The sequence below is a fragment of the Neobacillus cucumis genome (assembly GCF_023715505.1).
Genome location: NZ_JAMBOH010000016.1, coordinates 1 through 115,343, shown reverse-complemented (window position 1 = coordinate 115,343; position 115,343 = coordinate 1). Strand labels below are relative to the sequence as shown.

Here is a 115,343-nt window from a genome sequence, read left to right as displayed (position 1 = left end):
TGCTCATAACGGCTCTTTGGTTAGTCATTCCGTTTTTGATGAAAAAACGGGGGAAGGAAATCGTTATCAATGTCGAAGGGTGAATTTTTCAAATAGTTTAAAAACTCCTTTTAATAAGGAGTTTTTTTAATATAATAGAAATAGAGGTGTTTGCATGCGTTTACATACGAAATTAATGCTTGGAATATCTATTTTAATTATTATTATGGGGGCAATCATTGAATTTACGTTTAAGCAAATTATGGAATCCAATCTTAAACATGAAATTGGTACGAAAGCCTTATCCGTCGCGCAAACCATCGCAAATATGCCAGATATCCAGGCTGCATTTACTTTAGACCATCCTTCCGCACACATTCAACCGATTGCCGAAAACATTAGAAAGCAGGTAGGTGCCGAATTTATTGTGGTTGGTAACCGGAACGAAGTTCGTTATTCCCACCCGAATCCAGATAGAATCGGTCAAAAAATGGTCGGCGGTGATAATGGGATGGTGTTTAAAGGAGAGTCAGTCATCACAGAGTCGACGGGCACACTTGGTCCTTCATTGAGAGGAAAGGCTCCTATTTTTAGTGGGGGGAAAGTAATCGGAGTGGTTTCCGTTGGTTATCTCCAAACAGACATTCAACGAGAGGTTTCGAAATTACAACAGAAAATTTTTGTGGCTACTCTAATCATTTTGGCGGGGAGTCTTTTTGCTGCGATACTAATCTCGCTCAATATCAAAAGGGCCATTTTTGGACTAGAACCGAAAGAGATTGCCTGGATGTACCAGGAAAAACATGCGATTCTTGAGTCTATTCATGAAGGAATCATAGCAATAGATACGGATAGTCGTATTACAGTCGTAAATGAAACGGCACATTCTATTTTAGGTGTCCCGAATGATGTTCTTTTACGAGGTAAAAGAATTGAAACAGTGCTTGAAAATACACAATTATATGAAGTGGTTAAATCAGGTAAGGCAGAGTATGATCAAGAAATTATCATTAACGGGGATATTTATTTGGCCAACCGGATTCCAATTTTTAATAAGAAAAGTGAAGTAATTGGGGCGGTCGCGAGCTTTCGGAATAAGTCAGAGCTTGCTAATTTACTCAAAGAATTATCACATATTAAAGCCTATGCGGAGGGGCTGCGGGCGCAAACACATGAATACTCGAACCGGCTTTATACGCTGCTTGGCCTCATTCAGCTTGGGTCCTATAAAGAAGCGATTGATTTTATTTCAAGGGAAGTGGATGTCGCGCAAGGTTTCATTCAATTTTTAATGAAAGAGATACCCGATCCGATTATTGCTGGTTTTATCTTAGGAAAGGTAAGCCTTGCAAGTGAACTGAAAATAGATCTTACCATTGATCGAGGCAGCAGTTTTAAAGATGTTCCGGCTGAGATTAATAGAGACATGTTAGTCACCATTATTGGTAATCTTGTTAACAATGCCTTTGAGGCAGTTAGAGAGTGTCAAAAGGATGAAAAAAGAGTCTCACTTTTTTTAACGGATCTTGGAAAAGAACTGATTATTGAAGTGGAAGATAATGGAGTTGGAATGGAGTCTCGGGTTCAGGACCATATATTTAAGCCTGGTTTTTCGACCAAAAAGACAAGCAGTAATTCCGGTATAGGGCTTAGCTTGGCACAAAAAGCAATCCACGACTTAGGCGGCTATCTAACCTTTTCTTCAACAATGGGGAAAGGAACGATTTTTACAGTGGCGATACCAAAAAGCAGGGGGTCGTTAAATGAAGGGGAACAGAGATATCGAAGTATTAATTGTTGAAGATGATTTAAGGATTGCAGAAATTCAGAAACGATTTCTAGACCTAATCGATGGCTTTCAAGCAGTTGGCATTGCAGCGAGCTATGTTGAGGCAAAAACGTTAATCGAAATATTACAGCCGGATTTAATTCTTCTTGATGTCTATTTTCCTGATATGAACGGGTTAGAGTTATTAAAAGAAACAAAGATTCTTACAAAACAAATAGATGTCATCATGATTACCGCTGCAAAGGAGATTGATAAAGTCCAAGCGGCGATTCGGTTAGGTGTATTTGATTACATTATAAAACCAGTCATTTTTGACCGGTTTAAACAATCCTTACAAAGATATAAGGAGTACCGTGAGAATCTATTAAAATTAAGCAAAGAAAATTCTCATGTTTCACAGCAGGAGGTTGACAAGCTCTTATGGAAAGAAAACGACAGCATTAATAATGAAAGGGCTTACCTTCCGAAGGGTATTGACCCTCTCACCCTTGAAAAAGTAATCGAAGTTCTAGGGAAAGTTAAAACTGGACTTACAGCAGAAACGGTTGCCAAAGAGGTAGGTGTTAGTCGTACAACCGCAAGAAGATATTTGGAACATCTAGTATCGATTGAAAAAATAGAAGCAGATTTGTCTTATGGCACAGTTGGGCGGCCGGAACGGGTTTATATTCTAGTAGATAATATGATTAATAAGCTAGCTGAGTAACTTATTATAGATTTATTGTTTTGATTAAATCCAGATTCAAGGAGTATTCCAAGAGTCTGGATTTTTGTTTTTAACGAGAGCTTATAAGCTAAGTGACCTATAGATACTTAAGTTATTCCACATTTTTAAGGAATTTCAAACAGCCTTTTAGTGTATTATGTAGGTATTTTTTCCATTTTCTATCAACTATAATGAAGGTACAAAATTCAGGACATTCTTAAAAGTTTTAATTGTGTTTTTTTACTAATGAAACTATTTGGCTAGGTGCCAAATGGAAGCGATTACAAATGGAGGTGAATAATTGAGAGATCAAATTGCTTGAAACCTTCAAGGATTATACATAAATAGTCCTGTATAAGAGATTCTCATTTCTATTAAAAGAAGGGGGCATTATTATGAATAAGTTTCTAAAGAAGTATAGTGCAATGGCCTTAATTGTAGTTCTATTATTTGTATTATCAGCCTGTAATGCAGAAAGTACAGGAGGAAACGGGGCAAGCAATGGGAATGTCATTAAAATAGGTGCTATTTTTGCTGAAACTGGCCCGGCATCCACTTTAGGAAAAACACAAGTAAATCTAGTAAAACTGCTTCAGAAACAATTAGATGATCAAGGCAAAATTAAAGGAAAGAAGATCGAAATTGTCATGCAAGATTATGAAACAGACGATACGAAAGCCGTGGTCGCAGCTGATAAGCTGATTTCAGACGGGGTTGTCGCTGTAGTGGGGGCAACTCAAGCTAGTACATCCATGGCGATCTTACCTAAGATTACGGCTGCAGGAATACCATTAATGACGGTGGCACCAGTAAAGCCTGATGCTAAGGGGATCTTCCAAATGGCTCCTAGCAACTTAACCAATGCGAATCTAATTTTAAAATTTTTAAAGAAACATAACATATCGAAAGTAGCATGGATTAATGCCCGCGATGGATTTGGTGTGGATGGCCTTCCGTCTTTCGAAAAGGTAGCAAAAGAAAACAACATTGACATCGTGGCACATGAAGAATTCGATGCTACTGCTACAGATATGACTGTTCAATTAACCAATATTCGGAAGAAAAATCCACAGGCAGTGATAGTTTGGTCAAGAACACCTGGTGCTGGAATTGTTGCCCGCAACTTTAAATCATTAGGTTTTGATATTCCAATGATTCAATCGTCTGCTTCTGCAAATCAAGGCTTCTTAAATCAAGTAAAAGATAACAATGAAAATCTTTATGTTATTGGAAGCAAATTAAGTGTTGTCGACCAATTAACAGCTGGAGAGCAGAAAGAGCGTTTAAAGAAATTCCGTGAAGACTATCGAGCTATGTTCATGAGTGACCCTGATAACTTTACTGCCCATGCTGCCGACGGATTCAATTTAATTTTTGAGGCAATTAAAGCCGGAAATATCACTTCTAAGGATATCCAAACTTACTTGAAAAAGAAAGCAGGAAAATATGAAGGTTTAACCGGTACATTTGAATTACAGTCTGATTATATAGGTCCGTATGAAGATGGTTTTGCAGTTCTCGGGATTGAGAACAATCAATGGAAGTTTGAAGAGTAAGGACATGATAAATTTACGACAAAAATGATTATCTTACGAATAGTAAAAAATCAATGGCAGAATCTTAGGTTTCTGCCATTGATATTATGGAAGGAGTTCGGCGATGGATTTACTCATGCAATATCTTGTAACGGGTTTAACCGTTGGAAGTATTTATGCACTGCTGGCAATTGGATTTGTGACTATCTATAACATTACTGGAATCTTAAATTTTGCTCAAGGTGAATTTGCCATGATCGGGGCGTTGACTTGTATTACGTTGGTTAATACAGGTTTACCTATGTTTGCTTCCATATTATTAGCCATTCTTATAACGGCTGTAATCGGGTTTATTGTCGAAAGAACGGCGATTCTTCATGCGCGAAATAAGTCCGTCATCATTTTAATTATTATTACGATTGGATTATCTACATTTTTAAAAGGATTGGGTCTAATCGTTTGGGGCTCTAATCCTAAACAGCTCGCTCCGATTATTCAGGCAAAGCCCATTCAATTTATGGGCGCTGTCATTAATCCTCAAAGTATTTTCATCTTTATTGTTTTGTTTATTCTATTAGCGGCTTTATATGTATTTTTTGAAAAGACTTATATCGGATCCGCCTTACGAGCGAGTGAAAAGAATCCTCGTGCTGCAAAACTCATGGGAATTAATACGAGTACGATGTCTGCCCTTGCCTTTACCTTGGCTGCAGCCTTAGGGGCGATTGCCGGGATTATGATTGCCCCTATTACCGATGCCACTTATGAAATGGGCTTTCTTATAGGAGTAAAAGGATTTGTCGGGATGGTAATCGGTGGAATGCATAGTATTCCAGGTGCTGTAGCGGGAGCATTAATCGTTGGATTATTAGAAACTTTTTCAGGTGCATTTGTATCCACCTTTTATAGCGATGCGATTACGTTTACCGTTTTAATCCTCGTTTTATTTTTAAAACCGAATGGGATTTTTGCTAGAGCTTCTGGTGAAAGAGTTTAGTAGGGAGGTATATAGATGTCGAAATTGGAAAACGTTTTGTATGGCAGTCGTTTGAAACCGTTGATTTTCATGATTACGCTAGTGTTGGTTTTGCCATTAATGGTGAACTCACCTTATATATTTACAATTTTAATATTAATAGGCATTTATTCGATCGTTTCTTTTGGCTTATGTCTATTGATTGGTTATGCAGGACAAATTTCCCTTGGCCATGCGGCCTTCTTCGGGATTGGCGCCTATACTTCAGGAGTGCTCACTACTCATTATCAAATTTCCCCTTGGCTTGCTATTGTCATTGGGATGGGGGCCACCTTTTTGATTGCTTACGTTATTGGCATTCCTATTTTAAAGCTGAAAGGACATTTTCTTGCCCTCGCCACTCTTGGCATTAATATTATATTCTATATTTTGATTTTGGGTCTGGATCACTGGACAGGTGGAGCAGCCGGTTTAGTTGGCATTCCAACTCTATCGGTATTTGGCATTCCTCTAATAGACAAAGTCTATTTCTACTACTTTGTTTGGGCAGCCGCCTTCGTCATTCTATTATTATCATTAAATATTGTTCGTTCGCATGTTGGCAGAGTTTTAAGGAGTATTCATGATAGTGAAATTGCAACTGAGACACTCGGAGTTCAAGTTTCTAAATACAAAGTAGCTATTTTTGCGTTAAGTGCAGCCTTCGCTTCACTGGCCGGTAGTATTTATGCCCATTATATTACCTTTGTTGCTCCGCCTACATTTTATATCACCAAATCTATTTTGTTTTTAATCATGGTAATGGTTGGAGGAGCGAGCTCTATTTGGGGAGCTATCTTGGGGACTACGATTATTATGTTCTTAAATGAAATGATCCGCTTTGTTGGTCATACTTATTTTGGGATTAGCGGTGAAGTAGAGATTGTTGTTTACGGTTTAATTATTATCTTAATTATGATGTATGTACCAAAAGGACTAATGCCAGTTTTCTCGCAGTTCTTTAAAAGATTTGAAAGTAAAAAGCATTTAGCTGCAAAGGATCACAAAGAGATGATTACTGAAAAAGGAGTATGAAATGGAAAATTTATTAGTGGTACAGGGTTTAACCAAACAATTTGGTGGTGTTACAGCCGTTTCAGATGTCAGTTTTGAGGTTGGAGAAGGAGAAATTGTAGCGGTAATCGGACCAAACGGAGCGGGTAAAACAACACTATTTAATATGATTTCCTGTTTTCTACCACCGACTACTGGAGAGGTATTTTTTAAAGGTAACAAGTTAACAGGTAAGAAGATTCCGCAGTTAGCCCAATTAGGTATGTCACGAACATTCCAGAATCTGCAGATATTTGATAATATGACAGTTCTCGAAAACGTCATGATGGGGGCGCACGTTAAATTAAAGACCAATGTTCTAAATGCAGCTTTCCGTATGCCTCGTATTATAAAAGATGAAAAAATTGCATACGAATTAGCCTTAGAGGTAATTAAATTAGTAGAGTTAGAAGATTTAATGTATGAAAAGGCCGGGCAATTATCTTATGGACTGCAAAAACAGTTGGAATTTGCCAGAGCGATTGTCTATGATCCTAATTTAATTATGTTAGACGAACCGATGGCTGGCTTAAATGATTCCGAAACCAATCGTATGGCAGGATATATCCAAGACTTAAAAATGAAGGGGCACTCCTTCTTGTTTGTTGAACATAAAATGGCTACCGTAATGGAGTTGGCGGACCGGATTGTTGTTCTGGACTTTGGGAAAAAAATTGCGGAAGGAACGCCGGAAGAAATTCAGCAAAATGAGAAAGTAATTGCTGCTTATTTAGGTGAGGAGGTTGTTTAATGCTAAAGGTCAAAGGGCTTTGCACCCATATTGGTAGAATCCAAATTCTTGATGATATCGATATTAAGGTTAACAAGGGAGAGATTGTTTCGATTATTGGTGCCAATGGAGCTGGGAAAAGTACGCTCTTAAATACGTTGGCCGGTCTTTATCGTCCTACCGCTGGTACGGTGACACTCGAAAATGAAGTGATTAGCGGTTTACCTGCCTTTAAAGTGGTAGCAAAAGGTCTAAGTCTTGTTCCTGAGGGGAGGCAAATTTTTTCTAGTCTTTCCGTTAAAGAAAATTTAATGCTAGGTATGTTCTCTAAATATTATAAAGAGAAAAAACATGCGAATGAGAATATAACCAAAATTCTCGATATGTTTCCGGGCCTAAAAAAGCATATGCATAATCTTGGCGGTAATTTAAGTGGCGGCGAGCAGCAAATGCTGGCCATTGGAAGAGGATTGATGTCTAACCCAAAAATTATTTTACTAGATGAACCATCTATGGGTCTTGCACCCAAAATAGTAAATGAAATTCTAGAGACTTTAATGATCATTAAAAACGAGCTAGGAACAATGGTTATTTTAGTAGAACAAAATGTAAAAGCAGCATTACAAGTGACTGACAGAGCCTATGTGTTAGACCAAGGGAGAATCATTCTTTCTGGTTCACGAGAGGAAATTAGTTCTAATCCCCAGGTGATGTCTGCATATCTTGGGATCAAAACGAATAGTGCCTGAAATTCAAATCCCGAGGAGTAATCTCTTTGGGATTTAATTTTTTATTAATTGTTATGAAAATTAATATTTTTCAAAATTTAATGATTATATTAAGATAGAAGTAAGAAGAAATTGGGATGAGGGGATAGGATTATGCCTTACATGAACAAAGATCGATTAATGAAAAAATTGGAGAATCATTTACGTTCAACAGCTAGACAACTTATTAAGTTTGATACCGAAGAAGAGGTTCTTCAATATTTAACAGCTGCATTCCGTTCTGAATTATATTGTGATTTTGTAGGTGTCATTCAAAATGAGGGAAGCCACTATGTCATAAAAGCTTGGAGTGGCAATCAATCTGCAGTGACTGAAGCTTTCCCAATAGAAATACATACTTGTTCCCCAAAACTTCTCCAACAGAGTTTAACCTACGAAAGAGCTGATTCTCCTGAAGCATGTCAAATGTCAAATATACTTAAAGAGGCTAAGGTTAAAACTTGGTTCACCGTTCCATTAAATGATAACGATTTCAATTTGGGTTTCTGTATTGTTGGTTTTTTAAACTATGTACCACTTCTTGATATGGAGACCCACTTTGAGGAATTCGGTAAAGATATTGCTGTTGCAATGGCGATGGCCCGTGAGAAAAAATCACAATTGAACAAAATGGAGGGTATCGAATGGCTCAGCAAGAATTTATCCCTCAATGCACCAATCGAGCAGCAAATTGCTGAGTTGACCTTAAGGGCAGGTAAAGGAACCAATGCCGATTTTGCTTGCATTTATTTATTTGATGAAAAGAAAAACTGTTTTGTTTACCAGCCGCCTTCCTACGGTGAGTTTATCGGTCCTAATAAAATTATGATTGAAGAGAATTATTTGTTAAATAAATATTTTCCGTTTTTAGAGAAGCCAGGAGGTTCGCAATTGACGGTCCCATTGACCATTGACTTAAAGACAATTGGTGTCCTGCACATTGAAAACCAAAAGGAGGTCGTTTTTACAGAAAATGATCAACGGATGCTTGAGTTATTATCCAACCACGTTGCTGCTATTATCGAGAATGCTCGTTTATTTAACAATGAGAAAGAGCAGAAAAACCGCCTTCAGTACCTATTAGATTATCAACAAGCCCTAGTAAAAGAAACAGTCGATGTAGAGAATTTTGATGGTATAACCTATAAACTTTCAAGCCTTTTTCAAAGCCCAGTCATTTTATTTGATCGTTTTATGCAGCCGATATCAGTTGATATGTATGATTCTGAAGATAGGACACAGTTGCCTGAGGCGTTTCTTGAAATTGCTATTAGAGAAAAGAGTTATTCAAAAGGGGACGATTATTTTTCGATACTAGTTCCTAACGAAACGTCCGATTTATACTCCTTTTGGATGATCAATGGAGGTGGAAGTCTGCTCGGGTTTTTAGCTTTACGAAGACCAAGTGGATATATCGATGAAATCGACCACCTAACCATTGAACTTGCTAGAAATATTTGTTCAATCCAATTTATTAAACAAAAGCTGGTTCTAGATGCAAAAGAACAAGCGAAGGATAGCTTTATCGCTAAATTGTTGGTAGAGAGAATTGATGATAAAGAGGCTATTCTCCAGTATGCCAATCTTTTTCAGTGGGACCCTTTTCAAAGTCATCAGATTGCTGTGATGTCAATTTCATTAGAAGATAGAGAACTGAAGGGGAGCAATCTTTTGGAGCAAAATGCAAAAAAGAATCTTATCTGGGATAATATTAAATCAAATCTTTTAAAGAAAGACCCAAAGAGTTTATGTGCCTACCATGATGAGAAAAATATTTTAATCGTTCCCATTAAAGATGAAACTACTATCTCGAAAAAGTTTTGGTTTGACCTTTACGATCAATTGAAAAAATGGGCCAACGAAACATCTATTAGCTGTAAAATTGGGATGGGGATTGGGGGAAAAACTTCAAACCTTTCTGATTATTATTTGAGTTATCAGCAAGGTATACAGGCATTAAATATAGTCAACAGCCGTTTACAGCATTTAGGATTTTCACTGTTTGACGAGCTCGGATCATATGCCATTCTACACCATTTAAATTATTCAAAGGCAGTAGACCTATTTGTAATGAAACAGTTGGGGCCGTTACTTTCTTATTCAGAAGGGAAGAATACTGATTTATGCAACACGCTTCATACATTTCTGCAAAATAACGGAAATGTAAAGAATACAGCAGAGGACCTTTTTATCCACCGTAGTTCGTTACTCTATCGTCTTGAAAGAATTGAATCCCTTTTAGATGTTCAATTAAGTGATGCAGAAGTGAGATTCAATTTAATGATGGCTCTAAAACTATATGATATGTACGGGGGGAAAATAGAAAAGGCTGCACTATTAATGTAAAATATGCTGCTTGGTCAATAGTGTGTTAGTGGAACAACTTAACAGGCTATTGACCTTTTTTATTATTCGGGTTAAGTCACTGGAAATTCAAATTATTTATTTACCTGTTTCTATTAAATGTAATTCAAGAAATCAATAATAGTTGAGCCGATCTTTCGTTGAGCACACTGTTCTTTATCTTATGAGATTGACTAACCGTAATTTTGATTAAAAAGATAAAGGTTTTTCCTACATGGTGTAGGTACAATTGCTAGACAATAATTAGCTATAATTAATTTACAGAAAATGATTAAGATAAAAGGAGATGGAAATATGGCCATTCAAACAATTGGAGTGGTAGGAGCAGGATCAATGGGAACTGGCATCGCTAACCTTGCTGCTATAAATGGATTTAATGTTATTTTACGTGATGTTGAAGAGCGTTTCTTAGTAGGCTCCTTACAGCGCATGAGTAAATTTATGGATAAAAGTGTAGCCAGAGGAAAAATGACAGAAGAGCAAAAACAAGAGGCACTTGGCCGTATTCAAACAACTACTAGATTAGAAGATTTAAAAGATGCTGATGTTGTTATTGAAGCAGTCCTAGAAGACCTTAATTTAAAAAAGGAAGTATTTTCTGCACTTGATCAAATTGTCCGTGAAGGAGTTATCTTGGCTACCAATACATCTTCAATGTCGATTACAGAAATTGCTGCGGCCACAAACCGACCAGAGCTTGTAGCGGGCATGCATTTCTTTAATCCAGCTCAGTTAATGAAGCTAGTAGAAGTAGTTCGTGGTTATAAAACGAGTGACGAAACCGTTCAAGAATTGAAAGCGTTGTCTAAGAGGTTGACTAAAGAACCAGTAGAAGTGAAAAAGGATTCACCAGGTTTTATTGTCAATCGGATCATGCTGCCACAGTTTATCGAAGCTATTAAACTAGTAGAAGAAGGCGTTGCATCGTATGAAGATATTGATAAGGCAGTTAAACTAGGCTTGAATTATCCGATGGGACCGTTTGAATTGCAGGACTTTGCCGGTGTTGAAATTGGCTACCATGTAATGGAGTACTTTAAAGAAGAATTTAATAACAACCAGTTTGCACCACCTCTTCTACTAAAACAACTTGTTAGAGCAGGGAGATTAGGAAAGAAAACAGGTGCAGGATTTTACGATTACGAATAATGAATGGAGGGAATACTAATGAGTTTGGAATTTTTATTGTGTGAAATTGAAAATAAGGTAGCGGTTGTAACAATTAACCGACCGCCAGTAAACCCATTGAGCACTAAGGTTTTTAAAGAATTAGCTTATTTGTTTGATGAACTCGAAGCCAATGATGAAGTACGGGCCATCGTGCTAACGGGAAGCGGTGAAAAGGCATTCGTTGCTGGTGCAGACATTAATGAAATGGCTAACCTTGATCTTGTTGGAATCAATAAAATGAACAAGGCATCTAGGGAAGTTTTCTCCAAAACTGAAAATCTAACAAAGCCTGTCATTGCCGCAATAAACGGGCTGGCACTTGGCGGAGGACTTGAATTGGCGCTTGCGTGTGATTTACGTATTAGTTCTACAAAGGCAAAGTTTGCATTCCCAGAAGTTGGACTTGGGATTATCCCTGGAGGAGGCGGCACGCAGCGTCTACAAAAAATTGTTGGCCAAGGTGTTGCCAAAGAACTTCTATATTTCGGTGAAATGTTTGATGCCTACCGTGCATTAGAATTGAACATCGTAAACAAATTAACTCCTGTGGAAGAGTTACAAGATGCAGCGAAGGAATGGGCAGAGAAACTGGCTCAAAAACCGCCAGTTGCGCTTCAAATGGTAAAACTAGCAGTTAATACTGGAGGAAACACGGATATTGATTCAGGTTTAATTATTGAAAGTACTTGTTTTGCTAATGCATTTTCAACTGAAGACAGAAAAGAAGGGCTCAAGGCATTTGTAGAAAAAAGAAAACCGGTTTTTGCAGGGAAATAAAGGTTCGTGAATCAAGATGAAGTATCAAGTTTTAAATCGATACTTCATCTTTCAGTGGTGGTAAAAGTGTTCGTTAATGGAGTGATGTATTGGATGGCAAAAGATCGTAATTATTATACGGTTTATGGGGTTATCGAGTATGCTGCTAAAGTATATGGAGAGAAAGAGGCATTATTCGATTTAAAAACGAGATTTACATTTTCGCAGATTAAAAGTGATGCGGATCGGTTTGCGGCTGCTCTTACAAGAAGAGGTTTTAAGAGAGGGGACAGAATTGCAGTTTCCTTACCCAATTGGTATGAAACAGTCGTTATTTTTTTTGCTGCTGCTAAAATTGATGCAACTCTTGTACCATTTAACCCTAAATATAAATCCCATGAGGTTAACCACATCTTAAGAAACTCAGAACCGAGAGCAGCGATTGTTTCGGAAGAATTTGATCGAAATATCGGAATAAAGGAAGCCCTGTTTACGGTTCCGGAAATCATTACCGTTCGATTTAATTGGGGAGACCTTACGTCCTATCAGGATTTAATGAGGGAGGAGCCAACTGAATCGGTAGAGTCGGAGATTGATGTGAATAACGACCTATTTTGTATACTTTATACATCCGGAACTACTGGAGTACCCAAAGGGGTCATGATTCCCCACCGCAGTGTTGTCCAGTCAGCGAATGTGATGGGTAAAGAGCTATTCTGGTCAGAAAATGATGTATTAATCCTGCCTTCTCCACTATTCCACATTTTTGGCATGGCGGTTAACTTGTTTTGTGCTGTCTTTGCTGGAACGCGAATTGTTTTATTAGAAAAATTTACTCCTCAAGAAATACTCCATTTGATTGAACAAGAAAAAATAACCATTCTTAATGGTGTACCGACCATGTTTATTAAACTTCTAGAAGCTGATGATTTTGCTAGTTATGATTTATCTTCCCTACGAACAGGTGTGGTTGGTGCATCCCCGATTCCAGCATCAAAAGTGAAAGAAATACGAGATCGTTTAGGTATTAACCTTTGCCAATCGTTCGGTATTACGGAGACAGTTTCGGTAACACTTACCCCGTATAGCGATAATGAAAAAAATATAACAGAAACACTTGGAAAACCACTTCCTGGAGTAGAGTTAAGTATCGTTGATGATAATCGCCAAGCATTACCAGCTGGTGAAAAAGGGGAAATTGCAATTAAGAGCTTTGGTACGATGAAAGGCTATTATAAACTCCCAGAGCAAACAGCTGCAGTAATCGATCACGATGGTTGGTATTATACTGGCGATTTAGGCATACTTGATGACCAAGGTTATTTGAAATTTATAGGCAGAAAAAAAGAATTGATTATCCGAGGCGGTTTCAATATTTATCCTCAAGAAATTGAAGCTATCCTTGCCAAACATCCCAAAGTGGTTGATTCCGCAGTAATTGGCCTCCCGGATGAAACGTTAGGAGAAATTGTTTGTGCCGTTGTACAGCTGAAAAACGGGGAACTAAGCAGTGAAGAAGAGATTAAAGCCTATTTAAAGGAGCAGATCGCCATTTTCAAGGTCCCTGGTAAGGTTATTTTTACCGATAAATTCCCTGTTACAGCCAGTGGCAAGATTATGAAACTAAAACTTCGCGAGGAGATCGGTAATAAAGTCAGCAAATTCATTCAAAACTGAAAGGAGAAAAGAAAAATGAAAACAGAATATCCGTTCCAAGTACGCTGGGGAGATACGGACGCGGCCGGAATTGTATTTTATCCCAACTTCTATAAATGGATGGATGATGCAACACATGATTTTTTAGCCCAAATCGGCTATCCATCTTCTAAGCTCTTTGCGGAGCATCAGATCGGTGTACCATTATTGGAAGCAAACTGTGTTTTCAAGAGACCGCTCTTATTTGAAGACCAAGTTATCGTACAAAGCTTTGTTGAAGAACTTCGTAATAAAGTCTTTAAAATTAAGCATGTATTTATAAAAGAAGACCAAATCATGGCAGAAGGATATGAAGTGCGTGCTTGGACTTCTTTTGAAGGAAAACCTAAAGCTCATCCAATCCCGGATTTTATTCGTGAAAAGATGGTGTCCAAAGTCGGAACCGTAGAGGGGTAACCATGCTTATTGAAAAAAAGGCAAATCATCATTTCTTATATAGTGAAATCTCACAAGCTGACACCTTCACCCCTGAGGATTTTGAGGATGAGCATAAAATGATTGCAGAGATGACAAGTAAATTTGTAATGAATGAAGTCTATCCAAAACTAGAGAAGATTGAAAAACAAGAATTTGCCGAAACAATTACTCTTATTAGAGAAGCCGGTGAACTTGGTCTTATTGGAGCAGATATCTCAGTTGATGATGGCGGACTGGAGTTAGGAAAGGTAAGTGCTACTATTATTGCTGAAAATATGGCAGTTGGTCGTTCTTTTTCAATAACATTTGGCGGACAAACAGGTATTGGGGCATTACCAATTGCCTATTTTGGGAGTCCTAGTCAGAAAAATAAGTACCTGCCTGATATTATAAGCGGGGGAAAAATTGCTGCCTATGCCTTAACTGAGCCTTCTTCTGGAACTGATGCATTGAGTGCAAAAACGACTGCGGTGTTAACGGAGTGCGGTAAGTATTATCGAATAAATGGAGAAAAGCAGTGGATCACGAATTCAGCATTTGCGGATATATTTATCGTGTATGCGAAGGTAGATGGAACAAAGTTTACGGCTTTTATTGTGGAAAAAGGCTACCAAGGTGTTTCCACCAGTTCCGAAGAAAAAAAGATGGGGTTGAAAGGTTCGTCGACTCGTTCATTAATCCTGGAAAATGTTCTAGTTCCAGTTGAAAATGTAATCGGTGACGTGGGCCGGGGACATATTATTGCTTTTAACGTGTTAAACATTGGCCGCCACAAGATTTCAGCGACATCCCTCGGTACGGCTAAACGGGCGATTGAACTTGCGGTTAAGTATGCCAATGAACGAAAGCAATTTGGCCAGTCTCTTTCTAATTTTAATATAATTAAAAACAAAATTGCTGACATGGTCATTAAAACACATATTAATGAAAGCGCTGTCTACCGAACAGCAGGATTAATGCAGAAGGGTTTCGAGGAAATGAAGAAAAGCGGGAATGATTTTGGAGCAACCATTGCCCGTTATGCGGTCGAATGTTCCATTAACAAGGTGATGTCGACGGAATTCCTCGATCAAATTGTTGATGAAGCGGTCCAAATTCACGGTGGTTATGGATATATGGCTGAATATGAGATCGAAACACTTTATCGTGATTCTAGAATCAATCGGATCTTTGAGGGGACGAATGAAATTAATAGGATACTCATTGCCACTACCGTGTTGAAAAACGATGTCGAACCAAGTGAAGAGGAAGAATTGAAAATTGGTTTGCTTCAACGTGAAAAGCAGGTTCTTCAACTAATGAAAAAATTATTCCATGCAGCAATTGGATCAATTAAAAAGAATTCCCTTAGTGATTTTAATACAGAACAAGAAATTGCCGCTTTCATGGCCGATTTGGTTATCGGTATTTATGGAATTGAAAGTGCGGTTTTACGGACGGAAAAATCTATACTGAACACCGGTGAAGAACAAAATCGGCAGAAGCTTGATTGTACGAGGGTTTATACACATGAGGCATCCCAAAAACTCGCATTAACAGCATTAAATATGATCAATCATTTTGGTGATGCAGGTATTTTTTCACGTATTGCTAGTCTATTAATCATGAGCAGTTCAGAAAATATAATATTCGTCAAACGTAGAATTGCCGAATATGTGATCGAGAAGGAACGCTACCATTGTTAGATTCACTAATTCACTTGACGGCTGTATCAGAATGGAGAGGAATTTATGTCAAAAAATGAAGTCTCGATTAGAGATAGTTTACAACCTTACTATGATGGAATGAAGAAAAATCACTTAGGACCACTATGGTATGACCTTGGCCATATGGTAACCAAAGAACCGGTTCATGATGTAGAACCTTATTTGTGGAAGTGGAAAGTAATCCGTGAATATGTCTTAAAAGCTGGAGAGCTTTTAAAACCTGGAAAGGATGCGGAACGGAGAGTGGTGTATCTACAAAATCCCAGCCTTTTAAAGCATGGTCTTGTCGGATATGGGACTCACACCTTATATGCGGGTATTCAGTTATTGCTCCCAGGGGAAAGTGCACCATCACACCATCATTCCCAGTCTGCGATTCGTTTTATTATCGAAGGCAGCGGGGCTTATACAGCCGTAAATGGGGAAAAAACATATATGGAACGCGGGGATATGGTCTTGACCCCTGCGTGGACATGGCATGAGCACAAACATGAAGGAACGGAGCCGGTATTTTGGTTGGATGGATTAGATGTAGGTCTTGTAAAGACATTAGCTGCTTCCTTTTTTGAACCATATGAAGAGGAGTCCTATCCGATGGAAGTTCCTGAAAACTATTCTACTAAACAATTTTCCATGGGTGCTTTTAAAAAGCTAAACGAGACGAAATGTCCGGGATACCCATCTCCAATTTATGGATATAAGTTTGAAAGAGTGAAATTTTTGCTTGATAAGATGAAGGAAAACGATAGTGACCCGTTCGATGGATATGCCATTGAATACGTGAATCCACTAACGGGAGGATCAGCTGATTCTCGAATTGGTACAATGATGCAAAAGCTTATGCCTGGCATGCAAACTATGGCTCACCGTCATGTACATAGTGCGATCTATCATGTTCTTGAAGGGAACGGCTATACCATTATAGATGGTCAAAAGTTTGAATGGGAGAAAGGTGATTTCTTTATCCTTCCGCCATGGAGCTTTCATGAGCATGTGAATACGGGAGAAGAAGATGTCTATTTGTTTTCTTTTAATGACAAACCCGTGATGCAGAAATTGGAATTAGAGTACAGTGAGCCATTTAAGGAAAACGACGGACATCAAATCATTGAAAAAGTTTTCGTCCCAGACAATGAGCAGGGGGACTATAAATGAAAATCGCCATTTTTAACGAAGATACCCTAGGCATAGTAAAAGGGGATTCAGTCGTAGATGTTTCCAATTTAGCAGGCTGGAATTCTGAGAATCCACGTGAATCCTTTCTCCGGCTCATTGATAACTTTGATGAAATAAAAGTGAGGATAGAGAGGGAAATAGAAGCATGCCCTTCCTATCTTCTCTCAAACGTCACATTGAAATCACCAGTTCCCGGTACTGGAAAGATTTGGGCAGCACCCGTCAATTATCGAAACCATCAAAAAGAAATGAATGAGATGTTTAATAACGCCCCTCGAACAATAGAAGAACTTGGTTTGTTTTTAAAATCACCAGATTCCCTATCAGGTCCCAATGATCCTATCGTTTTACCTTTTAAGGATCGCAGAACGGACCATGAGGCAGAATTAGGTTATGTTATCGGGAAAAAAGCGAAAAATAGATCCTCATCTGAAGCGAAGGATTACATTTTCGGTTATTTTGCCTTACTTGATATCTCTATAAGAGGCAACGAGGAAAGAACGTGGCGTAAATCATTCGATACTTTTACACCGATTGGGCCATGGATTGTGACCTCCGATGAAATTGAAAATCCCAATGATTTAGACATGAAGCTCTGGATCAATGATGAACTGCGTCAGGACGGGAATACCAAGTATTTGATTTACGACTGCTTTAAGTGTTTTGAGATAGCCAATCAAGATATGACATTACAACCAGGGGACATTATCGCAACAGGAACCCCTGCAGGAGTAGGACCGATTGAATCGGGTGATACAGTACGGATTAAAATTGAAAGAATTGGCGAATTTAGCGTAGATGTTAGATATTCGGACAAATACTGAAAGAGTATGAGACTAGTAAATAATTTATGAATAAATCTATTTCAAAATAAAAGGGAGCGCCGAAAATGATGGAAAAGAGAAGGAAATATGACGTTATTGTTGTGGGTGCTGGGCCTGTTGGTCTTGTTGCAGGTCTTGCATTAAAACAAAAAGGGATTTCTTCCGTTGTGATCGAAGCCGATCCATTCGGACGGCCGCGTCCAGGAAGCAGAGCCATTTACTTACACAATGCCACCTTGAAGCATTTAGAGGAGACTTCAAAAGGTCTTGGCTTCATACTTGCCCGGAACGGAATTATCTGGCCAGTCGTTCGGACTTTATATAAAGGAAAAGAAGTATATGTACGTAATTATGGAATCACCAATAATAATGATTCGAGTGAATTGCCGCATTTCACGTCGCTTCATCAGGATGAAATTGAGAAACACATCTATAATGCCTGTATGGATGCTGGTGTAGAAATAATTTGGGATTCTCCGGTTAAAGAATTAGAAATCAACGATACCGGTACCATTTTGAAAATAGCCTCAGGTGAAACATTTGAGGCTCAATACATTATTGGATGTGATGGAGCCCGTTCAGTTGTAAGAGAACAGGCAGGTCTTGTATTTGAAGGACCACGTACGGAAGACACATTCCTTGTTTTGGACGTAAAAGAAGATGAGGTGAATCCACTGCCGCTTGAACGTACTTTTCATTATCAACATCCCGCAACCGGTGGAAGAAATGTAATGTTTGTTCCATTTAAGGGAGGATGGCGTGTTGACCTTCAGTTATTAGAGGGAGATAATCCAGACGATTTTACTAGCATGGAAGGTGTGAAACAATGGCTGCCAAAAGTGATGGATCCTAAATATGCAGAACGTGTTACCTGGGTCTCTACCTATCGTTTCCATCAGGTAGTGGCCAGTTCATTGACAGATCCTAAGCGGAGAGTACTTCTTGCTGGGGAAGCGGCTCATTTATTTGCTCCATTTGGTGCCCGCGGACTAAACTCCGGTGTTCCAGATGCGCTTAAGGCAGTTTCGGGAATTGAGAGGGCAATTCAAGCCAAAACAGAAGATGAACGAGGAGACGCCATTTATTTAGCGGCAAGAGAACGACGCATTGCTGCCAATTGGAATCGTGATTGTTCAACAACCGCATTACACCATCTTCAAGGAAATTCTTCGGAAATGAATCTTAAGCGGGAGCTTGCTGCTTCACTCGTATCAATTGTGCCGAGGCTGGGCCGTTGGTTAGAGGAAGGTCCGTATGGTCCAAAATTTGGTCCTCCGGAATTAACTACGAAATACTAAGCTCATATACTATGAAACCGCCTGAAAGGAGCAAGATAAAATGGCTTTGGCCCAATTATTCAATGAAGGAAAATATGGCCTTACAGTCCGTTCAGTCAATGAATTAATTGAAAAATTGACATCGATCAACTGGTATTCAAATGCTGGTAAATATTCCCCTAAAATCGAAGGAAAATTAGCACAGTTTATGAGTGCTTTTGGGGTTCATGATTATGAAATCAAATGGATTTGCATAGAGCAGGTACCTGAAACAATCAAAACGCTTTCATTTGAAGGCAGCGCTCTTTGGGAGGTACTGAAGGAATTACCGGAACAATGGAAAAAGAAAATTGACAGCCTTGAGAATGAAAGACTTCTAAATGAGGTTGTTGATAGAGTGCCTGAAGCAATTTTTCATAGTGCATACAAACAAGCTTTTATGACTTTTAAGGATGAGAATACGATTAAATTCCTAGTTGGTCATGCCATGTATGTAAGTATTTTAGCCTGTACTGCTGAATTAGCTGATGATCATGAAGCTCTATCAGTTCTAATAGAACTTTTAGAGGAAGGACATCTGCCTTTAGGTCCAAAAGGGAACACATTCTATCTATTGTAAAAATAGGAAGCTGCCGTCTATAAACTAGATTGACAGCTTTTATTTTTAGGCTGTGTTAAAGGCTATTGTTGATTTTTGGCATGTTGATTGGAGCGGAAGGCGCGTAGACTCCTGCGGGAGTACGGGGCTGGGGAGACCCCACAGGCGCATAGCGCCGAGGAGGCTCCCCGGACCGCCCGCGGAAAGCGAAGCGCCTGGAGCGGAAATCAACTCTCAAGTTTAACACAGCCATTTTTTTATAAGCAAAACCAGCAAAATGTAGGAAGAAAGATACCCTTTTTCGTTTGAACTGAGGATAACAATATGAAAGGTAAGTATTTACAATAAAGATAGAATCATTGATAAAAAGAATAGTACTTAATAAAATATGAAAGCGCTTTTGAGGAGGAGTTGGATTACATGAGTCATATTGTTATCGTTGAAGGGGCACGGACAGCCTTTACAGAAATTTCCGGAACGTTTAGAGGAATCTCGGCGACCGATTTAGGTGTAGAAGCAGCCCGTGGTGCAGTCCAGAAAGCAAAGATTAATCCGGAAGAGATCGATCAAGTTGTGTTTGCAAATGTTCAGCAATCAAGTAAGGATGCCCATCTTCTGGCTCGTCATGTTGGCTTAAAGGCGGGATTGCCTATTCACGTTCCAGCGTTAACGATTAATCGTTTGTGCGGCAGTGGAGTAGAAGCCATTTTAACTGCGGCTCGTTACATTCTAACAGGTGAAGCAAACGCTGTTCTGGCCGGAGGGACAGAAAGCATGAGTAACGTCCCCCATGTAATCCCAGGAATGAGATGGGGAAGCGGACTAGGCGGTCCTGTAATTGAAGACTGGGTCTGGGATGGTTTATACGATACGGTTGGTGACGTTACTATGTCTGACACGGCGGAAAATCTGGCCAAAAAATATAACATTTCTCGTGAAGAAGTTGATCGGCATGCTCTTTCAAGTCATGAACGGGCACTTGCAGCGATTGAAAAAGGGTATCTGAATGAAGAAATAGTTCCCGTTACCGTAAAGGAAAGAAAAGGGAGTAGAGTCGTTGACCAAGATGAACATGTGCGTAAAACAAGTATGGAGAAGCTGGCAAAACTAAAACCTCGTTTTATCGAGAATGGGGTTGTAACCCCTGGAAACGCAAGCGGGATGGTTGATGGAGCAGCAGCTGTTATTGTGACTTCCAGTGAATTTGCCGCTGAAAAAGGGTTGAAGCCTATCGCAAGACTCGTATCGTGGGGTGTAGTAGGGGTGGATCCAAAATATATGGGGATTGGACCGGTTCCCGCCATTCAAACGGCTCTCCAAAAAGCAGGTTTAAAACTGGAAGATTTGGATTTGATTGAAATTAATGAAGCCTTCTCCGCGCAGTATCTAGCCTGCCAAAAAGAGTTAGGTTTTGATCCGGAGATCGGAAATGTGAATGGCGGTGCCATTGCTCTTGGGCATCCACTTGCAGCGAGTGGTACAAGGATTACCCTTTCACTTGTCTATGAATTACAGAGACGCGGTGGAAAATACGGGGCATCTGCAGTTTGTATTGGTGGAGGACAAGGAATCGCTTCTATTTGGGAGAGATTATAAGAAGGTTACGACTTAAGTTCATTCCCCCAGCGGAATGGACTTTTAATTTTTAAAGAAAAGTTCCAATTTCCTATGTGCACAAGGGATATTTAAATGATAGTGAATATTGGATTTAAATAATGATTAACTATGTCTAATTATTTTGTTAATATATTATGAGATATAATGGACTATTTGTAACTAAAAGCAGCAAATTATGATTTAAGTACATATAGGTAGATGGAAAGAGGGCAAATGTAAATTGAGTAAAGATAAAATTTATATTATTCTATTATTTTTAGTATCACTGTTGGGTTCATTACTCCCAAAGAGTCACCCAATTGGAGAAACCTTCTTTTTCAAGGCCTTATTCATGTATTGGGTATTTACAATCCTTTCCTTCCATTTACGTACAATAAGTAAAAAAGGTAAAGATACTGTCGATTATGGGATCAATTATAGTTTATCCTTTATTTTAATTTTTGGCCCAGTGGGTTTATTAGTTTTTGAATCCCTATTTAGGATTACAGCGTATTTTTATAAAAAAATAACAAAAACAGATGATCCGGATGAGTTACTGCATATTTTTTATAACATCGGTTCGTTTGTCCTGCAAAATACTCTTACTTTCTTTGTTTACCAAATACTAAACAAACCCTTCTCCTACCTACCATTTGGATTTTGGATATTAATGTTTATCTTGGTTATTTTGAATGCTATTTTATCAGATACTTTCTTAATTATTTTTTTTTATCTGATGAAAGAAATTAGCACTAAGAAAGAACTGATTAGCTTTATTAAAAGTAGAAGTATCCTTAGGATTTCTTTTATCATTGGGATGTTATTTCTATTAATTAAAGAAGGGCTCTGGGAAATGGTACTCGGCCTTTTTATTATTAATTATTTAGTAGGTCATTCTTTTATTTCAAAGGCACAATTAATTCAGCATAAAGCTGAGCGTGATCAATTTGAACAAATGGCATATACTGACTTTTTAACTGGTATCCATAATAGGGCCTACATGGATAAGAAAATGAAAGAATTAAATAATAGCGGTGAATGGATTGGGATCGTTGTAGGGGATATCGATAATTTTAAAAAAATTAATGATAATTATAACCATGCTGTGGGAGATCAAGTAATTAAGCATTTCGCTGATACTCTAAAAAAGTATGTAGGAAAGGAAGATTACCTTTTTGTGAAGCGGCGGAGAAGAATTTACGATGTTTTTACGAAATAAATCTTTTGATGAAACAAAATTATTGTTAGGTAAAATCCTTTTGGACATTGAAAATAGTACACTTAATTTGGAATATAATGGTGATACTGCTAAGATTAAATATACTACTTCCTTGGGTCTCTATTTTTATAAGTCAAATGAGAATGTGTCAATGGAAAAGGATATATATATGCAGACCAATTGATGCTTCAATCTAAGACTAATGGCCGGAATCGATTAACCTCTCAAAAAAATAGCTGACTATCGTATAGAGGACTTACCTTCCATTGGTAAGTCCTTTTCCTTTTGATATAGAACAGCCCTAATATTTAAATAGGGGTATAATTTTAATAATTAAGGAGCTTGGATAGAGGGGATTCTTGCAGAGGATAATGTCATGTATAAGACAGACATTGGCCTCCGCTGTAAAACCAACCCGGATAATGGCGGTGGTGCAAGAAATATCATCTTTAGAGATAATGCCATGAAAGATATAAGCCTTTATTTTTACATCTGCCTACTCAGACGCTAATGCTGCAATTGAGGTTGAGCCAGCAGCCCAAAAAGCACAATTTAGAGACATTTACGTCAAACATCACCGTTAATGGAACTGGCAAGGAACCAATCGAAGTAGCAGGCGTTCCTGACCAATTCCATGAGGCTATCCACTTTGAAAATGTTTTATTTATGAAAGCGAAGCCAACCAAGATAGACTTTTTAAAAGACAGTTCTTTTAAAAATGTAAAATTCATTTCTACAGCAAATCCATGGGTCATTACGAACTCTACTGGATTAAAATTTGAAGGTGATACTACAGCCACATCTGTATCGACTAACGCTGCTGAAGGTCCGAAATGGACTGGAGACTCCAGTTTACAAGCAATAAATGTAAAGGATGTTTCTGCGACTCTCAGCTGGACAAGAGCAGCAGACAATACAGCAGTAGCTTCGTATCTTATTTATAATGGTGAAAATCCAATTGCTTCTGTTAAAGGGCAACAAACTTCTTACAATGTGGAAAGACTTTCACCTGCTTTAAACTATCAGTTTAAAGTGGAAGCAGTTGATGGAACAGGGAATCGGTCAGACAATGGACCTATAACTACGTTCACGACATCTGGAACAAAGGATATAGTCTCTCCTGATGTGCCAACCGGTGATGATTCGCTTACACTTAGCGATGTAACTGGAAGCCTTGGTGGCACCTGGGCGAAGCTTCAATGGAAAGGTGCAACTGACCTTTACGGGATTAAAAAGTATGAAATATTTGCAAATGGGGAAAAAGTCGGGGAAACAGCAGGAAATGAATTGTCGTTTACAGTGAAAAAATTAAATCCTGATACAGCTTATAACTTTAAAATAAAAGTATTAGATGAAACGGGAAATGAATCAAGTTATCCACAAGTATTATCAGTCAAAACGAATGAGGCATTTGACCATAGCGCTCCTAAGTGGCCGGAAGAAAGCATAATTACTGTCAAAGCAATTACCCAAACAAGTGTGAAATTAAGCTGGCCAAATGCTTATGATGATAAAAAGGTTATGGGTTATCGTATTTATCAAGATGGAAAGCCAGTAAATGAAAAGGTCACCTTTACTCCTATTAATACGGAGAGCACCGCATCTGGAACTGAGTATCGAATCCAAGGACTAGCTCCAAATACTACTTACGTATTCAAGATTGAAGCAGGCGATGCAGCAGGAAAATGGAGTGGGTTTGGGCCTAGTATTAAGGTTACGACGAAAGGGCCAAACAAAAACTAATCAAGATCGATTAAGGAGAACTTGCTGCCATTTGGGCAGGTTCTCACTTATTTTATTAATCTATTTAATTGTTCATGAAGGAGGAATATTATGCGGAATAATCTTAAACAAAAAATGCTGCTGGTAACCTTGTTTTTAGTAATCCCTGGCTTGATTTTTGGAAACAGCTTTGCTAAAGCAGCGAATTACGAAAACACCCACAAAAATAGTATTACTGTTTATCTGGCCGGAGATTCGACTGTATCTGACTATTCGAGCTCGCTAGCACCAAGGACAGGCTGGGGACAGGTTTTTGATCAGTTTTTTGATGATAAAATCATCGTAAAAAATGAAGCCTCCTCTGGCAGAAGCTCAAAAAGTTTTATAGATGAAGGGAGACTTGATTCCATATTAAGTCAGATAGAGAAAGGGGATTATCTTTTTATTCAATTTGGACATAATGACGAAAAAATTGACGATCCATCTCGTTATACAGAGCCATATTCAACTTATAAAAGCTATTTAAAACGGTATATTGACGGTGCACGCGAAAAACAGGCTATTCCGGTCCTTATAACTCCAGTTGAACGGCGACGTTTTACAGAGGAAGGAGTTGCGCGTGATTCGCATGGTGATTATCCGGCGGCCATGAAGGAGATTGGCTTGGAAGAAAATGTGCCGGTAATCGATCTTACAGCTAAAAGCAAGGCATTGTTCCAAGAACTTGGACCGGAAAGAACGAAGGATGTTTTCCTCTGGTTGGATGCTGGAGAGAGCGTGAACTATTCAAATGGTGTTCAGGATAACACACATTTTCAGGAGGCTGGGGCTGTGCAGATTGGCCGACTCGTCCTTGAGGGGATAGAGGAATTAAAGCTAGTACCCCTTCGTAACCACATTTTAAAATAAAAAGACCGCGGTTTTGAGGAGTTTAATGGTTTGATTGAAGGCAGTTGACAATAGCTGTCTTTTTCCGTGGGTTTCAGATAATAATTATCTTGCCCAATAAATACAAGTTTTTCCCGATAATCTGCTAAACGGATCGTTATAGTAAAAATTAATAAAATTTTTGAAACGTATAAAAATATCAAACATTTACCTAAAAATTTTGAATTCTTAATGAAAACGTTTTCGGTTAGAATAAAAAACAAGAAAGGAGGATCTATTCTATGAATCTTCGACAAGAGCTCGATGTGCAAATTGTTTCAACCCAAAATCAAAAACCTACCAAAAAAGTAAAAATTGAAAAATGGATTCCTTATTTTTTTATTCTACCGTCAACATTGATGATTGTAACCTTTTTATTCTATCCAATCGGGACGGTATTTTACTACAGCCTTCAGAATTACGATGTATCCGCTCCCTTTTATAATGGGTTTGCTGGGTTAGATAATTTCAAGAAAATCTTTACCGATGACAAATTATTTCTGCCAAGCTTGCTAAACACGCTTAAATGGGTAGTGTCACAAGTAGGCTTGCAGCTGGTATTTGGTTTAGCTGCAGCGCTTCTCCTTAATCAAAAGTTTAGATTTAGAGGAATTGTAAGAGCAGCAGCCTTTGTTCCCTGGGCTATATCGGGTGTTTTAGCCTCCGTCATGTGGTCGTTAATGTACAATGAACATATGGGTGTAATCAATGATTTACTAATGAAACTTGGGATTATTAGTGAGAATAAAGCATGGCTTGCTGACAGTGGGACAGCATTCATTGCGGTAATCATTGCTGAGCTTTGGAGGGGGATTCCATTCTTTGCCATCACCTTACTTGCATCTCTCCAAAGTATTCCGGAAGAACTCTATGAGGCGGCTAAGGTAGATGGTGCGGGACGGATAAAATCGTTCTGGCATGTGACACTTCCGCAGTTAAAAAATACAATTGTGTTGACAACCTTACTAAGGGTAATTTGGGAGTTTAACAACGTGGACCTCCTCTTCAACCTCACAGGCGGAGGCCCTGCACATAGCACGACGACATTAACCATGTATATTGCGGAACAAGCAGTCCACGGCTCTAATTTTGGATATGGATCCGCATTAACTGTTGTCGCATTTGGAATTTTGTTCATCTTTGCAGCCGTTTATTTACGCATTACACGATATGAAAGGGAGGGGAATTAACTTGAATAAAACACAGAAAAGGGTTGACCGGTTATTCACCTTCAAGCTTCCAGTCCTTATCATGCTTGCTTTTACTCTCTTTCCGCTCTATTGGACACTCAATACAGCCTTTAAACATGAGGGAGATATTGTTAAACGGCCAATTGGATATATCCCTGTGTCGCCAACAATTGAAAACTTCGTATCAGCTTGGACAAATGTAGGGTTTTCAACTTATTTTAAAAATAGTTTACTAGTTGGTGTATGTACAGTTGTAATTGTGTTAATCCTTTCTACTTTATCTGGATATGCATTAAGCAGATATAAGTTTAAGGGAAAGCGGGCTTTCCTGCTGATGCTGCTTTGTACTCAGTTTATACCTAGGTCTATGCTGATTATCCCGCTGTTTATTATTTTTAAGAATTTGGGATTAATCAGTAATCCGCTATCCTTAATCATTACCTACGCGGCTGTAGAGATTCCATTTACAACCGTTTTAATGAATGGCTTCATCTCGAATGTTCCCCGTGAACTTGAAGAAGCTGCAATGATTGATGGATGTAACAGATTGCAGGCAATCCGATTTGTCATTTTTCCGCTGTTGATTCCAGGAATTGTTGCAACCAGTGTATTTACCTTCATTTATACATGGAATGAATTCTTGATTGCTTTAATGCTTACGAACCAGCAGGGCAGATTCACGCTGCCAATTGGTTTAAGTTACATGATGGGCGAGTTCAATATCAACTACGGTGCTTTAGCAGCCGGCAGTGTAATCGCTTTAATTCCGGCAGTTATCCTTTTTGCCTATGCGCAAAAACATCTAGTAAATGGCATGGGTGGAGCTGTCAAAGGTTAGTTAGGGTGTAAAGAAAAAATAATATATAAACAAAGGGTAAGGGGGATTTCTAGTGTACAAGAAATTATTAAAAACCGTTGCGGCATCGTCAATGGCTGTTTCGTTATTGCTGGCCGGCTGCAGTTCCGGTTCTAGTGAAAAATCAAGTACAAATGCAAACGAAAAGAAGACAGACTCAAATGAAAAAGTAACTTTAACATTCTGGGATGAAAATGCTGGCCCACAGCGTACACCTATCTGGGAAGAATTGATTAAAAGATTCGAGGAAAAGAATCCAAATATTCACGTTGAATATGTTGGATTACCGAAGGACTCTGCAAAGACAAAGTACGATGCATCGATTGCAGCAGAAGATACGCCTGACATGGGAAGTGTTCAAACAAGCTGGCTTCCTGAATTTGCTCTGAGAGAAGCTTTACTCCCACTTGATTCTTATTTCGATAAGTGGAATCAGAAAGACAAGATAAATGAAGGAGCAGTCAAATTTAATAAGGATATCGTTGTTGATCATAAACTCTACGGCATTCCTTACACACAAAATCTTGATATTCTTTGGATACGCCCAGACTGGTTCAAAGAAAAGGGCATCAAAGTCCCAGAAACATGGGATGAGTTCTTTACTGCAGTTGAGCAGCAGACCGATAAAGCGAATAACCGTTATGGCTATACTATCCGCGGTGGAGCTGGCGGTTCCTTCCAGCTTCAGCGGTTAATGTATGCTTACTCAGGTGAGAAGGATTACATTAAAAATGGCAAAAGTACAATTAATAACAAAAAGCATGTTGAGTTCCTGAAAAAGTATTTTGCTTTGTATAAAAAGTATACTCCACAAAGTGATATCACTAACGGATATAAGGAAATGATCGCAGGATTCGATACAGGTGCAGTCGCAATGGTTCAACACAATATTGGTTCCTTTGGCGAACATAAAGAAGCATTAAAACCTGATCAGTTCCAGGCTATCCCACTTCCGAAGACAGATGACGGCAGATATGTGGCTGAAGGTGGAAATACAATTGGCATCAGTATCTTTAAAACGACTAAACATCCTGATGCAGCATGGAAATTTGCAGCATTCCTAAATTCAAAGGACAGCCAGTCTTATTGGAACCAGCAAGTTGGACAAATTCCAACTAACTCTGATGTGTTAAGTGAAGAATGGGTTAAAGAATCTCCACATATCCAAACAGCTTTCAAAGTTTACGATGACCCAAAAACCGTTCTTTATAAACCGCCATTCTATCTGCCTGAATACAGATCCATACTTGATACAGTTGTCGACCCTGGCACACAAGCTGTATTGAGTGGGAAGAAGACTGTAGAGGAATTCTTGGATGAATGGGCAAAAGCCATTGAAGATGCTCAAAAGAAATACGATGAACACTTCAAAAAATAAAAACTAATTAATAGAGCCGTCGAGAAATACTACTTTCGAGACGGCTTTTGATTGATGCATAAAACTGTGAAAAGGAGGCTGTGTCATGATTGTGAAAGTTAATTCAGTTGAGTCTGTTGCTGCGGGCGAAGGGGCAGGCCGTAAGCTTTTGGCTCGGGGCGGAGGTATGATGATGACAGAAGTCACATTTCAAAAGGATGCAATAGGTGAAGTCCATTCCCATATCCCCGAACAGATTAGCTATATTGTCCAAGGAAGATTTGAATTTACCCTTGATCGGAATGTTCAGAGAGTGGAAAAAGGGGATAGCATCAACATTCCTTCCAATACCTTGCATGGTGTGAAGGCTCTTGAAGATGATTCCATCATATTAGACAGATTTACTCCGCAATGAGAAGATTTTCTATAAAATACTAGTTTAATAGGAGGTACATGAATGAGTATTTCAGAATCGACGTCAACTCTGACTGCAAAAACTGCTTTAGAAATGGCCGAGAAGGCTTCGAAGACACTGATGAAAACCTTTACTCCAGCGGAACTCCCACCAGCAAATGTATGGCATTATCATCAGGGAGTTTATCTATACGGGATACAGCGTGTTTGGGAGAAGACCAACAATCAAGAATATTTTGAGTATCTAAAAAGCTATATTGATTTTCTCGTAGATGAAGAAGGTAATTTTCTTTTCGAGCGTGATCAGCTTGACTCCATTCAAGTAGGAATTTTATTATTTCCTCTACTGGAAGTCACGAAGGACGAACGTTATAAAAAAGCAGCCGATAAACTAATAAATTTATTCGGAACGTTGAACAAAACAAAAGAAGGCGGATTTTGGCATAAAGACAAATATCCTTATCAAATGTGGCTGGATGGACTGTTTATGGCAGGTCCTTTTGCGTTGATGTATCAGCGGGCCTTCAATGAGGAAGGTTTAGCTGAAATGGTTCTATATCAAGAAAAGCTGATGCGAAAAAATATGAAGGATGAGAAGACAGGCCTCCTATACCATGCCTACGATGAAAGCAGACAGATGCCTTGGGCGAATGCGAAAACAGGCTGTTCGCCGGAGTTCTGGGGACGCTCGGTTGGCTGGTATGGCACAGCGCTTATTGATATCCTTGAACTTCTGCCAAAAGAACACAGTGGGAGAGGAGAGTTAATCGAATCCCTTACTAGTCTAATTAAGGGCTATGTGAACTATCAGGATGAAAAAACCGGGTTATGGTATCAAATTGTTAATAAAGGTGATCAAGAGGATAACTGGCTTGAATCTTCCTGCTCCAGCCTATTCATCTATACCATTGCCAGGGCTGTTGAAGCCGGTTATATCGACCAAAAATATCTAGATGTTGCCTTAAATGGCTATCAGGGATTGTTAAATGAAATGATAGAAGTAACTGACGAGTCATTGATCATGAAAGGAATTTGTATCGGTACTTCTGCTGGTGTATATGATTACTATGTTGCCCGCCCTGTATCGGAAAATGATCTTCATGGTGTAGGAGCATTTATTTTAGCAAGTATGGCACTTGCCAATCTTATAGAATAATAATAGGAGTGTGAACAAGTGAAAAAGTCAGTTAGCAGTATTCTAGCAGCTTCATTGTTGGCAATAAGTATTTCCTCGGTTTCAGCGTCTTCACCTAATTTAGGCAGGGAGGTCCTTGAACCGAAGGATGGCTGGGCAGCCTATGGAGAGGGAACAACAGGAGGAGCTAAGGCCGATTCTAGTCATGCTTTTACCGTAAGCAATAAAAGTGAGCTTATTAACGCTCTTGGTGGCGGGGATAGCACGCCTAAAATTATTTATATTAAGGGAACGATCGACTTTAATGTAGATGAACATAACAACCCAATCGGGCCGGAATTTTACGCTGATCCGGCATATGATTTTAACTCCTACCTTAAAGCATTCAGCCCCGAGGTATGGGGCCATGAAAAAGAAGTTTCAGGTCCACTTGAGGATGCACGTGCTCGGTCACAGCAAAAACAAAAACAGCAGATTGTCGTTAATATTGGTTCGAATACCTCCATTATCGGTCTTGGTGCTGATGCAAAAATAATTGGCGGAAGCTTTATTATGAGCGGAGTTGAAAATATTATTATCCGCAATATCGAATTTGAAGCACCACGTGATTTCTTCCCGCAATGGGACCCGACGGACGGTGAATTTGGTGAGTGGAATTCAGAATACGATAATGTAACAGTTACTAATGGAACCAAGCATGTTTGGATTGACCATAATACATTTAGTGATGGGGAACACCACGATAAGGATTTCGGCAAATACTTTGGACGTACCTACCAGCAGCATGATGGCCTGCTTGATGTAACAAACGGTGCTGATTATGTAACCATTTCTTATAATGTCTTACAGGATCATGATAAAACCTCGCTGATTGGTTCCAGCGACAGTAAAACAAGCGATGAAGGACATTTAAAGGTCACTATTCATGATAACTATTACAAAAAACTGACACAACGTCTGCCAAGGGTTCGTTATGGTCAAGTCCATGTCTATAACAATTACTATGAGTTTAATAGTCATTCAGATTATGAGTTTGATTATGCACTTGGTGTAGGTGTAAGATCTAAAATTTACGCGGAAAACAACTATTTTAATTTCGACGAAGATATTGACCCTGGAAAGATCATAAAGGATTGGAAGGGAACGTCAATTTATGAAGACGGTTCCTTTGTAAACGGTAAAAGCTCTGGAAGCGAAGTGGATTTAGTAAAAGCCCATAACCATTCCAGTTCCGTCCAGCTGGATGAAAATGTTGGCTGGAAACCAACTTTATACACCAAAATTCAACCAACTCAAGCGGTACCCGCACTTGTAAAAGCAAAGGCAGGTACTGGCAAGATTGATTAGGATCTGGAACCAAACCCATAAATTTTTTTATGGGTTTGGTTAGTATTCCCTGCTCACACGAGTTAAGACCCATTTACCATTTTTAGAAAATAAGTTATCTTATATACTATGATGATAGTAGGAAAGGAATGGAGAGGGAGCAGTATCTTGCAAACGCCTCCCGTTGCGCCGATGAGAAAAAAACTTGTTACGTTTATCAAAAGGTATTTTCTTTTTTCACTCAGATCAACCATTATTTCATTGTTCCTTCCGGTCATAATTTTTTTTATAGCCTTTACCGGCTGGATTTCCTACCAGCTTGCCGTAACCCAGCTTGAGGAAAATGCCTATAAAAGTGTGGATGATACGGTTTTTCAGACAAAGGCATATTTGGAAAATAGACTCTATGATATCTTTGAACAGCTTGTTGCTTTTTCGAATAATCCGAAGACGTTAGATATTATTGATTCTGAATCTTCAGACATAAACGCCCAAGATTATATTGAAATGAACAATCTGTTAAGGTCGATTCATCTAAACTTTGACTCCATCATTGATTCCATTTTGGTGGACATGCATAATGGGGAATTTACCCTTTATCAAAGCGATTATCGAATGAGATTTAATCATTTTCCTTATAAAGAATATGCTGAAGTATACAAAGGCAATAAAGAGGGTTTTTATTGGCATAACGAACATCCTGATGATATTTTTGCCAGTAAAGCTGATGTTGTAAGCGTTTTTAAATTAATCGGTACGGATAGTTCAAAAGTAAATGGCGTCTTGCTTTTCAATTTACGGAGGGATTTCTTCGAAAATGTTTTTAATAAGTCATTAATCGGTGAACACGGCTTTCTTACCCTTGTCAGTCCTGAAGGAACCTTCAACTCAAAAGCTGTTGCTGAACAATATCGTTTGAGTTCAAAAGAAATAAAATATTTGCAGACACTGCAAGAAGAAAAGGGTAAATATGAATTTAAAAATGCCGATGGGAAAAATATGACCATAATCTTCGATACAATCGGTGTCAATAAATGGAAGGTTGCAGCAGTATTCCCTACAGATGAGATTCTCAAGAAAGCCAATTATATTAAATATGTAACCTTAATTGTCATTTTGGTGTTAACAGCTGTAGCAGTTCTAATTGCCAACTTTTTTTCTAAATACATAACAAATCCGGTCTCTGCCCTTGTTTCGCAAACGAAGCAGATTAATGAAGATAATTTGAATCTTAGTTTTAATCATAATGGTCCTAGGGAAATCGAAATCTTAAATACAGCATTAGAAGACTTAATGGTAAGAATTAACACGTTATTGGAACAAATTAGACTTGAACAGGATCAAAAAAGGCAGTTAGAGTTTTCAGTTTTACATGCCCAGATCAACCCTCACTTTTTATATAATACTCTATATTCTATTAAGGGCCTGGCCGATATGGGCATGAATAAGGAAGCAAGCAGTATGATTACCGCTTTATCAAACTTCTTTCGAATCAGCATCAGCAGGGGGAAGGAAATTATCAACTTAGAGGAAGAATTGGCCCATATCGAAAATTATCTTATTATTCAAGAAATGAGGTATGGGGATGATTTTTCCTACGTAATTAATATGGATTCCACTCTCCTAAACTACAAAATTGTTAAACTCACTCTTCAACCTCTAATTGAAAATGCCATTTATCATGGTGTTAAGCAAAAAAGAGGAAAAGGAGAGATTGTTGTTAATGGGTATGTAGAAAACGGGAATATTTGTATCGAAGTGATTGACAATGGTTCTGGAATGAATCGACACAATCTGAATGAGATAAGAGAGGAGTTAGCGAATAAAAGGAGTAATTCCTCCATAATAGGGATTGGACTTAGGAGTGTCCATGAAAGAATCAAAATGCATTTCGGTGATGAGTATGGTTTAACAATCGAAAGTGAGGAAGGGACTGGAACAAGATCGAAAGTGATGATTCCAATGACAAAAGGAGGAGTAAATGAAAGTGCATAAGGTTGTAATAGTGGATGATGACCGAATTATCCGTAAAGGATTATCAAGCTTAATTCCCTGGGAAGAACATGGATTTGAACTTGTTGGCTCAGCGGCGGATGGTGAAAAAGGATTTGAAATAGTTAAAGAGAAACTTCCCCAAATTGTAATTTCTGATATTCAAATGCCATTTATGGATGGTCTGGAAATGACAAGAGCTATCAAGGAATTTAATCCAAAAACAAAAATTATTTTATTGACCGGTTACGAGGATTTTAAGTATGCTCATGAGGCCATTAAATTAAGAGCATTTGACTATCTTTTGAAACCGGTTGAAACCAGCGAATTAATTGATAAGTTAAAGCAGGCATCGCTGGAATGGGATGTGGATCATCAGAAGGAAATGCAATTTACTGAGAGTAAGTCCTTTACTCAGCAGGAATTTCTAAAAAATCTGCGTCTAAATAAGAATGTAGAAGTGAATCGTTGGTTTGATAAGGATTTAGTCAAGTTTATTTCACTAGGTATACCAGAAAAAGTAATCGACCATTTAGAGGGGACAAGGCAACGTCTTGCAACTCACACGAGTGTTTCTGTTCCGGAGATTGCCTTGCTGGCTATTAAAGGAATTCATTTGATTTTCCATGAAGCTGCAACCTTTGCCGAAACCTGGGATTCAGCTAAATTTTACGATTCTGAGAACAGGATTATGAAGCTGCAGACCGTTGATGAGATTTTTACCGAGGTTCGAATGATTGCATTGGATTTAGCGGTCTTTGTGAGTAAACTAAACGAAAATCAAAAACACTCCCTAGTGGATAAAGCAATAAAGTTCATTCGTGATAATTACCATGATACAAGCCTAAATCTACAGCGTGTAGCGGAAGTAGTCCATGTGAGCTCTGCCTATTTGAGCAATCTTTTTAAAGTGGAAAAAGGGATTAACTTTGGTGACGTTCTTCTTGAAACCAGGATGGAAAAGGCAATGGAACTGTTCCGACAGACAGATCTAAAATCCTATGAGGTAGCTGAAAAAACAGGCTACTCTAATCCTCAATATTTCAGTAGTAGTTTTAAAAAATATACAGGTTACTCACCAGCAGAATTTAAGAAGTTAAAGTAGGCATATATTGGAGGGGTATTGGGTAAATATCTAGAAAAAAATAGTTATTTTTAATTTTGGAGGGGATGAAAACGGAAGATTCAGTAAGGGATTATGGATTTGCTAAAATTTTACTATTTTTTATTCCATTAGCTTTATCAGCTAGTTTAACATCAGTTTCCCATGTTATTATTAATGGTACATTAAGCAGAGCAGAACATGCGGAAATCATCATCGCCAATTATGCGATTGCGTTATCTCTTTTCAGTGTTCTGGAAAGACCGGCAATTGTTTTCAGACAAACTACTTCGGCCTTAGCAAAGGGGAATACAGCTTTTTTCAATATTGCTGCCTTCTTTGTGAAAATTTCTTTTTTTGTATCGGCATTATGTGCGTTAATTGGTTTTACTAGGATCGGGGATTGGGTGTTTATTTATGGGTTTAACGCGGATGCCGACTCACTTACTTCCTTGAAGGTGACCTTTCTTGTCCTAGCAGTGGTGATCCTTTTTTCTGGACTGCGTGGCCTTTACCAAGGAGTTATCATTAACCAATTGGAGACGAAATGGGTAACACTTGGTGTAATCATTAGACTTGTTGTCATGTTTGTTCTTGCCCTCTGCTTTAACCACTTGAGGATTGCCAATACAAGTGTCGCTGGAGCGGTGATCTTTTTGGCAGGAATGGCTATTGAATGTTTGGTCAGCGTCTGGCGTGGTCAGACAATTGTACGAGGAAACAGTAAGTCCGGTAAGCCCTTAAAACAAAAGGAAATAAGTGCTTTCTATTTTCCATTAGTTTTTTACATGTCGTTTCAGACCATCTTAATTCCAATCATCTATTCGTTTCTTGGCATGATTCAGGATGTGCACCTAGGAATTGCATCGTTTGCCTTGGCCTTTAGTATTACAAACCTTGTGCTGAGCTTTTTTATGTACACGCATCAAGTTGTCCTGCAGTTTTACAAACATAATAAACCGGCTGTAATCAAATGCGTGATTGTTTTTAGTATTGTCCCGTCCCTATTCCTTGGTGCCCTTTGTTTCACTCCGGCAGGGCCTTGGTTTATGAGAAACGTAATGGGGGCAGATGTGACACTGGCTGCTGAAAGCCTTGCAGTTTTAAAGTTTTTCTTAATCAAAACAGCTATCTTTCCATGGGTGGACTACTTCGGTGGTATTCTTATGCTCCAGAAGAGTACAAAATCTCTTTTAAAGCCACAAATTTGCAACATGGCAGCAGTCGTTCTGGTCATCATTCCATTGGTCTACTTGCATCCTGAATTAAATGGAAGAGCGGGAGCTATTGCAGCGTCATTCGGTGAAATAATCGGACTTATGGCTGTATTCCTGGTTGTTTCACAAAGACAGAAATATAAACTACAAGAACATAAGTCTGTTTAATTTCACTATAATGTTAACGTTAACAAAAAAGTATTTACTAGATTTATTTATTCTGATAAACTCAATTTATACAAAACTGTTCACGTTAACAAAAATTTTTCAAGGGATGTGTTGGTAATGGGAAAGTTTATGGGTTCTAATTTTTTATTAAAAAATGAAACCGCTGTCTCGTTGTATCATGATTTTGCAAAGGAAATGCCGATCATTGATTACCACTGTCATTTAAGCCCAAAGGAAATCTATGAAAATAAAAAATTTAAAAACATTACGGAGGCATGGCTTTACGGGGACCATTATAAGTGGAGAGTAATGCGGGCAAATGGGATCTCCGAGGATTACATAACCGGTAATGCAAGCGATTATGAGAAATTCCTTGCATGGTCAAGAACCATACCTATGACAATCGGGAACCCATTATATAATTGGTCGCATTTAGAATTACAAAGATTTTTCGGAATTTATGATGTTCTAAACGAGCAAAGTGCACCAGCAATTTGGGAGAAAGTTAATGCTTTACTGAATGGGGAAGGCTTTAGTGTACGTGATTTAATCGTAAAGTCCAATGTGAGGGTCATTTGTACAACAGATGATCCAGTAGATAGTTTGGAATACCACACTTTGTTAAAAGGAGAGAAGGATTTCCCGGTTAGTGTCGTTCCAGGCTTCAGACCCGATAAAGGACTTGAAATAAATCGCGATGGCTTTCTTGAATGGGTGGAAAAGCTAGAGCAGGCATCAGAAATCGAAATAAATCATTTTGAGGACTATCTGGCTGCACTTGAATCACGTGTCCAGTTCTTCCATGCTGCAGGGGGCACTGTTTCAGATCATGCACTAGATTCCGTCGTGTATGAAGAAGCATCGTTTGAAGAGGTTGCAGAGATTTTTTCAAATCGATTAAATGGAAACGCCGTTTCGGTAGCAGAAGAGAGAAAATTTAAGACTTACACACTAATATTTCTTGGAAAACTATACGCGGACCTTGACTGGGCGATGCAATTCCATATCAATGCTCACCGAAATAATAACACGAAAATGTTTAACGAGCTGGGACCGGATACAGGATACGACAGTATCAATGACGATCAGATTGCCAAACCATTGGTTAAAATTCTTGACTCATTGGAACAGGATAATAAACTGCCGAAGACCATTCTTTATTCGTTAAATCCAGGTGATAACTATGTAATTGCTAGTATAATTAACAGTTTCCAAGATGGGAAAACACCTGGGAAAATTCAGTTTGGAACTGCTTGGTGGTTCAATGATACAAAGGACGGTATGCTGGCGCAAATGAAAGCTTTGTCAAATGTGGGACTCTTTAGCAGATTCATCGGCATGCTCACAGATTCGAGGAGCTTTTTATCCTATACAAGACATGAATATTTCCGCAGGTTGGTTTGCAACTTGATTGGAGAATGGGTAGAGGATGGCGAAGTTCCCTATGATCTAGAATTGCTTGGTAAGATTGTTCAGGGAATCTCCTATTACAACGCCAAAGAATATTTTAATTTTACGGAAGTAGGAACCGCTGATTGTCTTCCTTTAAATTAATAATAGTTAACTAGATGGTTGGCGCTAATGTGGATAATAAACAGGGTGTCATCAACCATTGAGCAGTCAACAATGCCACTGCCAAGGTTAAGGCAGTGGTTGTATAGCATTGTTAACATGTGCATAAATACTTAAAGGGTTAACAGGGGTGGAGTATGCAAAAGTTAAATCGAACGAATTATAAGGAATACAAAACCTATCCAGAAAAAATTCTTCAATTCGGAGAAGGGAATTTTTTAAGAGGTTTTATTGACTGGCAGATCCAGGTTCTAAATGAGAAAACTGACTTTAACGGTAGTGTCGTTGTAGTACAGCCAAGAGGTTCTGATAAGATTGAGAGGTTAAACAGCCAAGATGGACTGTTCACCCTTTATTTACAGGGATTAAAAGGTGGAAAACCTGTCAATGAGCATATGATTATTGACTCGATTAACAGGGGAATTAACCTTTTTACGAATTATCAGGAATATTTAAAACTTGCTGCAAGTAATGATCTTCGTTTTATTATAAGTAACACCACAGAGGCTGGCATAGTTTTTAATCCTGGAGATAGCTTAGAGGACAGGCCTCAGAAGAGTTTTCCAGGAAAATTAACAGCCTTTTTATATCATCGTTTTCTTGCATTTGATGGAGATGTAAATCGTGGGTGTATCTTGATTCCCTGCGAATTGATTGAAAATAATGGCGGAAAGCTGAAGGAAGTTGTCCTAAAGTATGCGAGTCACTGGAATTTAGACAGTGAATTTACTGATTGGATCCATCAGGCAAATACCTTTTGTTCAAGCCTGGTTGACCGGATTGTCCCTGGTTACCCAACGGACTCAATCGAGGAAAAAACGGCCGAAATTGGCTACCATGATGAATTAATGGTAGTTGGAGAACAATATCATCTATGGGCGATTGAAGGTCCGGAATCTTTAAAACAGGAACTTCCTGTTGCAGGAACGGGGTTAAACACGTTAATCGTTGACGATTTAACTCCATTTCGCACTCGAAAAGTGAGAATTTTAAACGGTGCCCATACGTCGATGACCCCTGTGGCCTATTTATCTGGTTTAGATACGGTTGAAGAGGCAGTCAATGATCCTGAAATAGGATTATTTATTAGAGAACTGATTGAAGATGAAATTATACCAACGTTTGATGGGGATTTGGAGGAACTTACACTCTATGCAGATGACGTACTTAACCGCTTTGCTAATCCTTTTATTAAGCATTATTTAATGAGTATTTCTTTAAATTCGATTTCAAAATTTAAGACAAGAAATTTACCGGCTTTATTTGATCATGTGGCAAAAAATGAGTCAATGCCAAAACGGATGGTCTTCTCTTTAAGTAGTTTAATTTATTTTTATCGCGGCAAGCGGGGAGAGGTACCGATTCAATTGCAGGATCAACCTGAAACGCTGCAATTCTTCCAAACAATCTGGCAGCAATACGAGGATAGTCTAATAGAAGTAAAGGAATTAGCCAGAAAAGTCTTAAGTGACCAAACGCTATGGGAAATGGACCTGGCTTCTATTCCAGGCTTGGTGGATGCAGTGTCCGCTAACCTTCTTCAGATTGAACTAAAGGGTATTAGAAATGCGCTTAAAGAACTTTATGGGACATCGATTAGGTAAGGTGGGGTAAAGATTGAAAGATTTTCTGCAAATCCATGAGAAAGATAATATCATTCTTGCTTTGAAAGATTTAAAGAAGGATGAACAGCTAAATGTAAACGGGACCGTCGTTCAATTAAAGGAAGATGTATATCGGGGACATAAAGTCGCGATTCGTGATATCCAGCAAGACGAGAATATTGTCAAATACGGTTATCCAATCGGTCACGCCGTCACACGGATCCATGCTGGCGAGCTTGTCCATACCCATAACACGAAAACTAACCTGTCTGGTACAGAGGAATACGAATACAATCCAATTCAAACTGAAGTTTCTTATAAGCTTGAGGATCGGACCTTTAAGGGCTACCGTCGGGTAAGTGGAGCTGTCGGAATACGTAACGAGCTGTGGATTGCCCCCACAGTCGGCTGCGTCAACGGCATCGCTGAAAAAATTATCAAACGTTTTGAAAAGCATGTAGGTGATATCAGCCCATTCGATAACGTTCTTGTCCTGAAACATAGTTATGGCTGTTCTCAATTAGGTGATGACCATGAAAATACGAAACAGATTCTCTTAAATGCAGTGAATCATCCGAATGCAGGGGGTGTCCTGGTCCTAGGTTTAGGATGTGAAAACAATGAGTTGCCGGAATTTAAAAGGGCTCTTGGGGAAGTAAATGAGGACAGGATTAAATTTCTCGTCTCCCAGGCAGTTACCGATGAAATCGAAGAAGGCTTTAAGCTAGTGATGGAGATCTATGAAAATGCTAAAGAAGATAAAAGGGAGGATATTCCTTTATCTGAATTGAAAATTGGTTTAAAATGCGGTGGATCGGATGGATTTTCCGGTATTACGGCCAATCCTCTTTTGGGCAGGTTCTCAGATTATTTAATCGCCCAAGGGGGGACGACTGTCCTAACGGAAGTACCGGAAATGTTTGGGGCTGAAACCATTTTAATGGAACGTGCCGCAAATGAAGAGGTATTTCATAAAGTAGTCGATTTGATCAATGATTTTAAGGGGTATTTCCTGCAGCATGATCAGCCTGTCTATGAAAACCCATCACCAGGAAATAAGGCAGGAGGAATTACCACCCTTGAGGACAAATCGCTTGGCTGTACACAGAAGGCGGGGACTTCAACTGTGGTGGATGTCTTGAAATATGGTGGGGTTCTTAAGACAAAAGGATTAAATCTTCTTAGTGCACCGGGAAATGACTTGATCGCTTCGACTGCACTTGCTGCGGCGGGCTGTCATATGGTGTTGTTTACAACGGGGCGGGGGACACCGTTTGGAACCTTTGTACCAACAATGAAAATTTCTACTAATACCCAAATCTATGAAACAAAGCCTCATTGGATTGATTTTAATGCCGGAATCTTACTGGAAGATGAAGTTTCGTCGGAACAGGTGTTAAAGGATTTCGTTAATTATATAATCGAAGTGGCAAGTGGGGAGTTCGTCAATAATGAAAAGAACGACTTTAGAGAGATTTCTATTTTTAAAAGTGGCGTAACTTTATAGAAGATAACAAAGGACAGTAAAAAGAAACTGTCCTTTGTTGCACCATTTATCTTTTTTGTTAGAGTTGTACTTTTTTGATTGTTTTTAATCCAAACATGGCAAAAAAATGCTAAACGTTAAGAGCTGTATATTAAAAAAGTGTTATTGTTGTAAACCCTTTCTTTCTTTAAAGTTAAGAGATGATGTCAATTATGTTGGAAGTAAAAGGAGAGGGTTGTATTGTCATCCTATTTTCATAGGAACGAGAGCATCTATTCCAAGCTGAATAAACAAGTTGAGAATATTTTAGCAACCATTACAGACCGTTATATAGGAAGTAATCCGCCGCATCCCTTCACGTTCCGAGCCTTTTGCAGTAAAGGTTTTCTACGTGGTAAAGACTATCGCTATGTAATGGATTTAGAAGAACGCTTTCCGGAAGCGAATGATGGTCAATTGGTTTATGCTTGGGCCAAGTTATGGAGCGACGAGTCAAAAGAGGTTGTCTTAGCAATCAACTGTTTTGGTCCTGTTCGGGTATACCTTAATAGTGAATTAGTTTTTAAATCCAGAAACATAGAAGAAACGAATCCGAAACGAAGGGTGAATTTTCGTATACCGGTAAAAGAAGGATGGAATCATTTCGTCCTAGAGTTTATGAAAACTCCTTCAGGATTTGGCGGAGTATTTGGTACAGGATCATTTAAGCGGTTTCCTATGCATTTTATAACACCTTCTGTAGAAAGAAATGGTCAAGAAGGCTGGATTTATACCGGATTCCAGGATAAGGAATTAGAAATGTTGCCGATGGAAGGAACACATGAGGCAGAGGGGGATTTAGTGTGGCTCCCAAATGCGAAATGGGAAAAATCAGACTTACAGCTTACAAGAATATTCGGAAAGAAAAATAATCAATATACCATATCATGGACGAAGTTAATATGTAAAAAGCCGGGTATCCAGACCTATACATTGAACGGGAAAAACAAGGGTGGTATCGAGCTATTTGTCAATGGTGAGAGTGTGTATCAGTCGGATACTGAAAAAAATTTCCAAGTAGCTATAGAACTGCCATATGGTGAGCATAATGTAGTCGTTAAAAGTATTTGTCATGGAGAGAATTGGGGCTTTGAATTGAATGGCGGTAATTTTTCTCTTCCTGTGCCAGTAGAAGGTACAGATGATGTATGGCTCTATGCAGGGACTTTTTCATTGGAAACGCCACTGAGATTCGAAGAAATGTTAAGGTTTGATATTTTACTAGAGGGTAATCAAGGCCCGACTTATTGGCGTTTAGACATGCCAGACACATGGGTCCGTCCTTATTTAGAAAATCCTTTATTCGGGAAATGGGATTATCCTTTAGGTGTGACAATGTATGGTTTATTACAAACTGGAAAAGAGTTGAATCGTCAAGACATTGTGGACTATGTTTTAAAACATATTGAAACCTGTACCTCTTTTTTTCAATATTCCTTATGGGACCGAGAGCAATACGGGGCAGCAGGTATCAATACTCAATTGTCAGCGATCGATAGTTTAGATGATTGCGGTTCGTTTGGGGCGACCATGCTGACGGCAAGTAAGGATACAGATATTCGAGGAGCAAGGGATGTTGCCGATTCAATAGCCGATTATATAATCAATCAACAAGACCGGTTGGAAAACCAGGCATTGTACCGGAGATTTGGCAGTGTGGATTTTATGAAAGATACGATTTGGTGTGATGATCTTTATATGAGTACCCCATTTCTGTCCAGGTATTACGAATTGACAAATGATCCTGCTTACCTGGATGATGCTGTGAATCAGTTTTTATGTTACAAGGACTATTTATTTATTCCGGAACTGCAGATTATGTCGCATGTCTATGATTTTAAATTCAATACAGCAACTGGTGTTCCGTGGGGACGCGGTAACGGATGGGTGATTTTTTCACTTTCCGAATTACTAGCTGTATTGCCTAAGGATCATCCGCAGCGCGAAGAGTTGTTATCATTTTTTAGAGAGCTATCGAAAGGCTATTTGGCTTTGCAAGGGGAAAATGGCTTGTGGCACCAAGTGCTGACAGATCCGGTATCCTATGAAGAAACTTCGTGTACTTCCATGTTTATTTATGCTTTTGCTAGAGGGGTTCGATTTGGCTGGCTTGAAGAATCCAATGAGTATATCGAGGCTGTCTTACGCGGCTTTGAAGGTCTTTCAAAGGTGGGAATCGATAAAAAGGGAAATGTATATGGTGTATGTCAAGGATCTGGTTATGCGTTTACGAAGGATTATTATAAGCATGACCTAACATGGATTCTCAATGACACTCATGGTATTGGTATTGTTTTATTAGCAGGGATTGAGACATTAAGGCTGAAAAAATGGCTGGCTTCAGTCAATCAATATTCAAATCAAAGGGGGACGTTAGTATGAATAAGACTAAACATGTAAAGGATGTTCAAATCGCTTATATCGGTGGAGGCTCACGCGGCTGGGCATGGGGATTGATGAGTGACCTTGCTTTAGAGGAAAATGTATCTGGTACCGTCAAATTATATGATATCAACTTTGATGCGGCCCAGCAAAATGAGATTATCGGCAATCGTTTGCGCGGCCGTGATGATGTAATCGGTCAATGGGACTATGAGGCCGTAGGAACGTTAAAAGAAGCTTTAACAGGTGCTGATTTTGTCATTATCTCCATCCTGCCTGGTACATTTTTAGAAATGAAGTCAGATGTTCATACCCCTGAACAGTATGGTGTCTATCAATCTGTCGGAGATACAGTCGGACCTGGAGGATTGGTCAGGGCACTGCGGACGATTCCATTATTTGTGGAAATTGCCTCGCAAATTAAAGAGCATGCACCAAATGCTTGGGTGATTAATTATACGAATCCAATGAGTCTTTGTACAAGGACGCTATATGAAGTATTCTCTGAGATTAAAGCAATTGGCTGCTGTCATGAGGTTTTTGGCACGCAAAAGCTGCTGGCGATGATGTTAGAGGACATGGAAGGATTGGAAAATGTTCAACGTAGTGACATTAAGGTGAATGTCTTAGGTATCAATCACTTTACGTGGCTTGACCGTGCATCCTATCAAAATATTGATCTATTCCCACTCTACCAGAAATTTGTGGACAAATACTATTTATCTGGATTTGAAGGAAAACAAGCAGGAAATTGGATGAACGATCATTTCGCTTCAGCACAAAGAGTAAAATTTGATTTGTTTAAAAAGTTTGGCCTCATTGCTGCGGCAGGTGACCGTCATTTAGCGGAGTTTATGCCTAATACCTGGTATCTCCAAAGTCCTCAAAAGGTCAAGGAATGGAAATTTGGATTAACTCCGGTGGATTGGCGGATTGAAAGAGGGAAAGAACTTTATGAAAAAGGTCAGCGGCTGGCAAATGGAGCGGAAGACTTTGTCTTAAGACCTACTGGTGAAGAAGGGGTTCAAATGATCAAAGCACTTCTTGGTTTAGGTGATATTACTTCAAACGTGAATTTTCCAAATAGGGGACAAATGGGTGGAGTACCACAAAATGCAATTGTGGAAACGAATGCAGTATTTAGTTACAACAGCGTTCAACCTATTTTATCAGGAGAGCTGCCAACGTCCATCAATAATATGGTGAATCGTCATATCCATATTCAAGAAATGACCCTTCAGGCAGCTATTAACTGTGATAAGGAATTAGCACTTCTCGCATTTTTACAAGATCCACTACTAAGCTCACTCTCCCGTGAGGAAGTGGAAGAATTATTCGAAAAAATGTTGTTAAATACAAAAAATTATTTATCAGGCAGGGAGTTTGAAACCGTCAAAAATTAGTTTTAAGAGAAGAATCCAATGCATTTGAAAATCAGAAGGGATTCTTCTTGTGCTATTCTACTATTATATAGGGGTGACAAGGGATGCCGAAAGTAATCATGACCTTTCCTGAAGGGAAGCACAAAGTATTAACGATGAGCTATGACGATGGCAGATCAGCAGATAGAAAACTTGTCGAGATCTTTAATCGTTATGGAATTAAGGGAACCTTTCATTTGAATTCCGGCTTATTCGGAACCGGCGATCGCATTCCTAGAGAGGAAGTTTCACGGCTTTATCAAGGACATGAAGTATCCGCTCATACCGTAACCCATCCAACGATTGCTAGGTCGCCAAAAGAGCAGCTTATTGAAGAAGTAATGGAGGATCGAAAAAACTTAGAGGAAATCGTGGATTATACTGTGAGAGGGCTATCCTATCCAAATGGTTCTTATAATCAATTGATTAAAGAGATGCTGCCATACTTAGGGATTGAATACGCAAGAACAGTCCATAGTACAGGAAATTTTTCAATTCCTGATGATTTTATCGAATGGAATCCAACCTGCCACCATAACCGAAATTTATTAAAGCTTGCTGAGGAATTCGTCCAGCTCCATAAAAAACAATATTTGTATATGATGTATGTATGGGGCCACAGCTATGAATTTGAACAGGATCAAAACTGGGATTTAATTGGAAAATTTTGTGAATATATTGGTAATCGTAGTGACATCTGGTATGCATCCAATCTTGAGATTGTCGATTATATCAAGGCATTCCAAAATCTAAAATTCTCTGCCAATAGTTATTTTGTTTATAATCCCTCTGCTATCCCTATCTGGTTAAGTGTGGACGAACAAATTGTCGAGGCTAAAGCAGGGGAACAAATGAATCTAGTGAAAAACTAGTGAAATTGAAACCAGTCAAGCCATCGACTGGTTTCTTTTTTTAAACCACAAACAGCGGGATAAATAAAAACTACATATTGGTATTGTTAGCTTCATTTTTTAATTCTTCTATGGCAATTTGTTCCATACTGTTACCGCCGTAATCCGGAACATTACCTGCGTGTTCACGATGATATTCAGAACCAGATCCTTCTGGACTGTTGATTGAATTCTGATTCTTATTGTTTTGTTCAGCCACTTCATTCACCTCCAGAAGATCTTACAACATGGTAACTTTTTTAGCAGTCGTGATGTTTATTAAGATGAAGCGGTGGCGGGATCAGCCAGCCTTTTTCTTTATTTAGACGCAAAATCTTTGCACCAAGTGCAGCTTTTTGCATATGGAATTGACCATACATCATTGCAACATCTTCCCTGATAGACATTCCAATGACTTGACTGCAGGCAACCAACCCTGCAGCGGTATCAGCTGCAAGGGTAGCCGCAATCGCTGGATCCGGAATTCGGGCACCAATTGGAATGTCTTCTAAACAAGCTTCAGGCGGGTCAGGCATTACTGGAGGAAGGCCGACGCCGTTTTCCTTTAAGAGCTCCTCAATTTGCTTTTTTTGCTGTTCGCCTGTCTCAATCACTTCTACTAGTAATTTTTTTAAGTCCTCATCACCGGCATGATTTAACATGGTTTTATAACCGGAAATCATATTGTTGCCTGCTAATTGTGATGCCCAAATATCAAAAACTTCGCCATAATGCAATGGCTCTTCTTTTGGATTTCCACTTAAAATTCCCATTGTTACCCTCCTTAAGGTATTAGAAAAGTTGTTCAGGACTAGTGCCTCCTTCCTTGAAGTGCACAGAGATAGTTTTCCTATACTTAAAAGAATTAATCCTTTAATTATTATGGAATGAATTTGACAGGTACTTCCTACAAATATACATTTTCAAAGTTTGTTCATTAATTGTTCATATTTACCTGTTAAGATAGATGTTAGTGAATTTGGGTTGAATCTTCTATTTAAATGTCAAATTTTTTTTGTCATAATAATGCACTATGAGGTGATGAGAAACAATGAATAAACTATTAAACAAGGGTCAAAGTATTTATAATAAATATATTGGCTTTTTCTTTTTGTCTGTACTTCTACTCTGGTTAAAAACCTATTTTGTACAATTAACCCAGTTTCAATTAGGGATTGAAAATACATTACAGAAATTTCTTCTGTTTTTTAACCCATTAGGTTCTTCCTTAATTTTCTTAGGTATTTCAGCCTTTTTTAGAGGAAGAAAAAAATATACGGTGATGTTGATTATTTATTTTCTATTATCTTTTCTATTATATGCAAACGTCCTTTTTTACCGTTTTTTCAACGACTTCATTACTTTTCCTACCTTAACTCAGACACAAAATTTTGGTGACGTAAGTGGAAGTGTGTTCTCTTTATTAAGACCATACGACATTCTTTTCTTTGTTGATTTTATTGTGTTGGTGGCACTGCTTGCTTTTCGTTTTGTTAAAATTGAGGTTAAAGATATAAAACGCAGGAAAATCTCGGTATTATACTCTTTAGCGCTTGTTATCTCTTGTGTAAACTTGTCTCTGGCAGAATTAGACCGTCCTCAATTACTTACTAGAGGATTTGACCGAAATTATATTGTGAAATACCTTGGTATGTACAATTACACCATTTACGATGCTGTTAAAAGTACACATGCCTCGGCACAACGAGTAATGGCGAGCAGCGATGACATTACAGAAGTTATTAACTATACCAAATCTAATTATGCCGAACCCAATCCCGCTACCTTTGGTGCAGGGAAGGGTATGAATGTGATTTACTTACACCTTGAATCCATGCAAAACTTTTTGATCAATTATAAGTTAAATGGGGAAGAGGTTACACCGTTTTTAAACTCATTGATAAAAGACCAAAATACAATGTATTTTGATAACTTTTTTCATCAAACAGGACAGGGAAAAACATCTGATGCAGAATTCATGCTCGAGAATTCTTTGTTTGGCTTACCAGAGGGATCTGTTTTTACAACGAAAGGGTTAAACACATTCCAAGCAGCACCTGCCATTTTAGGGCAGAACGGGTATACTTCAGCTGTTTTCCATGGGAATTCGGGAAGTTTCTGGAATCGTAATGAAATTTACAAATCTCTTGGTTTTGACAAGTTCTTTGATGCCAACTATTATCAGATTAATTCTGCTGATGAGGCCGAATATGGTTTAATGGATAAACCATTCTATCAGCAATCTATCCCACTATTGGAATCATTGCCGCAGCCATTCTATACTAAATTTATTACGGTTGCTAACCACTATCCATATGCGATGAATCAAAAGGATGCAACCATTGCACCTGCTACAACAGGTGATAAGTCTGTGGATGGATATTTCCAAACAGCACGTTATGCGGACGAAGCGCTAAGACAATTTTTTGACTACCTTAAGAAGTCTGGTCTTTATAATAATTCCATTATTATTATGTATGGTGATCATTACGGTATCTCTGAAAATCATAATAAAGCAATGGCGCAAATACTTGGAAAAGAAATTACACCTGTTGATAATGCTGGATTACAACGTGTACCATTATTTATTCGTGTCCCAGGCATGCAGGGTGGGGTGAACCATGAGTATGGCGGTCAAGTTGACCTTCTTCCAACGCTTCTTCACCTGTTAGGAATTGATACAAAAGATTATGTTCAATTCGGTACGGATTTACTGTCTAAGCAACATGATAGTTTAGTGGCATTCCGAAACGGTGACTATGTGAGTCCGACGATTTACTCGGTTGATGGTAAATATTATGATTCAACTACAGGGTTAAAGCTAGAATCGGACAAGTTGCCTGAGGCCAAGAAATATAAACAATTGGTTCAGGAAAAACTCACATTCTCAGATAAGGTTGTGAATGGAGATTTATTACGTTTCTATACACCTAAAAACTTTACTCCGGTTGACCGAGCAAAATATGATTATAATCCTTCACATAAGGATGGTACCACTGAATAACAATAAAAGGCTGCCGATTTTGGCAGCCTTTTGTTTTATGAATAGTTTTTATTAATTATAGAATGTCTAATTTTGCAACGATGGCAACTAAAACTTGAAGTAATGCTTGGATGTTAACAGCTACTTGTGTATCAGTTGTTGTTACTTCAACACATTTGCTACCCTTAATAATGGTTTTCTGAGAGTTGCGCTGTTTTGTTTTGAATAATTGTTTTAAGTCCTGTACCACTGCTTTTGCTTTTTCAGTATCGCCAATTGTAATGCTAATCACAACAGCAATCGCAGCTTGGATAGCAGCTTGAAGTGACACAGCTATCTGAGTATCCGTTGTATGAACACAAACCTGTTCAGAATCCTTAACAACAATCCATTCAAAGGACTGCTGTTTACTTGATACCAGTTGATCAGCTTCCTGTGTTACAGCTTCATCCTTACCTTTATCGCAGCAATGGTCCAATGCTTTCCAATTTTCACTCATGTTTTTTCTCACCTCTTATTATTTTTTTATAAAATGTCTACTTTAGCCACTAAAGTGAGTAGAACCTGTAATAATGCTTGAATATTGACGGATAAGTCTGTGTCAGTAGTCTTAACAGTGACGTCTTTGGAGTTTTCGATGAAAATTTTCTGTTTATTTGTTTGCTCTGTCTCAAAATGCTGCAGAAGATCTTGTACTACACCGTCTTTGTCCGCACTGTCTAAAATGGTAATTCTAATCACTATTGCAATAGCAAGTTGTAGAGCAATTTGTAAGGAAACGGCTGCTTGAGTATTGGTTGAATGAACCTTAATATTACATGAATCTTTAATAAAGATTAGTTCATCCGATTCTTGGTCCATTAAATCGACTTGGTTTGCGTCCTGTACTACATCTGCATCATGATGCTTCTTATCATCATGTTTATCTTCGTGTGAAGAACTCCTCCTCCGCTCCTTTTTCTCGTGATCGCGGTGGCTGCTGCTACGGTTTTTCTCGCTGCTGCTATTGCGTTTATCCCTGCTGGATGATGACATTCCTAAACACTCCTTTTTGTTAGTTTCGATTTAATATATGAGGTTGTCTTACATTCTGATTGGACGAGTCCCTAATTTCTGCCCATTTAACAAAAGTAAAAAAACGCCTAAATGGCGTTTTCAGGTTAGTATCATTTGGGATCTATTTCTTGTTCTTTAGTTGGTTTTTTAACAAATGAATCCACTTGCAGGGATAGATCTTTGACTAAGTCTTTTAACATTTGTTTCTGCTCATCTGAAATTTTGCCCTTTGCTTTATCAATACTAATCCCGTTTTTTCTTAGTATATCGCTTACCAGTAAATCAATCACCGATTTTGGAATGATTGGATTGTCCGATGAATTACTCACAAATATGCCCCTTTCATGATGTTTTTTTTATCAGCATATGCAATCCCCATCTCGTTCACCTAAACGAAATGCCTAAATATAAATATAATCTTGAATCTAGTTTCCGGGTTAGTGACAAGCTAAGAGAGGATATTTTCACAAAGGTGGGGAAACATGGGAAGCATTTGGAGAATCTATATAACGGATTGGAGAAATATACGAAAAGTGCCCATCGTTATCTTGTTATTAGGAGCACTCACGCTCCTTCCATCCGCTTATGCTTGGATTAACATTAAAGCGATGTGGGACCCATACAGTAATACATCTGGAATTAAAGTGGCAGTGGCTAATGAAGATGAAGGGGCAGAAATTCGAGGGAAAAAGGTAAACATAGGAAATGAAATTGTACAAAATTTAAAAAATAACAAGAAACTCGGCTGGATATTTGTTAATCGCTCCACTGCGGAGGACGGCGTTGAAAAAGGTAATTATTATGCTTATCTAATCATCCCAAGAGACTTTTCAAAGAAACTAACCAGCATACTTGAAATCAATCCAACAAAGCCGCAAATTCTATTCGGTGTAAATGAAAAGATTAATGCCGTTGCCCCGAAAATTGCCAGCTCTGGAGCGTCGGCTGTAACAGCTCAAATCAGTCAGGCTTTTGTCAAAACTGTTGGAGATGCTATTTTTTCAGGTTTTTATAAAGCCGGAATTGAGTTAGAAAAAGCATTGCCATCCATACATAATATGGAGAACCAAATCTTTACATTAGAGAAGGCCTTGCCGCAGATTGAGGCTATGGGAAAGAAAGCAATCGAGCTCGAGGGAAAGCTGCCCGAAATTAGAGAAAAGGGACAGAAGATAATTGAATTGGAACAAAGGATTCCCGAGATTAACCAGGCCGGCAGCAGTATTTTAAAAGTAGAAGCTAATCTGCCACTCATCCATGAAGCCGGCAATAAGGTATTGGCACTGCAACAGAAAATGGCCGATATGAATCGCATAAATGAAATTGTAACCCAAATTGGAGAGCAATTATCTGAAATAGAGGCAAATATTAACCAAACAATCAATCGTTCTGGACAGGCCGCAGCTGAGGTTGACACTAGTGAAAATCAGGCACAGTTAACACAGCTTCATGAGGAACTTGTACGTATTCACAATTCCATTCAACAGGCACGGGGTGACCTCCAGCAAAAGGTATTAGAAGGAGAAGCGATTGTTAACTCCTCTGCTAATTTTATTAAAAATGATCTCCCAACAATTGAGGGGAAAATTCATAAAGCGGCAGATTTTGTTCGTAATGATCTGCCATCTCTGGAGGATGATATTCGAAAAGCCGCTGATCTTGTTCGAACAAAGCTTCCTGAATTAGAAACAGCTGTCCATAAAGCGGCTGATTTTGCAAGAAATGACTTACCAGGCTTTGAAGCACAGATCAGGAGTACAGCTGATAAACTGCGAAGATTAAAAGGCAGTGTGGATGTGAATGATTTAATTCAAATTTTAAAACATGACCCGCAAACAGAAAGTAACTTTTTATCCAATCCGGTTTTATTAAAAACAAAAAGGATATTCCCTATCCCTAATTACGGTTCAGCGATGACCCCATTTTATACAATGCTGGCACTTTGGGTAGGGGCAACATTCCTGATCGCCTCACTTCGAGTAGATGTGGAGGATAACAATCATCAGTTTAAGAGCTATCAGGTTTACTATGGAAGAATGCTTACCTTTATGACCATAGGGATCTTTCAAGCTGTAGTTGTTTCATTTGGTGATATATATATCATTCATACTTATGCCGTTGATAAACTATGGTTTTTTCTCTTTAGTATCTTTATTGGGCTGGTTTTTGTAATTATCACGTTTACTTTATGTTCTGTTTTCGGCACAATTGGAAAAGGGTTAGCAATTATTCTTTTGGTGCTGCAAATTTCCAGTTCCGGTGCCACCTTTCCTGTTAGTACCACTTCAGTCTTTTTTCAAAGAATATATCCTTTTATGCCGTTTACATATGCGGTTAGTTTGCTGCGCGAAACGGTAGGAGGAATGGTTGCAGAAGTGGTGGTAAGAGATGTGTTTTACTTGCTACTCTTTGTGGCTGCCAGCTTTATTTTAGCACTTTTCTTGAAAGAACCTCTGAGTAAACGAATCCAAAAGACTGCAGAGTTGGCAAGGTCTTCAAAAATGATTCAATAAGCACTTACTTTGTAAAAACCAGCATCTATTAGGGTGCTGGTTTTTCTTGACAAAAAATAAGTAAATATGTTATTAAAATAATTGTTAGCACTCTTCGGATAAGAGTGCTAAAATATAGGTATATTTTGCAAAAAGGAGAGGTCTTGATGGAAACAAAGCAATTTAAAGCAGAGTCAAAACGGTTACTAGATATGATGATTAACTCGATATATACACACCGAGAGATTTTCTTAAGAGAGTTATTGTCAAATGCAAGCGATGCGATCGATAAAATTTACTATAAAGCTTTAACAGATGATTCGTTAACCTTTGACCAAGATAGCTACTACATAAAAGTGACTGCTGATAAGGACAATAGATTATTGAAAATCACTGATACTGGCATAGGGATGACTAAAGAAGAACTTGAAAATAACCTTGGTACGATTGCAAAAAGCGGTTCGTTAGCTTTCAAAAAGGAAAATGAACTTAAAGACGGCTACGATATCATTGGACAATTCGGGGTTGGCTTTTATTCAGCATTCATGGTGGCAGATGAAGTATCAGTGATTAGTAAGGCTCTAGGTAGTGATGAAGCCTTCAAATGGGAATCTAAAGGAGCGGACGGCTATACCATCACTCCATGTGAAAAGGATTCAGTCGGTACGGAGATTACGTTGAAAATAAAAGAAAATACCGAAGATGAGAACTATGATGAGTATCTTGAAGAATATCGATTAAGGTCTATTATCAAAAAATATTCGGATTTTATTCGCTATCCTATTAAAATGGATGTTACAGAACGTAAGCTCAAAGAGGGCAGTGATAACGACTTTGAGGAAGTAGTTGAAGAACAAACCATTAATAGTATGGTTCCTATTTGGAGAAAGAATAAGAAGGATTTAACCACCGAAGACTATGAAAATTTTTACTCAGAAAAACGCTATGGTTTTGACAAACCGCTAAAACATATTCATATCAGCGTTGACGGTGCTATAAGATATAATGCCATTCTTTATATCCCTGAAAACATTCCGTTTGATTATTACACACAGGAATATGAGAAGGGATTAGAGCTATATTCAAATGGCGTGTTAATCATGAATAAATGCGCTGATTTGCTGCCTGACTATTTTAGTTTCGTTAAGGGAATGGTGGATTCTGAAGATCTTTCATTAAATATCTCAAGAGAGATGCTTCAGCATGATCGTCAATTAAAGCTTATCGCCAAAAATATTAATAAGAAAATCAAAAGTGAATTATTGTCGATCATAAAAAATGAACGAGAAAAGTACGAAGAGTTCTTCAAAGCATTTGGCAGACAACTAAAATATGGTGTTTACAGTGATTATGGAACCCATAAAGAAGAACTCCAGGATTTGTTAATGTTCTACTCATCTAAGGAGAAAAGGTTGGTCACTCTTGACGAGTATGTAGCAAGAATGCCGGAGGACCAAAAATATATTTACTATGCAACTGGTGAATCGAATGAACGAATTGATAAACTGCCGCAAACGGAATTAGTTGCGGATAAAGGGTATGAAATTCTATATTTTACCGATGAGATTGATGAGTTTGCAATAAGAATGCTAATGTCATATAAAGAAAAAGAGTTTAAATCTGTTTCCAGCGGTGATTTAGGATTTGAAGCGGATGAAAATCAAGATACGGCTGCAGAGGAACAAGACAATAAAGAACTATTTGATTTTATGAAAAGTGTTCTAAACAACAAGGTTAAAGATGTAAAAGTTTCGAAACGACTAAAAACTCATCCTGTATGTTTATCTACTGATGGGGCAGTATCGATCGAAATGGAAAAAATCCTTAACGCCATGCCAAACAGTCAAAATGTAAAAGCAGACAAGATCTTAGAAATTAATGTCCATCACGAGGTGTTTACAACATTAAAAGATGCGTTTGAAAAGGACAAAGACAAGTTAACCTTATATACAAACTTGTTATATAATCAAGCATTGTTGATTGAAGGTTTACCAATCGAAGACCCAGTCGAATTTACAAATCAACTATGCAAAGTAATGGTATAAAGATGGAGGGATTGCAGAAGGCTGCAATCCCTTTTTCATCAAAAAAATATGAACTCTAGTTCACTTTTTGCGAAAAATATGATATAATCATATAAAGAACATATTTATGGAAAATTCCTAATAGATTGGATGATTATATGGCAAAATAAAATAAATAAGGAGTGGTTGAATGACAGAATTAATGAAGGAAAATCTAAAGCATAAAAAACTTCCGCTAACAAGGGTAATTGTGAGAATCATTATGATTACCATCGGTGCCATCCTTATGGCGACAGGACTAGAAATATTTTTAGTTCCGAACCATGTTATTGATGGGGGAATCACCGGTATCTCCATCATGCTTGCACATATTACTGGATGGAAATTGGGGCTCTTTCTATTTGTATTGAATCTGCCTTTTGTGTATATGGGCTACAAACAAATGGGAAAAACCTTTGCTTTTTCAACCATTTATGGAATTATCGTTTTATCCATTTTTACTTCCTTTTTTCACCCTATTCCCCCTTTTACAGAAGATATCCTCCTGGCAACCCTATTTGGCGGAATGATTCTAGGCATTGGAGTGGGTCTGGTCATCCGTAATGGCGGGGCATTAGATGGCACAGAAATACTAGCTCTTGTCATTAATAAAAAGGTTCCCTTTTCGGTTGGACAAATTATTATGTTTATGAACATATTTATTTTAGGGGCAGCCGGATTTGTCTTTTCTTGGGACCGTGCCATGTATTCCCTTTTAGCATATGTAATTGCATCGAAAGCCATTGATACGGTTGTCCAAGGACTCGAAGAAACTAAATCTGTCTGGATTATTAGTGACAATGCCGAAGAGATTGGAGATGCTGTTAATGACCGTTTAGGACGGGGAGTCACCTATTTAAACGGTGAAGGCGCTTATACTGGCGATAATAAGAAAGTCATTTTTAGTATCATTTCCCGATTAGAAGAGTCCAAACTAACGACGATTGTCGAGGAAATAGATCCTACAGCGTTTTTAGCCATTGCTGACATAGCGGAAGTTAGAGGCGGCCGTTTTAAGAAGCGCGATATTCACTGACTTATTACGGAAGGGGTAAAGAAAAGGGATTTGTCACCAAGACAAACCCCACCTAGTACACTTAATGGCCTAATTCAACATCATCAACATGGTTAACATGCTTTTTATTTACTAAAATGAACAAAACAGAGAGAAGGACAAAAATACCGCCGACAATAAAAGGAACAGATGGGTTATAAATTTCTGAAAGTTTACCTGCCATATAGGGGGCAATCGCACCTCCGATAAAGCGAAGGAAGCTGTAAGCGGCGGACGCTGTTGAACGTTGTACGGGTGCTGCATTCATTACAGCGGTGGTGATTAGTGTATTATTATTTCCTAATAATGCACCGGCAGCAATAACACAAATGATGATGACCGATTGTGTTGAGGTCCATGTCCCCATGACAAAAAGAAGAATTCCGAACATAACTAACATCGCGCACATGGATTTTATCGTTCCAAACTTTTTCTGCAGTTTAGGAGCAATAAAGACAGAAGTAATCGCAAGTAAAATCCCCCAGCCTAGGAATACAAACCCAAGCCCATGTTCATCCAATCCCATGACAAATGGGGCATAGGCGAGAAGCGTAAAAAAGCCAAAATTATAAAGGGCCGCCGTGATCCCGAAAACCAATAACGAACGGTGTTTTAAGGCACGGAAAGGATCTGCAAGTGATGTTTTCGCTTGGTTCTTTTGATCCTGCTTAGCCTTGGGCATTAATAAAATTAAACCAATAAATGCTATAACCATCAGTGTAGCTACGCCAAGAAACGGTCCTCTCCAGGACATTGCCCCTAACCATCCCCCTAGAAGAGGGCCTACTGATATGCCAAGTCCGATCGCAGCTTCATAAAGAATGATGGCTTTGGCCGTTCCACTATTGGATAGTGAGACAATAGCTGCAAGGGCAGTTGCTACAAATAAAGCATTTCCTAAACCCCAGCCTCCTCGAAGACTGACAAGGGTCCAAATTCCATTTGAAAAGCCTCCAAGTGCAGAGAAGACCGCTATGATGACAATCCCTGAAAGAAGGGTCCACTTGATTCCCAGCCTAGAGGAAATCATTCCGGTAATAAGCATAGCCACTGCCATTACCGCATTATAGCTGGTGAACAATAAGGTAACTTGACTATGTGAGGCATGTAATTGATCTGCAATGGCAGGTAAAATGGGGTCAACAAGACCTAAACCCATGAAAGCAATGATGCTGGCAAAAAATACTGCCCACACTGCTTTTGGTTGTGTTAATAAAGATGCCTGTAACTCTGGATTTGAAGTGTTTTTACTTGAGGTTGACGCAATCGAATGCGGTGTTGATGCCATTTACATTACTCCTTTTCTGTTTATATTTGTTTCATCCACGGTTCGTCTGCTTGAGAAAATTCATCAATAAGGTGACGAAATATTTGGAAAACTTATTTCGGTGAAATATTTCGTACGAATACCCTCTTGAGACAAATAGTTGTATGATGAAACTATATGATTGTATTATACAACTATTTTTCACTACGTCAATGATGTTTTCACTTGGCACGACGAAAATAAAAGTTAGTTATCTTATGATATGATAATGTGTAGGAATATTGAATACTGTGAGGTTATAAAATGAATAAAAATGCCCTAGAAATGATTGAACTCGAATTAGCGATCCTGCTTCGCCGAACGACATCTGATAATAACCATAAAAAAGTTGGGAGTCTTGACCGATCTGCCTATCTGCTGCTTCGGCGCATTGCTATGAAAGGGGCAGTAGGCGTAAAGGTCTTAGCGGGTGAATTCCAATTAGATATATCAACAGTAAGCAGACAAGCAGCTGCTTTAGAGCAGAAGGGCTTCTTGTATAAGATACCTGATCCGTTAGATGGGAGGGCATACACCTTTGAAATTACCGAGTTAGGGAAAAAGGAATTAAATGAACATATGCAGGCTCGAATAGACAGAATAACAGAATTACTAAAAGATTGGCCTGAAGAGGAGTGCGAGGTTTTTGGTGAGTTGCTTAGAAAATTCAATTATTCGTTTTTAGAAGGATAAAACGATGGTGATAGGCTATTAAATATGGATAGAGGTAACTGGCAAGTTGTAAATAAAAACTTGCAGGTTACCTTTATTTTTTTATTTTTATGGCCCCTTTAATGGGGGTAACAGTTGGATAAAACGTTTAAAAGGAAGTTATTTAGTTAGACATAATGACAAAATTACTGTTTATTTAGCAAAAACAAATAAAAAAGATATATCGTGGTACGAAATATTATTATATCGACAGAATAATTAGGGGGTTGATGCAAGAATTATAGCAGAAATAGAGACATAGCTCTTTTTTACTGTTATTATTTTTTTGTATCGATAGTTGTTTATAAAAAGGAGACAGAAAGCTATGATTACAAACAGAACCGAACAAGATTTCTTAGGAAAAAAAGAAATCCCAAAGGACGCCTATTATGGTATCCAAACACTTAGGGCGGTTGAGAATTTCCCTATCACAGGGTACTCCATTCATGAAGAATTGATTAAAGCATTGGCAATGGTAAAAAAGGCGGCAGCAATAGCAAATATGAATACAAAGAGATTATATTCCGGGCTCGGTGATGTCATTTGTCAAGCTGCCGACGAAGTGATTGCAGGAAAGTGGAACGACCAATTTATAGTTGACCCAATTCAAGGCGGAGCCGGGACGTCCATGAACATGAATGCAAATGAAGTAATCGCCAATCGGGCGCTTGAATTGCTTGGTCATGAAAAAGGAGCTTATTTTCATTTAAGTCCGAATACGCATGTCAATATGTCGCAATCGACGAATGATGTTTTTCCGACAGCCATTCATATCGCTGCTCTAAAATTACTTGAAAAATTACTCGTGACCATGAATGATATGCTTGCCGTTTTTAAGGAGAAGGCAAAACAATTTGAAAACGTTATCAAAATGGGGCGGACCCATTTACAGGATGCAGTTCCAATCCGCCTTGGTCAAGAATTTGAAGCTTACTCTCGTGTTCTTGAACGTGATCTTAAGAGGATTTCAAACTCTAGAAATCATTTATATGAGGTGAATATGGGTGCCACAGCAGTTGGGACGGGCTTAAATGCGGACCCTCAATATATTATAGATGTGGTTAAACAGCTTACCGAAATTAGTGGACTGCCATTAGTTAACGCTGAGCATCTCGTGGATGCAACCCAAAATACAGATGCATATACTGAGGTTTCAGCTGCATTAAAAGTTTGTATGATGAATATGTCAAAAGTAGCCAACGATCTGCGCTTAATGGCATCTGGCCCGAGGGCCGGTCTAGCAGAAATAAGTTTGCCAGCCCGCCAGCCCGGGTCTTCGATCATGCCAGGAAAAGTAAACCCAGTCATGCCGGAGTTGATTAACCAAATTGCCTTTCAGGTAATCGGAAATGATCATACCATCTGTCTTGCTTCTGAAGCTGGTCAACTGGAACTGAATGTGATGGAGCCCGTATTAGTTTTTAACTTACTGCAATCAATCAGTATTATGAGCAATGGCTTCCGTTCCTTTACCGATTATTGCTTGAAGGGAATTGAAGCAAACGAGGCACGTTTAAAGGATTATGTTGAAAGAAGTGTCGGTATTATTACGGCAGTCAATCCGCATTTGGGATATGAAGTAGCTGCTAGGATTGCTAGAGAAGCCATCGTCAGTGGAAAATCGGTTCGTGAATTATGTTTGCAGCATGACGTGCTTACAGAAGAAGAATTAGATCTTATATTAAATATATTTGAAATGACCAAACCAGGAATTGCTGGGGCAGCACTTTTGGATAGAGATTAAAAATATAAGCCTTCATCCTAATGTTTTATTAAGGATGAGGGCTTTTCTGTTTTAAAGACTAAAGCAGGAAAATTCGAATGTAAATGTAACAAGTGTTAACAATAAGGGAGAAATATACAATTAAATTGTAAAGGATGGTGTTGGTTTATGGATACCTTTTTATTGCTGATGACACTCGTTTCGATTGTCATCGTTGTTCTAGGAGTATCATGGTTTAAGTGGCATGCGTTTATCAGCTTACTCGTGGCTAGTTTGTTTTTAGCGTTAGTATCAGGTCTATCTCTGGATAAAATTGTTGCAGCCTATGAAACGGGTGTAGGCGGGGTCCTTGGACATTTAATCGGGATTTTAGCTCTAGGAACCATTTTAGGTAAAATGATGGCAGACTCTGGAGCAGGCATGCAGATTGCTGAATATTTTATTCGCGTTTTTGGTGTTAATAAATTACCATGGGCCATGATGCTGTCAGGTTTTATTATTGGTATTCCTGTATTTTTTGAAGTGGGGATTTTAATTCTATTGCCTTTAGTTATTTCGATTCACAAATCATCTAAACAAAATATTTTATTAATTGCCTTGCCATGTATCGCAGGATTATCAATCGTTCATGGATTGGTTCCGCCCCATCCTGGGGCATTGGCAGCCATCAGTATCTACAAGGCAAATTTAGGGAGAGTCCTTTTATATTCGTTAATTATTGCAATTCCAGCCGTTATTATTGCTGGTCCCTTGTTTGCCATGTGGGTTAACAAAAGGGTTGTTCCGCAAGGAGAACCTGTGTTGATTCGAGTAGGTAAGGAAGCTAAATCATTACCAGCTACAGGTATTTCATTTTTCATTATTCTGCTGCCAGTGTTACTAATGATTCTATCAGCGGTTGCTCCTTATTTAAAATTAACTGCGGGGATAACGAAATTTCTCATTTTCATTGGAAGTCCAATTATTGCCCTCTTGATTTCTGTCTTTGTTGCTTATTATTTCCTTGGACTACGGCGAGGGATGGGGAAAGAAGTTATTAAAAAATTGACAGAAGAATGTTTATTGCCAGTCGGATCCATCGCTTTAATCATTGGGGCTGGTGGTGGGTTTAAACAAATACTTATCGAAAGTGGAGTAGGGGATACAATTGCTCGGATGGCAGAGAATTTATCGCTATCACCACTTGTATTGGCCTTTTTAATTGCTGGTTTAATTCGAATTGCTACAGGATCCGCCACAGTAGCCTTAACCACTGCGGCTGGAATTGTTTCGCCAGTGGTAGCCGGGATGACAGACGTGAATCTCGAATTGCTGGTTATTGCGACAGGCGCAGGATCGTTAATGTTTTCACACGTTAACGACGCTGGTTTCTGGATGGTTAAAGAATATTTAGGATTAAGTGTTCCGGAAACCTTTAAAACGTGGACAGTCTTAGAAACCATTCTTTCTTTCGTCGCCTTTGGGGGAGCGCTATTGTTGAATATGTTTTTTTAACAGAGTTTTTAAAAGGCGCCAGCCACTATTAAAGTGCTGGTGCCTTTTCGGTTTTGGAAATGCGAACGAGAATCCTCTTCATTTCAATGGAAGGATGGTAGTCCGCCCGCTTTTGAAGAGGATCTAGATGTAACAGATGTTATTGTTTTCTTTGGCAGGAACTCAAACGAAACCAATACTGTATTTTGGGAACGTGTTTTATAGGCGCGAAAAAGGAATGGAACAAGAATCATTGAGATTGACACTAGGAACCATATAAGTGATAAGATGGAATATTTGTGGTTACAGCCCAAAAGTGGCACAAATATAGCAGTCCTGAATGGCATTATCCATCTATTAATTAAAAATAATTGAATTAATACTAACTATATTAACAACATACAATTGGTTTCGAAGAACTGAAGTAAACAGTTTCCCGCTATGATCCCGCCTTTGTATAACAGATTACGACCAATCCTCAAGCAAAGTTGATTCAATGTACGGAATGGATTGGAACGTAGGAAAAACCTTATCCGTTGCTATTACAGGGAATTTATCAAAGTATGGACGCAACCGCAGCTGCTACTCTTGTAAACTCGATGCAATTAATTATGGGGAAGATAGGAAAACCAGGCTCAGGTCCATTCCAGCATGCGGGCCAGCCAAGCTCAATGTCTAATAGGGAAGTAGGCGGTGCAGGCTTCTATCCTGGATATCGGAATAATAGCAATCCCAAACATATTGCAGAGATGGCGAGACTATGGAATGTAGATAAAGAAATTATACCGGTAGGACCACAAACCTATATCACAGAAATCATGTAATTAGTGGAACAAGGAGAAATCGATTTGTTTTGGGTTATGATGTATACGAATCCGGCGGTTTCACTTCCGAATTGAAACAAAATGACCGAAATCATGAAGAAGCCGTTTCTGGTTGTTGAGGATCCTTTTTCAAGCGAAACAGCGTAATTCGCTGACCTTGTCCTGCCAAATGCTCTTTGGGGTGAAAAAGAAGGAACCATGACCAACCTTGAGCGCAGGGTGAATGTCCTAAGAAAAGCCGTTAACCCACCCAATCATCTTCCTTCTGACTTTGAAGTTTACTAGAACTTTCGAAAAAGATGGGATTTAAGGATCGGGATCGGCAGCCATTAATCACCTATAAGACCCCTGAGGAGGCCTTCAATGAATGGAAGATTGTATCTAAGGAAAGACCTTGTGTCAGGTATGTCTTATGAGAAAATGGAACAGCTTGGCGGATTCAATGGCCGTGCGATGAACAATACCCAAATGGGAACGCCCGTTTATATACGGATGGCAGATTTTATACGTTTACAGATGAAACGGAGTCTTATGGGAGGGATTTGTTAACTGGGAGAGCAAGAACAAAAGAAGAGTTTGAAGCGCTTAAGGCTAATGGCAGTACGGTTCTATACAGATTTGATTGGGCACCGCCGCCTGAACTGCCATCAGGTGAATTTCCCTTTGAATTAAATACTGGAAGACTGGATTATAAATGGCATACACGAACTAAAACCGGCAGAGCACCAATGCTTCATTTAGCTTCACCTGAAGCCTATATTGAAATTAATCCCAGCGAGGATAACAGATGCAGTACAGAAAGGGGCCATTCTTATCCCTCTTCATTATGGAACACTTACTGAAGATCAAGCCGCCAATGTCCTAACACTTGTAGCCTGGGGTTTGGTTTCTAAACAGCCGCATTTTAAAAATGGTGCATGTAGGATTTAAAAAATCATAATAAACCAGGGTGGTTGAATAGTCTTGATCGATAATGCAGAGGAAATTCTTAAGGCCTGCCAACAAATTTTGCATACTCTAATAAAAAATCAAAAGAAGTGGTCAACCCGTACTTTAATCGTATCAATATATTATCCATTATCCATGAACTGCAAAATCATTTCCAGGCCATTTAACTCCAGGAATTAACCGTGATAACCTTAAATATCATTGGGGGATTACCTATCGGGGTGGAGATATTTTTAAATGAAATGACCACCTTAATTCAACATACTGCCCCTGTGTTAATAAGATAGGTAGTTGATTATATAAAGCAGCGCCTTGTATTCTTCTCTAGTCTGGTAGTTGAATTATTTGGAAATAGAGATTGCCTTTATATTATTACTCCAAAGTTCCAAGATTTGGCGAAACTTTGGTAAAAAACACAAAAGGGGCACTAGCCCCTTTTTGTGCTTAGACATGAAATTAATCTTTCTCTTTTTCCTTCTTTTTATCAGGTTTCCGGTCACTTAAGGAACGATAAATTTGTGTATACATACTGCCTTGTTCAATATTCTCAAGGAAAAATGGACCAATCAACTCTATGTACTCTTCGTCTTCAAACATTTTTTTATTTTGTAATTCCATTTCTGCTAATCCCTCATAAATCGATAGGAGTGCATAGGTATGATCCTCACCGGATATTGGTGTGAGAATCTCGACTTTGTGATCATAATTTTCAGTTCTGAACTTTTTAATTTCCCTTAAATTTTCAATCCCTTCTTTAAACTTATCTTGTTTAATGACAAACGTCTGATGAACATAAACAGACATTTAAGCACCTCCAAAAAATGAACAAAATCTTGATATTACTATTTACCTATCGACTGTTTTTATTCAAGATTTTTAGTGCAAAATATTTATTTTTTAGTTATGCCATTAGAAAAGTACTACTATTACTAGGATAAAGTGATAAAATGAACCCATGATTTGTTAATCTATTACAGAAAATGGAAATTTAATTGGGATAATTAGGATAAAATATGAAACTATTTTCGGTAATAATCGTCAAATCATATAGCAATAGATTAAGTGGAAAATTCAAATTAAATCACTAGGAAAAGATGGGGGAAAATGAGCAGGTTTACTAGAATAATCGAGATCTTATTGGCAGGATGTTTATTGGGGTTAGCTGGATGTAGCGAGCAGACAACAAATGAAAAGGAAGCAATTGCAGCAGGGCAGCAAAAAAACACAACAGAGAAACATCTTAAAGCAGAGAACAAAAAGAAAGTTGAAAAGCCGGTTTTTGTCAATCTTATTGACCCAAATACCAAAAGAGTTGTAAAAACCTTTAAACCAAAGGATATGGGATTTGGGACAGACGATGAAAAATATAAAGCCGAATTAGCCTTACTAACAAGGGAATTGGCCAGGGGGACAAAAGACACTCCAGGTTATGATAAAAGAATGATCCTTGATAAGCTTGATGAGAATGGACAAGTGATTAAAGGTACGCCGCAAACAATCCTTGATGAGGAAGAACTAACTGAAAAAATCATTCAGGCCTCTTTAAAAGGCGGCGACGTTGAAATTCCGTTATATGTTACAGCTAGCGGCTACAAGCCGGAGGAGGCTGCGCAATTGGGGGAAGTAGTTGTTGCTTCTTATTCTACCTACTTTAACAGTGGAATGGCCGGCAGGTCTAAAAATATCGCGTTATCGGCAAAGGCGATTAATAATGTCATTCTTGGTGCCGGAGACTCCTTCTCGTTTAACACCACTGTAGGACCTAGTGATGCCGAGCATGGCTATCAACCAGCACCGGAAGCTCTTGATGGGAAGTTGGTGGAAGGAATCGGCGGCGGTATTTGTCAAACCTCTTCCACCCTTTATAACGCGATTGATAAACTAGCTGTCAGTTATATTGAAAGGAATCATCACTCCCTGCATGTAGGATATGTGCCAACAGGAAGAGATGCAACCGTGTCTTACGGCGGGTTAGATTTTCGGTTTAAAAATACGACGGGCGTTCCTCTGCTGTTAAAAACGGTAGTAAGAAAAGGCTCTATCACTGTCGAAATAAGAACAGCAAAGGTATACAAAGATCAAGTAAAAAAACATTAATCAGAAAAATTCCCTGCAATAGTCCGCATGCAGGGAATTTTTGTTAGGAATTTCCTCTTCCATTACCTCATTTCTTCCCAATCTGCATATTGGCCGCTGCCTTGGCATCCTGGGCATTCAAATGAATTAAAGTAGGCAAACTCATTATAAGGGTATACTGTATACCCTCTACCCTCACAATCAGGGCATTTGCCTTGCTCCTTCATAGTAGAGACATGATTTTGATATCTTGCCTCTTTCCATTGATTAAATGAGTTGAGTAGTCCCATTTTCTTCACCTCATCGTTTTTTAATAGTATGGGGGAAAAATGGAATATTTATGCTTGTATGGTTTTTTAGTAAAAAGGGGAATTTTACTAAGTTGCTGATATATATCATTTTGCTCCTGCTATATTATATGAGAAAGCTCCTCAGAAAGTGATTACTCTGACACAGAGCTTGTACTAAATTCGAAAAAAATTAAAAAAGAACGAACATTGGACTATATAGATGCCCATGTTCGTTCTATCTTTTTACTTACTCAAAGCTTAATTTTTTTAATCGATATTGTAAGCTTTGACGACTTAATCCTAGTAACTTCGCTGTTTTGGAAATATTAAAATCATTTTTCTTGAGAACATGCTCAATATAGGTTTTTTCAAATAATTCTAGTTGTTCTTTTAATGGTACCGTAACATCTCCCGTTTCTTTCATAAAAGTTTCAACAGTTGATAGGGGCATCATTCTTTCTTTCATCTGCATTTTATTGCGATACTGGTAGGGTAAATGGCGGTACATGATGAAGTCTTCGCCATCCATCATGATGTTCATAGCTGCTTCTATAATATGCTCAAGTTCGCGTACATTTCCATGCCAATCATATTCGAAGAAAGAAAGTTTGACCTCCTCCGATAATCCTTTTACTTGCATTTGAAACCGTTCATTGTATTTTGCAATAAATTGTTCCACTAATAATGGGATATCTTCTTTACGGTCTTTTAAAGGCGGCACAAAGATAGTTACTACTCCTAATCGATAATATAAGTCTTTTCGCATCCGATTATTAGCAACCGCGTCAATCGGATCTTCATTCATGTTGGCAATCACTCTGACATCAACGGCTGTGTCTTTGGTATCCCCAATCCTTCTTATTGTTTTTTCCTGAAGGACTCGCAGCAATTTTGCTTGAAGATTTAGATTCAAGGAGTTAATTTCATCAAGTAGCAAGGTGCCGCCGTTTGCTTGTTCAAATAATCCAGGGGTATCCATAGCCCCTGTGAACGCTCCGCGTTTTGTGCCGAACAGAAGACTCTCAATTAAATTATCTGGTAAGGCTGCACAATTTTGTGAAATAAAAGGTCCTGATAACCGCTCGCTGCCGTTGTGGATGCTTTGTGCAAAAAGTTCTTTCCCTGTGCCGGTGTCACCAACAATCAATACGTAGGATGAGGTTCTGGTCGCACGTTTAGCCGTTTCGATTACTTCCTTTATGGCTGGGCTGTTGCCGATAATATGATCAAAAGTATACTTAGAAGTTCCTTTTTTCATGTTGCCCTTGATTAATTTTTCCAGCTTCGTAACATCATTAGCAATTTCCACCGCACCCCGAAGTTCATCATCTGTATAGATTGGAATTGTGTTGTTAATGGTAGTAATTTCTCTTCCTTTATTATTAAAATAGGTTTGTTTTACGTTGCTAGTTTCTTTTCCTTCTTGGAGCGCTTTTACTAGGGTACTAGATTGGTCGTCTTTAAACATAAACACGTCCAGTAAATTTTTATCTATAACATCCTGAAAATCCATCGATTCCATTTGCATCATTTTTTTATTATAAATAATCGTTTTACCTGTTTCATCGACTGCATGGACTCCTACATCGATTTCGTCCAAGATCCTCTTATACATCCCTGTTAAATAGATTAGGTCATTCTTTGATTTTTCCATTGTGTTATACCCCTTGTTTTCCTCTATGCATCTATTAAATCAAAGAAAACGTTTTAACGCAAAATAATTTTGCTGTTTTATTTAAAAAAATAAATTTTGCGCAAAAATAATTGGCTATTACTACCGTAAAAAAGCTATTAAACTGCAAATATAAAGTTGGCACGGAACTTGCAATATATTTTTACGTACAACAAAAGGGGGAAAAACAATGTATCCATACTCACATGAACCATTCACTAATTTTGCGGAAGAAGAAAATATACAGGCTTTTAAAGAAGCACTTGCCTTTGTTGAAAGCGAACTCGGAAAACATTACCCAGTTATCATTGACGGCGAATCAATCACAACAGAAGAAAAAATTCAATCAATCAATCCAGCCAATAAAGAAGAGGTTATTGGCTGTGTTTCAATGGCAAGTCAAGAACTAGCTGAAAAAGCGATGCAAGCAGCATTAGGAGCATTTGAAACTTGGAAAACATGGAGCCCAGAACATCGTGCCAATATCCTTTTTCGTGCGGCTGCAATGCTGCGCCGCCGAAAACATGAATTCTCTAGCTATCTAGTAAAAGAAGCAGGGAAGCCATGGAAGGAAGCAGACGCAGATACTGCTGAAGCTATTGATTTTATCGAGTATTATGCCAGACAAATGTTAAGCATTAAAGAAGGTGTACCTGTACAAAGCCGGGCAGGAGAATATAATCAATTCAACTACATCCCGCTTGGAGTGGGAATCATCATTTCACCATTTAACTTCCCGCTTGCGATTATGGCTGGTACTACGGTTGCAGCAATTGTCTCTGGGAACACGGTTCTTTTAAAACCGGCTAATTCCACACCAATCGTGGCTGCAAAATTTGTTGAACTGATGCATGAAGCTGGACTGCCAAAAGGAGTTCTAAACTTTGTACCTGGCAGCGGTGCTCAAATTGGTGATTACTTAGTAGATCAACCGAAAACTCGATTTGTATCGTTTACAGGTTCGCGCGAAGTAGGCTGCCGTATTTATGAACGGGCTGCAAAAGTAAATCCAGGACAAATTTGGTTGAAACGTGTGATTGCCGAGATGGGTGGTAAAGACACCGTTGTGGTTGATAATGAAGCGGATTTGGATCTTGCTGCAGCTTCAATCGTCTACTCAGCATTTGGGTACTCAGGTCAAAAATGTTCAGCTGGATCCCGTGCTGTTGTTCACCAAGATGTATATGATGTTGTCCTTGAAAAGGCGGTTGCGCTAACAAAAACTCTTACGATGGGTAATCCAGAATTACAAGAAACTTACATGGGACCAGTTATTGACGAAAGATCATTCAAAAAGATCATGAGCTATATTGAAATTGGAAAAGAAGAAGGCAGATTAATGACAGGCGGCGAAGGGGATGACTCCAAGGGTTATTTTATTCAACCAACCATACTCGCTGACTTGGATGAAGATGCCCGCCTTATGAAGGAAGAAATTTTTGGACCAGTGGTAACCTTCTGTAAGGCGCGTGATTTTGATCATATGATGAAAATTGCCAACAACACTGATTATGGTTTAACAGGAGCACTTATATCAAATAACCGCGAGCACATTGAAAGAGCAAGACAAGAATTCCACGTAGGAAATCTTTATTTTAATCGTACATGTACGGGTGCTATTGTTGGCTATCAGCCATTTGGCGGATTCAATATGTCTGGAACCGATTCAAAAGCAGGAGGACCAGATTATTTATTGCTTCATATGCAGGCGAAAACAACATCAGAAATGCTTTAAAATTGTAAGGGCGTGGGGGCATAAAATGGTGCTCCCTAAGAATAAAGGGGGAAACGAACATGATTGTTACGACGAAAACGACGGAAATTATTGAACAAACAAATAAATTTGGTGCAAATAACTATCATCCACTGCCAATCGTTATTGCGAAAGCAGAAGGTGTTTGGGTTGAAAGTCCAGAAGGGAATCGCTATATGGATATGCTGAGCGCCTATTCTGCTGTTAACCAGGGGCACCGCCATCCGAAAATTATTCAGGCGTTGAAAGATCAAGCAGATAAAGTAACGTTGACATCACGTGCCTTTCATAATGCCCAGCTTGGTCCATGGTATGAAAAAATTTGTAAACTAACAAATAAAGATATGGCACTTCCAATGAATACAGGTGCTGAAGCAGTTGAAACCGCTCTTAAAGCAGCACGCCGCTGGGGTTATGATGTAAAAGGTATTGCTGAAAACCAAGCTGAAATCATTGCCTGCATAGGGAATTTCCATGGCAGGACTATGGGAGCTGTGTCGCTATCATCAGATCCAGAGTACAAACGTGGATTTGGTCCAATGCTTCCTGGCATTAAATTAATTCCATATGGTGATCTAGAGGCATTAACGGCAGCGATTACACCGAATACAGCAGCATTCTTAATGGAGCCTATTCAGGGGGAAGCAGGAATCATATTACCTCCTGAAGGATTCTTAAAACAAGCTTCTGAATTGTGTAAAGAAAAAAATGTATTATTTATAGCTGACGAAATTCAAGTTGGTTTGGCTCGTACGGGAAAAATGTTTGCCTGTGACTGGGAAGATGTTGAGCCAGATATGCTGATTTTAGGAAAAGCACTTGGAGGCGGAGTATTCCCAATCTCATGTGTTGTTGCTAACTCTGACGTTTTGGGTGTATTTAATCCAGGTTCTCACGGTTCCACATTTGGGGGAAACCCGCTTGCTTGCGCCGTTTCACTTGCTGCCTTAGAGGTTATTGAGGAAGAACATCTAGCAGAACGATCCCTTGATTTAGGAAAGTATTTCCTTGACCAATTAAAAGCGATTAACAATCCCATTATTAAAGAAATCCGCGGAAAAGGCTTGTTTATTGGAGTGGAATTAACTGAAGAAGCAAGACCTTATTGCGAACAATTAAAAGAAGCAAGTGTTTTATGTAAAGAAACCCATGATACTGTTATTCGCTTTGCACCTCCACTCATTATTACGAAAGAGGAAATTGATTGGGCTATTGAAAAAATTCAAACCGTTTTATCATAAAAATATAACTCTAGCGAAATAAGGGGTGGCATAGATGCCTGCGAATCAATTGGTTGATGAAATGTCAAAGGAACAACAGAAGGAACAAGAGTCGTTAAATTTATTTTATTCCACACAGACAGTAATCCGAAAAGCATTAAATAAGTTAGGGTACACAAACGAAATGTATGAGCTTTTAAAGGATCCTCTTCGTTTATTGACGGTTCGTATTCCTGTCAGAATGGATGATGGTACAGTTAAAGTTTTTACAGGCTACCGTTCACAGCATAATGATGCTGTAGGGCCAACAAAGGGCGGTGTCCGCTTTCATCCAGAGGTGGATGAAGAAGAGGTTAAGGCATTATCGATTTGGATGAGTCTAAAGTGTGGTATTACCGATCTTCCATATGGCGGTGGTAAAGGTGGAATTATTTGCGATCCAAGGCAAATGTCTTTTAGAGAGCTAGAGAGACTCAGCCGTGGCTATGTACGGGCGGTCAGCCAAATTGTTGGGCCTTCGAAAGATATTCCTGCACCGGACGTCTATACTAATTCGCAAATCATGGCGTGGATGATGGATGAATACAGCCGTTTACGCGAGTTTGACTCACCAGGTTTTATTACCGGAAAACCCTTAGTCCTTGGAGGTTCAAAAGGCCGTGAAACAGCCACAGCAGCTGGCGTAACGATCTGTATTGAAGAAGCTTTAAAGAAAAAGGATAAGGAATTAAAAGGTGCCCGTGTGGTCATTCAAGGCTTTGGGAATGCTGGTAGTTATCTTGCTAAATTTATGCATGATGCAGGTGCAAAGGTGATAGCTGTTTCTGACGTATATGGCGGTATTTACGATCCAAATGGTCTTGACATTGATTACTTGCTTGATAGAAGAGACAGCTTTGGGACATTTTCGCAATTATTTACCGAAACCATCACCAATCAAGAACTTTTGGAGATAGATTGTGACATTCTTGTTCCTGCGGCTATTTCTAACCAGATTACAGCGCAAAATGCTGCCAATATTAAGGCTTCGATTGTGGTGGAAGCTGCCAATGGGCCAACTACGCTTGAGGCTACAACGATCTTAACGGAACGCGGTGTCCTGCTTGTTCCAGATATTTTGGCAAGCGCTGGTGGAGTAACAGTTTCATATTTTGAATGGGTTCAAAATAATCAAGGCTATTACTGGTCTGAAGAAGAAGTAGAAGAAAAGCTTGCAAAGGTGATGAAGAAATCCTTTGAAACTATTTATGAAACTGCTAAGTCACATCAAGTAGATATGCGTTTAGCAGCTTATATGGTAGGGATCAGAAAAGTAGCTGAAGCCTCCAGCTTCCGCGGGTGGGTTTAGAATAATCATTTCGTCATGCCGATATGAAATCATAAAATGAGGAGTGAACAACTTGCCAAGGATTGAAGAAACTGTTTACAGTCCATGTTCTGGTACCGTTGAAAAAGTTCTAACCAAAAAAGACAACCATGTATATGAATGGGAGAGATTATTTTTAATTAAAGCCAATAACGGTAAGATTGAAGAGATTTCGATTGGCATTAGCGGACATGTCACTTCATTGAATGTGAAGGACGGGCAAAAGGTCGACACTGAAACTGCCCTGGCAGTCATAAAGGACGATTTGATTATTACTGGCAGTGAGTGAGCAGGTAATCCCCTTTCCATAAGGTGGAAAGGGGATTTTTGCATTTAATAACGCAAAATTATTTTTAAATAATGCCAAAAAAATTGGCATACAGTTCAAAAAAAGTTCACAAATAACCATTTTCAGTTTTGGCACAAAACTTGCAATATAATGATTGGAATAGTGAAAAAATTAAAAAGATTTATCCGCTGGTAATAATAGGAGCAGCAGAGATCTTTTTATCAACGGGGGATTTTCCTGTTGGATGTTTCCTTTCCAAAGGGGAAATGGGATGGAAAAATATTGTAAGCGCATTCTTATTAGAAAAAGGGGGAAACTTAATGAATTTACAAGAAAGCAAGACATCGCATGAATTAAAAAGAACAATGAAGTCTAGGCATTTGTTCATGATTTCTTTAGGAGGGGTTATTGGATCAGGACTATTCTTGGGCTCTGGTTATACGATTAGCCAGGCCGGACCAATGGGGGCAATTCTTTCTTACATTGTCGGCGGCTTTATTATGTTTTTAACCATGCTATGTTTAGGAGAATTATCGGTCGCAATGCCGGTATCGGGGTCTTTTCAAACCTACACCACAAAATTTATTGGTCCGGGTACAGGTTTTGCGCTTGGCTGGCTGTATTGGCTGGGATGGTCTGTTACCGTCGCGTTGGAGTTACTTTCTGCCGGTCAGCTCATGCAAAGGTGGTTTCCTGATTCACCTGTTTGGGTATGGTGCGCTATTTTTGCTATTGTTCTATTCTCTCTTAATGCACTATCTGCCCGTGCATTTGGTGAAACAGAATTTTGGTTTTCAAGTATTAAGATTTTTGCTATCTTAGCATTCATTGTTCTTGGCGGCGCTGCTATGTTTGGGGTAATCAGTTTGAAAGGCGGGCAGCCAGCACCATTTTTAACAAACTTCACAGCTCATGGTCTGTTGCCACATGGATTTACAGCCCTTTTGATTACCATGATTACTGTAAACTTTTCGTTTCAAGGTACGGAATTAATTGGGATTGCAGCAGGAGAGAGTGAAGAACCTGAAAAAACTATTCCAAAATCAATTAGACAAACCGTTTGGCGTACGTTATTTTTCTTCGTTTTAGCGATATTTGTATTAGCAAGCTTAATCCCAATGAAACAAGCTGGCGTTGTCGAAAGTCCGTTTGTTGTCGTCTTTGATAGTATTGGAATTCCGTATGCAGCAGATTTTATGAACTTTGTTATCTTAACTGCGTTACTTTCTGTAGCTAACTCAGGTTTATACGCCGCAACTCGGATGTTATACGCGATGTCAAAAGAGAAGATGGCAAGTCCTAGGCTGGCACAAGTCAACAAGCAAGGAGTTCCGTTTAACGCGCTCGTCTTAACCATTGGGATTGCACTATTATCTTTATTATCCGGATTTTTTGCAGAGGAAACGGTTTTTGTTTGGCTGCTATCAGTTGCCGGACTTGGTGCGCAGGTTGGCTGGATTTCCATTACTGCTTCACAAATAGCTTTCCGCAGGAAATTTATACGTGAAGGCGGCAAAGTGGAGGATTTAAAATTTAAGACACCGCTTTTTCCTATTTTGCCGATTATTGGCTTAACCTTAAACTGTCTTGTGCTGACAAGTTTAGCATTTGATTCTGAACAGCGTCTTGCGCTTTATTTAGGAGTTCCGTTTGTCGTCATTTGTTATTTAATCTACCATTTTAGAATCAAGAAGAACCGTGAAATAGACGGCCTAGCTGAACAAGAATTAAATCTAAATGAAAATAAAAAAATGATTATTTAAACCAAGGGTCCGTTAAACGATATTGTTATTTTTTTATACTCTGTTGATTGGGGCGGAAGGCGCTCGACTCCCCGAAAATGCTAACGCATTTCCTTCGTGCGTGGCGATTCGAAGATGGGAAATCTGCGGGAGTACTGGGCAGGGGAGACCCCACAGGCGCAAATGCGCCGAGGAGGATCCCCGGCACGCCCGCGGGTTTGCTGAGCGCCTGGAGCGGAAATCAACAGCCAAAGTTACCAGACCTAAACCAAAGAAAGGCGCTTGGATTCGTCCAAGCGTTTTTTGTTTTTTGGATAAGAGTATGTAAAACAATAGATACTAATATGGAGGTGATATAAGTTGAAAGATTGGAATGAACAAGCTGCCCCAAATAATAATTTAGCGCCGAAAACGTTAAAAACAGGTGAATTTGTTGGGAAAGAACCAGATCACGAATTTTCGGAAGAATTATCCGATGGCGGTGAGCGGGATCAATTCATCGAAAGACAGAAAAAGAACTTAAAAATGAAATAACAAGTGGCGATTTAGAATCGTCACTTTTTTTGAGAAATTTTTGAATTAATCATTTACAATGAAGGGATTTAACTGTAGAATTTCTATGTACCTAAAAATTCTAGGTAGGTGAGAAAATGTTTAATCGTGAATTAGTTAAAGGAAGCACTTCGTTAATTCTTCTACAATTATTAAATGAGCGTGATATGTACGGCTATGAATTAGTAAAAGAATTAGAGCAGCGCAGTGACAATGGTTTAAGTGTAAAAGAAGGAACCCTATATCCTGCCCTGCATAAGCTTGAAAAGCAGGAATACATCGAGTGTTACTGGGTTGAGCAGGAAAAGGGACCAGCTCGTAAATATTACAGAATCACTGATGCGGGCAAAGAATTGTTGGGCGAAAAAACGCGTGAATGGCAGGATTTTGTTCAAGTGATGAACAAGGTAATAGGGAGATCGAAGCATGGAACGGCCGAAGAGTGATTTTCTAAAACAATTAAATAATGGACTTGGCAGCCATCAGGATAAGGAGAGTATTCTCCTAGAATACGAATCCCATATTGATGAAATTCTATTGGAATCTTCAGATTGTTCAACGGAAGAAGAAGTGTGGGAACGAATTGTTTCAAGGCTTGGAAGCCCTGCGGAAATTGCAGACATGTGGAAGGAAGAGTTGTCGGTTACGCCAAGTAATATGAAGTGGCTGTTTATTTTGCTGAACATCGTCTTTTTTGGCAGTGGAAGTATCTTAACACTCGCACATAATCTTTTTGAATGGAGCTGGTTATCGGCCCTTTGGGGTCATTTAACATCGCTTCCAACCTTAATTGCCGTTTTATACTTATTTTTCTGGGCGTTACTTGGGTATGAAATTGGCAAGGGCTTTGGTTTTGGAGGACGGACACTTTTAAGAAAAACTTTTTTATTATCATTGATTCCTAATTTATTACTGATGATTTTAATTGTCTTCGAAATTATTCCGCATGCATGGTTTGCCCCGTTGCTGACCAAAACCTTTATTATTGCTTGTATCATTTTTACAATCATTCTTTATCCGGTAAGCTGGATAGGATACCGCTGGGGCAGGAAAGCTTCGATATAAGCAGTTTTTTTGCTTATATACCTAGTAAAACTATATATATAGATATTCTATATTGAGGAGAGGGATATACGATGGAAATAAACGTTAACAAAAAGGATTGGCTCTTTCTAGGCTTATGTTTGTTACTCGCGATTTTAGCGGAGGAATCCTTTTTTCGAGGATTAATTGGAATTTCTTATCTAGTGTTCATAATGGCTTTTTATGCAGTATTTTTTTGGCGCTGCCGGAATATTTCTTTTTCACATCAACGTTTTGGCTATCTTGTCATGATTTGTATATGGTTACTATCGGCAGGTTATGTATTGAATGAGAATATCCTTTTTTATATCTTAAATATAATTGGAATTCCGGCCTTGGTTATATTTCATCTCGTGGCAGTAACTAGCCCGAAGAATTTCCGCTGGAACCAGTTCGCCTTTATTCCCTATATTTTATCAAGGCTACTTAACGCTATAAAATATAATGTTGCTTTTACCGCCTCACTTGGTAAATTAGCAAAAAGGGGTGCCGATGATAATAAGTTACTAGTTTGGAAAAAGATATTGATTGGTGTGGTCATATCATTACCGGTTCTGGCTGTAGTTTTACGGCTGTTGACGACAGCTGATCGCCAGTTTGCGTTGATGGTAGGCGGGATTCCTGATCTGTTTCGAATTGTTGATGGCGAAGGGGTCATGAGACTAATCGTTGTTCTTATCTGTATGGCTGCATTTTTTGGTCTGATGCAAGTTCTATATATAAAACAAATGAAAGTCATGAGGATAAAGGATTGGCAGTCATCTGTAAAGCTTGATACGGTTATTGCGGTTACTGTACTGTTCTTGATTAATCTGGTCTATATCCTATTTACAATTGTTCAATTTAGGTATTTCTTCAGCGGCAGTCTGCAAGGGGATTATACTTTCGCGGAGTATGCCAGAAAAGGTTTTTTTGAACTGCTGTTTGTAACGTTAATTAATTTATCGATTACAATTGTTGTTCTTTCAATAGGAGAAAGTGGAAAGAATGGTGTCAAGAGGATGAGGCAGGTCTTACTAACAATCCTTGTACTATCGAGCGGAGTTCTGCTTACATCGGCTTTTATCCGGTTAAGTATGTATGAGGAAGCATATGGCTTTACCTTTACAAGAGTTTTATCCCATTCGTTTATGATATTTCTCATTGTGATTTTTACCTATACATTAGTCAAGATTTGGGTGGAAAACCTTTCACTGTTTCATTTTTATTTTATCACCGCATTAATTTACTACACGACAATAAACGTAATTGATTTGGATCGGATTGTGGTGAAAGAAAATATTAGTCGTTATGAGGAAACAGGTAAAATTGATGCTAATTACCTTAGTAGTTTATCAGCAACGGGGGTGTTAGGATTAATTGAGTTATATGAACGAGGTGAAAACATTCCTCATTTAGAAACGATTTTACGGGACAAACAAATGGAAGCACGAGCGGAAAGTCATACTTGGCAATCATATAATCTAAAAAGGGAACGAGCTTCTCAAAAGTTAAATGAACGTCAATTTAAATAAGGAAAGAAAGCTTCTGCTCGTTTTTTCATTGGAAAGTTGTTTATTGACAAATTATTAGTGGATATTAACAAATTATATGATTTATTAACAATTGGCCATATTAGAGCTGCAAAAAAGCAGGGTCTTGATTAGACCCTGCCCACAATCTAATTAATCTCCGTTAAACATATCAAAGATACCACGTGCAATACTGCCTTCATCCTTCGCGCCTCCGCGTGAAGGTGCTGCTGCAAAAACTCTGCTTGCAAGCCTACTGAATGGCAGTGATTGAATCCAGACAGAGCCAGGTCCTCTTAGCGTTGCAAAAAACAAGCCTTCGCCCCCGAATAAGGCCGTCTTAACCCCTTTAACAAACTCAATATCGTAGTGAACACTGCTGGTCATCGCGACTAAACAACCAGTGTCAACTTTCAGCGATTGGCCTGGGAGGAGCTCCTTGCGGATAATTGTACCTCCTGCGTGTACAAAGCACATGCCATCGCCTTCGAGTTTTTGCATAATGAACCCTTCACCGCCGAAGAAGCCGACTCCCATTTTTCGCTGGAACTCAATACCAACCTGGACCCCTTTCGCAGCAGCTAGAAAGGCATCTTTTTGACAAATAATTTTTCCGCCGAGTTCACTTAAATCCATTGGGATAATCTTGCCAGGGTAGGGAGAGGCGAATGAAACATGCTTTTTGCCAGCACCTGTATTGGTAAAAGTGGTCATAAACAGACTCTCGCCGGTAATAATCCGCTTGCCGGCACTAAATAACTTACCCATTAAACCGGCGCCAGCACCACCGCCGGAACCGTCTCCAAAAATAGTCTCCATATGTATGTCATCTTCCATCATCATAAAGCTTCCAGCTTCTGCCACAACCGTTTCCTTCGGATCAAGCTCTACCTCTACAAACTGCATATCATCTCCATATATCTTATAATCGATTTTGTGGTTATTCATTTGAATCCCTCCACACTCAAAATATTAGCCTATCTATATTATAAGAAGTTTAGGAAAAAAGTGCTAATTTTAATTAATTAAAAAGGGAGCATTGTAATATGAACTGGGTCTAGCTACAGCGCACAGCGGCTGGTAGACTTCGCTTTTTAAATAAAAAAGACGCCTGTTTACACAGGCGTCTTTGCGTATTGAGGCGAAAAACCACACTCCACATAGTGTGCTCCATAAAGGAATGTTTCTCGACTTACACAACTCAGCTCATCGCTTAATCATTATAACACTATAATACATTAGAAAACAAGAAAAACTTTTTTTGTTAAATGCTTGAATATCAGTTAGTATTACTATATATTCAAATAATCAGATATACAAAAATAAAATGATAAGAAGGGTTACTATGTTTATTGACAAAAGATTCCATCCTTACTCTTTAGGAAGTTTCCGAAAAGACCTGCTTTCAGGATTAATTGTTGGTGTCATTGCCATTCCATTGGGCATGGCGTTTGCGATTGCTTCGGGAGTGAAGCCGGAGTATGGAATCTATACCACGATTGTGGCGGGAATCCTGATCTCCTTACTAGGGGGTTCAAAATATCAAATTGGCGGACCAACTGGCGCATTTATTCCGATTTTATTTGGGATTGTTATGACGTATGGTTATGAAAATCTTCTTATCGCTGGATTTATGGCAGGAATTATTTTAACGCTAATGGGGATCTTCCGCTTAGGTTCCCTAATTAAATGGATCCCCCGGCCGGTAACGATTGGTTTTACAGCAGGGATAGCTGTAACCATTTTTACAGGACAAATCGCTAGTTTCCTAGGATTAACAGGAATCAAGAAGCATGAAGAATTTATTCTTAACCTAAAGGAAATTCTGGTTCATCTGAACTCCATTAATCTATTTAGTTTACTTACAGCGGGGATTTGTTTAATAATGGTTTTACTAACACCAAAGGTTGCTCCTAAAATCCCTGGTCCACTAATTGGATTATTGGTTTCCACACTTGTGGCTACATTTTATTATCCAGGTGAAGTAGCGACTATTGGTACAGCATACGGTGAAATACCTAGTACATTACCGCAGTTACATGTACCATCCATCAATCTTGAAATGATTTTGAAGCTTTTAAAACCGGCATTTGTGATTGCCATGCTAGGTGGAATTGAATCACTCCTCTCTGCGGTTGTAGCAGACGGAATGACCAGCAGCCGTCATAATAGTAACAAAGAGTTGATTGGTCAAGGGATTGCAAATATGATAACCCCACTATTTGGAGGGATCCCGGCAACAGGGGCATTAGCCCGAACAGCGACAAATATTAAAAATGGAGCCGTTTCTCCTTTTTCCGGTATTACCCATGGGATCGTGGTCTTACTGGTATTATTGTTCTTTGCACCCAAGGCTTCTTATATACCGCTTGCTAGTATGGCCCCAATCTTAATGGTTGTTGCCTGGAATATGAGTGAACGAAAGGTATTTGCCCATATCAGCAAAACAAAATCAACTGATTCAATCGTGCTATTAGTTACTTTTTTTCTTACCGTATTTATGAACTTAACAACAGCTGTTGAAGTTGGGTTAGTGATGTCTGCCATACTGTTTGTGAAACGGATGAGTGATGTGACTACTACGGCGAAGGCACTGCCTAATCCACAGCATCGACAAGGAAAAGTAGAAACATCAATGGTTACTGACACCCATGATTGCCCGCAAATAAGTATCTTTAATGTGGAGGGGCCATTATTCTTTGGTGCAGCTCAAACATTTGAGAAAACCATTATGGAAACGATTAACTATCGCCCTAAAATCCTTCTCTTGCGGATGAGCAAGGTTCCGTTAATGGATACAACTGGTGAAGCCATCCTTGCAAGTATTGTGAAACATTTTGCCAAAAGTGGTATAGTGTTGATATCAGGATTGAATCCGCAGCCGGAGAGTGTTCTTAATAAGACAGGTTTAGTGGATATCATTGGGCAGGAGCATTTTTTTGAACATACAGGGGATGCCATTCAATATGGATTATCACAAATAAATGAAAATAAATGTCTGGGCTGTAAACATTTTGCCTTTCAGGAATGTGAACAACTGTCAGGGACAGAGGTTGTTGAAAATAGGGCAAAGTTAACAGCCACCTTTTAATAAATGAGGAAGTGATGATTTGAATTTGGAAATGCAGCAATTTAAAGCGGAATTTTTTAAAGCACTGGCCCATCCATTAAGAATCCGCATTTTGGAACTGCTGGCCGAAGGGGATAAAAATGTTAATGAGATTCAAACCCTTGTTGGCAGTGAAGGTTCTGCTGTTTCACAGCAGCTGACCATTTTACGTGCAAAAAATATTGTTTCAGGTACAAAGGAAGGCAATAAGGTGATTTATACATTGAAGGATCCAATGATAATTGAACTGCTAGCCGTTGCCCGTCAGATTTTTAATAATCATTTAGTAGATACCATTACCATACTTGATAAGTTTAAAGAAGAGGAAGAAGAAATCCTGCCACAGCCGAAGAATTAATATCTTCGGCTTTTTTATAATGTAAACCTACTTCAAGTTTTATAAAAATTCTAGATTACCAACAATTGAAAAGCAAAAAAAGATTATGCTTTCCCAATCCGCCCAATTATTTTTCTGCTAATTACGACAAAACTGTTTTGAGATATATTTTGGGAATGTAGAATGTAAATGAGAGAAATAGAGAATTGTAGAACTATGTATTTTTATGTCAAAACTACCATTATTGACATAATTTCTTAAAAATGATAAATTTTAATCAGCCGTTGCACACGAGATTAGATTTATGCTACAAAGCTTGTTCAAAGTATTAATCGATGTTTGGATGAGGAAAAGAAAGTAAAGCTATCACGTTGTAATTTGGTGAATTTTACACATGGCTTAAGTGTAAGCCCATAGGAGGATTTTTTTACATGAAAAACGGTAAAGTAAAATGGTTTAACTCAGAAAAAGGTTTCGGATTCATCGAAGCTGAAGACGGAAATGACGTATTCGTTCATTATTCTGCAATCCAAACTGAAGGTTTCAAAACTTTAGAAGAAGGTCAAGAAGTTTCTTTCGAAGTAGTTGAAGGAGCTCGTGGACCACAAGCTGCTAACGTAACTAAGAAGTAATTCTGCTAAAACTACCATTACAACAGCCTGGACAAAAGTCTCAGGCTGTTTTTTATTGTCGACAATAGGATATTCAAGTGATTTCCAGACTCATTCCAATTGGTATTTTGCTATAATAGTAGTATTCGAATATGCATGAGGTGACCCAAATGAAATTTATTCACACTGCTGATTGGCATTTAGGTAAACTAGTACACGGTGTTTATATGACTGAGAATCAACGTGCAGTACTGGAACAATTTGTCTTGATCGTGGAAGAAGAGAAGCCGGACGCCGTTGTTATTGCAGGAGACCTGTATGACCGATCAGTGCCGCCAACTGATGCGGTTGAATTATTAGATGATATCCTTTTTAAAATCAATGTTGAGCTAAAAACACCGGTTGTAGCCATCGCTGGGAACCATGATAGTGCCGAGCGTCTTTCGTTCGGCAGCTCCTGGTATAAACATAGTCAATTCTACTTAACTGGTAAACTTTCAAATAACTTTAGACCTGTTCAGATTAACGGTGTTAATTTTTATCTTGTTCCTTATGCAGAGCCAGGTGTCGTCCGCCAGCTAGTTGAAGACGATTCCATCCACTCCCATCAAGAAGCGATGAAGGCCCTGATTGGAAAAATAGAAGAGAACCTTAATCCCAATGAACCGAATGTTTTAGTGGGACATGCCTTTGTTTTAGGCGGACAAACCTCTGATTCAGAACGAATTTTATCTGTTGGCGGCTCTGGCTGTGTTGGTGCAGAATTGTTCGCCCCATTTTCCTATACGGCACTTGGGCACCTGCATAGTCCTGATGCAATTAATCATGAAAAAGTGAAATATTCAGGCTCCCTCTTAAAATATTCTTTTTCGGAAGCAAAGCAAAGAAAGTCCATTTCAATCATTGAAATGGATGAAAAGGGGAATTTTAGCCACCGTTATCGCTCGCTTACACCTAAACACGACATGCGCGAGATTGAAGGGCACATAGAAGAATTACTTGACCCTAACTTTTATGGAAATGAACAAGTGGATGATTATTTAAAAATTACACTGCTGGATGAGGGGGCACTACTTGATCCCATTAATAAATTGCGTCAGGTCTACCCGAATGTCCTTCATTTGGAAAAGAAGATTAACCTTACTGACAGTAAGAGAAAACAATCCTACATTGCCCTAAAAAGCGAGAAAAAGTCTGAAATCGATCTGTTTGAACAATTTTACACAGACATGACCACCTCAGATTTTACAACAGAAAAAAGAGATGTTATGACAGAAATCATTCAAAAGGTTTTACGAGAGGAGGGGGTTAGATGAAACCTTTAAAATTAACGATGCAAGCGTTTGGTCCTTATGCAGGCAGAGAAGAGATTGATTTTAACCAGCTTGGCAACCGGACAATGTTTGTCATCTCGGGAAAGACAGGTGCAGGGAAGACAACCATCTTTGATGCGATTAGTTATGCTATCTATGGTAAAGCCAGTGGGGAAGACCGGAATGGGCCCGAACTCCGCAGTCAATTCGCACCAGAAGAGTTGTTAACAGAGGTTTCACTAGACTTTTCCCTCCGCAACAAAGTTTATTCGATTATGCGCTCACCGCAGCAGCTTAAGAAAAAAGACAGGGGCAATGGTTTTACCACTATTGGGGCAAAAGCTGAATTATATATGTGGGACGCAGATGGCGAGAAAAAATTGTTAGCATCAAAAACAAATGATGTGGAAGAAAAAATTAAAGAAATCATGTTGATTGATGCTAATCAATTTCGGCAAATCTTAATGATTCCACAGGGAGAATTTCGAAAGCTACTAACGTCAGACAGTAAGGATAAAGAAGTTATCCTTCAGCGGCTATTCCACACACAGCTTTATAAATTAATAGAAGAAAAGTTGAAAGAGGAAGCAGCGGAACTGAAAAAGACAGTTGAAGATCAAGAAAAGGCACGAAATGAAGCCTTACGGCGGATCCAAGCCCTTACAAATGATGAACTCGGGCAAGCTCTAGAAAATGATCCTGCGAACCACACCGTCATTATACCGCTTTTACAAGCGGAAATTACGGGTATGGAGGATAAACTTGGTCAATTAACGAATCAACTATCAGACAAGATTCAGGAGCAAGATAAACTAAAGGGGAAACTTTTTGAAGCAGAAAGGATCTTAAAACAGCTGCAAACAAAAGAGGAGTTAAAAGAGAAAAAAACGCAATTACTTGCTCAAGAGAACATATACACCGAGAAAGAAATCCAGGTTCAACGGGCACAAAAAGCTGCTCTATTAGCGAAACAAGAGGAGCTTTGCCACCGGTTAAAGCGGGAGTCAGACCAGCTTCAGGAAAATGTTAACATGATTGTTGGTGAAATAGAAAAACTGAACGGACTTTCTCAAGCATATGAACAACAGCTTCAAACAGAGCTTGAGCGTGAAGGTGAGCGGCAGTCTGCCCTCGATGAAGTGAATCGATTGGTGAATATGAAGGCTGATGTCTACTCCTTCGCAGTATTATTAAATGAGACAGAACAAAAGGAAAACGAGCTTAAAGCGGCAAAAGAAAAGCAAGCGAATAATGAACAGAGACTTCAGAAATTGGAAGAACGGATCCAAACGTTAAAGAACCATAAAGAAGAAATCGAAACAGGGAAGTTAACCTTTTTAGAAAATGAGAGTAAGCTTGAAAAACTGAAAGTCGATTTGATCCGACTTGAAAAATTTGAAACACTGTTTGTACGTCATCAAAAGGCGGAACAGAATTTAATCGCAATTACAGGACGTTTCGAAAATACGATGGCTCAATATCGGGATGCTAAATCCCTTGTCGAAGAACTGGAGAAAAAATGGATCCATGGTCAGGCTGCGATTTTAGCCGCTAACCTTCATACTGGTGAAGCGTGTCCTGTTTGCGGCTCCCTAAACCACCCTGCTCCAGCGATTGAACAAGAAAATAGTATTCCAACCGAAGAAGATCTGAATGCAGCAAAGGAACAAGCTATAAAATGGGAAAAGGAAAAATCAAAAGTAGAAGCCAATTTTTATCAGTGTCAATCGGAAGAACGATCACAAAAGGAAGCGGTTCAGGAAATTCTTAACGAAATACGAGTGGACCGTCCAGAATTTTCAGTTGAAGAGTTAGCACAGGTAAAAATTGAGACGACTTTGGCTAAAAATGAGCTTGTACAACTTCAAAACAAGCTGGAGGAGCAAATTAAATTACTTGATCGAGTTAAGTCAGAGATTGAGTCTAGAGAGACTGAAAAAACAGCCGTACAATCTGGTATTCAGCAGTTGTCAGCATTGGTGAGTGATTTAATGGTTCAGTTTACTGAAAAGAAAACGGATCTTACTAGGATGATGAAGGTGATTCCTGAAAATCTTCGCTCCGAAGCAGAATATGAGAAGACATTGACAGCCTGCCGAATTCGTTATGATATGTTAGTGAAACAGCTTGAAGAGGCACAGAAACGCCTCCAAGTTGTGAAAGAAAAGCTTGCGAGTGAAACAGCTAGATTACAAGATGCTAAGAAACATCAAGGGGCAAAACAGCAGGAGCTCGAGACAGAACGAGGGATCTTCTTAGCTAAATTATCCGAACAAGGCTTTGAAAAATATGGGATCTACGCTGCTTCTAAAAAAAATGAGGGAGAAATTCAAGGTCTTCACGATGAAATTCGCAGCTATCGTGAGGAGTTACGCTCTGTTTCAGACCGGTTGAAGGAAATAACCGAACTCTTAGCGGATGTGAAAACTCCAGATGTTGAGGGGATTAAGCTGGAGTTGTCGAAATTTATGACTGAAATTGAGAGGCTGACTCATGAACGAACAGATTTATTTGTTAAAAAACGGGAAAATGAGGAAATTTATCGCCGTGTCGAGAGTCTTAATAACGAGGTAAAGGCATTGGAGGAACGTTTCAGCATTATCGGCGATCTTTCTGATATTGCTAGAGGACAGAATCATTTACGGATTACCTTTGAACGGTATGTGCTAGCGGCCTTCTTAGATGATATTTTACGAGAAGCAAATTTCCGGCTGAGAAAGATGACCTCTGGACGCTATATGTTACAGCGGAAGACAGATCGGTCAAAAGGAAATGCCCAGAGCGGATTGGAATTACTGGTGTTTGATCAATATACCGGCCAAGAGCGTCATGTTAAAACGTTATCGGGCGGAGAAAGTTTTAAAGCGTCGCTTTCGTTAGCATTGGGACTAGCAGATGTAGTGCAAAATTATGCAGGCGGTGTTTCATTGGAGACGATGTTTATCGATGAAGGTTTTGGTACACTTGACCCAGAATCTCTTGACCAGGCTATTGAGGCTTTAATGGACATTCAAAGCAGCGGCCGGTTGGTGGGTATTATCTCACACGTGCCAGAGCTAAAAGAGAGAATAGATGTGAGACTTGAGGTTATCGCTGGTCAGACAGGCAGTCGGACAGAGTTTATGTTTTCAAATTAATTTGACAAAGCAGTGGGTTTCTTTTATTGGGGAACCTCACTGCTTTTTTGTTTTCGAATTCTATATGTTCCCGCGAGATGGGAAAAATAGTTGGAACCGTCAAAATAAAGAGTAATTGTGCCCGAAAATCCTGAAAAATAGATTAAACGGTCAAAATAAAAAGTAATTGTGACCTTGAGCCAAGAAAGATAACTTCAGCAGTCACAATTAATACTAATAATACCCCTAATTCTGAAGATAACAGGAACAAACACAAAACTCAACCACTTATTTCCTGTGCAAGTGCTCGACCAGCTTGTCTTCCGGTAAACAGACACCCCCCGACAAATGTTCCTTCTAATGAGCGGTAGCCATGAATTCCTCCACCGCCAAAGCCTGATACTTCACCGGCAGCGTATAGTCCGGGAACAGGGTTTCCTGAAGCATCAAGTACTCTTCCAGATAAATCAGTTTGTAGACCGCCTAGCGTTTTCCGGCTGACAATATTTAAGCGAACTGCAATTAAAGGCCCCATTTTAGGATCAAGAATCTTATGAGGTGGTGCCACCCGGATTAGTTTATCTCCCAAATAGTTACGGGCCCCTCGCATGGCTGTTATCTGCAGGTCCTTGGTAAATTTATTATCGGTTTCCCGGTCCCGTGCTTGAATATGGCGCCTAACTGCTTCAATCTTTAGGAGATGATCACCAGTTAGCTTGTTCATCCCAGCAACCAGTTCATCCAGTGTATTTGCAATAACAAAATCCTCACCTTTGTCCATAAACGCTTTTACCGGTGCAGTTGGTCCGGGGAGGACACGAGCCAGGACTTTTTTTATACTCTTTTCTGTCAAATCGGGATTTTGTTCCGACCCAGATAAGGCAAATTCTTTTTCAATGATCTTCTGTGTTAAAATAAACCACGAATAATCGTATCCTGATTTCATTATTGCCTCCAGGGTACCAAGAGTGTCGAATCCCGGGAAGTTTGGTGCAGGCAAGCGGTTTCCTTTAGCGTCAAGCCAGAGGGAGGAGGGGCCAGGTAGAATACGAATCCCATGGTTAGGCCAAACCGGATTCCAGTTTTTAATACCTTCCGTATAATGCCACATCCGGTCCCGATTCACAATTCTGCCGCCCGCTTTTTCTGTAATCGTAAGCATTCTGCCATCAACATGTTCAGGCACGCCGGAAATCATATGTTTTGGTGCCTCACCTAATCGGGAAGGCCAATTTTTCCGAATTAACTCATGGTTTCCGCCGATGCCCCCGCTTGTTACCATTACTGCATGGGCGTTAAATTCAAAATCGCCGACAACCTCACGGGAGCTTGCTTCCCCACGGGCAGCCGTACTAGGGATTAGAATATTACCCCGGACACCGACTATGGCTCCGTTATCCTTTATTAATTCATTTACACGGTGGCGTGGGTGATAGTCAACAAGGCCTTTTGCCATTGCCTGACGGACTCGTTCCTCAAACGGCTTGATAATTCCTGGACCGGTTCCCCAGACGATATGGAAGCGGGGCACGGAGTTCCCATGGCCTTCCGCTGTATAACCTCCACGCTCAGCCCAGCCAACGACAGGGAAAAAACGGACTCCCAAATCATAAAGCCATTGACGTTTTGCTCCAGCGGCAAAATCAACATAGGCCTCCGCCCACTTTTTGCCCCAGTAATCTTCATCATCTTCACGGTCAAAGCCCGCAGCGCCTAACCAGTCCTGCCAGGCAAGTTCACGTGAATCTTTTATTCCCATCCTTCTTTGTTCGGGTGAATCTACTAAAAACAGACCCCCAAAGGACCACCATGCCTGACCCCCAAAAGACGCTTCCGGTTCTTGGTCTAGAAGAAGAACTTTCTTACCGGCACTAGCCAGCTCTGATACTGCAACTAAGCCGGCAAGACCGGCACCGACCACGATCACGTCATATTTCAATTGTATTCCCTCATTTCAACTGGTAATCTATGACTGTTTTCTGAATAATCAATATATTTATTGTAACATGGATAATCCTAAATGGGTAACAAGTTTCTTATCTGTCGTAACACTGGAATATATTCACCTTCGAGAGTTAAGAGAGGTTCATAACTGTCGTAGCCTTGAAATCCAATCACTTTCGAGGGTTAAGAGAGGTTCATAACTGTCGTGGCTTTGGAATCCAATGACCTTCAGGGTTTAAGAGAGGTTCATAACTGTCGTAGCCTTGAAATTCAATCACCTTCGAGGGTTAGGAGAGGTTCATAACTGTCGTGGCTTTGGAATCCAATGACCTTCAGGGTTTAAGAGAGGTTCATAACTGTCGTGGCTTTGGAATCCATCACCTTCAGGGTTTAAGAGAGGTTCATAACTGTCGTCCCACTAGAATACATTCACCTTCAGTAGATGGGAAAATGTCAAAACATAAAAGCAACCTAGTTTTTTAATTCCACACTTAATGAAGCTGTCTTATCAACCTTTAGCTTATAAAAAGAATAGATTTCCCGCAAATGCACAATAATATGTTCAAATATGGCTAGGGGGATTTTCTTATGAAAAAAATAACCACCATCATCTGGAGTTTGTTTATCATACTATGTCCACTAAATACGCGGGCTGATGAACTGCCTAGGTTATCTTCGGATTGTATTGAAGAGATGAAAAACCGGGATGAAGAGTTTAATAAAGACATTATGAGGGATATAATTACTGGACTTGGGCTAGATATAGATCATCAAAATTACATAGAAGTTTCCGATAAAGACTTAGAAGCCGCCCATCTTATTTATGGCGGGAAAGAAGTCGACGAAAATTATCAATCCTTACATGAACAATTTATTGTGGCCTCTCGCGGCAAACCGACTCTTTTTATAAAAAAAGCAGAAGGCTATTTACTGTATAAACAGTCTGATAATACAAACGTCGCCGTTCATCTGAAACTTTCTGATCTCAAATGGGTGGTAGTAGGTAAGAAAAAGGAAGAAGGAAAAGCCATTCATTACAAACTGTTAAAATGTGAAAAAGAATATTTACAGAAAAAACGGGAGTACTCTAACCAATAATCTTATTGATTAGTGGCACATACAAAAAATCTACTGAGAAATTAATCCTAAAGTAGTAGGCACCCTTAGGCAACCAATGAATCAATCGGAGGGAAAAGAAATTGTCAGATTATTGTCCATTATTATGGCCGGAAGAGCCGACTCCGGAAAAATATAAAAATTGTCGGGAATGTGGTCTTGATAAGCATGGATCAAGGATGATCTGGGGAGAAGGAAACCCGAATGCACCGATTTTGATTCTTCTTGATAATCCAGGGGCCCGTGAAGACCGGGAAGGGAATCCCTTTGTATGCGGGACAAGACAAACACTTCAACAGGCAGCAAAAGAAGCAGGAATACCCGATGAAGATTTGTATGTTACATATATATTAAAAAGAAAACCTGTCAGAGCTTATGATAAGGATGATGTCCGGAGAACATGTATGATGCATTTAAATGATCAGCTTTCAGTCAAAAAGCCTGAGTTTATTTTTTGCCTTGGAAATGTAGCGGTTCAGTCCTTTTTCCAAGATTCTGAAGTGGATGTAAAGAAATTACATGGAAAATTCCATAAAGTCAATGGTTTTCGAACTACTGCAAGTTACCATCCTTTAGCAGTAAGACGACGTCCTAACCTCTGGCCGATTTTTATAAAGGATTGGAAGTATTTGGCGGACAACTATAGAATTCATTAATAAAATAGCTTTTTTCCCGCATTTATCCAATCATAAACCTCTACACTAAAACCCAAAATAAGATAGTTCGCTCATTCAAAACAAAGGGGTTGTTGAGGTTGAGATGGCATAAAACAATACTTTCTATGATTCAGCAGCGGCAGGATAAAAGGATTGCATTAGCAGTAGATACCTCTACAAATGAGGCACCTGTGATTCTTATTAATAACATAGTAAAACTGTTTGAACAGCTAAAGCCCGATACCTTGTTGGTTCAAGCAGATTTTAAAATCAGAAGCATTTCCCCGATTCAAAGCGATTCAATTAAGTATTATACTCACGGGAAATCATCTTATACATTAGTTTTAGAGTGGGCAAAAGAGGAAAAGATTGATACACTATTTTATATAACCGATGTCACTGGCTTCTTCGCAGAAGACATGGAAAAGGTCGATTTTGAATTATTTTGGCTTGTCCCCGGGGATTTCTTACCGCGTGTGCCATTTGGTAAAGCGATTAAAGTTGCATGATGATTTTATCCCTCACTTTGGTGGGGGATTTTTTAAATTAGGGGAGAGGATAAGCAATATGATAAAAGAGCTAGATTTAAATTTAAGGAATACGTTAAAAGAAGTATATGATCTTCAAAGAGCATCCTACCATATTGAAGCCCAATTAATTAATTTTTTTGAGATTCCCCCCTTAACAGAATCTATCGAAGATTTAGGAGCTTGTGGTGAAACATTTTTAGGGTATTTTGAAGGGGAAACCCTTGCAGGTGCAATTTCCTATACGATTGTGGAGCATGAATTGACGATTTGCCGCATGGTCGTTCATCCGAGCCATTTTAGGAAGGGAATTGCCCAAAAGCTGCTGAAAAAAGTGGAGGAACAGAACCAAGATATATCTGTTCTATACGTTTCAACAGGTAAGGAAAACCCTCCCGCTAAAAATTTATATTTGAAAAATGGTTTTCAATTTGTTTCTGATCTAGAGGTGGTACCTGGTTTATATATTAGTCATTTTAAAAAGGAAAAACACCATGTGTGAAATGGTGTTTTTCCTTTTTCTTCTGATTAACCCATCAAAACTTGCACAACCATCCAAATGTTTAAGCCAAGAATGATTAAGGCAAATAGGGAAGATAGTACAGTGGTAATCCTTTTATTCGTTAGCACGCCCATCAATTCCTTCTTCTGAGTAAAGTAAATCAGTGCAATGATAGGAAATGGCAGGACAATGCTTAGGATTATCTGGCTAATAATAAGTGTTTGGGTTGGATCGACGCCAAGCGCAACAATAATAACAGTTGGTAGCATGGTTACTAACCGCCGAATCCATAACGGAATGCTAAAGCCGACGAACCCCTGCATGATCACTTGACCGGCCATCGTTCCGACCACTGAGCTTGATATACCGGAGGCTAGCAAGGAAATTAAGAAAACACTAGCAGCTGCCGAACCTAAAAGAGGTGTAAGCGTATGGTAGGCTGTAGTTAAATCGGCAATATGACTTTGCCCAGTTGTATGAAACACGGATGCAGCCATATACATCATTGCAAGGTTAACGAAGCCTGCAAGTGTCATTGCGATAATAATCTCTTTCGTACTAAACTTTTGTATTTTAATCTTTTCACTATCATTTCTTGGCACAATTCGATTCTGGGTTAAACTTGAGTGTAAATAAATCGCATGAGGCATAACCGTAGCTCCAATTACACCGACCGCAAGCATGATACTTTCATTATTTCCGAGCCATGGAACGACACTATGATAAGCGATTTGTGAAAAATCGGGCTGTGATAATATCGTTTCCACTAAGTAACATAAGCCAATTAACATCGCGAAAGCCGCTATAAACTTTTCTAACGGCCGGAAGCCAAATCTTTCTAACATTAAAATTAGATAGGTGACAATACCAGTAATAATAGTAGCATATAACATCGGAATCCCTGCAAGTAAATTTAAAGCAAGAGTTGCACCTAAAAATTCAGCCAGATCGGTCGCCATCGCAGCAAGCTCCGAAACAACCCACATAATTATCGTCAACCATTTTGGCATCCGATCACGACATATTTCTGGTAAACTTCTTCCAGTAGCGATCCCCAATTTACCTGACATGTTTTGCAGAAGCATCGCCATCAGGTTCGCTAAAACAATGACCCAAAGCATTTTATAACCAAAACGGGCACCACTTTGTATATTGGTTGCAAAGTTTCCCGGATCAACATAAGCAATTGATGCAATAAAGGCTGGACCAAGGAATGGTATTAATGCCCGGATCCCTTTTACTTTTCCATTTATGGCATCTCTTGCAGCAGAAACCGTCTTAAGTTCTGCGGCTCGAGCCTTATCAACTGCAAGTGAATTTGTCTGACTCATAAGACACCATCCTTTCTGATTTGTTTTTCGTAGGTGCAAGGTTTGTTCGCTAATCAACAAAAGTTGCGCTCGTGCAAAATCTTTATATTTATTATAATAAATTTTATAAAAATTGTGTACACTTTTGTCTAATTAGATGAAATTTTTTTAAAAAGAAATACTAAAAGCGCCCATTCATCTGTCTAAAAAAGTTCGCTTGAACAAATATGGTTTTAAGGCTACAGTAGAATGGTAGAACGATTAAGAAGGTGCTTATCTTGGAAAAACGTTATTTTACGATTGGGATGGCCGGCCATATTGACCACGGGAAAACTTCATTAACTAAAGCATTAACCAATGTTGATACGGACCGTTTAAAGGAAGAGAAGGAACGGCAAATTTCCATTGAGCTGGGCTTTGCGCCCCTTTATGAGGACGAAGAAATTCAAATATCTGTTATTGATGTTCCAGGTCATGAACGCTTTATCCGTCAAATGATTGCCGGGGTAGCCGGGATTGATTTAGTTGTTCTTGTGGTAGCAGCCGATGAAGGGGTTATGCCGCAAACAAAGGAGCATCTCGACATTTTAAAATTTTTAGGGGTAAAAAATGGTATAATCGCCATTTCAAAAATAGACCGGGTAGACGAAGAGTTTATTGAATTGGTGAAAGATGACATTTTAGGAGAACTTACTGGGACGGTTTTTGAGGACGCCCCCTTTGTTCTAGTTGATAGTTTATCCAAAAAAGGCATTCATGAAATAAAAGAATTAATCATAAAAACCTTAAAGGATCAAGAGATGCGAGATGCGAAAGGGGCCTTTCGTCTGCCGATTGATCAGGTGTTTACTGTAAAAGGGCAAGGGACCGTTGTACGCGGGACTGTTTATGAAGGAACGGTGGAAGAGGGACAAGTATTAAAAATTATGCCAAAAGGCCTTGAAGTGAGGGCAAGGCAAATTCAGGTCCATCACCATTCGGCACATAAAGCCTACGCTGGGCAAAGGGCAGCAATTAACCTATCAAGTGTATCGAAGGAAGAGCTCGAACGAGGTGCTGTTTTAGTTTCCTCCGAGCATTTTATTGTGACCAAAACAGTAGACGTCGCTATTCGTGTAGTCGAGGATCTTGAACATATTGTTAAGCAGCGGATGCCTATTAAGCTTCATATAGGAACAGCTGAGGTAATGGGCCGGATTGTTTTCTTTGATCGTAATGAGATTAAAGAAGAAAATGGGGAAATTCTTTGTCAGCTTCGGCTTGAAGAGGAGATTCTGACAAAGCGGGGTGACCGTTTTATACTGCGCCGCCCAAGTCCGCAAGAAACAATTGGCGGAGGCTGGGTGATAGACCCAAGAGCTAATAAATATCGCTTTGGTAATGAGACGATTGAAGAACTTGAAAAGAAGAAAGCAGGAACACCAAGGGAACGAATTATGGCTGCACTTATGGAAGCAAAAAGCCTCACCCTAACAGAATTAATAAAGCGGACGGCGCTGGATGAAACGACCTTAATAGACCATTTAGCTGATCAGGAATTTGTTTTATATAATGGCAAAGAATATACACTTACACTGTTAATTGATTCCATTGAAGAAGATATTTTTGACCAACTCCAAGAATTCCATCAAACCCATTCGATGAAGGCCGGGATCAATAAAGCGGAACTCATACAGTCCCTGCAAAAAAGGTTCCCTAAATCATTGCTTGATTTTGTTGTAGAAAATGGAATAAGCAATGGGGTGTTTAAGAGAAAAGAACAATTTGTATCCCTCGCAACATTTGTCCCATATGTGCCGAAAAGTTGGGCGAAGCGGACAGAAAATCTTCTTCATGATTTGAAGAAGGATGGACTGAAGGTACGCTATCTAAAAGAATATTTTTCTGCAGCAGGTATACCTGATTCAATCGAATATGATTTAAGAAAATTTCTTGAAGATCAAAATTCACTCGTGCAACTTGACGATCAATTTGCTTATCATGGGGAAGTATTTATGGAAGCAATTGAAAAGCTTCAAAGCGGAACGGGAGCAGAATTCGATGTCGGAGCGGCAAAGGATGTTCTCGACCTATCGAGAAAATATATGATCCCATTTTTAGAAAGATTGGACGCAAAAGGTCTTACCAAGCGTGTCGAAAATAAACGGGTGTGGAAAAAATAATCTAGAAAAGCCTCCATTCACATTAGGATTGGAGGCCTTTCTTTAATAGGTAAGAAAGTATAAAAGATTATACCTAGAGGATTGTCCAGCTCCAGCGCCTAGCCCCTCGAGGTCACTAGCTTATCCAGTTTCGGCTCCTTGGGACTCGAGTCATAAGCCATCCCCTGAAGAAGGCAAAAATCGCCTTCTTACAGGGGCCGTCTTATGCCATCGTCCCAGGGCAGTCGCCTCCACATTTAGGTCAATCCGTCCAAAAGGTTAAAGAGCAACCTTTCGGCCGGCTCGTCTTGTGCTTGTCGGGGCTGACCAAGGCGCTTACGCTTTTCTTATTGTCTACGAAAGAAACTCAGCTGGATTTAGGCCAAGCTCTCGGCAAATGTCAGTAACCATTTGCTGTTCATTTTGATCAAAGTTTCCATCAGCATAACCGATGGCGATACAGTATCGGGCCACTAATCGAGCTATTTCAGGTTTTGTCCTAATTTTTCCGAGCGCACGAAAAGCTTCTGCCCGGCCCATCATTCGGTCATTTTCCATCCTAGATACAAAGAGATTGAATTTTTGAATGACTTTATTGGTATCAAAAACGCGTAATTCCTCACTTTGATGAACAAATTCAATCATTTTTTGCCGCTCTGCTGGATCTAAAGAACCATCAGCCATGGCCACTAAAGCACAAGCGGCTGTCACTGCGTCAAGAAGGTCTTGACTTTTATAGCGATTGAACAATTCTTGAGCCCTTCTTTTTTGATTATTAGCCCATTCTACATAATCTGTTTGTGATGGAGACCATGCATTGCCGCAATGATTACAAGTGAACTTTAATTGGTTTTTTCCAATAAAACCGCCTAGTAACCCAACAGGTCCAAGGATTAACCCGCCGATTGCGGCTTTGCCTAGACCGAATCCTTTTTTTCCTGTTCGCACATTGGCTGAATGGCAGCGAGGACACATAATCTCATCTCCAACATAAGAAGAATGGCTGGAAATAGGGGAAGCAGACTGTGTCGCTTGCGGATACCCGTAGGCAGGCTGACGGTGTGTCGATTCGGGTTGGAGATGAACACGCTGTTGATTCCCATTTTGGTTTACCTGGCTCTGCTGGTATGGATCATAGTTTGTTTGATATGGACTATTTTGACTCGTGTGATTGGCTTGATTTCTAAAAGCCTGCTGGTAATTTGGCGGCTGAACCTGTGTATTTTGCGGAGGGTCATCAACTGTTACACCGAAGTTCTGGCATAATGCTCCTAGACCCCCTTGAAAACCGCTGGCAATCGCATTAAATTTCCATTCCGCGTTATGACGGTATAGTTCTGCCGCAACAATGGCTGTTTCAATGGTAAAGTCCCTGCCAAGGTTAAACCGCAATAATTCTTCATTATTCAGTTCATTAAAAATACGAACATAAGAATCTGAGATTTGGCCAAAATTTTGCCGTTTTACTTGTGCGTCATGGATCGTGATCGTAAAAGCAATTCTGTGAATGTGGTCAGGAACTTTCTTTAAATCTATTCTAATTTGTTCATCATCACGTACACCTGAACCACTCCGGTTATCGCCGCTGTAAATAATGGAACCATTACCCCCGGAAGGGTTATTGTAAAAAACAAAATCTTGATCGCTGTTTACTTTCCCTGATGGTCCTAATAAAAAGGCTGAGGCATCCAAGTCAAAATTAGTACCAAGCTGGCTAATATTCCAGCCTAGTCCGACAACCACATTTTGCAGACCAGGGTGTGATTTCGTTAAATCTACTTTTTGCCCTTTGCTAAGTGTTACACCCACTATTTTCACTCCTTGTCCGTTTATTCCTATGTACATTATACCTGTAATTCTAAAAAGGGAAAAATTTCAAGTTTAGCTTTGTGAGAAAGCTGCTTTAGTAAATACGAATCAAGAAAGGAAAAGTTTCAAGCAGGTATAAGAAAAAAGCACACAGTCCTGAAATTCTCCTTACATTATTTCCTTTAAGGAAAAGTTAAGAAACAAAGATAATAATAGGCTTATTCAAATGAAACGAATAAGAAAAGGAGCCAGCATAAATGAAAAAATGGATTATGATAGCAGTGGCTGTAGTAGTCATTAGTATTGCCGGTTATCAATGGTACGCAGCAAAAACCAGTGCCGAGACAACATCAGAGGTGCGGACTGCAGTTGCTAAAAAAGGCACATTGGATGTAAACATCAGTGGATCTGGATCTGTTCAGGCAGTGACCAGTCAAGATATCATGTCCACATTTAATAATGATGAAATTGATGAGGTACTGGTTGCTAGCGGTGAGAAGGTAAATGAAGGCGATGAACTGATTACATTTTCGGACGGCAGTGATCCGATTACGGCTTCGGCTGCTGGGAAAATAACGACGGTATCAGTTTCTGCAGGGGATAGTGTTACTTCCGGACAAGTTCTCGCCCATGTAACCGACTATAGTGGATTGCAAACAGCTGTTCAAATTGATGAACTAGATATTTCTCATATCCAAAAAGGGCAATCGGTCAACTTGAAGGTAACTGCATTCCCCGATGAGAAGTATACAGGAAAAGTAACCGATATATCCAAAGAAGGTACTTCTTCTAATGGTATTTCTACTTTTACCGTTACAATTACCATTGATAAAATTGCTAACCTTAAAGTGGGGATGAGTGTAGAGGCTAGTATCTTAACGGAAAGTAAACAAAATGCCATTTATGTTCCACTAGATGCCGTCCATACGTCAAAAGGTAAAAAATATGTCAATGTTGTTTCATCAGATGATCCTTCCAGCAGTATAAAGAAAACAGTATCAACGGGCATAGCAAATGAAGATTATGTAGAAATCACGGAAGGAATCTCGGAGGGAGAGACAGTACTGCTGCCAAAATTAGCTAAAGCAATCTCTACGACCTCTACAACACAAACCAATACGCTGCAAAGCAGTCTAAGCGGCATGGGGGGAACGGGCTCGATGAAATCCATGTATCGTGGCACTGGTACCGGAAGGAGTGGACAGTAATGGCAAAACCGATCATGCAAATTAGTAACCTAAAGAAAGCATATAGGCTGGGCGGCGAAATCGTCCATGCATTAAATGATGTTTCAATTGAGATTCAAAAAGGAGAATTTCTAGCGATTATTGGCCCATCAGGTTCAGGTAAATCAACGTTAATGAACATGATTGGATGTCTCGACAAGCCACAGACCGGAAAATATCTTTTTGATGGGAAGGATATTTTTAAAATGGATGATAATGAGTTAGCGACGATCAGGAATCAAAAAATCGGCTTTATTTTCCAAAACTTTAACCTGTTAACCAAACTAACGGCAATTGAAAATGTGGAGCTACCGTTATTATATGCAGGGGTAAACACGAAGGAACGAAGGGAGAGGTCAATCGAAGCATTAGATAAAGTCGGATTAAGAGATAGGGCAGGTCATTTGCCAACACAACTGTCTGGCGGACAGCAGCAGAGGGTTGCTATAGCCAGAGCACTTGCAGGAAATCCGGCAATTCTCCTAGCTGATGAACCAACTGGTGCCCTCGACAGTAAAACGAGTAAGGAAATCATGCAGATTATAAAACAATTAAATGAATTGGGCCATACGATTATCCTAATTACCCATGACCTAAACATTGCCAAACAGGCAAAACGAATGGTCAGCATCCAGGATGGACAATTACTGGAAAATGGAGGTGAACTCATTGGGCATCTTGCAATCCATTAAAATGGCTCTCAAAAGTATAAAGGGAAATAAACTGAGATCAATTCTAACCATGCTGGGTATGATCATTGGGGTTTCTTCCGTCATTGTCTTGGTTTCCATTGCCCAAGGTTCTTCTAAAAATGTGACGAGTCAAATCAACCAATTAGGGACTAACTTATTAACTGTAAGTACATTTGACACAAATGTGACATTAACAGATGACAAAATTAATGAACTTAGTAAAGTGGATGGTGTAAAAGAAGTATCACCGGTTGTTACTGGACGAGTAAACGTTAAAAAGGACCGGACAACTTCTCAAGTGACCTTGACAGGAACGAATGCCGCCTATTCAGATGTGCGTGATACTAAAGTAAGTGCAGGTCGATTTATCACTGATCTGGATATTGAATACAGGCAAAAGGTTGCCGTCATTGGTTCATCTACTGCTACAACTTTCTTTGGTTCAGAAGACCCTGTTGGTCAATACCTGCAAATTGAGGGAACTTCATATAAAGTTGTCGGTGTACTTGTTTCAAAAGGAAGCTCAATGGGACAAGGTGGAGACAATACAATTATAGTCCCGCTTAGCACGGGCCAGCGCTTAATTGGAAGTACTACGATTAGCACAGTATACTTAAAAGGAGAAAGCGAAGACCAGATGGATGTAGTCATGAGTTTAGTTGAAACGAAAATGGCTTCCCTTTTCCCAGGTCAAACGGATTCTTATAGTGTCACAAATCAACAGGATGTCATGGACACGATGAGCTCTGTAACGGACACTATGACATTGATGCTAGGCGGTATTGCAAGTATCTCCTTACTTGTTGGCGGAATTGGTATTATGAATATTATGCTTGTATCTGTTTCCGAAAGAACAAAGGAAATTGGTATACGTAAAGCGATCGGAGCCAAAAGGCGAGATGTTCTTGTCCAATTCTTAATTGAAGCGGTTGTATTGAGTGGTGTCGGCGGTTTAATAGGGATTATTTCTGGGTTAGGTATAGGAAAATTAGTATCGTCCCTATTTAGCTTAAGCGTCTCCTTCTCGTCAAACGTTATTCTTTTTTCATTCTTGTTCTCGTTAGTAGTTGGAGTGGTATTTGGCGTATTCCCAGCAAATAAAGCTTCTAAGTTAAATCCAATTCAAGCATTAAGGTATGAATAATTGGGTAAATGAAGCGGTACGCTATGTTGCGTCCGCTTCGTTTCCTATATAATGAAAAGAATTCTATTTATTTTAAGGAGAGATAGAAATGCGTTTATTGGTGGTAGAGGATAACCTTTCTTTATTAGAATCCATTGTTCAACTTTTATCCGATGAATTTGTGGTTGATCAAGCTGCAAATGGGGAGGATGCTTTATTTTTAGCGATGCAAAACATCCATGATGTAATTGTATTGGATGTCATGATACCTGAAATCAATGGCTTTGAAGTGTTGCAGACCATCCGGAAGGAAGGATTAAAAATTCCTGTCTTATTTTTGACAGCAAGAGACTCTTTAGAAGACCGCGTCAAAGGACTTGATTTTGGCGGTGATGATTATTTAGTTAAACCGTTTCAAGCTGCCGAATTAAAGGCGAGAATCAGAGCGTTATTAAGAAGAAGCGGCAGCTTAACGACAGATCAAACAATTAAATATCGCGGCATAGAATTATTAGGCAAGGAACGCGACATCCTTGTCGATGGAGAAACGATTAAACTAACAGCTAAGCAATATGAGTTGTTGGAATATTTAATTCAAAATAAGGGTGCAATCCTAACAAAAGAACAAATTTATGATCGTGTATGGGGATTTGACTCTGATACAACCGTTGCTATTGTTGAGGTGTTCATGCACCATCTCCGCAAGAAATTAGAGCCGTTCGGCTACCATGCTGATATTAAAACCATTCGCGGTGTCGGCTATATGATGAATGAAGAATAGGGGCAGCGTATGTTTCGTCAAACACATATTCGACTTACTTTAATCATTTCGATTGTTTTTATTGTTTTAATTAGTATACTAGGCTGCATTATTTATTTTTATACAGATAATAAATTATATCAGGATGTTAACCAATCATTAATGGAATCTGTCAATCATTTTCAGCAGCCAGATGGGCCGGATAATAAGCAAGCAAACAATCTCGATAGGAGTGAAGCTGAACCAAAATTCATGCGAAGAGACCCGCGGATTATCACGTTGATATGGGATGAAAAGGGTCAGCTATTGATAGAGCAAGATCGGGGCGCAGCATTATTTCAGGATAATGCAAAATTAATCCGTCCAAAAAAATATGGCACCCTGGAGGATGTTGCAGTAGAGAACTTCACGTTTCGATATATTGCTTTCAAGACTGAACTGCCGCAAATAGGGAAAATTACAGTCCAGGTGATTCGAAATGTGGATTCTGAAAAAGATTTACTAAACAGACTTCTATTAATCATGTTAATTGGCTGCGGTGTGGGAATCATTTGTGCAGTCGTTTCTGGTTATTTCTTAGCTGGCAGAGCTTTGGTACCAATTAAAAAATCTTGGCAAAAGCAGCAAGAGTTTGTTTCCGATGCATCACATGAATTGAGAACGCCATTAGCAGTCATTCAGGCTAAAACGGATATCCTATTCCGATCCCCATCCGCGACCATTCAGGAAAAAATATTAGATATCTCGACCATTTCAAAGGAATCAAGGCGGCTCTCCAAACTAGTAACTAACTTACTGACTTTGGCAAGATCTGATTCCGATCAAATTGAAATGAAAAAGTCCACTTTTCAATTAGATGAGCTTTTATCAGAAATTATTCAGCAGTATGAAGATATTGCGTTGTACCAAAAGAAAACGCTCAAATTAGAGGCGGTAGAGCCAGTTACATTTTTTGCAGATAAAGAAAGAATCCATCAATTGATTGTTATATTACTAGACAACGCCATAAAGTATACAAAAGAAGGTGGGGAAATCTCGCTTTCATGCACCCAAAGTCATTCCTCTATCTTCCTAAAAGTAAACGATACGGGGATTGGAATTCCTGAAGAGGACATTCCAAAGATTTTTGACCGTTTTTACCAAAGCGATAAGGCACGGACTGAAGTGGAAGGAACAGGGCTGGGTTTATCGATTGCAAAATGGATTATTGAAAAACATCATGGTAAGACAAAAGTTCAAAGCGCCCTTGGTCAAGGAACAAAAATTGATATCACCTTTCCAAAGTCCCAAAAATAATTTTTGGGGCTTCTTTAAAATCTTAAGAAAAACTTAAGGAAACCTCTTCATAATGTGCTTATCTACTTAAACAAGCTTCATATATTTGAAGGGAGAATACAGATGAAGAACACCAGAAAAGCCCATTTATGGATTGGATTAATTGCGTCTATTTTTATCTTTATGGAGTCAATAACTGGTCTATTGATGAATGAACCGTGGTTAATCGGACAAACATCGATGGAAGGCGGAAAGGGCAATTTTCAATCAGATCAAATGAATCAAAACCAATTTAACACCGGCCAAACCAATCAGGGACAAACTAAGCAAGGAATGACCCAGAACTCTGGACAAACTGCCGGTCAAACACAGGGGCAAAACGGCAATCAAAACCAAAGGTTTAATGGAAATGGCCAATTCCAAGGACGTGGTAATTTTGGCGGGAATGGAAATTTTCCAGCGGGAATGACGATGAACAGAGAAGGAATGGGACAAACCTCCGCTATGGGTATCATCCGCGGTCTGCACGAAGGCAGAATTGGAAATACTGATATTAAATGGTTAATAGATTTATTTGCGCTTGCCATGATCGCTTTAACAGGTACGGGAATCTATTTATCTATTAAGGTCCTTGGTGCGGAAGCGAAACGAAAGAAGCGCCAATCAGATATGTTAACCGAAGTTTAATAAACAAAGGCACACGAGTCATGACTCGTGTGCTATTTGGCTTACTCGACAATGATTTTCCCCGTAAACATTTGCATTCCACAGCTAAACGTATACTCACCTGTTTTATCTGGAGTGAATGATAGTTTTGTTGATCCAGTTTTAAGGTTAATATTGTTGATGTTGAAATCCGGGATCATAAAGGTGGATAAACAGCTGCTGCTATCTAATGGGTTCGTAATCTCGAGTTCAACCGGAACGCCTTTTTTGACCCGGATCATGTTCGGCGAATATCCTTTCTCCGTTAGAAGCATTTTGACTTTGGGTGAACTCTCTCCGGACACATCCACTTCGGTTTTGCCAGCCGTTTGACTGTGGGTTTCTTGTGTTATTTGTGTTTGAGCCGTATCGTTTTTACCTGGGATCTTTACCATATCACTGCTGTACATAAATAAAAATAATGAAACAAGGATAATGCCGCCTGCGATAATTGCAAATGGTGAAAGTTCTTCAGTGTTGATTGAAAATTTGGTGTTGGCTGCCACCTGAATATAAATAATGACAAAGCCGATAATCACAACGTAGAAACCTAATAAGATTCCTAAAAATAAAGTCGGGTTGATATATTGGAGGAAAAGACCAAGAATAGCCCCGTTAATTCCACCCATTAAACCAGAAATGGCTCCCATTAATATTGCTAAGATACCGACCGGATGGCCCGCCAAGAAACCAACGATAAATCCAATAATTAAGCTGATACCTACAGTCAGGAAGGTCTCACCGGATGCAATCCCAATGATGCTTCCGGCCAGTAAACCTGTGATTACAGCGATCACCATACTTATAAGGATTCCCGAAGTATTATTAAATTTGTTTTTATGACGGTATACAAGAAAAATGGAATAGCCTGTGCCAATGGCCACAAAAGCTACTGAAATAATTGAAAATATATTCATGTTCTGTCTCCTCTTATGTGCCTTTTATAATTAAACAACATAAGAGTATTATAAATTTAAATAATCGTTGGAAATTTGTATATTACGTGATATATATGAACGTTTTATGACTCTTGGTGCTATTCTTTGTTTTTATCTAATGTGTTCTTATAGATTCTTTTAAGGGCTTCATTTTGAAGTTTCATGTATTCGAGTAATATTTCTTTTTCTGCTTCTTCTTTTTCAAATTCAACCTTTTCTTTGGTCATGCGGGCACCCCTTTTTGTCCTTAATTTGGTTCACGGAGTAAAATAATCCATAAATGATTTGACTTTTATTATAGAGAAATATATAATTTTTTCAAAAATACTAATTGAAACGATGATGGGGATTAGTAAAATGACATGGTCTTACCAAGAGAGGAAACCAGTGGTGTGAGGTTTCTTAAGACAATCATTTGAACCTGCCTCTGAGTTCTGTATCGGATTATTGTTTGAAGATACATGCGGATAAAATCCGTTATCATGTGAGAGAGTTTAAAGCAATTGCTTTATGAATTTAGGGTGGTACCGCCAGGCCTTGGTCCCTTTTTTAGGATCAGGGTCTTTTTGCATTTAAAAAAGCGGAAATCCTTGTTTAGCGGCAAAATGCGCTCAACAATTCTTTCTATATTAAAAAAATAATGAGGTGTCAAAATGGCAAAAGAATTTGTAAAAGATGTAACCAGCATGGACGAGGATTTCGCCCAGTGGTATACAGATGTTGTCACGAAAGCAGATTTAATTGATTATTCAAGTGTTCGTGGTTCGATGATTATCCGCCCATATGGTTATGCATTATGGGATAATATTAAAAACGAGCTGGACCGTCGTATTAAAGAAACAGGGCATGAAAATGTATATATGCCATTATTTATTCCAGAGAGCCTGCTTCAAAAGGAAAAAGACCATGTTGAAGGATTTGCTCCTGAAGTGGCATGGGTCACGCATGGCGGTTCTGAGCCATTAACAGAACGTTTAGTCGTCCGCCCGACATCAGAGGTATTATTCTGTGAGCATTACAGTAATATCATTCACTCTTATCGTGATTTGCCAAAGTTATATAACCAATGGGCTAACGTAGTCCGTTGGGAAAAAACAACCCGTCCATTCTTACGTACATTAGAGTTCTTATGGCAGGAAGGTCATACTGCCCATGCAACGGATGAAGATGCAATGGAAGAAACGATTAAGATGTTAAATGTCTATGCGGCCATTTGTGAAGAAATTCTTGCTATTCCTGTAGTAAAGGGACAAAAAACCGAGAAAGAGAAGTTTGCTGGTGCGAAAGCTACATTTACCATTGAAAGCTTAATGCATGATGGAAAAGCATTACAATCTGGAACTTCCCATCACTTTGGTACAGGGTTTGCTGAAGCGTTTAATATCCAGTACACAGATAAAGAAGGTAAGCTGCAATACGTTCATCAAACTTCATGGGGTTTTACAACCAGAATTATCGGTGCATTAATCATGGTTCACGGCGACGACCGTGGTTTGGTTATACCTCCAAAAGCTGCTCCAACACAGGTCATGATCGTTCCTATTGCGCAGCATAAAGAGGGCGTGCTTGATTTCGCTTATGATTTGAAAAAGTCTCTAGCTTCTGTGGCTCGGGTTGATATTGATGCCAGCGATAAGAAACCTGGCTGGAAGTTCAATGAGTATGAAATGAAAGGGATCCCTGTTCGTCTTGAAGTTGGACCAAAGGATATTGAAAACAAGCAGGTTGTGTTGGTTCGCAGGGATACGTTAGAAAAGGTTGTTGTTTCTTTAGACGAGTTAGAAACAAAGCTTGTGGAATTGTTAGATGACATTCAATCAAACCTTTATAATAAGGCGTTAAATCATCGTGAAGAAAGAACTTCAGTTGCGGCTAATCTAGAGGAGTTAAAAAATACTCTTGAAGCTAAACCAGGGTTCATTAAAGCAATGTGGTGCGGTGATTTAGCCTGTGAAGAAAAAATCAAAGAGGATACTGGCGCAACTTCCCGTTGTATTCCATTTGAGCAGGAAAAAGTCGCTGATAAATGTGTATGCTGCGGTAAAGAAACAGATAAGATGGTTTACTGGGCAAAGGCTTACTAAAAAATATGAAGGCTCTTCCATTATGGGAGGGCCTTTTTTAAATAATAGAAAAAAACGGGCATGTGAAGGCATCATGGGTTCATGAGGACAATCCAGGAGAAGAAACCGAGCAACCTGTCCTCATGACAGGTTCATGAGGACAATCCAAGAGAAAAAACCGAGCAACCTGTCCTCATGACAGGTTCATGAGGACAATCTAGGAGAAGAAACCGAGCAACCTGTCCTCATGACAGGTTCATGAGGACAATCCGAAAGAAGAAACCGAGCAACCTGTCCTCATGACGGGTTCATGAGGACAATCTAGGAGAAAAAACCAAGCAACCTGTCCTCATGACAGGTTCATGAGGACAATCCGAGAGAAGAAACCGAGCAACCTGTCCTCATGACGGGTTCATGAGGACAATCCAGGAGAAGAAACCGAGCAACCTGTCCTCATGATACTTTTCTAAGAACTTGGGTCGTCAAATCTAGTGAATTTTTTGCAATAGATCTCTCAAATTGACACCTATAAAAAAGGGAAACTAAAGACCTATAGCGAATTTTAATCATTCAGAAGGGAGATGTACCTATATGAAACCAATCTTAATAGATTTTCCAGATGAAATTTATACTGATAGATTATATATTCGAAAGCCGATGCCCGGAGATGGTAAAAAGGTGTTTGAAGCCATTCAGGCATCTTTAAATGAGCTAAAGCGATGGGAGCCATGGGCCAATAGGGAGCAAACCGAGCAAGAGGTCGAGGCCAATATGCGTGATGCACATGCGAAATTTTTAACCAGAGAAGACCTTAGGCTTCATATTTTTAATAGAGAGACAGGTGAATTTATAGGGGCTTCCGGTTTGCATCGAATGAACTGGGATATACCCAAGTTTGAAATCGGGTACTGGATCGATACTAGACTTAACGGAAATGGCTACATCACTGAAGCAGCTCAGGCAATTACGGAATATGCCTTTCAGGAACTAAACGCAAAACGCGTAGAAATCCGTTGTGATAGCAAAAATACCAAAAGCCGAGCAATTCCTGAGAAATTAGGTTTTACATTAGAAGGGATATTAAAAAATGACGGAATTTCTGCAGACCGACAAGAACTCCGCGATACTTGTATCTATGCAAAAATCAAATAAATGAACAAAAAACTCGACGCCGTCGAGTTTTTTTACTAGAAACCGATTATATATCTTTGTAAATAGAATTTTGTAATCGCCAAATATTCACGTGAGTAGGATTTAAATACTGCTGACCAAGGAGTATTGGCAGATAGACCCTCCACATTTAAACCTTGGTAATATGCGATAGAAAGAGCACGATATAAATGGAAAGTGTTCGTTACGACTATGCCAAGTTCAGCATTAGAAGGAATGAATTTCTTCGAAAACTCAATATTTTCGTATGTATCCGTAGAGCGATCTTCTAATAGTATACGAGATTCGTTAATACCTTGACTTACTAACTCTCTTTTAATTGCCTTCGCTTCAGAAATGTCTTCGCCTGGACCTTTGCCCCCTGAAGCAATCGCAAGTGTATCAGTATTTTTCTTTAAGTACTTTGCTGCAGCATCGATCCTACTAGCTAATACCTTAGATGGTTCCTTACCTTTAACCCTTGCCCCGAGAACAATCAAATAATCTGCACTTTTTGACGCTTTAACATGGCTATATTGGATAATCTTCACTTGTAATATGCAAACATAAATCAGTCCTACTACTACCAAGACTCCTAATAGCCATAACATCCTATTGTTTTGCCTCATCTTCTCAAATCCCACTTTTATTTAAGTTCCAGCTTAATAGTACCATAATATTACATTTTTTTATATTCAAAAAGAAAGGCCCATAAATTCCATGAGCCTTTAATAGCTTTTTTTATTCACATACCCACGAAAGCCCGATTGTCCCAACGCCAGTATGGACACCCGCAACGGTAATAAGCATCAAAACCTCTGTTTCAATACCAGGGAAGTTTTCGTTAATGTAATTTTCTATCTCTGCAGCTTTTTTCGGATTGTTCGCATGAACAATCGCGACCTTTTTAACTGTTTTTGTTTCAAGATCTTCTCTTAATTTCGATGCCAGCCAGAATATCGCTTTTTTGTCGGTACGAACTTTGTCTTTAATCTGTGCAGCACCGTCTTCTATAGCCAAAATCGGTTTTATATTAAATAGAGAGGCCAAGACTTTTTGGCCGCCAGATACCCGGCCGCTTTTATGAAGCTGATCCAAATTCGATGGAACTAAATATAATCGAGTATTGCTGCGTAAAGCATTTAGCTGTTCAACCACTTCCTCGGCATCCACACCCTGCTCCACAAGCTCGATCCCTTTTTTTATTAAAAAAGAAAGTGGATAGGAACCAATTTTAGAATCGATTGCAAATAACCTGAAATCTTCCATATTAGCGGCCATGACGGAGGACTGATAGGTCCCTGTTAAAGTACTAGAGGCATGTATGGCGATACCAAAATCATATTCTTCTTTCAATTTTTTATAAAGTTCAACAAAGTCGTTAATGGAAGGTTGAGACGACTGGAACTTTCCTTCCTCGCTTTTCATCCGCTCATAAAATTCTTGTTCCGTTATATCAATCGTTTCTTTATAAAATTCATCGTTAATGACAACGTGTAAGGGAATGACATATATATGATGTTTCTCAATAAATTCTTTGCTAAGAGAAGCAGTTGTGTCTGTAATCCATGCAATTTTTGCTTTGCTCATATCTTTTCCTCCGGTAAATACTTTCAATATAGTTAACATTACTATACTGAAAACCGTTTCACTAGTTATATTTGTCATATTAAACTTTGAACAATTTGTGAAAATTTCTAGAAGTTATTATTTAAAAATATAAAAGTGTGATTTGAATCACTTAGTTGAGATGGTTTATTTCATATAATCACTATGGATATAGTGATAACTAAATAAGGAGTGTTTCATGTGTTAGATCAAAAAACAATCGATATTATCAAATCAACAGTACCGGTATTAGAAAAACATGGAGAAACCATAACAACCCGCTTTTATCAATTAATGTTTGGAAACCATCCAGAATTATTAAATATCTTCAATCACGCAAATCAAAAACAGGGTAGACAGCAAAAGGCATTAGCTGGAACGGTTTATGCCGCTGCCATGTATATTGATAACCTAGCAGCAATCCTGCCGGTAGTTAAACAAATCGCACATAAACATAGAAGTCTCGGAATTAAGCCAGAGCATTATCCTATTGTCGGAAAACACCTATTAATGGCTATTAAGGATGTATTGGGTGATGCAGCTACAGACGAAATTATCGATGCTTGGGCACAAGCTTACAATTTAATTGCTGACGCCTTTATCAGTGTGGAAGCAGAAATGTATAATGAGGCTACACATCAACAAGGAGGCTGGAACGGCTTCCGGAATTTTGTTGTTGACCGTAAAGTTATCGAAAGTGACGTTATTACATCTTTCTATTTAAAACCTGCAGATAAACGAGATATCGCCGGTTTCATCCCTGGTCAGTATATTAGTATTAAACTAGAAATAGACGGTGAGAAGTTTACTCACATCCGTCAATATAGTCTTTCAGATGCCCCTGGCAAAGATTATTACCGCATTAGTGTTAAAAAAGAAGCTGGAACAGCAAACCCTGATGGAATGGTCTCTAATTACTTGCATGACAAGGTGAGCGAAGGAGACATTCTTAAAGTCAGTGCACCTGCCGGTGATTTTATTCTTGATACCAACAAGACGACGCCTGTTGTGTTATTAAGTGGCGGGGTCGGCTTAACACCAATGATGAGTATGTTGAAAACAGTTGTAGAAGTGCAGCCGGGACGTCAGGTAACGTTTGTCCATGCAGCAGCAAATAGCAATGTTCATGCCCTTGGCGATGAAGTGAAAGAATTATCTGATCTCGATTATGTGAATTCATATGTGTTTTATGATGCACCTACAGAAGAGGACCGTTTAAACAAAAGGTTTGATGTTGAAGGTTATGTCACTCGTGAGTGGCTTAAGGATAATGTATTGACTGAGGAAGCAGACTTTTATTTCTGTGGACCAGTGCCTTTTATGAAAGCTATCAACCGTTCTTTAAAAGAATTAGGTGTCAATGAAGGTAGAATTCACTTTGAGTTCTTTGGACCAATGGGGAATTTAGAAGAATAGAGAATGGATAAGCCGGTTTCCAATTTGGAGACCGGCTTATTTTTTTAAAAGTTAACAAAATATGAATTTAATGCTTTTTTAATCTAAGACACCTATGTCAAAAGTTTGATTCGGACCACAACTGTGATTTAATAAAAGAAAAAGGCCAGAAAGGGTTTTGAGTATGGGTAAGAATACCATCCGTTCCATCACGGCCATTGGGGTATTGTTTTTTCTCCTTTGGGTGACTGGACTTGGCTGGGCAGTAGGGCAATATTATGCAGACCAGCCGGACAAGGTTCCTGTTACAAATACCGGTAGCAAAAAAGTGGAAAACAAAAAGGGTCTCACGATAGTCGCTTTAGGTGACTCGTTAACGAGGGGAACAGGGGATGAGACTGGAAAAGGGTATGTCGGAGATCTGACCGATGAAATCAAAGAAAAAACAAAAAAGCCGGTCCAGCTCACCAATTTAGGCATAAATGGGCAAACATCAGACCAGCTTCGGAAACAAATTCAACAAACAGAAGTGGCTCGTCAAATTCAAAAGGCGGACATGGTGTTAGTTACCATTGGCGGAAATGATTTGTTCCGGGGAGGTCAAGGCTTAACCGATTATTCATCAAAAAATATAGCTGCCATTGAAAAAAAATATCTGGATAACCTAAAGTTTATTCTTGAGCAGATTCGCAAGAACAACAAAACAGCCAATGTTTTTTTCATTGGATTATACAATCCTTTTATAGAATTAGATCAGGGGAAAGAAATGTCAAAAGTAGTTCGTCATTGGAATTATGACAGTGCCGAGGTAAGTGCAGCCTTCTCGAAAGTTGTATTTGTACCAACATTTGATCTGTTTGAATTAAAAGTGAATGATTATTTATATTCAGACAAGTTTCATCCGAACTCAAAAGGGTATCGTTTAATTGCAGAACGTGTAGCCTCACTGCTTACCTGGTAAGGAGAAGAATGAATGGAGAAAAAAATTACCTTAGCTGTTGAAAATTTGAAAAAAGTCATTGGAAAAAGAGAAATTATTAAGGGCTTGACATTTGATCTGCGAGAAGGGGAAGTATTTGGGTTCTTGGGACCAAATGGTGCGGGAAAAACAACAACAATCCGAATGTTGGTTGGGCTTATCAAACCAACGGATGGGAACATCCAGATCTGCGGATACAATGTAGCGGATCAATTTCAAAAGGCGATGAGCAACCTTGGCTGCATTGTCGAAAATCCGGAATTATATCCTTACTTATCTGGCTATAACAACCTGCTCCACTTTGCCCGTATGCTTGATGGAATAGGGGAAGAGCGTATTAAAGAGGTCACTGAGCTAGTCGGATTGACGGATCGGATACATGATAAAGTGAAAACTTATTCGTTAGGGATGAGGCAGCGTTTAGGGATTGCCCAAGCCCTTTTAGGCCGGCCCAAGGTATTAATCCTCGATGAACCGACAAATGGGTTAGACCCAGCAGGAATTCGGGAGATGCGCCAATTTATTCGCTTTCTAGCGGAGCAGGAAGGGTTAAGCGTCCTTGTATCGAGCCACTTATTAAGTGAAATTCAATTATTATGCGATCGGGTCGCCATTATTTCAAAAGGAACGATTATTAAAATTGATACAGTAGAGCAGCTCCTTGCGAATCGTGAACGGGCCGTCTGGCGGGTATTTCCGCTTGAAAAAGGGAAACAAGTATTAAGTACATTAACTACAATAGAAGTTAGTGATGATGGGACGTTTGTAACGGAATATGATGAACAAAAAATACCGGTGTGGAATAAGGAGCTTGTTTCGGCAGGAGTGTCCGTCACGGAAATTAATCGAAAAATGCCTGTGTTGGAAGATTTATTCCTCGAGCTAACGGGGGGTGACTCGATTGAGTAAATTAATCCAAAATGAAATGATGAAGCTGATCGCTAAAAAGAGGTTAGTTGTCATTGCATTAATAATCGGTGTCCTTGTCGTGTTGTTTACATATGCACAATATAAGCAAGTTCAGACACAGCGCGAAAAATTAGGAACAAGTGATTGGCGTACGATATTACAACAGCAGATTGTCGATACGACCAACCGTTTAAGCAGCAGCCGATTATCAGACGAATGGAAAAAGCAGCTGCAAATCTCATTGCAGCAGCAGCAATATTATTTGGATCATGATATCAACCCATCAGAGCCTGGTGCACCCACATTCATGCGCATCTTTTTAGAAAACTCAATTGATTTATTTATCCCTTTGATGGTCATGGTTATTGCCAGTGATTTAGTTTCCTCGGAACACAGTCTTGGTTCAATTAAGCTGCTGCTGACGAGGCCGGTCAGAAGGTGGAAGGTGCTATTAAGTAAATATATCACGTTATGTTTAGCGGTTTCGTTAATTCTTGCGATAACTGGTATCCTCTCCTATCTCATTTCTGGATTGGTCTTTGGCTATAAGGGGTGGGGTGCGCCAATCTTAACGGGGTTTAATGTAACGGACACGGGATTAAATACTTCAGATGTAAAACTTCTTAGCCTGTGGAAGTTTCTATTGATGGATTTTGGATTAGTTTGGTTTGTTGCTATTGTCGTCGGCACCTTATCGTTCATGCTATCTGTACTAATCCGGAGCACCGCCGCCGGAATGGGGGTTATGCTGGCTGCACTGATCTCTGGAGCGATTTTAAGTAACATGGTATCCTCTTGGGAATCGGCCAAATACTTTTTTATGGTGAATTTACGGTTAACCGATTACATGAAGGGAACCGCTCCACCAATTGGGGGAATGGATCTTTCCTTTTCCTTGATGGTCCTACTGATTTGGTGGGCCGTGGCATTAGTTGTTTCCTTTGTGGTCTTTACAAAAAAAGATGTTTATTAAAATTAGAAGCTATTCCTATCCTCGGAATAGCTTTTTTCATTGCGATTTAAGCGGAATTTCCGTTAATTTAAAGCAGCGTAACTTAAAGTTTGATAGAATATTATTAATTTTATAAAATAGTGATGAAAGATGAGAAATGGAGGGGTCAAAATGTCATTTGCAATAAAAAAGATCGATCATGTGCAGCTTGCCGGTCCAAAAGGGTGCGAAGATGCCGCAAGAGGATTTTTTTCAGGCATCCTTGGATTAACAGAGGTTGAAAAACCGGAAGAGTTAAAAAAACGCGGCGGAGTATGGTTTGAGTTTGGAACTTTTCAACTGCATATTGGCATTGAAGATCCATTCTCACCAGCCAAAAAGGCTCATCCAGCATTAATTGTTGAAAATATCGAAGGACTAAAAAACCATCTAAAAGAGCATGAAATTGCTTTTACAGAGGATGATAACCTCCCAGGAGCCAGTAGGATTCATGTACTTGATCCTTTTGGTAATCGTCTTGAATTCCTAGAATGGGAATAAAGGTAATCCTGCAAAATAAAACACCCCCATCCCCAAAAATGTAGGGATGGGGGTGTCTGCCTTACGATCGGGGGATTTAAGGCATTCATTTTTGAGCTATCAGCCAATGGCAGGTAGGAGGGGGATCCTCCGCCAGAAAACAAGTGTTAATTTATTTTACTTTTCGCTGTGGTTTTCAATGGTGCATGATCAACTCCTAAATGCTGCTTGAGGATTAAGGATGGACCGCCAAGATTAAAGAGATAACGAGCTTCAATAACTAGTTTCATAAAGGCTCCAATTAACCCGGATAAGCGGACACTTCCAACCTTGCCGACACCGCTTTTAAGTCCAATGGATGCAACTGAACCCTTATGGTGGTACTCAAAAGCCTTTAAGGATTCACCTCGGATAGAAGCGATAATATTTTTCGCACATACAGGTGCTTGTTGGAGTGCAACTTGGGCGGTTGGTGCCAACGCATTCTTTTCATCTTTCATAAATAGGGAGCAATCTCCAAGGCTAAAGACATTCTTCATGTTTTTAACACGAAGATTGGAATCAACCGCAATTTTTCCTCTTTCAATTGGCAAACCCCAATGATGAACAATGGTATTTCCTTTTACACCACAGGACCAAATTAAGGTCCGAGTTGGAATATCGCAATTAGGTTCAATGACAACCTTTTCGGGTGTACATTCAAGAATCTTTCTGCCAGTGATCAGTTCGATGTTCATTTTTTCCAAGACCTCAGTTGTATACTCAATCGATCTTTTAGGGAAAAATGGTAGGACTGATGGCGCGGCCTCAATGGCAACAATTTTAACCTTTTCATATGGAATATTGTGTTCTTTACATAGTTTCGGAAGTCCATCAGCAAACTCTCCAAGCATTTCGACTCCAGTAAAACCGCCGCCAGCAACGACAAGGGTTAAGTGGGAAGGATCTTGATCTTGTTTATACAAGTTAAATTGTTTAATAATTTGATTATAAATAGCTTTTGAACTTCTAAAACTTCTTATTTCGAAGGCATTTTCCTTAATACCAGGTGTCCCATATGTTTCAACCTCAAATCCTAGCGCGATTAATAGATAATCATATGGAACTGTGTCGCCGCCATCAAGGACCACTTCTTGTTTATGAATGTTAACAGATGATACGGTTGCTTGTAAAAAGTGTGTTTTACTGGGATTAATTAGTTCAGGGATGGACATAGCAATTTGGCGATCGGCTGCTGTTCCTACTACTGTTTTATGAAGTTGAGTAGTAATGTAGTGATATTCATGCTTATTAATCAGGGTAACATCTGCTTCTCCTGATTTTAATAGTTTCTCAAGACTTTTACTTGTGATGATTCCGCCATATCCGGCACCTAAGATTACAATTTTTGGCTTATTCATTAACTTCCCACTCCAAACCCATTTTTATCTATTTATATATTTTGTGAAATTATTCACATTACAATATAAAAAATAAAGCAAAGCTCATTTTTATATAAATTGTGAAATTATTCACATTTAATTTATGATTATAGAATACGCTAAACTTATTGATTGCACAAGTGTTTATTACCTGAAAATATGTCAAATTGGTAAATTTTTTTTGACAAATGGGGCATTATAACTCCATGCTTTAAGAAAAATTTAAGACAGTTGGAAGGAGAGAGTTGTTATGAAGTTTAAAGGATTAGTTTTAACATTAGCAATAGTGGTAATGCCTACTGTAGCACTGGCTAATACGTTCCCTGCGAATCATCAGGAAAAACCGTGTGATTGCAAGGAAGGAAAACACCACCATATGACCCATAAAGATTGGCAGGCCATGATGGCGGAAAGAGAGCAAAAGCTTCTTGCATGGGTTAGCCAATATACCCCTGAAAAAAAGGCCGAATGGACGAGGGTCATTAAGGAAAAGAAAAGTCTTCGCAACCAATGGATGAGCCCTGAAAATTCCGCCAAACGTGAGCAATGGAAAAAAGAAAGAATAGCGAAAATGGAAGCTCTGAAGAAGCAATTTGAATCGGGCAAGATTACTAAAGAGGAGTTTATTAAACAATCACATGGCGGGAAAGAAATGGGCCATTGGAGAACCTTCCATGAGCTAAGAATAGCCGTTAATAAAAAGGATAGCAAACAAGCAGCCATTCTTTTAAATCAACTGTTAGAACAAACCAAACAGCATAATCAGCTAATGAAAGAAAAACTGGCAAATTAAAAAAACGTTCAGGAGCGCCTTTAGGTAAAAGTGTTCAAAAGTCATTTTCCTAGATTGGAATTAACTTCTCTTTTTTATAGGTACTAATATCGTCGTTCGAAGGAAAAATTAATTAAAGATGGCCATTCCAAGGAGGATGATACAAATGAAAAGAAAAACATTGATGATGACAACCATTGGTATAGGAGCAGCATATTTGCTGCGCAACCCCGATTCTAGAAAAAAATTAATCAACCAATTCCAAACGATGACAAAAGGAAGGTAAAATACGAGGCATCCCCTTACATATGGGGATGCCTCATGTTTATTCCTTACTTCTTTAAATTGATTTGGTCTTTCTTTGCCTCAATAATATCCTCTTTAATTTCTTCTTTTATGTCATCAGCAATTCCTTCAGTTGCTTTTTTGAATTCGCGTATCGATTTCCCAAATGCTCGTCCGATTTCAGGAAGTTTGTTTGGACCAAAGATCACTAAAGCCACAATTAGAATTAAGATTAATCCGGGTACACCAATATTAGAAAACATTTCTTCATCTCCTAGTGATGAGTTATAACCAATTCAACGTTATTATAACGTTTTTTTTCCTATAGTACTAGTGAAGAATGGTTAAGAGAAGTTAGCATGGATGAAAAATAAAATCAAGAAAGTGATGGAAAGTTTGAAATGCCAATTGCGATCATTTCTTTTAAAGCGCATAAGACCCATATACATTAGTGGAAGTAGAACAAGGACCGTCACAATTCCTGAACTATAAGTAAAATCGAGCTTAAATCCACGCAAAAGGGCCATATAAACATGGAGAAAAACGATACCAGTTGACAGTAATGCAATAGGAACATGCCATATACGAACCAGTTTACCGATAAATTGTAATACCTTTTTTAACTCGATTGTTCCCCATGTAATTGCTTTAATCCTTTTATTTTTTAATAAAAGAAAAACTGGATAAATAGAGAGTGCAGCATAGAAACCTATTTGTGCAATGGAACCAAACTGCTTAAATGTTCCCTTGTAATGTCGGTAGTCTTGGGTCATTAGCTGTTGTCGATTGAAATAAACAAACAATACTTCAGCCAAAATTAGAACAACCATTATCATAAAAAATAAATTGGTTCTTCGCCTCTCTTTTGGATTCGCAATTAAATTCGCAAATAAGCCGTTTTTTCTCTGCGAAAGGGAATCTTGTTTCATGTATACCACACCTTCATTCAACTTTACTTTAATTATAAATGCCAAATAGGAAAAGTGTTTAATTTTAAGGGGATTTTAATGAAAGTAATGGTCGTAAGCATCAGCCGGTTGAATGCTTGCCGGCTGATGTTTTATGATGATGCTCAACATTAAATAACTAAATTAGATTGAACGTAATAATATAAAAGCTTCGCTGTATTTTCGATCGAAGATACATGTGTTCGTTCAAACGCATGGGATGAATCAATGCCGGGTCCGATTAAGCCATGGACGATATCATGGCCCGAACGAATAGCCGCAGAAGCATCTGATCCATAGAAGGGATAAATATCGAGTTTGTAGCCAATTTTGTTTTCTTCAGCAAGACGAACCAATTGTTTACGTAACTCATAGTGATAGGGACCACTAGAATCCTTAACGCAAATAGAAACCGTATATTCATCTGTTGTTTGGCCGTCACCCATTGCTCCCATGTCGACAGCTAAATATTCAACTGTTTCAGGTGTAATATTGGAATTACCGCCATAGCCAATTTCCTCATTGTTAGATATTAAGAAATGAGTCGTATACGGCAACGTAATTCCTTCACTTTTGATTCTTTTGATCAATTGAAGAAGGATGCCTACACTTGCCTTGTCATCCAAATGGCGGGATTTAATATAGCCGCTCTGGGTAAGTTCTACACGGGGGTCAAACGAAACGAAATCACCCACTTCAATTCCAAGTGCCCGTACTTCTTGTGCTGTATGTACTTTTTCATCAATGCGTATTTCGATATTATCTTGATTTCTCTCAAGCTTTCCGGCGTCTTTATAAACATGGACAGAAGTTTGGTGCATGAGGATCGTTCCGGTATATTTCTTGCCATTCTGTGTTTCAATTTGGCAGTATTCACCCTCGATCGAGTTATATCTGAAACCGCCAATAAGGTCAATTTTTAATCTTCCATTTGCTTTTACTTCCTTCACCATAGCTCCAAGTGTATCCACATGGGCAGTCAGCATCCGATGTTTGCTGTTATCCTTTCCTTCGATGGTGGCAATTAATCCACCTTTTCGATTTCGATATGTATCAACCTGTAACTCTTTTAAAAATTTCTCTACAAAAGTCACTACCTCATTTGTATTTCCGGATGGACTCGGAATTGAAACTAAATCAGCAATCAACTTCATTGTTTCTTCGGAATTTATTTGCACCATTTTAATACCCCTTTCAGTTTGTGCTCTCTTTTATTATACCTAATCTTGTTTAAAGAAGTGGTTTTAATGAGTTTATGGTCAACTTTTTAGTTAATAACGCATAGGTTAACAAGGGTCGAAAATTCCCTATTTAGGGATAAAAATAAGGGAATTTGGGTATGAATGAAATACAAAATATTTTGAAATAAAGGGGCAAACTTTTATTGAACCTGCTTTATAAAAATGGGAGGAGAAAAAGTTGACCAGATTAGAGCTATATCATCAACATAAAACAGAGAAATTTTCGTGGACGGGTCTATTTTTTTTCATAGTAGTTAGTTTGATCTTAACGGCTAGTTTATTTGTCTTCAGCTATTATTATCAACATTCAATAAAAATCGAAGAACCTCAAGAGAAATTAGGAGAAAAAGTGGTTATTCAGATGCCAAATGGACAGAAGGTCTACACTTATTAGCCCCAAAATGAACTTGGACAGTAAGAGTAAAATTTATTATACTGCTTAATGTACCAAGGAGGTTGACATCATGAAACGCACAAAACATTCCAAAGAGTTTAAATTACAAGTCATCAAAG

The 115,343-nt window shown here is 39.0% G+C and carries 105 protein-coding genes and 1 other annotated feature (1 of these 106 running past the window's edge); of the genes, 84 read left to right on the top strand and 21 right to left on the bottom strand.

Going from position 1 to position 115,343, the window contains the following annotated elements; translation table 11 throughout:
• The 37 genes from M3226_RS20760 to M3226_RS20580 form a co-directional block, all read left to right on the top strand.
• Window positions 1–83, top strand: the end of a protein-coding gene (locus tag M3226_RS20760; protein ID WP_251569546.1) for a tripartite tricarboxylate transporter permease. The gene continues 1,444 nt to the left of window position 1, outside the view; 83 of the gene's 1,527 nt are visible here — the last part of the coding sequence; its start codon lies beyond the left edge, outside the window; its stop codon occupies window positions 81–83.
• A 71-nt stretch (window positions 84–154) separates the two neighbouring features.
• Complete coding sequence (locus tag M3226_RS20755) at window positions 155–1,780, top strand: ATP-binding protein (RefSeq protein ID WP_251569527.1); 1,626 nt, start codon at window positions 155–157, stop codon at window positions 1,778–1,780.
• A complete protein-coding gene (locus M3226_RS20750; protein ID WP_251569512.1) occupies window positions 1,743–2,474 on the top strand; it encodes a response regulator in 732 nt (243 codons plus the stop codon). Before M3226_RS20755 ends, M3226_RS20750 begins: the two co-directional genes overlap by 38 nt.
• Before the next feature lie 395 nt (window positions 2,475–2,869).
• Window positions 2,870–4,030, top strand: a complete 1,161-nt coding sequence (locus tag M3226_RS20745; protein ID WP_251569469.1) for an ABC transporter substrate-binding protein — start codon at window positions 2,870–2,872, stop codon at window positions 4,028–4,030.
• A 103-nt stretch (window positions 4,031–4,133) separates the two neighbouring features.
• Complete coding sequence (locus tag M3226_RS20740) at window positions 4,134–5,006, top strand: branched-chain amino acid ABC transporter permease (protein WP_251569442.1); 873 nt, start codon at window positions 4,134–4,136, stop codon at window positions 5,004–5,006.
• Between the two features lie 15 nt (window positions 5,007–5,021).
• Window positions 5,022–6,059, top strand: coding sequence for a branched-chain amino acid ABC transporter permease (locus M3226_RS20735; RefSeq protein WP_251569434.1), 1,038 nt, complete (start codon window positions 5,022–5,024; stop codon window positions 6,057–6,059).
• 1 nt (window position 6,060) lies between these two features.
• On the top strand, window positions 6,061–6,828 hold the full coding sequence (locus tag M3226_RS20730; protein WP_251569425.1) for an ABC transporter ATP-binding protein: 768 nt from the start codon (window positions 6,061–6,063) through the stop codon (window positions 6,826–6,828).
• A complete protein-coding gene (locus tag M3226_RS20725; protein ID WP_251569410.1) occupies window positions 6,828–7,556 on the top strand; it encodes an ABC transporter ATP-binding protein in 729 nt (242 codons plus the stop codon). The genes M3226_RS20730 and M3226_RS20725 overlap by 1 nt, the downstream gene beginning before the upstream one ends.
• Before the next feature lie 132 nt (window positions 7,557–7,688).
• On the top strand, window positions 7,689–9,920 hold the full coding sequence (locus tag M3226_RS20720; protein WP_251569403.1) for a helix-turn-helix domain-containing protein: 2,232 nt from the start codon (window positions 7,689–7,691) through the stop codon (window positions 9,918–9,920).
• A 312-nt stretch (window positions 9,921–10,232) separates the two neighbouring features.
• Window positions 10,233–11,087, top strand: a complete 855-nt coding sequence (locus tag M3226_RS20715; RefSeq protein ID WP_251569387.1) for a 3-hydroxyacyl-CoA dehydrogenase family protein — start codon at window positions 10,233–10,235, stop codon at window positions 11,085–11,087.
• Window positions 11,088–11,105: 18 nt separating this feature from the next.
• Window positions 11,106–11,885: an enoyl-CoA hydratase-related protein gene (locus M3226_RS20710; RefSeq protein WP_251569368.1), complete on the top strand. Its 780-nt coding sequence runs from the start codon at window positions 11,106–11,108 to the stop codon at window positions 11,883–11,885.
• 93 nt (window positions 11,886–11,978) lie between these two features.
• On the top strand, window positions 11,979–13,541 hold the full coding sequence (locus tag M3226_RS20705; RefSeq protein ID WP_251569827.1) for a class I adenylate-forming enzyme family protein: 1,563 nt from the start codon (window positions 11,979–11,981) through the stop codon (window positions 13,539–13,541).
• A 15-nt stretch (window positions 13,542–13,556) separates the two neighbouring features.
• Window positions 13,557–13,976, top strand: coding sequence for an acyl-CoA thioesterase (locus M3226_RS20700; RefSeq protein WP_251569361.1), 420 nt, complete (start codon window positions 13,557–13,559; stop codon window positions 13,974–13,976).
• Between the two features lie 2 nt (window positions 13,977–13,978).
• Entirely contained in the window at window positions 13,979–15,682 is a 1,704-nt protein-coding gene (locus tag M3226_RS20695; RefSeq protein WP_251569349.1) for an acyl-CoA dehydrogenase family protein, read from the top strand.
• Window positions 15,683–15,727: 45 nt separating this feature from the next.
• A complete protein-coding gene (locus M3226_RS20690; RefSeq protein WP_251569332.1) occupies window positions 15,728–16,858 on the top strand; it encodes a cupin domain-containing protein in 1,131 nt (376 codons plus the stop codon).
• Window positions 16,855–17,703: a fumarylacetoacetate hydrolase family protein gene (locus M3226_RS20685; protein WP_251569309.1), complete on the top strand. Its 849-nt coding sequence runs from the start codon at window positions 16,855–16,857 to the stop codon at window positions 17,701–17,703. Before M3226_RS20690 ends, M3226_RS20685 begins: the two co-directional genes overlap by 4 nt.
• A 68-nt stretch (window positions 17,704–17,771) precedes the next feature.
• A complete protein-coding gene (locus M3226_RS20680; protein WP_251569817.1) occupies window positions 17,772–19,001 on the top strand; it encodes an FAD-dependent oxidoreductase in 1,230 nt (409 codons plus the stop codon).
• A gap of 40 nt (window positions 19,002–19,041) precedes the next feature.
• Window positions 19,042–19,599 (top strand): hypothetical protein, encoded by a 558-nt coding sequence (locus tag M3226_RS20675; RefSeq protein ID WP_251569308.1) that lies wholly within the window; start codon window positions 19,042–19,044, stop codon window positions 19,597–19,599.
• A gap of 399 nt (window positions 19,600–19,998) precedes the next feature.
• Window positions 19,999–21,174: an acetyl-CoA C-acetyltransferase gene (locus M3226_RS20670; RefSeq protein ID WP_251569307.1), complete on the top strand. Its 1,176-nt coding sequence runs from the start codon at window positions 19,999–20,001 to the stop codon at window positions 21,172–21,174.
• Between the two features lie 241 nt (window positions 21,175–21,415).
• Window positions 21,416–22,393 carry a GGDEF domain-containing protein gene (locus M3226_RS20665; RefSeq protein WP_251569306.1) on the top strand — a complete coding sequence of 326 codons (978 nt, stop codon included), beginning with the start codon at window positions 21,416–21,418 and terminating at the stop codon, window positions 22,391–22,393.
• Between the two features lie 525 nt (window positions 22,394–22,918).
• A complete protein-coding gene (locus M3226_RS20660) occupies window positions 22,919–24,136 on the top strand; it encodes a fibronectin type III domain-containing protein (RefSeq protein ID WP_251569305.1) in 1,218 nt (405 codons plus the stop codon).
• Between the two features lie 90 nt (window positions 24,137–24,226).
• A complete protein-coding gene (locus M3226_RS20655; protein ID WP_251569304.1) occupies window positions 24,227–25,024 on the top strand; it encodes a rhamnogalacturonan acetylesterase in 798 nt (265 codons plus the stop codon).
• Window positions 25,025–25,284: 260 nt separating this feature from the next.
• A complete protein-coding gene (locus tag M3226_RS20650; protein ID WP_251569303.1) occupies window positions 25,285–26,232 on the top strand; it encodes a carbohydrate ABC transporter permease in 948 nt (315 codons plus the stop codon).
• A gap of 1 nt (window position 26,233) precedes the next feature.
• Window positions 26,234–27,070 carry a carbohydrate ABC transporter permease gene (locus M3226_RS20645; RefSeq protein WP_251569302.1) on the top strand — a complete coding sequence of 279 codons (837 nt, stop codon included), beginning with the start codon at window positions 26,234–26,236 and terminating at the stop codon, window positions 27,068–27,070.
• Between the two features lie 52 nt (window positions 27,071–27,122).
• On the top strand, window positions 27,123–28,466 hold the full coding sequence (locus M3226_RS20640) for an ABC transporter substrate-binding protein (RefSeq protein ID WP_251569301.1): 1,344 nt from the start codon (window positions 27,123–27,125) through the stop codon (window positions 28,464–28,466).
• An 85-nt stretch (window positions 28,467–28,551) separates the two neighbouring features.
• Entirely contained in the window at window positions 28,552–28,860 is a 309-nt protein-coding gene (locus tag M3226_RS20635; RefSeq protein ID WP_251569300.1) for a cupin domain-containing protein, read from the top strand.
• Window positions 28,861–28,902: 42 nt separating this feature from the next.
• Window positions 28,903–30,015 (top strand): glycoside hydrolase family 88/105 protein, encoded by a 1,113-nt coding sequence (locus tag M3226_RS20630; RefSeq protein WP_251569299.1) that lies wholly within the window; start codon window positions 28,903–28,905, stop codon window positions 30,013–30,015.
• A gap of 18 nt (window positions 30,016–30,033) precedes the next feature.
• Entirely contained in the window at window positions 30,034–31,341 is a 1,308-nt protein-coding gene (locus M3226_RS20625; RefSeq protein ID WP_251569298.1) for a pectate lyase family protein, read from the top strand.
• A 147-nt stretch (window positions 31,342–31,488) separates the two neighbouring features.
• Entirely contained in the window at window positions 31,489–33,315 is a 1,827-nt protein-coding gene (locus M3226_RS20620) for a sensor histidine kinase (protein ID WP_251569297.1), read from the top strand.
• On the top strand, window positions 33,302–34,417 hold the full coding sequence (locus M3226_RS20615; RefSeq protein ID WP_251569296.1) for a response regulator: 1,116 nt from the start codon (window positions 33,302–33,304) through the stop codon (window positions 34,415–34,417). The genes M3226_RS20620 and M3226_RS20615 overlap by 14 nt, the downstream gene beginning before the upstream one ends.
• A 65-nt stretch (window positions 34,418–34,482) precedes the next feature.
• The gene (locus M3226_RS20610) at window positions 34,483–35,799 is read left to right on the top strand and encodes a multi antimicrobial extrusion protein MatE (RefSeq protein ID WP_251569295.1); all 1,317 of its coding nucleotides are present in this window, start codon (window positions 34,483–34,485) and stop codon (window positions 35,797–35,799) included.
• Between the two features lie 117 nt (window positions 35,800–35,916).
• Window positions 35,917–37,353 carry a glucuronate isomerase gene (uxaC, locus tag M3226_RS20605; protein ID WP_251569294.1) on the top strand — a complete coding sequence of 479 codons (1,437 nt, stop codon included), beginning with the start codon at window positions 35,917–35,919 and terminating at the stop codon, window positions 37,351–37,353.
• A 155-nt stretch (window positions 37,354–37,508) separates the two neighbouring features.
• Window positions 37,509–38,975, top strand: a complete 1,467-nt coding sequence (locus M3226_RS20600) for a tagaturonate reductase (RefSeq protein WP_251569293.1) — start codon at window positions 37,509–37,511, stop codon at window positions 38,973–38,975.
• Between the two features lie 13 nt (window positions 38,976–38,988).
• A complete protein-coding gene (locus tag M3226_RS20595) occupies window positions 38,989–40,482 on the top strand; it encodes a UxaA family hydrolase (protein ID WP_251569292.1) in 1,494 nt (497 codons plus the stop codon).
• Between the two features lie 219 nt (window positions 40,483–40,701).
• Window positions 40,702–42,882, top strand: coding sequence for a glycoside hydrolase family 88/105 protein (locus M3226_RS20590; RefSeq protein WP_251569291.1), 2,181 nt, complete (start codon window positions 40,702–40,704; stop codon window positions 42,880–42,882).
• Window positions 42,879–44,285, top strand: coding sequence for a family 4 glycosyl hydrolase (locus M3226_RS20585; protein ID WP_251569290.1), 1,407 nt, complete (start codon window positions 42,879–42,881; stop codon window positions 44,283–44,285). Before M3226_RS20590 ends, M3226_RS20585 begins: the two co-directional genes overlap by 4 nt.
• Before the next feature lie 83 nt (window positions 44,286–44,368).
• Window positions 44,369–45,175, top strand: a complete 807-nt coding sequence (locus M3226_RS20580) for a polysaccharide deacetylase family protein (RefSeq protein ID WP_251569289.1) — start codon at window positions 44,369–44,371, stop codon at window positions 45,173–45,175.
• A gap of 70 nt (window positions 45,176–45,245) precedes the next feature.
• Here M3226_RS20580 and M3226_RS20575 read toward each other — a convergent pair whose 3' ends face one another.
• Together M3226_RS20575 and M3226_RS20570 are read right to left on the bottom strand one after the other, a co-directional pair.
• Window positions 45,246–45,413 carry a hypothetical protein gene (locus M3226_RS20575; RefSeq protein WP_251569288.1) on the bottom strand — a complete coding sequence of 56 codons (168 nt, stop codon included), beginning with the start codon at window positions 45,411–45,413 and terminating at the stop codon, window positions 45,246–45,248.
• A gap of 40 nt (window positions 45,414–45,453) precedes the next feature.
• Window positions 45,454–45,966, bottom strand: a complete 513-nt coding sequence (locus M3226_RS20570) for a DUF3231 family protein (protein ID WP_251569287.1) — start codon at window positions 45,964–45,966, stop codon at window positions 45,454–45,456.
• Window positions 45,967–46,244: 278 nt separating this feature from the next.
• Between M3226_RS20570 and M3226_RS20565 the strand changes: the two genes are divergently transcribed.
• Window positions 46,245–48,197, top strand: a complete 1,953-nt coding sequence (locus M3226_RS20565) for an LTA synthase family protein (RefSeq protein ID WP_251569286.1) — start codon at window positions 46,245–46,247, stop codon at window positions 48,195–48,197.
• Window positions 48,198–48,252: 55 nt separating this feature from the next.
• Here the strand turns inward: M3226_RS20565 and M3226_RS20560 are convergent, their stop codons facing one another.
• The 3 genes from M3226_RS20560 to M3226_RS20550 form a co-directional block, all read right to left on the bottom strand.
• Window positions 48,253–48,675, bottom strand: coding sequence for a spore coat protein (locus M3226_RS20560; protein WP_251569285.1), 423 nt, complete (start codon window positions 48,673–48,675; stop codon window positions 48,253–48,255).
• A gap of 26 nt (window positions 48,676–48,701) precedes the next feature.
• Window positions 48,702–49,211, bottom strand: a complete 510-nt coding sequence (locus tag M3226_RS20555) for a spore coat protein (RefSeq protein ID WP_251569284.1) — start codon at window positions 49,209–49,211, stop codon at window positions 48,702–48,704.
• A 131-nt stretch (window positions 49,212–49,342) separates the two neighbouring features.
• Window positions 49,343–49,561: a spore coat protein gene (locus M3226_RS20550; protein WP_251569283.1), complete on the bottom strand. Its 219-nt coding sequence runs from the start codon at window positions 49,559–49,561 to the stop codon at window positions 49,343–49,345.
• A gap of 153 nt (window positions 49,562–49,714) precedes the next feature.
• Between M3226_RS20550 and M3226_RS20545 the strand changes: the two genes are divergently transcribed.
• The 3 genes from M3226_RS20545 (at window position 49,715) to M3226_RS20535 (ending at window position 54,823) form a co-directional block, all read left to right on the top strand.
• Window positions 49,715–51,745, top strand: a complete 2,031-nt coding sequence (locus M3226_RS20545) for a YhgE/Pip domain-containing protein (protein WP_251569282.1) — start codon at window positions 49,715–49,717, stop codon at window positions 51,743–51,745.
• Between the two features lie 146 nt (window positions 51,746–51,891).
• Window positions 51,892–53,769: a molecular chaperone HtpG gene (htpG, locus tag M3226_RS20540; protein WP_251569281.1), complete on the top strand. Its 1,878-nt coding sequence runs from the start codon at window positions 51,892–51,894 to the stop codon at window positions 53,767–53,769.
• A gap of 169 nt (window positions 53,770–53,938) precedes the next feature.
• Window positions 53,939–54,823 (top strand): YitT family protein, encoded by an 885-nt coding sequence (locus M3226_RS20535; protein ID WP_251569280.1) that lies wholly within the window; start codon window positions 53,939–53,941, stop codon window positions 54,821–54,823.
• 61 nt (window positions 54,824–54,884) lie between these two features.
• Here the strand turns inward: M3226_RS20535 and M3226_RS20530 are convergent, their stop codons facing one another.
• Window positions 54,885–56,129 (bottom strand): MFS transporter, encoded by a 1,245-nt coding sequence (locus tag M3226_RS20530; protein ID WP_251569279.1) that lies wholly within the window; start codon window positions 56,127–56,129, stop codon window positions 54,885–54,887.
• A gap of 282 nt (window positions 56,130–56,411) precedes the next feature.
• Here M3226_RS20530 and M3226_RS20525 point away from each other — a divergent pair, with 282 nt between their 5' ends.
• The 8 genes from M3226_RS20525 to M3226_RS20490 all read left to right on the top strand — a co-directional run bounded on the left by M3226_RS20525 (window position 56,412) and on the right by M3226_RS20490 (window position 61,808).
• Window positions 56,412–56,840: a MarR family winged helix-turn-helix transcriptional regulator gene (locus tag M3226_RS20525; RefSeq protein WP_251569278.1), complete on the top strand. Its 429-nt coding sequence runs from the start codon at window positions 56,412–56,414 to the stop codon at window positions 56,838–56,840.
• 343 nt (window positions 56,841–57,183) lie between these two features.
• The gene (aspA, locus tag M3226_RS20520; RefSeq protein ID WP_251569256.1) at window positions 57,184–58,602 is read left to right on the top strand and encodes an aspartate ammonia-lyase; all 1,419 of its coding nucleotides are present in this window, start codon (window positions 57,184–57,186) and stop codon (window positions 58,600–58,602) included.
• Between the two features lie 147 nt (window positions 58,603–58,749).
• Window positions 58,750–60,075: a GntT/GntP/DsdX family permease gene (locus tag M3226_RS20515; protein WP_251569242.1), complete on the top strand. Its 1,326-nt coding sequence runs from the start codon at window positions 58,750–58,752 to the stop codon at window positions 60,073–60,075.
• A gap of 542 nt (window positions 60,076–60,617) precedes the next feature.
• Window positions 60,618–60,878: a hypothetical protein gene (locus M3226_RS20510; protein WP_251569239.1), complete on the top strand. Its 261-nt coding sequence runs from the start codon at window positions 60,618–60,620 to the stop codon at window positions 60,876–60,878.
• Window positions 60,879–61,076: 198 nt separating this feature from the next.
• Window positions 61,077–61,163 (top strand): hypothetical protein, encoded by an 87-nt coding sequence (locus M3226_RS20505; protein WP_251569807.1) that lies wholly within the window; start codon window positions 61,077–61,079, stop codon window positions 61,161–61,163.
• 78 nt (window positions 61,164–61,241) lie between these two features.
• Complete coding sequence (locus M3226_RS20500) at window positions 61,242–61,427, top strand: hypothetical protein (protein WP_251569237.1); 186 nt, start codon at window positions 61,242–61,244, stop codon at window positions 61,425–61,427.
• Window positions 61,421–61,720 carry a hypothetical protein gene (locus M3226_RS20495; protein ID WP_251569885.1) on the top strand — a complete coding sequence of 100 codons (300 nt, stop codon included), beginning with the start codon at window positions 61,421–61,423 and terminating at the stop codon, window positions 61,718–61,720. The genes M3226_RS20500 and M3226_RS20495 overlap by 7 nt, the downstream gene beginning before the upstream one ends.
• The gene (locus M3226_RS20490) at window positions 61,638–61,808 is read left to right on the top strand and encodes a molybdopterin dinucleotide binding domain-containing protein (protein WP_251569235.1); all 171 of its coding nucleotides are present in this window, start codon (window positions 61,638–61,640) and stop codon (window positions 61,806–61,808) included. The genes M3226_RS20495 and M3226_RS20490 overlap by 83 nt, the downstream gene beginning before the upstream one ends.
• 474 nt (window positions 61,809–62,282) lie before the next feature.
• Here M3226_RS20490 and M3226_RS20485 read toward each other — a convergent pair whose 3' ends face one another.
• Entirely contained in the window at window positions 62,283–62,630 is a 348-nt protein-coding gene (locus M3226_RS20485) for a hypothetical protein (RefSeq protein ID WP_251569227.1), read from the bottom strand.
• A gap of 300 nt (window positions 62,631–62,930) precedes the next feature.
• Here M3226_RS20485 and M3226_RS20480 point away from each other — a divergent pair, with 300 nt between their 5' ends.
• Entirely contained in the window at window positions 62,931–63,923 is a 993-nt protein-coding gene (locus tag M3226_RS20480) for a VanW family protein (protein ID WP_251569225.1), read from the top strand.
• A gap of 62 nt (window positions 63,924–63,985) precedes the next feature.
• Here the strand turns inward: M3226_RS20480 and M3226_RS20475 are convergent, their stop codons facing one another.
• Both M3226_RS20475 and M3226_RS20470 read right to left on the bottom strand, forming a co-directional pair.
• Window positions 63,986–64,192 (bottom strand): methionine aminopeptidase, encoded by a 207-nt coding sequence (locus M3226_RS20475; protein WP_251569208.1) that lies wholly within the window; start codon window positions 64,190–64,192, stop codon window positions 63,986–63,988.
• Window positions 64,193–64,439: 247 nt separating this feature from the next.
• Window positions 64,440–65,846 carry a sigma-54 interaction domain-containing protein gene (locus M3226_RS20470; protein WP_251569200.1) on the bottom strand — a complete coding sequence of 469 codons (1,407 nt, stop codon included), beginning with the start codon at window positions 65,844–65,846 and terminating at the stop codon, window positions 64,440–64,442.
• 208 nt (window positions 65,847–66,054) lie between these two features.
• Between M3226_RS20470 and pruA the strand changes: the two genes are divergently transcribed.
• The 9 genes from pruA to M3226_RS20425 all read left to right on the top strand — a co-directional run bounded on the left by pruA (window position 66,055) and on the right by M3226_RS20425 (window position 75,383).
• Window positions 66,055–67,599, top strand: coding sequence for an L-glutamate gamma-semialdehyde dehydrogenase (pruA, locus tag M3226_RS20465; protein ID WP_251569187.1), 1,545 nt, complete (start codon window positions 66,055–66,057; stop codon window positions 67,597–67,599).
• 59 nt (window positions 67,600–67,658) lie between these two features.
• The gene (locus tag M3226_RS20460; protein WP_251569178.1) at window positions 67,659–68,858 is read left to right on the top strand and encodes an ornithine--oxo-acid transaminase; all 1,200 of its coding nucleotides are present in this window, start codon (window positions 67,659–67,661) and stop codon (window positions 68,856–68,858) included.
• Between the two features lie 61 nt (window positions 68,859–68,919).
• Entirely contained in the window at window positions 68,920–70,185 is a 1,266-nt protein-coding gene (locus M3226_RS20455) for a Glu/Leu/Phe/Val family dehydrogenase (RefSeq protein WP_251569805.1), read from the top strand.
• A gap of 52 nt (window positions 70,186–70,237) precedes the next feature.
• A complete protein-coding gene (locus M3226_RS20450) occupies window positions 70,238–70,492 on the top strand; it encodes a hypothetical protein (protein WP_251569170.1) in 255 nt (84 codons plus the stop codon).
• Between the two features lie 320 nt (window positions 70,493–70,812).
• A complete protein-coding gene (locus M3226_RS20445) occupies window positions 70,813–72,255 on the top strand; it encodes an amino acid permease (protein WP_251569162.1) in 1,443 nt (480 codons plus the stop codon).
• 339 nt (window positions 72,256–72,594) lie between these two features.
• Window positions 72,595–72,768, top strand: a complete 174-nt coding sequence (locus tag M3226_RS20440) for a hypothetical protein (protein WP_251569147.1) — start codon at window positions 72,595–72,597, stop codon at window positions 72,766–72,768.
• 116 nt (window positions 72,769–72,884) lie between these two features.
• Complete coding sequence (locus M3226_RS20435) at window positions 72,885–73,232, top strand: PadR family transcriptional regulator (protein ID WP_098528128.1); 348 nt, start codon at window positions 72,885–72,887, stop codon at window positions 73,230–73,232.
• Complete coding sequence (locus tag M3226_RS20430) at window positions 73,213–73,851, top strand: DUF1700 domain-containing protein (RefSeq protein ID WP_251569145.1); 639 nt, start codon at window positions 73,213–73,215, stop codon at window positions 73,849–73,851. The genes M3226_RS20435 and M3226_RS20430 overlap by 20 nt, the downstream gene beginning before the upstream one ends.
• Window positions 73,852–73,922: 71 nt before the next feature.
• Window positions 73,923–75,383: a DUF4153 domain-containing protein gene (locus M3226_RS20425; RefSeq protein ID WP_251569142.1), complete on the top strand. Its 1,461-nt coding sequence runs from the start codon at window positions 73,923–73,925 to the stop codon at window positions 75,381–75,383.
• 150 nt (window positions 75,384–75,533) lie between these two features.
• Here M3226_RS20425 and M3226_RS20420 read toward each other — a convergent pair whose 3' ends face one another.
• Complete coding sequence (locus M3226_RS20420; protein WP_251569136.1) at window positions 75,534–76,328, bottom strand: TIGR00266 family protein; 795 nt, start codon at window positions 76,326–76,328, stop codon at window positions 75,534–75,536.
• 397 nt (window positions 76,329–76,725) lie between these two features.
• On the opposite strand from M3226_RS20420, the gene M3226_RS20415 reads away from it, so the two are divergent.
• The 5 genes from M3226_RS20415 (at window position 76,726) to M3226_RS20395 (ending at window position 83,887) form a co-directional block, all read left to right on the top strand.
• On the top strand, window positions 76,726–78,471 hold the full coding sequence (locus M3226_RS20415) for a SulP family inorganic anion transporter (RefSeq protein ID WP_251569123.1): 1,746 nt from the start codon (window positions 76,726–76,728) through the stop codon (window positions 78,469–78,471).
• Between the two features lie 19 nt (window positions 78,472–78,490).
• Window positions 78,491–78,847, top strand: coding sequence for an ArsR/SmtB family transcription factor (locus M3226_RS20410; RefSeq protein WP_251569121.1), 357 nt, complete (start codon window positions 78,491–78,493; stop codon window positions 78,845–78,847).
• Window positions 78,848–79,257: 410 nt separating this feature from the next.
• Complete coding sequence (locus tag M3226_RS20405) at window positions 79,258–79,458, top strand: cold-shock protein (RefSeq protein WP_007083969.1); 201 nt, start codon at window positions 79,258–79,260, stop codon at window positions 79,456–79,458.
• Window positions 79,459–79,607: 149 nt separating this feature from the next.
• Window positions 79,608–80,753: an exonuclease SbcCD subunit D gene (locus M3226_RS20400; RefSeq protein ID WP_251569095.1), complete on the top strand. Its 1,146-nt coding sequence runs from the start codon at window positions 79,608–79,610 to the stop codon at window positions 80,751–80,753.
• Window positions 80,750–83,887: an AAA family ATPase gene (locus tag M3226_RS20395; protein WP_251569093.1), complete on the top strand. Its 3,138-nt coding sequence runs from the start codon at window positions 80,750–80,752 to the stop codon at window positions 83,885–83,887. Before M3226_RS20400 ends, M3226_RS20395 begins: the two co-directional genes overlap by 4 nt.
• Before the next feature lie 259 nt (window positions 83,888–84,146).
• Here M3226_RS20395 and M3226_RS20390 read toward each other — a convergent pair whose 3' ends face one another.
• Window positions 84,147–85,805, bottom strand: a complete 1,659-nt coding sequence (locus tag M3226_RS20390; RefSeq protein WP_251569079.1) for an FAD-binding dehydrogenase — start codon at window positions 85,803–85,805, stop codon at window positions 84,147–84,149.
• A gap of 593 nt (window positions 85,806–86,398) precedes the next feature.
• Here M3226_RS20390 and M3226_RS20385 point away from each other — a divergent pair.
• From M3226_RS20385 to M3226_RS20370, 4 genes are all read left to right on the top strand, one after another.
• A complete protein-coding gene (locus tag M3226_RS20385) occupies window positions 86,399–86,908 on the top strand; it encodes a hypothetical protein (RefSeq protein ID WP_251569077.1) in 510 nt (169 codons plus the stop codon).
• 101 nt (window positions 86,909–87,009) lie between these two features.
• Window positions 87,010–87,582 (top strand): uracil-DNA glycosylase, encoded by a 573-nt coding sequence (locus M3226_RS20380; protein WP_251569069.1) that lies wholly within the window; start codon window positions 87,010–87,012, stop codon window positions 87,580–87,582.
• Window positions 87,583–87,680: 98 nt separating this feature from the next.
• A complete protein-coding gene (locus M3226_RS20375; RefSeq protein WP_251569068.1) occupies window positions 87,681–88,091 on the top strand; it encodes a hypothetical protein in 411 nt (136 codons plus the stop codon).
• 58 nt (window positions 88,092–88,149) lie between these two features.
• Window positions 88,150–88,611, top strand: coding sequence for a GNAT family N-acetyltransferase (locus tag M3226_RS20370; protein WP_251569064.1), 462 nt, complete (start codon window positions 88,150–88,152; stop codon window positions 88,609–88,611).
• Window positions 88,612–88,637: 26 nt separating this feature from the next.
• Here M3226_RS20370 and M3226_RS20365 read toward each other — a convergent pair whose 3' ends face one another.
• Window positions 88,638–89,942 carry an Nramp family divalent metal transporter gene (locus M3226_RS20365; protein WP_251569062.1) on the bottom strand — a complete coding sequence of 435 codons (1,305 nt, stop codon included), beginning with the start codon at window positions 89,940–89,942 and terminating at the stop codon, window positions 88,638–88,640.
• Window positions 89,943–90,199: 257 nt separating this feature from the next.
• Between M3226_RS20365 and selB the strand changes: the two genes are divergently transcribed.
• Complete coding sequence (gene selB, locus M3226_RS20360; protein WP_251569047.1) at window positions 90,200–92,083, top strand: selenocysteine-specific translation elongation factor; 1,884 nt, start codon at window positions 90,200–90,202, stop codon at window positions 92,081–92,083.
• A 333-nt stretch (window positions 92,084–92,416) separates the two neighbouring features.
• Here the strand turns inward: selB and M3226_RS32290 are convergent, their stop codons facing one another.
• Window positions 92,417–93,871: a TerD family protein gene (locus M3226_RS32290; RefSeq protein ID WP_308211971.1), complete on the bottom strand. Its 1,455-nt coding sequence runs from the start codon at window positions 93,869–93,871 to the stop codon at window positions 92,417–92,419.
• Between the two features lie 257 nt (window positions 93,872–94,128).
• Between M3226_RS32290 and M3226_RS20345 the strand changes: the two genes are divergently transcribed.
• The 6 genes from M3226_RS20345 to M3226_RS20320 all read left to right on the top strand — a co-directional run bounded on the left by M3226_RS20345 (window position 94,129) and on the right by M3226_RS20320 (window position 99,634).
• Window positions 94,129–95,079, top strand: coding sequence for an efflux RND transporter periplasmic adaptor subunit (locus M3226_RS20345; protein ID WP_251569045.1), 951 nt, complete (start codon window positions 94,129–94,131; stop codon window positions 95,077–95,079).
• A complete protein-coding gene (locus M3226_RS20340; RefSeq protein WP_285857927.1) occupies window positions 95,079–95,789 on the top strand; it encodes an ABC transporter ATP-binding protein in 711 nt (236 codons plus the stop codon). Before M3226_RS20345 ends, M3226_RS20340 begins: the two co-directional genes overlap by 1 nt.
• Window positions 95,767–96,933, top strand: a complete 1,167-nt coding sequence (locus tag M3226_RS20335) for an ABC transporter permease (protein ID WP_251569043.1) — start codon at window positions 95,767–95,769, stop codon at window positions 96,931–96,933. Before M3226_RS20340 ends, M3226_RS20335 begins: the two co-directional genes overlap by 23 nt.
• Window positions 96,934–97,021: 88 nt before the next feature.
• Window positions 97,022–97,693, top strand: coding sequence for a response regulator transcription factor (locus tag M3226_RS20330; RefSeq protein ID WP_251569035.1), 672 nt, complete (start codon window positions 97,022–97,024; stop codon window positions 97,691–97,693).
• Between the two features lie 9 nt (window positions 97,694–97,702).
• On the top strand, window positions 97,703–98,968 hold the full coding sequence (locus tag M3226_RS20325; RefSeq protein ID WP_251569020.1) for a sensor histidine kinase: 1,266 nt from the start codon (window positions 97,703–97,705) through the stop codon (window positions 98,966–98,968).
• A 102-nt stretch (window positions 98,969–99,070) separates the two neighbouring features.
• Complete coding sequence (locus tag M3226_RS20320; protein ID WP_251569018.1) at window positions 99,071–99,634, top strand: PepSY-associated TM helix domain-containing protein; 564 nt, start codon at window positions 99,071–99,073, stop codon at window positions 99,632–99,634.
• 41 nt (window positions 99,635–99,675) lie between these two features.
• Here M3226_RS20320 and M3226_RS20315 read toward each other — a convergent pair whose 3' ends face one another.
• Entirely contained in the window at window positions 99,676–100,569 is an 894-nt protein-coding gene (locus tag M3226_RS20315) for a cupredoxin domain-containing protein (protein WP_251569016.1), read from the bottom strand.
• Between the two features lie 119 nt (window positions 100,570–100,688).
• Window positions 100,689–100,817, bottom strand: a complete 129-nt coding sequence (locus M3226_RS32285; protein ID WP_285857926.1) for a hypothetical protein — start codon at window positions 100,815–100,817, stop codon at window positions 100,689–100,691.
• Window positions 100,818–100,920: 103 nt separating this feature from the next.
• Window positions 100,921–101,139: a binding site (T-box leader), on the top strand.
• Window positions 101,140–101,243: 104 nt separating this feature from the next.
• Here M3226_RS32285 and proS point away from each other — a divergent pair.
• Window positions 101,244–102,674, top strand: coding sequence for a proline--tRNA ligase (proS, locus tag M3226_RS20310; RefSeq protein ID WP_251568998.1), 1,431 nt, complete (start codon window positions 101,244–101,246; stop codon window positions 102,672–102,674).
• Window positions 102,675–103,244: 570 nt separating this feature from the next.
• A complete protein-coding gene (locus M3226_RS20305; protein ID WP_251568996.1) occupies window positions 103,245–103,805 on the top strand; it encodes a GNAT family N-acetyltransferase in 561 nt (186 codons plus the stop codon).
• A gap of 35 nt (window positions 103,806–103,840) precedes the next feature.
• Here M3226_RS20305 and M3226_RS20300 read toward each other — a convergent pair whose 3' ends face one another.
• A complete protein-coding gene (locus M3226_RS20300) occupies window positions 103,841–104,431 on the bottom strand; it encodes a YdcF family protein (RefSeq protein ID WP_251568994.1) in 591 nt (196 codons plus the stop codon).
• A gap of 112 nt (window positions 104,432–104,543) precedes the next feature.
• A complete protein-coding gene (locus tag M3226_RS20295) occupies window positions 104,544–105,392 on the bottom strand; it encodes a DegV family protein (RefSeq protein ID WP_251568992.1) in 849 nt (282 codons plus the stop codon).
• A gap of 219 nt (window positions 105,393–105,611) precedes the next feature.
• On the opposite strand from M3226_RS20295, the gene hmpA reads away from it, so the two are divergent.
• From hmpA to M3226_RS20270, 5 genes are all read left to right on the top strand, one after another.
• Window positions 105,612–106,826, top strand: a complete 1,215-nt coding sequence (gene hmpA, locus M3226_RS20290) for an NO-inducible flavohemoprotein (RefSeq protein ID WP_251568990.1) — start codon at window positions 105,612–105,614, stop codon at window positions 106,824–106,826.
• Between the two features lie 163 nt (window positions 106,827–106,989).
• The gene (locus tag M3226_RS20285; protein ID WP_251568988.1) at window positions 106,990–107,766 is read left to right on the top strand and encodes an SGNH/GDSL hydrolase family protein; all 777 of its coding nucleotides are present in this window, start codon (window positions 106,990–106,992) and stop codon (window positions 107,764–107,766) included.
• Window positions 107,767–107,778: 12 nt separating this feature from the next.
• Window positions 107,779–108,693: an ABC transporter ATP-binding protein gene (locus M3226_RS20280; RefSeq protein WP_251568981.1), complete on the top strand. Its 915-nt coding sequence runs from the start codon at window positions 107,779–107,781 to the stop codon at window positions 108,691–108,693.
• On the top strand, window positions 108,686–109,666 hold the full coding sequence (locus M3226_RS20275; RefSeq protein ID WP_251568965.1) for an ABC transporter permease subunit: 981 nt from the start codon (window positions 108,686–108,688) through the stop codon (window positions 109,664–109,666). Before M3226_RS20280 ends, M3226_RS20275 begins: the two co-directional genes overlap by 8 nt.
• Before the next feature lie 150 nt (window positions 109,667–109,816).
• Window positions 109,817–110,185 carry a VOC family protein gene (locus tag M3226_RS20270; RefSeq protein WP_251568951.1) on the top strand — a complete coding sequence of 123 codons (369 nt, stop codon included), beginning with the start codon at window positions 109,817–109,819 and terminating at the stop codon, window positions 110,183–110,185.
• Between the two features lie 146 nt (window positions 110,186–110,331).
• Here M3226_RS20270 and M3226_RS20265 read toward each other — a convergent pair whose 3' ends face one another.
• A complete protein-coding gene (locus M3226_RS20265; protein WP_251568937.1) occupies window positions 110,332–111,564 on the bottom strand; it encodes an NAD(P)/FAD-dependent oxidoreductase in 1,233 nt (410 codons plus the stop codon).
• Between the two features lie 271 nt (window positions 111,565–111,835).
• Between M3226_RS20265 and M3226_RS20260 the strand changes: the two genes are divergently transcribed.
• Entirely contained in the window at window positions 111,836–112,378 is a 543-nt protein-coding gene (locus M3226_RS20260) for a hypothetical protein (RefSeq protein ID WP_251568935.1), read from the top strand.
• Between the two features lie 311 nt (window positions 112,379–112,689).
• On the opposite strand, the gene M3226_RS20255 is transcribed toward M3226_RS20260, so the two are convergent.
• The 3 genes from M3226_RS20255 to M3226_RS20245 all read right to left on the bottom strand — a co-directional run bounded on the left by M3226_RS20255 (window position 112,690) and on the right by M3226_RS20245 (window position 114,770).
• Window positions 112,690–112,905, bottom strand: coding sequence for a twin-arginine translocase TatA/TatE family subunit (locus tag M3226_RS20255; protein ID WP_098531656.1), 216 nt, complete (start codon window positions 112,903–112,905; stop codon window positions 112,690–112,692).
• 81 nt (window positions 112,906–112,986) lie between these two features.
• On the bottom strand, window positions 112,987–113,571 hold the full coding sequence (locus tag M3226_RS20250; RefSeq protein ID WP_251568934.1) for a hypothetical protein: 585 nt from the start codon (window positions 113,569–113,571) through the stop codon (window positions 112,987–112,989).
• Between the two features lie 149 nt (window positions 113,572–113,720).
• Window positions 113,721–114,770, bottom strand: coding sequence for a M42 family metallopeptidase (locus M3226_RS20245; protein ID WP_251568932.1), 1,050 nt, complete (start codon window positions 114,768–114,770; stop codon window positions 113,721–113,723).
• Window positions 114,771–115,008: 238 nt separating this feature from the next.
• On the opposite strand from M3226_RS20245, the gene M3226_RS20240 reads away from it, so the two are divergent.
• Entirely contained in the window at window positions 115,009–115,224 is a 216-nt protein-coding gene (locus M3226_RS20240; RefSeq protein ID WP_251568930.1) for a hypothetical protein, read from the top strand.
• The last annotated feature ends 119 nt before the right edge of the window (window positions 115,225–115,343 follow it).

Excerpts from the sequence above, each read along its gene's own strand:
- M3226_RS20755 (WP_251569527.1), top strand. The coding sequence starts at position 155 with ATGCGTTTACATACGAAATTAATGCTTGGAATATCTATTTTAATTATT.
- M3226_RS20750 (WP_251569512.1), top strand. The coding sequence starts at position 1,743 with ATGAAGGGGAACAGAGATATCGAAGTATTAATTGTTGAAGATGATTTA.
- M3226_RS20745 (WP_251569469.1), top strand. The coding sequence starts at position 2,870 with ATGAATAAGTTTCTAAAGAAGTATAGTGCAATGGCCTTAATTGTAGTT.
- M3226_RS20740 (WP_251569442.1), top strand. The coding sequence starts at position 4,134 with ATGGATTTACTCATGCAATATCTTGTAACGGGTTTAACCGTTGGAAGT.
- M3226_RS20735 (WP_251569434.1), top strand. The coding sequence starts at position 5,022 with ATGTCGAAATTGGAAAACGTTTTGTATGGCAGTCGTTTGAAACCGTTG.
- M3226_RS20730 (WP_251569425.1), top strand. The coding sequence starts at position 6,061 with ATGGAAAATTTATTAGTGGTACAGGGTTTAACCAAACAATTTGGTGGT.
- M3226_RS20725 (WP_251569410.1), top strand. The coding sequence starts at position 6,828 with ATGCTAAAGGTCAAAGGGCTTTGCACCCATATTGGTAGAATCCAAATT.
- M3226_RS20720 (WP_251569403.1), top strand. The coding sequence starts at position 7,689 with ATGCCTTACATGAACAAAGATCGATTAATGAAAAAATTGGAGAATCAT.
- M3226_RS20715 (WP_251569387.1), top strand. The coding sequence starts at position 10,233 with ATGGCCATTCAAACAATTGGAGTGGTAGGAGCAGGATCAATGGGAACT.
- M3226_RS20710 (WP_251569368.1), top strand. The coding sequence starts at position 11,106 with ATGAGTTTGGAATTTTTATTGTGTGAAATTGAAAATAAGGTAGCGGTT.
- M3226_RS20705 (WP_251569827.1), top strand. The coding sequence starts at position 11,979 with ATGGCAAAAGATCGTAATTATTATACGGTTTATGGGGTTATCGAGTAT.
- M3226_RS20700 (WP_251569361.1), top strand. The coding sequence starts at position 13,557 with ATGAAAACAGAATATCCGTTCCAAGTACGCTGGGGAGATACGGACGCG.
- M3226_RS20695 (WP_251569349.1), top strand. The coding sequence starts at position 13,979 with ATGCTTATTGAAAAAAAGGCAAATCATCATTTCTTATATAGTGAAATC.
- M3226_RS20690 (WP_251569332.1), top strand. The coding sequence starts at position 15,728 with ATGTCAAAAAATGAAGTCTCGATTAGAGATAGTTTACAACCTTACTAT.
- M3226_RS20685 (WP_251569309.1), top strand. The coding sequence starts at position 16,855 with ATGAAAATCGCCATTTTTAACGAAGATACCCTAGGCATAGTAAAAGGG.
- M3226_RS20680 (WP_251569817.1), top strand. The coding sequence starts at position 17,772 with ATGGAAAAGAGAAGGAAATATGACGTTATTGTTGTGGGTGCTGGGCCT.
- M3226_RS20675 (WP_251569308.1), top strand. The coding sequence starts at position 19,042 with ATGGCTTTGGCCCAATTATTCAATGAAGGAAAATATGGCCTTACAGTC.
- M3226_RS20670 (WP_251569307.1), top strand. The coding sequence starts at position 19,999 with ATGAGTCATATTGTTATCGTTGAAGGGGCACGGACAGCCTTTACAGAA.
- M3226_RS20655 (WP_251569304.1), top strand. The coding sequence starts at position 24,227 with ATGCGGAATAATCTTAAACAAAAAATGCTGCTGGTAACCTTGTTTTTA.
- M3226_RS20650 (WP_251569303.1), top strand. The coding sequence starts at position 25,285 with ATGAATCTTCGACAAGAGCTCGATGTGCAAATTGTTTCAACCCAAAAT.
- M3226_RS20635 (WP_251569300.1), top strand. The coding sequence starts at position 28,552 with ATGATTGTGAAAGTTAATTCAGTTGAGTCTGTTGCTGCGGGCGAAGGG.
- M3226_RS20630 (WP_251569299.1), top strand. The coding sequence starts at position 28,903 with ATGAGTATTTCAGAATCGACGTCAACTCTGACTGCAAAAACTGCTTTA.
- M3226_RS20615 (WP_251569296.1), top strand. The coding sequence starts at position 33,302 with ATGAAAGTGCATAAGGTTGTAATAGTGGATGATGACCGAATTATCCGT.
- M3226_RS20610 (WP_251569295.1), top strand. The coding sequence starts at position 34,483 with ATGAAAACGGAAGATTCAGTAAGGGATTATGGATTTGCTAAAATTTTA.
- uxaC (WP_251569294.1), top strand. The coding sequence starts at position 35,917 with ATGGGAAAGTTTATGGGTTCTAATTTTTTATTAAAAAATGAAACCGCT.
- M3226_RS20600 (WP_251569293.1), top strand. The coding sequence starts at position 37,509 with ATGCAAAAGTTAAATCGAACGAATTATAAGGAATACAAAACCTATCCA.
- M3226_RS20585 (WP_251569290.1), top strand. The coding sequence starts at position 42,879 with ATGAATAAGACTAAACATGTAAAGGATGTTCAAATCGCTTATATCGGT.
- M3226_RS20580 (WP_251569289.1), top strand. The coding sequence starts at position 44,369 with ATGCCGAAAGTAATCATGACCTTTCCTGAAGGGAAGCACAAAGTATTA.
- M3226_RS20570 (WP_251569287.1), bottom strand. The coding sequence starts at position 45,966 with ATGGGAATTTTAAGTGGAAATCCAAAAGAAGAGCCATTGCATTATGGC.
- M3226_RS20565 (WP_251569286.1), top strand. The coding sequence starts at position 46,245 with ATGAATAAACTATTAAACAAGGGTCAAAGTATTTATAATAAATATATT.
- M3226_RS20560 (WP_251569285.1), bottom strand. The coding sequence starts at position 48,675 with ATGAGTGAAAATTGGAAAGCATTGGACCATTGCTGCGATAAAGGTAAG.
- M3226_RS20555 (WP_251569284.1), bottom strand. The coding sequence starts at position 49,211 with ATGTCATCATCCAGCAGGGATAAACGCAATAGCAGCAGCGAGAAAAAC.
- M3226_RS20545 (WP_251569282.1), top strand. The coding sequence starts at position 49,715 with ATGGGAAGCATTTGGAGAATCTATATAACGGATTGGAGAAATATACGA.
- htpG (WP_251569281.1), top strand. The coding sequence starts at position 51,892 with ATGGAAACAAAGCAATTTAAAGCAGAGTCAAAACGGTTACTAGATATG.
- M3226_RS20535 (WP_251569280.1), top strand. The coding sequence starts at position 53,939 with ATGACAGAATTAATGAAGGAAAATCTAAAGCATAAAAAACTTCCGCTA.
- M3226_RS20530 (WP_251569279.1), bottom strand. The coding sequence starts at position 56,129 with ATGGCATCAACACCGCATTCGATTGCGTCAACCTCAAGTAAAAACACT.
- M3226_RS20525 (WP_251569278.1), top strand. The coding sequence starts at position 56,412 with ATGAATAAAAATGCCCTAGAAATGATTGAACTCGAATTAGCGATCCTG.
- aspA (WP_251569256.1), top strand. The coding sequence starts at position 57,184 with ATGATTACAAACAGAACCGAACAAGATTTCTTAGGAAAAAAAGAAATC.
- M3226_RS20515 (WP_251569242.1), top strand. The coding sequence starts at position 58,750 with ATGGATACCTTTTTATTGCTGATGACACTCGTTTCGATTGTCATCGTT.
- M3226_RS20510 (WP_251569239.1), top strand. The coding sequence starts at position 60,618 with ATGGACGCAACCGCAGCTGCTACTCTTGTAAACTCGATGCAATTAATT.
- M3226_RS20505 (WP_251569807.1), top strand. The coding sequence starts at position 61,077 with ATGACCAACCTTGAGCGCAGGGTGAATGTCCTAAGAAAAGCCGTTAAC.
- M3226_RS20500 (WP_251569237.1), top strand. The coding sequence starts at position 61,242 with ATGAATGGAAGATTGTATCTAAGGAAAGACCTTGTGTCAGGTATGTCT.
- M3226_RS20485 (WP_251569227.1), bottom strand. The coding sequence starts at position 62,630 with ATGTCTGTTTATGTTCATCAGACGTTTGTCATTAAACAAGATAAGTTT.
- M3226_RS20480 (WP_251569225.1), top strand. The coding sequence starts at position 62,931 with ATGAGCAGGTTTACTAGAATAATCGAGATCTTATTGGCAGGATGTTTA.
- M3226_RS20475 (WP_251569208.1), bottom strand. The coding sequence starts at position 64,192 with ATGGGACTACTCAACTCATTTAATCAATGGAAAGAGGCAAGATATCAA.
- M3226_RS20470 (WP_251569200.1), bottom strand. The coding sequence starts at position 65,846 with ATGGAAAAATCAAAGAATGACCTAATCTATTTAACAGGGATGTATAAG.
- pruA (WP_251569187.1), top strand. The coding sequence starts at position 66,055 with ATGTATCCATACTCACATGAACCATTCACTAATTTTGCGGAAGAAGAA.
- M3226_RS20460 (WP_251569178.1), top strand. The coding sequence starts at position 67,659 with ATGATTGTTACGACGAAAACGACGGAAATTATTGAACAAACAAATAAA.
- M3226_RS20455 (WP_251569805.1), top strand. The coding sequence starts at position 68,920 with ATGTCAAAGGAACAACAGAAGGAACAAGAGTCGTTAAATTTATTTTAT.
- M3226_RS20445 (WP_251569162.1), top strand. The coding sequence starts at position 70,813 with ATGAATTTACAAGAAAGCAAGACATCGCATGAATTAAAAAGAACAATG.
- M3226_RS20435 (WP_098528128.1), top strand. The coding sequence starts at position 72,885 with ATGTTTAATCGTGAATTAGTTAAAGGAAGCACTTCGTTAATTCTTCTA.
- M3226_RS20430 (WP_251569145.1), top strand. The coding sequence starts at position 73,213 with ATGGAACGGCCGAAGAGTGATTTTCTAAAACAATTAAATAATGGACTT.
- M3226_RS20425 (WP_251569142.1), top strand. The coding sequence starts at position 73,923 with ATGGAAATAAACGTTAACAAAAAGGATTGGCTCTTTCTAGGCTTATGT.
- M3226_RS20420 (WP_251569136.1), bottom strand. The coding sequence starts at position 76,328 with ATGAATAACCACAAAATCGATTATAAGATATATGGAGATGATATGCAG.
- M3226_RS20415 (WP_251569123.1), top strand. The coding sequence starts at position 76,726 with ATGTTTATTGACAAAAGATTCCATCCTTACTCTTTAGGAAGTTTCCGA.
- M3226_RS20405 (WP_007083969.1), top strand. The coding sequence starts at position 79,258 with ATGAAAAACGGTAAAGTAAAATGGTTTAACTCAGAAAAAGGTTTCGGA.
- M3226_RS20400 (WP_251569095.1), top strand. The coding sequence starts at position 79,608 with ATGAAATTTATTCACACTGCTGATTGGCATTTAGGTAAACTAGTACAC.
- M3226_RS20395 (WP_251569093.1), top strand. The coding sequence starts at position 80,750 with ATGAAACCTTTAAAATTAACGATGCAAGCGTTTGGTCCTTATGCAGGC.
- M3226_RS20385 (WP_251569077.1), top strand. The coding sequence starts at position 86,399 with ATGAAAAAAATAACCACCATCATCTGGAGTTTGTTTATCATACTATGT.
- M3226_RS20370 (WP_251569064.1), top strand. The coding sequence starts at position 88,150 with ATGATAAAAGAGCTAGATTTAAATTTAAGGAATACGTTAAAAGAAGTA.
- M3226_RS20365 (WP_251569062.1), bottom strand. The coding sequence starts at position 89,942 with ATGAGTCAGACAAATTCACTTGCAGTTGATAAGGCTCGAGCCGCAGAA.
- M3226_RS20345 (WP_251569045.1), top strand. The coding sequence starts at position 94,129 with ATGAAAAAATGGATTATGATAGCAGTGGCTGTAGTAGTCATTAGTATT.
- M3226_RS20340 (WP_285857927.1), top strand. The coding sequence starts at position 95,079 with ATGGCAAAACCGATCATGCAAATTAGTAACCTAAAGAAAGCATATAGG.
- M3226_RS20330 (WP_251569035.1), top strand. The coding sequence starts at position 97,022 with ATGCGTTTATTGGTGGTAGAGGATAACCTTTCTTTATTAGAATCCATT.
- M3226_RS20325 (WP_251569020.1), top strand. The coding sequence starts at position 97,703 with ATGTTTCGTCAAACACATATTCGACTTACTTTAATCATTTCGATTGTT.
- M3226_RS20320 (WP_251569018.1), top strand. The coding sequence starts at position 99,071 with ATGAAGAACACCAGAAAAGCCCATTTATGGATTGGATTAATTGCGTCT.
- M3226_RS20315 (WP_251569016.1), bottom strand. The coding sequence starts at position 100,569 with ATGAATATATTTTCAATTATTTCAGTAGCTTTTGTGGCCATTGGCACA.
- M3226_RS32285 (WP_285857926.1), bottom strand. The coding sequence starts at position 100,817 with ATGACCAAAGAAAAGGTTGAATTTGAAAAAGAAGAAGCAGAAAAAGAA.
- proS (WP_251568998.1), top strand. The coding sequence starts at position 101,244 with ATGGCAAAAGAATTTGTAAAAGATGTAACCAGCATGGACGAGGATTTC.
- M3226_RS20305 (WP_251568996.1), top strand. The coding sequence starts at position 103,245 with ATGAAACCAATCTTAATAGATTTTCCAGATGAAATTTATACTGATAGA.
- M3226_RS20300 (WP_251568994.1), bottom strand. The coding sequence starts at position 104,431 with ATGAGGCAAAACAATAGGATGTTATGGCTATTAGGAGTCTTGGTAGTA.
- M3226_RS20295 (WP_251568992.1), bottom strand. The coding sequence starts at position 105,392 with ATGAGCAAAGCAAAAATTGCATGGATTACAGACACAACTGCTTCTCTT.
- M3226_RS20285 (WP_251568988.1), top strand. The coding sequence starts at position 106,990 with ATGGGTAAGAATACCATCCGTTCCATCACGGCCATTGGGGTATTGTTT.
- M3226_RS20280 (WP_251568981.1), top strand. The coding sequence starts at position 107,779 with ATGGAGAAAAAAATTACCTTAGCTGTTGAAAATTTGAAAAAAGTCATT.
- M3226_RS20270 (WP_251568951.1), top strand. The coding sequence starts at position 109,817 with ATGTCATTTGCAATAAAAAAGATCGATCATGTGCAGCTTGCCGGTCCA.
- M3226_RS20265 (WP_251568937.1), bottom strand. The coding sequence starts at position 111,564 with ATGAATAAGCCAAAAATTGTAATCTTAGGTGCCGGATATGGCGGAATC.
- M3226_RS20260 (WP_251568935.1), top strand. The coding sequence starts at position 111,836 with ATGAAGTTTAAAGGATTAGTTTTAACATTAGCAATAGTGGTAATGCCT.
- M3226_RS20255 (WP_098531656.1), bottom strand. The coding sequence starts at position 112,905 with ATGTTTTCTAATATTGGTGTACCCGGATTAATCTTAATTCTAATTGTG.
- M3226_RS20250 (WP_251568934.1), bottom strand. The coding sequence starts at position 113,571 with ATGAAACAAGATTCCCTTTCGCAGAGAAAAAACGGCTTATTTGCGAAT.
- M3226_RS20245 (WP_251568932.1), bottom strand. The coding sequence starts at position 114,770 with ATGGTGCAAATAAATTCCGAAGAAACAATGAAGTTGATTGCTGATTTA.